Annotated in this window: 108 protein-coding genes (2 of these 108 cut by a window edge); 15 read left to right on the plus strand and 93 right to left on the minus strand. The window is 43.7% G+C overall.

Annotation, left to right across the window (positions count from 1 at the left end):
• From lgt to GLV98_RS06610, 9 genes are all read right to left on the minus strand, one after another.
• Positions 1–100, minus strand: the 5' portion of a protein-coding gene (gene lgt / locus GLV98_RS06570) for a prolipoprotein diacylglyceryl transferase (protein ID WP_160913313.1). It extends 734 nt beyond the left edge of the window; only the first 100 of its 834 coding nucleotides appear in the window; it begins with the start codon at positions 98–100; its stop codon lies beyond the left edge, outside the window.
• Positions 101–115: 15 nt separating this feature from the next.
• A complete protein-coding gene (gene hprK, locus GLV98_RS06575; protein ID WP_160914456.1) occupies positions 116–1,048 on the minus strand; it encodes an HPr(Ser) kinase/phosphatase in 933 nt (310 codons plus the stop codon).
• A 736-nt stretch (positions 1,049–1,784) separates the two neighbouring features.
• Positions 1,785–2,138 (minus strand): phage holin family protein, encoded by a 354-nt coding sequence (locus tag GLV98_RS06580; RefSeq protein WP_160913315.1) that lies wholly within the window; start codon positions 2,136–2,138, stop codon positions 1,785–1,787.
• A gap of 34 nt (positions 2,139–2,172) precedes the next feature.
• The gene (locus GLV98_RS06585) at positions 2,173–3,207 is read right to left on the minus strand and encodes a DUF4097 family beta strand repeat-containing protein (protein ID WP_160913318.1); all 1,035 of its coding nucleotides are present in this window, start codon (positions 3,205–3,207) and stop codon (positions 2,173–2,175) included.
• Between the two features lie 101 nt (positions 3,208–3,308).
• Entirely contained in the window at positions 3,309–3,965 is a 657-nt protein-coding gene (gene bshB2, locus GLV98_RS06590; protein WP_160913320.1) for a bacillithiol biosynthesis deacetylase BshB2, read from the minus strand.
• A complete protein-coding gene (locus GLV98_RS06595) occupies positions 3,958–4,329 on the minus strand; it encodes a YojF family protein (protein ID WP_146816930.1) in 372 nt (123 codons plus the stop codon). The genes bshB2 and GLV98_RS06595 overlap by 8 nt, the downstream gene beginning before the upstream one ends.
• Before the next feature lie 66 nt (positions 4,330–4,395).
• Positions 4,396–7,272: an excinuclease ABC subunit UvrA gene (gene uvrA / locus GLV98_RS06600; RefSeq protein WP_160913322.1), complete on the minus strand. Its 2,877-nt coding sequence runs from the start codon at positions 7,270–7,272 to the stop codon at positions 4,396–4,398.
• 7 nt (positions 7,273–7,279) lie between these two features.
• Positions 7,280–9,259 carry an excinuclease ABC subunit UvrB gene (uvrB, locus tag GLV98_RS06605; protein ID WP_160913324.1) on the minus strand — a complete coding sequence of 660 codons (1,980 nt, stop codon included), beginning with the start codon at positions 9,257–9,259 and terminating at the stop codon, positions 7,280–7,282.
• Positions 9,260–9,474: 215 nt separating this feature from the next.
• The gene (locus GLV98_RS06610; RefSeq protein WP_160913326.1) at positions 9,475–11,064 is read right to left on the minus strand and encodes a peptide chain release factor 3; all 1,590 of its coding nucleotides are present in this window, start codon (positions 11,062–11,064) and stop codon (positions 9,475–9,477) included.
• A 316-nt stretch (positions 11,065–11,380) separates the two neighbouring features.
• Between GLV98_RS06610 and GLV98_RS06615 the strand changes: the two genes are divergently transcribed.
• Positions 11,381–14,584, plus strand: a complete 3,204-nt coding sequence (locus GLV98_RS06615; RefSeq protein WP_160913329.1) for a DEAD/DEAH box helicase — start codon at positions 11,381–11,383, stop codon at positions 14,582–14,584.
• Between the two features lie 143 nt (positions 14,585–14,727).
• On the opposite strand, the gene GLV98_RS06620 is transcribed toward GLV98_RS06615, so the two are convergent.
• Together GLV98_RS06620 and GLV98_RS06625 are read right to left on the minus strand one after the other, a co-directional pair.
• Positions 14,728–15,615: a COX15/CtaA family protein gene (locus GLV98_RS06620; RefSeq protein ID WP_160913331.1), complete on the minus strand. Its 888-nt coding sequence runs from the start codon at positions 15,613–15,615 to the stop codon at positions 14,728–14,730.
• A 103-nt stretch (positions 15,616–15,718) separates the two neighbouring features.
• Entirely contained in the window at positions 15,719–16,279 is a 561-nt protein-coding gene (locus tag GLV98_RS06625; protein WP_160913333.1) for a metal-dependent hydrolase, read from the minus strand.
• 76 nt (positions 16,280–16,355) lie between these two features.
• On the opposite strand from GLV98_RS06625, the gene GLV98_RS06630 reads away from it, so the two are divergent.
• Positions 16,356–17,006, plus strand: coding sequence for a haloacid dehalogenase type II (locus GLV98_RS06630; RefSeq protein ID WP_160913335.1), 651 nt, complete (start codon positions 16,356–16,358; stop codon positions 17,004–17,006).
• Between the two features lie 29 nt (positions 17,007–17,035).
• Here GLV98_RS06630 and GLV98_RS06635 read toward each other — a convergent pair whose 3' ends face one another.
• From GLV98_RS06635 to GLV98_RS06800, 34 genes are all read right to left on the minus strand, one after another.
• A complete protein-coding gene (locus GLV98_RS06635) occupies positions 17,036–19,105 on the minus strand; it encodes a sensor domain-containing diguanylate cyclase (protein ID WP_160913338.1) in 2,070 nt (689 codons plus the stop codon).
• A gap of 154 nt (positions 19,106–19,259) precedes the next feature.
• Positions 19,260–20,099, minus strand: a complete 840-nt coding sequence (locus GLV98_RS06640) for an ABC transporter ATP-binding protein (protein WP_146816949.1) — start codon at positions 20,097–20,099, stop codon at positions 19,260–19,262.
• A 236-nt stretch (positions 20,100–20,335) separates the two neighbouring features.
• Entirely contained in the window at positions 20,336–20,989 is a 654-nt protein-coding gene (locus GLV98_RS06645; RefSeq protein WP_160913340.1) for an AraC family transcriptional regulator, read from the minus strand.
• A gap of 235 nt (positions 20,990–21,224) precedes the next feature.
• Complete coding sequence (locus GLV98_RS06650) at positions 21,225–21,407, minus strand: hypothetical protein (RefSeq protein ID WP_160913342.1); 183 nt, start codon at positions 21,405–21,407, stop codon at positions 21,225–21,227.
• Positions 21,408–21,584: 177 nt separating this feature from the next.
• The gene (locus GLV98_RS06655) at positions 21,585–22,772 is read right to left on the minus strand and encodes a PDZ domain-containing protein (RefSeq protein ID WP_160913344.1); all 1,188 of its coding nucleotides are present in this window, start codon (positions 22,770–22,772) and stop codon (positions 21,585–21,587) included.
• A gap of 110 nt (positions 22,773–22,882) precedes the next feature.
• Complete coding sequence (locus tag GLV98_RS06660) at positions 22,883–24,382, minus strand: S41 family peptidase (RefSeq protein WP_160913346.1); 1,500 nt, start codon at positions 24,380–24,382, stop codon at positions 22,883–22,885.
• A 664-nt stretch (positions 24,383–25,046) separates the two neighbouring features.
• On the minus strand, positions 25,047–25,733 hold the full coding sequence (ftsE, locus tag GLV98_RS06665; RefSeq protein WP_160913348.1) for a cell division ATP-binding protein FtsE: 687 nt from the start codon (positions 25,731–25,733) through the stop codon (positions 25,047–25,049).
• Positions 25,734–25,978: 245 nt separating this feature from the next.
• Entirely contained in the window at positions 25,979–26,389 is a 411-nt protein-coding gene (locus GLV98_RS06670; RefSeq protein WP_160913350.1) for a c-type cytochrome, read from the minus strand.
• Positions 26,390–26,440: 51 nt separating this feature from the next.
• Positions 26,441–27,280 (minus strand): YitT family protein, encoded by an 840-nt coding sequence (locus GLV98_RS06675; RefSeq protein WP_423785006.1) that lies wholly within the window; start codon positions 27,278–27,280, stop codon positions 26,441–26,443.
• A 226-nt stretch (positions 27,281–27,506) separates the two neighbouring features.
• Positions 27,507–28,388, minus strand: coding sequence for a UTP--glucose-1-phosphate uridylyltransferase GalU (galU, locus tag GLV98_RS06680; RefSeq protein WP_160913354.1), 882 nt, complete (start codon positions 28,386–28,388; stop codon positions 27,507–27,509).
• Positions 28,389–28,488: 100 nt separating this feature from the next.
• Positions 28,489–29,593 (minus strand): peptide chain release factor 2 gene (gene prfB, locus GLV98_RS06685; protein WP_160913356.1). Its coding sequence is split into 2 segments (ribosomal slippage): positions 28,489–29,520 and positions 29,522–29,593, totalling 1,104 coding nucleotides; the frame shifts between segments, so codons are not numbered across the junction.
• Positions 29,594–29,661: 68 nt separating this feature from the next.
• Entirely contained in the window at positions 29,662–32,175 is a 2,514-nt protein-coding gene (secA, locus tag GLV98_RS06690) for a preprotein translocase subunit SecA (protein ID WP_160913358.1), read from the minus strand.
• Between the two features lie 121 nt (positions 32,176–32,296).
• Positions 32,297–32,479, minus strand: a complete 183-nt coding sequence (locus GLV98_RS06695; RefSeq protein WP_160913360.1) for a hypothetical protein — start codon at positions 32,477–32,479, stop codon at positions 32,297–32,299.
• A gap of 192 nt (positions 32,480–32,671) precedes the next feature.
• Entirely contained in the window at positions 32,672–33,229 is a 558-nt protein-coding gene (gene hpf / locus GLV98_RS06700; RefSeq protein WP_089651314.1) for a ribosome hibernation-promoting factor, HPF/YfiA family, read from the minus strand.
• 207 nt (positions 33,230–33,436) lie between these two features.
• Positions 33,437–33,820 (minus strand): hypothetical protein, encoded by a 384-nt coding sequence (locus tag GLV98_RS06705; protein ID WP_160913362.1) that lies wholly within the window; start codon positions 33,818–33,820, stop codon positions 33,437–33,439.
• A 13-nt stretch (positions 33,821–33,833) separates the two neighbouring features.
• Positions 33,834–34,184: a flagellar protein FliT gene (locus tag GLV98_RS06710; protein WP_160913364.1), complete on the minus strand. Its 351-nt coding sequence runs from the start codon at positions 34,182–34,184 to the stop codon at positions 33,834–33,836.
• Positions 34,184–34,573, minus strand: coding sequence for a flagellar export chaperone FliS (gene fliS / locus GLV98_RS06715; protein WP_160913366.1), 390 nt, complete (start codon positions 34,571–34,573; stop codon positions 34,184–34,186). Before fliS ends, GLV98_RS06710 begins: the two co-directional genes overlap by 1 nt.
• Before the next feature lie 23 nt (positions 34,574–34,596).
• Positions 34,597–36,138: a flagellar hook-associated protein 2 gene (locus GLV98_RS06720; RefSeq protein ID WP_160913368.1), complete on the minus strand. Its 1,542-nt coding sequence runs from the start codon at positions 36,136–36,138 to the stop codon at positions 34,597–34,599.
• A gap of 12 nt (positions 36,139–36,150) precedes the next feature.
• A complete protein-coding gene (locus GLV98_RS06725; protein ID WP_272917284.1) occupies positions 36,151–36,363 on the minus strand; it encodes a flagellar protein FlaG in 213 nt (70 codons plus the stop codon).
• A 411-nt stretch (positions 36,364–36,774) separates the two neighbouring features.
• Positions 36,775–40,746 carry a glycosyltransferase gene (locus GLV98_RS06730; RefSeq protein ID WP_160913372.1) on the minus strand — a complete coding sequence of 1,324 codons (3,972 nt, stop codon included), beginning with the start codon at positions 40,744–40,746 and terminating at the stop codon, positions 36,775–36,777.
• A 134-nt stretch (positions 40,747–40,880) separates the two neighbouring features.
• Positions 40,881–41,771, minus strand: a complete 891-nt coding sequence (hag, locus tag GLV98_RS06735; protein WP_160913375.1) for a flagellin Hag — start codon at positions 41,769–41,771, stop codon at positions 40,881–40,883.
• Between the two features lie 124 nt (positions 41,772–41,895).
• Positions 41,896–42,123 carry a carbon storage regulator CsrA gene (gene csrA, locus GLV98_RS06740; RefSeq protein ID WP_160913377.1) on the minus strand — a complete coding sequence of 76 codons (228 nt, stop codon included), beginning with the start codon at positions 42,121–42,123 and terminating at the stop codon, positions 41,896–41,898.
• The gene (fliW, locus tag GLV98_RS06745; RefSeq protein ID WP_160913379.1) at positions 42,110–42,556 is read right to left on the minus strand and encodes a flagellar assembly protein FliW; all 447 of its coding nucleotides are present in this window, start codon (positions 42,554–42,556) and stop codon (positions 42,110–42,112) included. The genes csrA and fliW overlap by 14 nt, the downstream gene beginning before the upstream one ends.
• A 2-nt stretch (positions 42,557–42,558) precedes the next feature.
• The gene (locus GLV98_RS06750; protein ID WP_160913381.1) at positions 42,559–43,110 is read right to left on the minus strand and encodes a DUF6470 family protein; all 552 of its coding nucleotides are present in this window, start codon (positions 43,108–43,110) and stop codon (positions 42,559–42,561) included.
• A gap of 65 nt (positions 43,111–43,175) precedes the next feature.
• Positions 43,176–44,069, minus strand: coding sequence for a flagellar hook-associated protein FlgL (gene flgL, locus GLV98_RS06755; RefSeq protein WP_160913384.1), 894 nt, complete (start codon positions 44,067–44,069; stop codon positions 43,176–43,178).
• A gap of 11 nt (positions 44,070–44,080) precedes the next feature.
• Positions 44,081–45,637 carry a flagellar hook-associated protein FlgK gene (gene flgK / locus GLV98_RS06760; RefSeq protein ID WP_160913386.1) on the minus strand — a complete coding sequence of 519 codons (1,557 nt, stop codon included), beginning with the start codon at positions 45,635–45,637 and terminating at the stop codon, positions 44,081–44,083.
• A gap of 18 nt (positions 45,638–45,655) precedes the next feature.
• A complete protein-coding gene (locus GLV98_RS06765; protein WP_160913388.1) occupies positions 45,656–46,147 on the minus strand; it encodes a flagellar protein FlgN in 492 nt (163 codons plus the stop codon).
• 18 nt (positions 46,148–46,165) lie between these two features.
• The gene (gene flgM / locus GLV98_RS06770; RefSeq protein ID WP_337193724.1) at positions 46,166–46,435 is read right to left on the minus strand and encodes a flagellar biosynthesis anti-sigma factor FlgM; all 270 of its coding nucleotides are present in this window, start codon (positions 46,433–46,435) and stop codon (positions 46,166–46,168) included.
• A gap of 77 nt (positions 46,436–46,512) precedes the next feature.
• Complete coding sequence (locus GLV98_RS06775; RefSeq protein ID WP_160913390.1) at positions 46,513–46,926, minus strand: TIGR03826 family flagellar region protein; 414 nt, start codon at positions 46,924–46,926, stop codon at positions 46,513–46,515.
• A 76-nt stretch (positions 46,927–47,002) separates the two neighbouring features.
• Complete coding sequence (locus GLV98_RS06780; protein WP_160913392.1) at positions 47,003–47,668, minus strand: ComF family protein; 666 nt, start codon at positions 47,666–47,668, stop codon at positions 47,003–47,005.
• Entirely contained in the window at positions 47,665–49,080 is a 1,416-nt protein-coding gene (locus GLV98_RS06785) for a DEAD/DEAH box helicase (RefSeq protein ID WP_160913394.1), read from the minus strand. Before GLV98_RS06785 ends, GLV98_RS06780 begins: the two co-directional genes overlap by 4 nt.
• 60 nt (positions 49,081–49,140) lie before the next feature.
• A complete protein-coding gene (locus GLV98_RS06790) occupies positions 49,141–49,986 on the minus strand; it encodes a DegV family protein (RefSeq protein WP_160913396.1) in 846 nt (281 codons plus the stop codon).
• A gap of 268 nt (positions 49,987–50,254) precedes the next feature.
• Entirely contained in the window at positions 50,255–50,932 is a 678-nt protein-coding gene (locus GLV98_RS06795) for a response regulator (protein ID WP_160913398.1), read from the minus strand.
• 169 nt (positions 50,933–51,101) lie between these two features.
• Positions 51,102–52,241 carry a sensor histidine kinase gene (locus GLV98_RS06800; protein WP_160913400.1) on the minus strand — a complete coding sequence of 380 codons (1,140 nt, stop codon included), beginning with the start codon at positions 52,239–52,241 and terminating at the stop codon, positions 51,102–51,104.
• 160 nt (positions 52,242–52,401) lie between these two features.
• On the opposite strand from GLV98_RS06800, the gene GLV98_RS06805 reads away from it, so the two are divergent.
• Both GLV98_RS06805 and GLV98_RS06810 read left to right on the plus strand, forming a co-directional pair.
• The gene (locus GLV98_RS06805; protein ID WP_160913403.1) at positions 52,402–53,043 is read left to right on the plus strand and encodes a YigZ family protein; all 642 of its coding nucleotides are present in this window, start codon (positions 52,402–52,404) and stop codon (positions 53,041–53,043) included.
• A 16-nt stretch (positions 53,044–53,059) separates the two neighbouring features.
• On the plus strand, positions 53,060–54,076 hold the full coding sequence (locus GLV98_RS06810) for an LCP family protein (protein ID WP_160913405.1): 1,017 nt from the start codon (positions 53,060–53,062) through the stop codon (positions 54,074–54,076).
• Between the two features lie 31 nt (positions 54,077–54,107).
• On the opposite strand, the gene GLV98_RS06815 is transcribed toward GLV98_RS06810, so the two are convergent.
• Positions 54,108–55,151 (minus strand): glycosyltransferase family 4 protein, encoded by a 1,044-nt coding sequence (locus GLV98_RS06815; RefSeq protein WP_160913407.1) that lies wholly within the window; start codon positions 55,149–55,151, stop codon positions 54,108–54,110.
• Positions 55,152–55,532: 381 nt separating this feature from the next.
• Here GLV98_RS06815 and GLV98_RS06820 point away from each other — a divergent pair, with 381 nt between their 5' ends.
• Positions 55,533–56,981, plus strand: coding sequence for an APC family permease (locus GLV98_RS06820; RefSeq protein ID WP_237417060.1), 1,449 nt, complete (start codon positions 55,533–55,535; stop codon positions 56,979–56,981).
• A 35-nt stretch (positions 56,982–57,016) separates the two neighbouring features.
• Here the strand turns inward: GLV98_RS06820 and GLV98_RS06825 are convergent, their stop codons facing one another.
• Complete coding sequence (locus GLV98_RS06825; protein WP_337193725.1) at positions 57,017–60,139, minus strand: chitobiase/beta-hexosaminidase C-terminal domain-containing protein; 3,123 nt, start codon at positions 60,137–60,139, stop codon at positions 57,017–57,019.
• Positions 60,140–60,368: 229 nt separating this feature from the next.
• On the opposite strand from GLV98_RS06825, the gene GLV98_RS06830 reads away from it, so the two are divergent.
• Positions 60,369–61,400 carry an LCP family protein gene (locus GLV98_RS06830; protein ID WP_237417061.1) on the plus strand — a complete coding sequence of 344 codons (1,032 nt, stop codon included), beginning with the start codon at positions 60,369–60,371 and terminating at the stop codon, positions 61,398–61,400.
• A 40-nt stretch (positions 61,401–61,440) separates the two neighbouring features.
• Here GLV98_RS06830 and GLV98_RS06835 read toward each other — a convergent pair whose 3' ends face one another.
• Both GLV98_RS06835 and GLV98_RS06840 read right to left on the minus strand, forming a co-directional pair.
• Positions 61,441–61,701: a hypothetical protein gene (locus tag GLV98_RS06835; protein WP_160913412.1), complete on the minus strand. Its 261-nt coding sequence runs from the start codon at positions 61,699–61,701 to the stop codon at positions 61,441–61,443.
• A 164-nt stretch (positions 61,702–61,865) separates the two neighbouring features.
• Entirely contained in the window at positions 61,866–62,075 is a 210-nt protein-coding gene (locus tag GLV98_RS06840) for a YkvS family protein (RefSeq protein ID WP_089651290.1), read from the minus strand.
• Between the two features lie 193 nt (positions 62,076–62,268).
• On the opposite strand from GLV98_RS06840, the gene GLV98_RS06845 reads away from it, so the two are divergent.
• Both GLV98_RS06845 and GLV98_RS06850 read left to right on the plus strand, forming a co-directional pair.
• Positions 62,269–62,862 carry a YdcF family protein gene (locus GLV98_RS06845; protein ID WP_160913414.1) on the plus strand — a complete coding sequence of 198 codons (594 nt, stop codon included), beginning with the start codon at positions 62,269–62,271 and terminating at the stop codon, positions 62,860–62,862.
• Positions 62,863–62,976: 114 nt separating this feature from the next.
• Positions 62,977–65,736 (plus strand): alpha-amylase family glycosyl hydrolase, encoded by a 2,760-nt coding sequence (locus GLV98_RS06850; protein WP_202409948.1) that lies wholly within the window; start codon positions 62,977–62,979, stop codon positions 65,734–65,736.
• A 39-nt stretch (positions 65,737–65,775) separates the two neighbouring features.
• On the opposite strand, the gene GLV98_RS06855 is transcribed toward GLV98_RS06850, so the two are convergent.
• The 9 genes from GLV98_RS06855 to GLV98_RS06895 all read right to left on the minus strand — a co-directional run bounded on the left by GLV98_RS06855 (position 65,776) and on the right by GLV98_RS06895 (position 76,565).
• Positions 65,776–66,237, minus strand: a complete 462-nt coding sequence (locus tag GLV98_RS06855) for a hypothetical protein (RefSeq protein ID WP_160913416.1) — start codon at positions 66,235–66,237, stop codon at positions 65,776–65,778.
• A gap of 82 nt (positions 66,238–66,319) precedes the next feature.
• A complete protein-coding gene (locus GLV98_RS06860; protein WP_160913418.1) occupies positions 66,320–67,990 on the minus strand; it encodes a catalase in 1,671 nt (556 codons plus the stop codon).
• Positions 67,991–68,293: 303 nt separating this feature from the next.
• Positions 68,294–69,316, minus strand: coding sequence for an SEC-C metal-binding domain-containing protein (locus GLV98_RS06865; RefSeq protein WP_160913420.1), 1,023 nt, complete (start codon positions 69,314–69,316; stop codon positions 68,294–68,296).
• A 165-nt stretch (positions 69,317–69,481) separates the two neighbouring features.
• Entirely contained in the window at positions 69,482–70,852 is a 1,371-nt protein-coding gene (locus tag GLV98_RS06870; protein ID WP_160913422.1) for an ABC transporter permease, read from the minus strand.
• Complete coding sequence (locus GLV98_RS06875; RefSeq protein ID WP_160913424.1) at positions 70,849–71,547, minus strand: ABC transporter ATP-binding protein; 699 nt, start codon at positions 71,545–71,547, stop codon at positions 70,849–70,851. The genes GLV98_RS06870 and GLV98_RS06875 overlap by 4 nt, the downstream gene beginning before the upstream one ends.
• Before the next feature lie 273 nt (positions 71,548–71,820).
• Positions 71,821–72,858 carry a LacI family DNA-binding transcriptional regulator gene (locus tag GLV98_RS06880; RefSeq protein WP_160913426.1) on the minus strand — a complete coding sequence of 346 codons (1,038 nt, stop codon included), beginning with the start codon at positions 72,856–72,858 and terminating at the stop codon, positions 71,821–71,823.
• A gap of 123 nt (positions 72,859–72,981) precedes the next feature.
• Complete coding sequence (locus GLV98_RS06885) at positions 72,982–73,821, minus strand: sugar ABC transporter permease (protein WP_160913428.1); 840 nt, start codon at positions 73,819–73,821, stop codon at positions 72,982–72,984.
• Position 73,822: 1 nt separating this feature from the next.
• The gene (locus GLV98_RS06890; protein WP_160914466.1) at positions 73,823–75,088 is read right to left on the minus strand and encodes a carbohydrate ABC transporter permease; all 1,266 of its coding nucleotides are present in this window, start codon (positions 75,086–75,088) and stop codon (positions 73,823–73,825) included.
• Positions 75,089–75,263: 175 nt separating this feature from the next.
• Positions 75,264–76,565, minus strand: coding sequence for an extracellular solute-binding protein (locus tag GLV98_RS06895; protein ID WP_160913430.1), 1,302 nt, complete (start codon positions 76,563–76,565; stop codon positions 75,264–75,266).
• A 262-nt stretch (positions 76,566–76,827) separates the two neighbouring features.
• Between GLV98_RS06895 and GLV98_RS06900 the strand changes: the two genes are divergently transcribed.
• Both GLV98_RS06900 and GLV98_RS06905 read left to right on the plus strand, forming a co-directional pair.
• Complete coding sequence (locus GLV98_RS06900; RefSeq protein WP_160913432.1) at positions 76,828–78,564, plus strand: glycoside hydrolase family 13 protein; 1,737 nt, start codon at positions 76,828–76,830, stop codon at positions 78,562–78,564.
• Positions 78,565–78,581: 17 nt separating this feature from the next.
• Positions 78,582–79,952 carry an MATE family efflux transporter gene (locus tag GLV98_RS06905; protein ID WP_160913434.1) on the plus strand — a complete coding sequence of 457 codons (1,371 nt, stop codon included), beginning with the start codon at positions 78,582–78,584 and terminating at the stop codon, positions 79,950–79,952.
• A 72-nt stretch (positions 79,953–80,024) separates the two neighbouring features.
• Here GLV98_RS06905 and GLV98_RS06910 read toward each other — a convergent pair whose 3' ends face one another.
• The 17 genes from GLV98_RS06910 to gvpQ form a co-directional block, all read right to left on the minus strand.
• Positions 80,025–80,972 carry an ArsA family ATPase gene (locus tag GLV98_RS06910; RefSeq protein ID WP_160913437.1) on the minus strand — a complete coding sequence of 316 codons (948 nt, stop codon included), beginning with the start codon at positions 80,970–80,972 and terminating at the stop codon, positions 80,025–80,027.
• Between the two features lie 13 nt (positions 80,973–80,985).
• Positions 80,986–81,249 (minus strand): cory-CC-star protein, encoded by a 264-nt coding sequence (locus tag GLV98_RS06915; protein ID WP_089651275.1) that lies wholly within the window; start codon positions 81,247–81,249, stop codon positions 80,986–80,988.
• A complete protein-coding gene (locus tag GLV98_RS06920) occupies positions 81,228–81,593 on the minus strand; it encodes a hypothetical protein (RefSeq protein WP_160913439.1) in 366 nt (121 codons plus the stop codon). The genes GLV98_RS06915 and GLV98_RS06920 overlap by 22 nt, the downstream gene beginning before the upstream one ends.
• Positions 81,594–81,652: 59 nt before the next feature.
• Entirely contained in the window at positions 81,653–83,389 is a 1,737-nt protein-coding gene (locus GLV98_RS06925; RefSeq protein WP_160913441.1) for a carbon starvation CstA family protein, read from the minus strand.
• Between the two features lie 141 nt (positions 83,390–83,530).
• On the minus strand, positions 83,531–84,664 hold the full coding sequence (locus GLV98_RS06930) for an acyltransferase (protein ID WP_237417062.1): 1,134 nt from the start codon (positions 84,662–84,664) through the stop codon (positions 83,531–83,533).
• A gap of 143 nt (positions 84,665–84,807) precedes the next feature.
• The gene (gene gvpU, locus GLV98_RS06935) at positions 84,808–85,167 is read right to left on the minus strand and encodes a gas vesicle accessory protein GvpU (protein WP_160913445.1); all 360 of its coding nucleotides are present in this window, start codon (positions 85,165–85,167) and stop codon (positions 84,808–84,810) included.
• 27 nt (positions 85,168–85,194) lie between these two features.
• Positions 85,195–85,875 carry a YtxH domain-containing protein gene (locus tag GLV98_RS06940; RefSeq protein WP_160913447.1) on the minus strand — a complete coding sequence of 227 codons (681 nt, stop codon included), beginning with the start codon at positions 85,873–85,875 and terminating at the stop codon, positions 85,195–85,197.
• A gap of 15 nt (positions 85,876–85,890) precedes the next feature.
• On the minus strand, positions 85,891–86,205 hold the full coding sequence (locus GLV98_RS06945; RefSeq protein WP_160913449.1) for a gas vesicle protein: 315 nt from the start codon (positions 86,203–86,205) through the stop codon (positions 85,891–85,893).
• A gap of 16 nt (positions 86,206–86,221) precedes the next feature.
• Positions 86,222–86,521 (minus strand): gas vesicle protein K, encoded by a 300-nt coding sequence (locus tag GLV98_RS06950; RefSeq protein WP_337193726.1) that lies wholly within the window; start codon positions 86,519–86,521, stop codon positions 86,222–86,224.
• Positions 86,508–86,756: a gas vesicle protein gene (locus tag GLV98_RS06955; RefSeq protein ID WP_089651267.1), complete on the minus strand. Its 249-nt coding sequence runs from the start codon at positions 86,754–86,756 to the stop codon at positions 86,508–86,510. Before GLV98_RS06955 ends, GLV98_RS06950 begins: the two co-directional genes overlap by 14 nt.
• On the minus strand, positions 86,757–87,575 hold the full coding sequence (locus GLV98_RS06960; protein ID WP_160913451.1) for a GvpL/GvpF family gas vesicle protein: 819 nt from the start codon (positions 87,573–87,575) through the stop codon (positions 86,757–86,759).
• 12 nt (positions 87,576–87,587) lie between these two features.
• On the minus strand, positions 87,588–87,842 hold the full coding sequence (locus GLV98_RS06965) for a gas vesicle protein GvpG (RefSeq protein WP_160913453.1): 255 nt from the start codon (positions 87,840–87,842) through the stop codon (positions 87,588–87,590).
• A complete protein-coding gene (locus GLV98_RS06970) occupies positions 87,839–88,600 on the minus strand; it encodes a GvpL/GvpF family gas vesicle protein (protein WP_160913455.1) in 762 nt (253 codons plus the stop codon). Before GLV98_RS06970 ends, GLV98_RS06965 begins: the two co-directional genes overlap by 4 nt.
• Positions 88,601–88,614: 14 nt before the next feature.
• Positions 88,615–89,520: a gas vesicle protein GvpN gene (gene gvpN / locus GLV98_RS06975; protein WP_160913457.1), complete on the minus strand. Its 906-nt coding sequence runs from the start codon at positions 89,518–89,520 to the stop codon at positions 88,615–88,617.
• 11 nt (positions 89,521–89,531) lie between these two features.
• Complete coding sequence (gene gvpO, locus GLV98_RS06980; RefSeq protein WP_160913459.1) at positions 89,532–89,792, minus strand: gas vesicle protein GvpO; 261 nt, start codon at positions 89,790–89,792, stop codon at positions 89,532–89,534.
• A gap of 107 nt (positions 89,793–89,899) precedes the next feature.
• A complete protein-coding gene (gvpJ, locus tag GLV98_RS06985; RefSeq protein ID WP_160913461.1) occupies positions 89,900–90,190 on the minus strand; it encodes a gas vesicle protein GvpJ in 291 nt (96 codons plus the stop codon).
• A gap of 20 nt (positions 90,191–90,210) precedes the next feature.
• Entirely contained in the window at positions 90,211–90,744 is a 534-nt protein-coding gene (gene gvpQ / locus GLV98_RS06990) for a gas vesicle protein GvpQ (RefSeq protein ID WP_160913463.1), read from the minus strand.
• Positions 90,745–91,195: 451 nt separating this feature from the next.
• On the opposite strand from gvpQ, the gene GLV98_RS06995 reads away from it, so the two are divergent.
• Together GLV98_RS06995 and GLV98_RS07000 are read left to right on the plus strand one after the other, a co-directional pair.
• A complete protein-coding gene (locus tag GLV98_RS06995; RefSeq protein WP_202409950.1) occupies positions 91,196–92,389 on the plus strand; it encodes a S8 family peptidase in 1,194 nt (397 codons plus the stop codon).
• Between the two features lie 798 nt (positions 92,390–93,187).
• On the plus strand, positions 93,188–94,153 hold the full coding sequence (locus GLV98_RS07000) for a sodium:calcium antiporter (RefSeq protein ID WP_160913465.1): 966 nt from the start codon (positions 93,188–93,190) through the stop codon (positions 94,151–94,153).
• A 39-nt stretch (positions 94,154–94,192) separates the two neighbouring features.
• Here GLV98_RS07000 and GLV98_RS07005 read toward each other — a convergent pair whose 3' ends face one another.
• The 3 genes from GLV98_RS07005 to GLV98_RS07015 all read right to left on the minus strand — a co-directional run bounded on the left by GLV98_RS07005 (position 94,193) and on the right by GLV98_RS07015 (position 96,494).
• Positions 94,193–94,915 (minus strand): amino acid ABC transporter ATP-binding protein, encoded by a 723-nt coding sequence (locus tag GLV98_RS07005; protein WP_160913467.1) that lies wholly within the window; start codon positions 94,913–94,915, stop codon positions 94,193–94,195.
• The gene (locus GLV98_RS07010; protein WP_160913469.1) at positions 94,915–95,571 is read right to left on the minus strand and encodes an amino acid ABC transporter permease; all 657 of its coding nucleotides are present in this window, start codon (positions 95,569–95,571) and stop codon (positions 94,915–94,917) included. The genes GLV98_RS07005 and GLV98_RS07010 overlap by 1 nt, the downstream gene beginning before the upstream one ends.
• Before the next feature lie 116 nt (positions 95,572–95,687).
• Complete coding sequence (locus tag GLV98_RS07015) at positions 95,688–96,494, minus strand: glutamine ABC transporter substrate-binding protein (protein ID WP_160913471.1); 807 nt, start codon at positions 96,492–96,494, stop codon at positions 95,688–95,690.
• A gap of 270 nt (positions 96,495–96,764) precedes the next feature.
• Here GLV98_RS07015 and GLV98_RS07020 point away from each other — a divergent pair, with 270 nt between their 5' ends.
• Positions 96,765–97,622, plus strand: coding sequence for a GAF domain-containing protein (locus GLV98_RS07020; RefSeq protein WP_160913473.1), 858 nt, complete (start codon positions 96,765–96,767; stop codon positions 97,620–97,622).
• An 89-nt stretch (positions 97,623–97,711) separates the two neighbouring features.
• Here GLV98_RS07020 and GLV98_RS07025 read toward each other — a convergent pair whose 3' ends face one another.
• The 4 genes from GLV98_RS07025 to GLV98_RS07040 form a co-directional block, all read right to left on the minus strand.
• The gene (locus GLV98_RS07025) at positions 97,712–98,233 is read right to left on the minus strand and encodes a PepSY domain-containing protein (RefSeq protein ID WP_160913475.1); all 522 of its coding nucleotides are present in this window, start codon (positions 98,231–98,233) and stop codon (positions 97,712–97,714) included.
• 88 nt (positions 98,234–98,321) lie between these two features.
• Complete coding sequence (locus GLV98_RS07030; RefSeq protein ID WP_160913477.1) at positions 98,322–98,846, minus strand: PepSY domain-containing protein; 525 nt, start codon at positions 98,844–98,846, stop codon at positions 98,322–98,324.
• 30 nt (positions 98,847–98,876) lie between these two features.
• Positions 98,877–100,238, minus strand: a complete 1,362-nt coding sequence (locus GLV98_RS07035; protein WP_160913479.1) for an ATP-binding protein — start codon at positions 100,236–100,238, stop codon at positions 98,877–98,879.
• Positions 100,235–100,912 carry a response regulator transcription factor gene (locus GLV98_RS07040; RefSeq protein WP_160913481.1) on the minus strand — a complete coding sequence of 226 codons (678 nt, stop codon included), beginning with the start codon at positions 100,910–100,912 and terminating at the stop codon, positions 100,235–100,237. The genes GLV98_RS07035 and GLV98_RS07040 overlap by 4 nt, the downstream gene beginning before the upstream one ends.
• 119 nt (positions 100,913–101,031) lie before the next feature.
• On the opposite strand from GLV98_RS07040, the gene GLV98_RS07045 reads away from it, so the two are divergent.
• Positions 101,032–101,979 (plus strand): nuclease-related domain-containing protein, encoded by a 948-nt coding sequence (locus GLV98_RS07045; protein ID WP_160913483.1) that lies wholly within the window; start codon positions 101,032–101,034, stop codon positions 101,977–101,979.
• A gap of 152 nt (positions 101,980–102,131) precedes the next feature.
• Here GLV98_RS07045 and GLV98_RS07050 read toward each other — a convergent pair whose 3' ends face one another.
• The 11 genes from GLV98_RS07050 to GLV98_RS07100 all read right to left on the minus strand — a co-directional run bounded on the left by GLV98_RS07050 (position 102,132) and on the right by GLV98_RS07100 (position 114,846).
• On the minus strand, positions 102,132–103,412 hold the full coding sequence (locus GLV98_RS07050; protein ID WP_160913485.1) for a (Fe-S)-binding protein: 1,281 nt from the start codon (positions 103,410–103,412) through the stop codon (positions 102,132–102,134).
• Positions 103,405–104,808, minus strand: a complete 1,404-nt coding sequence (locus tag GLV98_RS07055; protein WP_160913488.1) for an FAD-binding oxidoreductase — start codon at positions 104,806–104,808, stop codon at positions 103,405–103,407. Before GLV98_RS07055 ends, GLV98_RS07050 begins: the two co-directional genes overlap by 8 nt.
• A 14-nt stretch (positions 104,809–104,822) precedes the next feature.
• Complete coding sequence (locus GLV98_RS07060; RefSeq protein WP_160913490.1) at positions 104,823–105,701, minus strand: MurR/RpiR family transcriptional regulator; 879 nt, start codon at positions 105,699–105,701, stop codon at positions 104,823–104,825.
• Positions 105,702–105,715: 14 nt separating this feature from the next.
• Positions 105,716–106,552: a carbohydrate ABC transporter permease gene (locus GLV98_RS07065; RefSeq protein WP_089651246.1), complete on the minus strand. Its 837-nt coding sequence runs from the start codon at positions 106,550–106,552 to the stop codon at positions 105,716–105,718.
• A gap of 19 nt (positions 106,553–106,571) precedes the next feature.
• Positions 106,572–107,465 (minus strand): carbohydrate ABC transporter permease, encoded by an 894-nt coding sequence (locus GLV98_RS07070; protein WP_160913492.1) that lies wholly within the window; start codon positions 107,463–107,465, stop codon positions 106,572–106,574.
• Between the two features lie 145 nt (positions 107,466–107,610).
• Entirely contained in the window at positions 107,611–108,993 is a 1,383-nt protein-coding gene (locus GLV98_RS07075; protein ID WP_160913494.1) for an ABC transporter substrate-binding protein, read from the minus strand.
• A 60-nt stretch (positions 108,994–109,053) separates the two neighbouring features.
• On the minus strand, positions 109,054–109,956 hold the full coding sequence (gene murQ, locus GLV98_RS07080; RefSeq protein ID WP_160913496.1) for an N-acetylmuramic acid 6-phosphate etherase: 903 nt from the start codon (positions 109,954–109,956) through the stop codon (positions 109,054–109,056).
• An 18-nt stretch (positions 109,957–109,974) separates the two neighbouring features.
• The gene (locus tag GLV98_RS07085) at positions 109,975–110,919 is read right to left on the minus strand and encodes an N-acetylglucosamine kinase (RefSeq protein ID WP_160913498.1); all 945 of its coding nucleotides are present in this window, start codon (positions 110,917–110,919) and stop codon (positions 109,975–109,977) included.
• A gap of 194 nt (positions 110,920–111,113) precedes the next feature.
• Positions 111,114–111,866 carry an NERD domain-containing protein gene (locus tag GLV98_RS07090; RefSeq protein WP_160914472.1) on the minus strand — a complete coding sequence of 251 codons (753 nt, stop codon included), beginning with the start codon at positions 111,864–111,866 and terminating at the stop codon, positions 111,114–111,116.
• A 124-nt stretch (positions 111,867–111,990) separates the two neighbouring features.
• Positions 111,991–113,640: a glycoside hydrolase family 13 protein gene (locus GLV98_RS07095; RefSeq protein ID WP_160913500.1), complete on the minus strand. Its 1,650-nt coding sequence runs from the start codon at positions 113,638–113,640 to the stop codon at positions 111,991–111,993.
• A gap of 129 nt (positions 113,641–113,769) precedes the next feature.
• Positions 113,770–114,846 (minus strand): hypothetical protein, encoded by a 1,077-nt coding sequence (locus GLV98_RS07100; RefSeq protein WP_160913502.1) that lies wholly within the window; start codon positions 114,844–114,846, stop codon positions 113,770–113,772.
• A gap of 235 nt (positions 114,847–115,081) precedes the next feature.
• Between GLV98_RS07100 and GLV98_RS07105 the strand changes: the two genes are divergently transcribed.
• A protein-coding gene (locus GLV98_RS07105; protein WP_160913504.1) for a PucR family transcriptional regulator crosses the window boundary here: on the plus strand, positions 115,082–115,343 show its start. 989 nt of this gene lie beyond the right edge of the window; 262 of the gene's 1,251 nt are visible here — the first part of the coding sequence; it begins with the start codon at positions 115,082–115,084; the stop codon falls past the right edge of the window.

A 115,343-nucleotide genomic window follows, 5' to 3' on the forward strand; every position in this document is an offset into this window, starting at 1 on the left:
CAAGAAAAGCCCCTGTGGCAATAATCAAGCCATACCAGTAGATCGAAAGCGGACCTAATTGGAGGAAGACCGGGTTCAACGGTTCAGGTGTACACATCATAAGTGGTTTCCTCCTTTACTCCTGCGTTTGATCTTGGTCGATGACTTTCGTCAAACGCTCTGAAAACTCTTCAGCAGCATTGACACCCATACGCTTCAAACGGAAGTTCATCGCCGCAACTTCTATAATGACAGCAAGGTTACGACCAGGACGAACAGGAATCGTTGCTTTCGGAACTTGAACATCCATGATCTTCATCGTTTCTTCTTCTAAACCAAGACGGTCGTATTGTTTGTTCTTATCCCACAATTCAAGGTTGATGACAAGCGTGATCCGTTTATAGCTCCGAACAGCACCAGCACCGAACAATGTCATCACATTGATAATGCCCAGTCCACGGATTTCCAAAAGGTGCTCAATCAGCGGAGGACTGTTTCCGATTAACGTGTCATAATCTTCCTGGCGAATTTCAACACTATCATCAGCCACAAGACGATGCCCGCGCTTCACAAGTTCCAAAGCGGTCTCACTCTTACCCACACCACTTTGCCCTGTAATCAACACACCAATTCCGTAAATATCGACAAGCACTCCATGGATAGCCGTAAACGGAGCAAACTTGGATTCCAGATAATTCGTCAGGCGGCTAATCACTCTTGTCGTTTTATATGGCGACAACATCAGTGGAACGCCCGCCTCATTAGCGGCTTCATAAAGCTCATCAGGAATATCCATTCCCCGGGTAATAACGATTCCAGGTGTCACATCTGTACAAAGCTTTTCCGCTCTTTCTCTCCTCTGGTCTTTCGTCAGTTCATTAAAGTAAGAGAGTTCTGTCTTGCCGAGCAGCTGTAGACGATCTTTCGGATAAAACTTGAAATACCCTGTCATTTCTACTCCAGGACGAGAAATATCACTCATATGTATTTCACGGTGGACGCCGTCAGCACCGGCAACGAGTTCAAGTGCAAATTGTTCTAACAAATCTTGTGTACGGACCTTGCTCATTTGTCCATCAACCTCCTCTTTCATCAATCACTGTCCCCTATTGTAGCATGTTTTCAATAAATCTTGGATAGGGAGGTTTTTTACTAGTATTCCCATTGAACAAATCATCCCTATCGTAGAGAGTTATTCAACGATCTGGCAGGATTGTGTAAGACTCGATTTCGAGACTTTTATTGGAGTTTAGGGGCTCCGGGAAAAGGTTCGCTTTCCGTGGGCGAGTGATGAGCCTCCTCGAGCTAACGCTCTGCGGGGTCTCATCTACCACGCACTTCCCACAGGAGTCTCACCGTTTCCCTCCGCCCTTAGCCGTATGAGTGTCTCGAAAACACTTCTCGAATAAGCAGCAATTCAGTGATGGGAGTATAAGGATTAAACTCTCGTGCCGAGGTGTTTGAACTCTGAAAGCTTGATATAGAGCTCTTTATGCTGCTAACAGAAGAGTATCTAAAGACAACCCAACTTGGTAAAGGGGTTCGTTTCTCACATAAATTGAATGGGTTGGTTTGGAAGTTGCGAGACTCCCGTGGGAGAAGGAGATAGTCGAGATCCCGCAGAACGCAGTCCGAGGAAGCTCGGCGCTCCCCCACAGGAAAGCGAGTTGCTTCCCAGCCCCTAACGCTCAACCAGGCAACGAACACCGGAAACATCTCGAAACTGAGTCTTCAAGAATAGGGAGCTTTAGTGATGAAAGGAGTTCAAAAAAATACCGTATGAGCGGGCTCATACGGTACGGGGGTTATTTTTTCATATCCTTGATCAAACTGTTCAACACAAGGTTGATTAAGGATATGATAATGGCGGCGATGATGGTCATGCCAAAGCCATCAATCTCAAAAGTACTTCCTAGGAAAGCATCCGTCAGCCACAAGGTAATGGCGTTGATGATGAATAGGAATAGACCGAGCGATAAGATCGTAATCGGTAAAGTGAGGACCACTAAGATCGGTCTTACGATGGCATTGAGGATCGATAAAATCAGTGCCGCGAGCAATGCGCCTCCAACGCCGTCTATCATTACAGAATCAAAGAGTGCTCCCACCGCAATAATAGCGACGGCGTTGACGACGATATGGATCAACCAATTTTTCATAGTTTCATCCTGCCTTTCATGTAACGTTGATCTTTCAGAGTTTTACAGGAGATTGGACAGTAACAGCTCCTGTCTTCGTCTCTGCTTCTATATGATATGCTTCTTCGAATTGTTCGTACGCTTCGAATTCCAACATTTTGTTGGCGACATCATTTCGGTCTTTCAAAATCTTATAATTCTCCAATTCACATTTAATTTGACCGAATTTCGTTCTCAGGACGCCATCAACTTTCTTTTCTGTTGGAAGAGATACTTGGATTCTGCCCGTCGTTGTTTTGTAAAAACCTGTGTGCGCTTTAGATCCTTTGTGGTCAACCGTTATAGCACTGCTGACCGAAGAAGCATCCGCTTTTCCAATATCTCCTGAAAGTGTAATGGATCCATTGATCGTGTCTGTTTCACACTCATCAAAAGTGCCCTCCAGCAGCTGGACCGCTCCGTTGCCGGTCTGTATTTTACATGTCATTCCAGAGAGCTGCTTCGCTTTAACGGCTCCGTTTGACGTTTTCATCTGGAAATGGTCACTCTTGATATTCTCAAAATCCAAATTTCCATTCGTTAATTGTGATTTGATAAATTCGTATTTTTTATTCGGAATATATAAATCTACATTCATTTTTATCTTTTTCGATGGGCTGGCGATGCGAAGAAGACCATTTTTAATCTCCACTTGGGTTTCATCATGAAATCTTTTCCGCGCCTCTTCCTCTGTTTCCACTTGATAGACTTTGACTTCGTAAGAGGCTTTCACATCTTCCTGGTCCCAGGTATGGACTTTTAAAGAGCCGTTCGATATGGAAAGATCGGCATCATGAAAGTCCTCGGTAGGAAGAACAGTATCATCACTGAATTCAACATATTCTCCAAAAGTTAAATCGAAATCTGCATTTTTAATTTTCTCCATGGCGTCATCCAGGAAATTTCTTATTCCGTACTTAGAAGACTTCTCGCGCTGCTCTGATTCCTTTGAGGAAGGTTCTTCGACAGCTTCTAATAGTTTCGCACCTTCTTCTGCGGAGATGGTGCCTTTTTCGATCATTTGTAGAATTTTCATGCGTTCTTCATTCATAAGATCAGCTCCTTTTCATCTCTTACGTTTTTCCCTATCGAAAGGGTTCAAAAACTAAAAAACACCTGAGAAAACTTTGCTGGTTTCTCAGGTGTAAGGGTTTATTGATATTTGTACGTGTAAAAGCGTTCTGTTTTCAGCCGTTCTAATTGTTCAGATGCCTGATCATGATCTTCAATCAAACTCATCATCCCGTCAGCCTGTGATAGATGGGCTTTAATGGCCGCCAATTTTCTTTCCCAGTACGGTCGAACATCCATGATGATTTCAGGCTTTCCTAAATCTTGTTCCGAGTGATTGGAAATGGCATGCATCCACACTTGAGGACGGTTTTCCTCAGGCACGTTTTCCACAGCCTCAATCACTGCTGCACCAAGCGCATCATGATCTGGATGAACAGCATACCCAGGATAGTGCGTAATGATGATGGTCGCTCCTAATGCTTCGATACGTTCCTTCAGGTGCTCAGCCACTTGCTGCCGGGGCTCAAACTCTAATGTTTTATCCCTGTAGCCAAGCATTTCAACGTCTATATCCAACTGTTTGGCTGCTTCAGCCAGTTCCTTTTTTCGAAAAGAAGAGAGCGTTTCGCGATTGGCAAAGACAGGGTTTCCCATGTTTCGGCCCATCTCCCCGAGCGTACCGCATAGATAAGTTACAGGCACGCCTTCCTCGCGGAATTTAGAAATCGTCCCAGACGCTCCAAACGATTCATCATCCGGATGAGGGAAAATGACAACCACTTTTTCTTTACTCATCAGGATCCGCCTCATGTGAAAAAGGAGTTTCGCTGATTTCAAGAGCAACCATCAAACGACCCTCACGGTCATGACCGGCCATAAGCAGTCGATTCTTCTCATCGATTTCAAAATCCGTCAATCCTTCGGCATAAACCCATCCTAAGTCCAGTTTCAAACCCACGCGGTAAGATCCACCGGTGCTGACGATTTTTCCGTGCTGGTAAGAGACTTGCGCATTTCGGATGAACGCCCCGACGTTGTAGGCATTTTCATCGAAGTGGCTCGCATAAGCCCCGTTCGTCGTTTCTAAATGTACATATACTTCTTTATTCGCTAGTTGATCAATCTTTTCTTGAACAACTTTTTGTTGAATGGCATCCACTCGTATTCCTCCCGTCAAACGATTCTTGTTTAACGATACTCAATTTAGAGACAAGCGTCAAAACATCTACTTGTTCCCTACTTTTTCACGTGCATTCATTTTCTTATCCATCCGTGCCCTGTCTCGTTCTAGAACCGGTTTTAAATAACGGCCTGTATAAGAAACCTCCTGCTCTGATACATGCTCAGGAGTACCGCTTGCAATGATTCGTCCCCCGTTTTCTCCACCTTCTGGTCCGAGGTCGATGATATGATCGGCTTCTTTGATGACATCAAGGTTATGCTCGATGATCAATACAGAGTCCCCGTTATCTACAAGTCTTTGCAACACTTTCAGTAACCTTGAAATGTCATCGACATGCAGACCGGTTGTCGGCTCATCCAAAATATAAAAAGACTTTCCATTCGATCGGCGATGAAGCTCACTTGCGAGCTTCACCCGCTGCGCTTCGCCGCCAGACAAAGTGGTGGCTGGTTGACCGAGTTTAATATATTCTAGACCTACATCGGCGACTGTTTGAAGCTTGCGCTTAATCTTAGGAATGTTCGCAAAGAATTCAAGTGCTTCTTCAATTGTCATGCCTAATACATCAGCGATACTCTTTCCTTTGTACTTCACTTCCAATGTTTCACGGTTATATCTTTTCCCATCGCAAACTTCGCAAGGGACATAAACGTCTGGCAGGAAGTGCATTTCAATTTTGATAATTCCATCCCCGCGGCAGGCCTCACAACGACCACCTTTGACGTTGAAACTGAAGCGGCCTTTTTTATATCCTCTGATTTTCGCTTCATTCGTTTGTGCGAAAACATCACGGATATCATCAAACACACCCGTATAAGTAGCCGGGTTGGAACGTGGAGTACGGCCGATCGGGGATTGATCAATATCAATCACTTTATCCAGATGTTCCATCCCTTCAATTGTTTGATGCTTCCCAGGCTTTTGTTTTCCATTGTGAAGCTTCATTGAAAGGGACTTATACAAAATCTCGTTAATGAGAGTACTCTTACCAGATCCTGAAACTCCTGTTACGGCTGTGAACACTCCGAGCGGAATTTCTGCATTTACTTTTTTAAGGTTGTTCTCTTCCGCTCCATTAATTTTCAAGAAGCGGTCATCCGCCTTCCGACGTTCTGCTGGAAGTGGAATGAATTTTTTCCCTGAAAGGTATTGACCCGTTAAGGATTTACGGCTTTTCATCACCTGTCTCGGTGTTCCTTGAGTGACAATATCGCCCCCATGGGCGCCTGCTCCTGGACCGATGTCGATTAAATAATCCGCGGCAAGCATCGTATCTTCATCATGCTCAACGACAATCAATGTATTATCAAGGTCACGCATCCGTTTAAGCGTATTGATCAAACGGTCATTGTCGCGCTGGTGAAGACCAATCGATGGCTCATCGAGCACATATAAAACGCCGGTAAGGGCAGAACCGATTTGAGTCGCCAGTCGAATACGCTGGGCCTCCCCGCCCGAGAGTGTCCCTGCCGAACGTGAGAGGGTTAAATAATCGAGACCTACGTTCGCTAAGAAGCTGAGCCGTTCACAAATTTCTTTAAGAATCATACGGGCGATCGTTTCTTCTTTTTCCGTCAACTCAAGGGACTCGAAAAACTCTTTCGCTTCTGTTACGGAATAATCGGTTGTAATCCCGATATGCTTTCCGTCGATCAAAACCGCCAGAGCTTCTTCATTTAAACGATTCCCTTTACATTTTGGGCATGGTTTTTGAGCCATGTATTTTTCCATCTGCTCACGGATGTAATCCGAGCTCGTTTCACGGTAACGACGAGCGATGTTCGGAATGACACCTTCAAAGAAAATATCGTTTTCCCGCACTTTTCCGAAGTCATTTTCATAGCGGAAATAAATTTTGTCCTCGCCGCTTCCATAAAGCACTTTTTCTTTATGTTCTTCCGGCAGGTCACGGAATGGTTTATCCATATCGATCCCGTAATGGTCGGAAACACTTTTCAAAAGCTGCGGATAGTATTGAGAACTTTGCGGTTCCCAAGCAGCAATCGCATGCTCATTCAAAGAACGTCCCCAATCCGGGATGACCAGATCGATGTCCACTTCAAGCTGTGTGCCTAACCCGTCACAACGGTTACACGCTCCATAAGGGCTGTTGAAGGAGAACATTCTCGGCTCTAATTCACTGACGGAAAAACCACAGATTGGACATGCATGGTGTTCACTGAACATCAGCTCTTCTTCTCCGATCACATCCACAATCGTGTGCCCGCCACCAAGTTTAAGTGCGGTTTCAATAGAGTCAGAAAGTCTGCCTTCCACGCCTTCTTTTACGACGATTCGGTCAATTACGACTTCAATCGAGTGCTTTTTATTTTTTTCGAGATTTATTTCCTCGGAAATTTCGCGCATTTCCCCGTTAACTCGAAGACGGATATAGCCTTCCTTCTGAAGCTGTTCAAAGACTTTGGCGTGTTCTCCTTTTCTACCGGACACAACAGGCGCAAGAATTTGGAGCTTGGTTCTCTCCGGATATTCCATCACGCGGTCGACCATCTGCTGAACCGTTTGTGAACTGATTTCCACTCCGTGCTTCGGACAAGTCGGACGACCGATGCGAGCGAACAACAGACGCAAATAGTCATAAATTTCGGTTACTGTACCCACGGTGGAACGTGGGTTACGGCTCGTCGTTTTCTGATCTATGGAGATTGCTGGAGACAAGCCTTCTATGGAATCCACATCGGGTTTGTCCATCTGACCTAAAAATTGTCGTGCATAGGCACTTAGTGATTCAACGTAGCGTCTTTGCCCTTCCGCATAAATCGTATCGAAGGCCAAAGAAGACTTCCCTGAACCAGACAAACCGGTCATCACGACCAGTTTGTTTTTCGGGATGTCGATATCGATATTTTTTAAATTATGAGCACGTGCTCCTCTAATACTGATATGTTTGCTGGCCATACTCTTTTCATCCCTCCGCTTTTAATTCCAACAGCACATCACGCAGTTCGGCTGCCCGCTCGAAATCGAGATCGCGTGCGGCTTGTTTCATTTCGGTTTCCAAATTGTCGATCATTTCCTGACGTTCTTTCTTCGTCATTTCTGAAGGCTTCTTACCTGTGTCGTATCCGGCTTCGTCTTCTGCTACGTTCGTCGCTTTAATAACGTCACGTACTTCCTTCTTGATTGTTTTCGGTGTGACACCATGCTCTTCGTTATAAGCGATTTGCTTTTCGCGACGCCTATATGTTTCATCAATCGCGAACTGCATGGACTTCGTCATCTTATCAGCATACATAATCACTCGACCGTTTTCATTACGAGCCGCTCGACCGATCGTTTGAATGAGCGAGCGGTCGGAACGTAAGAAACCTTCCTTGTCCGCATCCAAAATGGTGACGAGGGACACTTCTGGAATATCCAGTCCTTCACGAAGCAAGTTGATTCCAACAATGACATCGTATTTCCCGACCCTTAGATCACGGATGATTTCAATACGTTCCAGTGTCTTAATTTCCGAGTGTAAATAGGCAACCTTGATTCCTAAGTCTTTAAGATAATCAGTCAGATCCTCAGACATCTTTTTCGTTAATGTCGTCACAAGGACGCGTTCATTCTTATCTTTTCGTTTATTGATTTCTCCGACAAGGTCATCAATTTGACCATGAATCGGACGCACATCAATTTCTGGATCAAGAAGTCCAGTTGGTCGGATGATCTGTTCTATCATTTTCGGTGTATGTTCAATTTCATATGGTCCAGGCGTCGCAGAAACATAGGCAATCTGGTTGATATGTTCCTCGAATTCCGGAAACATGAGCGGCCGGTTATCCATGGCTGAAGGCAGGCGGAAACCATGGTCCACGAGCACTTGTTTTCGCGCTCGGTCCCCGTTGTACATCCCTCTCACTTGGGGAAGCGTGACGTGAGACTCATCCACCATCATGAGAAAATCGTCTGGAAAATAATCAAGCAAAGTATAAGGTGTTGCCCCTTCTTCTCTGAAAGTCAGGTGTCTCGAATAGTTTTCGATTCCAGAACAGAAGCCCATTTCATTCATCATTTCCAGATCATAATTCGTCCGTTGTTCAAGACGCTGAGCTTCCAGCAATTTATCTTGATCACGCAATTCCTTTAGACGGACTTCCAACTCTTTTTCTATATTTTTAATTGCTTTTTTCAACTTTTCTTCACGGGTAACGAAGTGTGATGCAGGGAAAATCGCTACGTGGTCACGATCTCCGACAATTTCCCCGGTTAAAACATCTACTTCACGGATGCGGTCGATTTCATCTCCGAAAAATTCCACACGCATCGCATGTTCTTCTCTGGAAGCGGGGATGATTTCAACGGAATCTCCCCGGACTCGGAACGTCCCGCGCTGGAAGTCGATATCATTTCTTGAATACTGGATATCTACAAGATTTCTTAATAATTCATCACGGTCTTTTTCCATTCCCGTTCTTATAGAAAGCACCTGGCTGCGGTATTCGTCGGGAGAACCGAGGCCATAGATACAAGAAACACTAGCAACGATGATGACATCGTTCCGCTCAAAGAGAGCAGAAGTCGCTGAGTGGCGTAATTTATCAATCTCATCATTGATGCTCGCATCTTTTTCGATAAACGTATCTGAAGAAGGCACATAAGCTTCTGGCTGATAATAGTCATAGTAACTGACAAAATACTCGACAGCATTGTTCGGGAAAAACTCTTTAAATTCACTATATAACTGTCCAGCAAGCGTTTTGTTATGGGCGATGATCAGTGTCGGTTTATTCACTCGCTCAATGACATTGGACATCGTAAATGTCTTTCCTGTACCTGTGGCCCCGAGCAATGTTTGATGCTTATCTCCTCGTTCAATCCCTTGAACGAGCTCCTCAATGGCTCGCGGTTGATCCCCTTGAGGTGAATACTGTGAAACTAATTCAAACTTCTCCTCCACGACGAAAACCTCCGTTCATTGTCTATACTCGTACTTTTTAGTTTACCACAACAGTTTACCATTCTAACATCGAACGAACAAACATTCGCATTCGAGTGTGCACTGTCAATTACTGGATGACCTGGTGTGGAATAAATTTCCACACCAGGTCATCCAGTTTATCCCATTTCACACAATAAAAAAAGCACTTTGCAGGATGCAAAGTGCTTCGGTTATTAGGAATTCAGTGTTTGATTGTATTCGTTGACTTCGAACAGGTCGGTCAGTTCGATGTCTGGATTTTTATCTTTGAACCAACGTAGAGAGAAGTCGTTTTTAAAGAGGACAAGTGGATTGCCTTCTCGATCTTCTGCGAGCATGTTTCGCTCATCAAACAACGACTCATCCACCTGGTCTTCATTCAACCAACGCGGAATGCGCTCGCCGAGAGGAGTCAATTCAATGTCCACATTGTACTCGTTCTTCATACGGTATTCAAAAACTTCATATTGAAGCTCACCAACCGCTCCGATGATATAGTCTTCAAATCGATAGCGCTTGAACAACTGTATCGCGCCTTCTTGCACAAGCTGTTCCAACCCTTTTCGGAACTGTTTGGATTTCATGACGTTTTTTGCGGTTACTTTTTTAAATAGTTCAGGCGGGAATTGTGGAAGCTCATCGTACTCGAAATTGGATTTTCCAGTTACGATCGTATCTCCGATTCGGTAGACGTTCGGATCATAGATTCCGATAATATCCCCGGCATACCCTTCCTCAACGGTTCCACGGGAAGAAGCCACAAATTGCTGAGATTGAGCCAGCTTGAACGTTTTTCCTGTACGGGAGAGCGTAACGTTCATCCCACGCTCAAACTTCCCGGAACAGATTCTAACAAAAGCGATCCGGTCGCGGTGCTGTGGATTCATGTTCGCCTGAATTTTAAAGATGAAACCAGAGAATTCTTCATGATCTGGTGAAACGATACCTTCAGTCGATTTTCTCGACGCTGGTTCAGGAGCCATATCAATGAATGAATTGAAGAAGGTTTCCACTCCGAACGGTGCGAGAGCACTACCGAAGAAGACAGGCGTCTGATCGCCTCGCATGACTTTTTCCATATCAAAAGTGTCCCCAGCTTCAGCGACCATTTCCATTTCTTCTTCCGATTCCTGGAACGTAGCATTTTCCGTTAATTCAGGATGCTGATCCAGTTCGCTGTATGGAATGTATTCTTCCTCCTCATTTCCTGTATATTGAACAAACTGCTCATTTTCACGGTCGAAAACGCCTAAGAAACGCTTACCCATACCTGCCGGCCATGTCATTGGATAGGTTTCGATATTCAATGTTTCTTCGATTTCTTCCATCAATTCCAACGGCTCTCGGCCTTCACGGTCCATTTTGTTGATGAAAGTAAAAATTGGGATGCCCCGCATTTTACAAACTTTAAACAGCTTGAGCGTCTGCGCCTCAATCCCTTTTGTTCCATCGATGACCATGACAACACTGTCGACAGCTGTCAATGTGCGGTACGTATCTTCACTGAAGTCTTCGTGTCCGGGTGTATCCAAAATATTCACTTGATAGTCTTTGTAAGGGAAGTTCATAACACTCGACGTAACAGAAATTCCACGCTGCTTCTCAATTTCCATCCAGTCAGATGTTGCAAACTTACCAGATTTTTTCCCTTTAACCGTACCTGCCGATCGGATCAAGTTTCCGAACAATAGCATTTTCTCCGTCATCGTTGTTTTACCGGCGTCCGGGTGGGAGATAATAGCAAACGTACGGCGTTTTTTCATTTCATTTTGTATTTGACTCATCGTGATATCCTCCGTTTATTAAGAATTTCAATACATTAGGCTGGGTAGGATATACGTTTTACATTGGCAGATTCACTCCATAAAAAAAGCGCTCACACACTCAAGCGCCTTCGTCGAATTTTTTGATTATACTTTGAAAGTTAGCATAACCCACATGTAAAATCAATCACAAATACGAACACCTTCCAGATATTGGTGTACCAGGTCATCCAGATTATGTATGACCTGGTCATACATTTCTTCCTAAACCCTCTCATTCTCTTTGGGTGTTGAAACCTGTTATAATAGGAAAAAAACGATAGTAAGGATGCCAGTTATGCAGAGTTACTTATTACAACCGAACGATATAAAGAAAATTACCGGCCAGACCTTTTACACACGTGGAAAGCAATATTTCGACCGCGGGAAAGTTTACGGCCTTTCTCATAACAGTGCGATTCGTTCATGGCGGGCAGTCGTTGCAGGTACACACGACTATGAAGTCCGTGTTTTCTTTTTTGAAGACGAAGATGTCGAAGCGACGTGTGAATGTGCCGCTTATTCCACCTATTACACGTGTAAACATATTGCGGCCGTCCTCATCGCCATTCGGGAAAAGACATTAGAGGATCTTGCGCCGAAGCTAGCGGAAAAAGGCCGGAAATCACAGTCCGGTTTGACCAACCAGGACCGGATGTTTGCGGTCAGCTTGTTTGAAGCATTCAGACAGCGTCAGGAAAACCGAGGAGGACAGGATTTGAAGAAACCTCTTCAAATCCAATATTACCTTCACCTCCAATCGATTCTTGGCTCAAAAAACCTCGGCTTGGAGTTGAAGCTCGGGGAAAACTATCCCTATGTCATTAAAAATATCCGTGAGCTGCTTGATCATATCCGTAAAGATCAGGCGTATCGAATTACAAAAAAGTTCACATACGATCCGGCAGAACACTCCTTTTCTGCGGAAGACAAGGAAATTCTAAGACTTTTACAGCTTGCTTACGAACAAGAGCAATTTTATGAGCAACAGTGGAATTCAGCCGAACCGAAAATCTTAAAAGTTTCTCCAGCTCTTGCTACTCAACTGCTCCCGCTTTTAGAGAAGCAGCAGGCAGAGGTGATCAAGCGAGGGGAAAACGTAGGAATCGTACGGTTCGAAGAAGAGTTTCCGAACCTTTCTTTCTACGTCTCGGAAGAAAGAGGCCATTTTCACATGCACATGAATCATTTGAAAGATTACGATTATCTATCGGATTACCACCTTCTTTATAAACAGGGCAGCTTTTATCCTGTCGATACTCAGAAGGAAGAGGTCCTTCAAACGCTCTACACCATCCTTCCCTACAATTCAAATGGCAATCACACCGTAAGCCATCATGATATGGAAGGAATTGTATCGTATGTTCTTCCTGAGCTTGAGACCATCGCAGACGTTCAACTCGACCGCTCCGCTCAAGAAAAGATCGTCCAAGAATCACTCGTAGCTAAAACCTACTTGGATTTTCAACAGTGGACACTCACGGTTGATGTGAAGTTTCACTATGGGGACTTGACCATCGATCCGTTCGACGAACAGCCGTTGAGCAATCAAACGATTGTAAGACGCGATCGACAGACAGAGCAGGAAATCATGCAAATCATTGAGCTTGCTGAGTTCAAGTTTGATGGAGAGATGGTCTACATCGAGGACGAAGACAAACTGGATCAATTCCTCTATCACTTTTTGCCAAAGCTGAAAGAGCATAGTGACGTCTATCTTTCATCATCCGTGCGTTCCCTTGTTGAAGACCGACCACTCGAACTGCAGACTTCGGTGGAACTGGAGAGCGACGGCAATTGGCTCGACATCAACTTTACTATCGAAGGCATTAGTGATGACGATGTAACCGAAGCTCTAAAAGCCGTCATTGAACGGAAAAAGTATTACCGCTTATCTGATGGTGCACTCATGGCTTTGACGAGCGAATCCTTTGATCGTTTCCAAAAGCTCGTCGATGATCTAGACTTGAGCACGAAAGACTTAGAGGACAACCACTTTCAAGTTTCCACGGCAAGAAGTTTGCAAGTGGAAGATGCGTTGAATCCAAATGAGACAGAAAGAAATCAACTTTTCCAAGAGCTTGTCGATCGACTGAAATCACCTCAATCCTTTGAAATCGAGCCTCCGGAAGGTCTACAGGCGGACTTGCGCCCCTACCAATTGACAGGCTTTCGCTGGATGAAGATGCTCAGCCACTACGGTTTAGGCGGCGTGCTTGCTGACGATATGGGGTTAGGGAAAACCATCCAAACCATCACTTTCTTATTAGATGAGAAGTTGAAAGGGAACATGACAGACCCAGCCATCATCGTCGCTCCTGCCTCACTCGTCTACAATTGGAAAAAGGAACTCGAAAAATTCGCACCACAATTGTCAGTACAGATTTTGACAGGGGACCCAATGGCAAGACAGGAAGCGCTGAGCCAAGCAGCAGAAAAAGATATTTGGATTACATCCTATCCATTACTCAGGCAGGACATCACTTCCTATGAGGAGCAAAAGTTTCACGCGATGGTCCTTGATGAGTCACAAGCGATTAAAAATGAAACGACGAAAACAGCAGTTGCCGTTCGATCCATCAAATCGAGGCATCGTTTTGCCTTAAGTGGTACACCGATTGAAAACTCCCTGCAGGAACTCTGGTCCCTGTTCCGCACCATCATGCCAGGATTTTTCACAAGCAAGAAAAAGTTTTTGCAATTGAAGCCGGAGAAAATCTCTTTGATGACGCGTCCGTTCATTTTACGCCGGATGAAAACAGAAGTGCTGGATGAGTTGCCAGATAAGATTGATACCGTCCAGTATTCAGAGCTGACGCGGGAACAGAAAGAAGTCTACCTCGCTTACTTGGAGCGGATTCAAAATGATATCCAAGAAACGATCGCAACGAAAGGCATCCAGCGAGGCAAGCTCGAAATACTTGCCGGACTGACCAGACTGAGGCAAATTTGCTGCCACCCCGCGTTGTTCCTTGAAAATTACGAAGGGCAGTCCGGAAAGCTTGAACAGCTGAAAGAATTGACGCGGGAGCTGAAGGAAGGCGGACATCGACTGCTGATCTTTTCTCAGTTTTCAAGCATGCTGACCAAGATGCACGATGAACTCGCCAAAGAAGGATTACAGGCCTTCTATTTAGATGGCAGTACGAAATCTGAAAAACGAATGGAAATGGTTGAAGCTTTCAATGAAGGAGAAAAAGATGCGTTCTTTATCTCGTTGAAAGCGGGAGGAACCGGTCTGAACCTCACAGGTGCAGACACCGTCATTCTTTACGACCTCTGGTGGAACCCAGCCATCGAAGAACAAGCGGCCGGGCGTGCGCACCGCATTGGTCAGGAAAAAGTCGTACAAGTTATTCGGATGATATCCGAAGGTACAATTGAAGAGCGCATTTACCAGCTCCAACAAAAGAAACGCGATCTCGTCGACCAAATCATTCAACCAGGAGAATCGATGCTTACTTCCTTAAGCGAAGAAGAAATCAAACAACTCTTCCAATAAAGAGCCGTTCCCAAACGGCTCTTTTCTTTTATTTAATTGGTATTTTCTGTATGACCTGGTCTGGAACAAAGTTCCAGACCAGGTCATACAGAAATTTCCATCCACACCACAAAAAGAAGCTGCCTTGGTTGGCAGCTTCTTTTTTAAGCTTTCATTGTTTTCTTTTGCAGTTTGAACCAGTATCCTCCGAGGATGCAGGCGCCGATGACCATTGTAACCGTGGAGAGCAGCATGTGCATCGAAGAAGCAAGGACGACGTTTCCTGTCACGACGATAATAAATCCTACTACTGCATTCAGCAGAAGGGAAATTAAATATGCCCAGGACAACGCGATATGGTATTTGAACCTTGAAGCATAGATGACGAACCAGATCGCTGCGACAATGACCACAAAGGTTGCGACCCAGTGTAAAGAATACACGGCATTCGCAACGGATTCACTTGTGATCAAGTACTCCATCGCTGGAATGTCCATCATGACATTGCTCGCGCGGCTGTGTTTAAAGAATGCACCGAGAATCACCTGTGCAATATAGGCGATATACCCCAACAGAAAAGCACGGTAACTCATCGACACCGATTCCCAGCTCGTCCGGTTCAGCTCGATTTTCTTCTCATGAAGACTGTAACTCAACAACACGAGAACGATTAACAACAGCTGACTGAATGTAACGTCGAACGTCGTGAATCCTGGTGGTGTCCCTAGGAGGACGTTCAACCCTCCAACCATAGACTGAAATACAAGCAGCGCCAAACTTAGAATAGCTAAAATAAATACGGATTTGTTTTTGCGGTATTTATAGATCGCACCTACAGCATTGATGGCAGTGAGCATGATAAGTAATGGGACCATCAAACGGTGCGAATATTCTATAATGACGTGATAGTCCGTAATATCAGGAAAAATCTTTCCGTTACAGACCGGCCACGTCGTCCCACACGCGTCCCCTGAATCTGTCGCAACGACAAGGTTTCCGAGGATCAATGCGAGAAACGTAACGAATGTAGTTAGAATTGAAAATTTCTTCATCGTCTTACCCTTTCTCTATCTATGATCATGATGTCATGAATATTGTTTGTTTCCTAAGTAAATCATATCACGAATTTTGGATGATAGAGAAAGGAAAGCGCCGTCATGAGTCATGAACTTTTTGTGAACGACGTTTATCCCTTATTTTTCTAATGAGCAAATAGAGGAGAGAAACCGCAATTAGCAAGGTATTGACCATTGAAAAAACGTCCGCGTAATGATCATCATCCCAGTAGGAAACCGGGCTTTTAAACGTATAGCCGCTGATCGGATAAAACATAGGAACCGCATCATCATGGTGGGTAAGAATATCAAGGACCACATGCCCAAGCCACCCATAGGAAAAAGCGGTCCACACGGAGAGCCTTCTTCCTTTCCATATCAAAACAATAACAAAAAATATCCCCCACACAAATAAGGAATGACCCGCATGTCGCAAAATAAAAACGACAGGATGCTCGAACAGATCATGGACTAAACCAAACAACGACCGCATCGGATCGGCATCGTCCATCACCTGCCAGGCCTGTCTTCTTACACTTAAATAAATGAACATGACATAATACACGAGATCCGGTGAAAGGCTCCCGAAAATAAACCAGCCGGTGTACCTTTGTTTTCTGCTTGCAAAAAATGTCCAGTAGCCATGGTGCAGTGTATTCATTTTTCTCCCTCCCCTAACTTCCTGTTTACCCCTAATCACCAAGGGGAACCTAATCAATGGAAAGGAGTCTGAAACTATGACATATAAAGCCTATGTTTTCGATGCGTATGGAACGTTGTTCGATGTCCATAGCGTTATGAAGAAGATTCATCAATTCTTCCCTGATAAGGGTCCCAAGGTAAGTGAAGAGTGGCGCAGCCGTCAGGTTCACTATTTCCTCGTCCGACAGTTGATTCAAGGATACAAACCATTCACAGACATTACTCGATGGGCGCTTTTAGATGCCCTCGCTTACAGTGATGTGGATGTGAAACCAGACGTTGTGGAAGACCTGATGAACGAATATGAACAACTTCAGCCTTACGACGAGGTGCCTTCACTAAAACAAAATCATCAGGATAAAACGTTTACCATTTTTTCAAACGGCACGCGTTCCATGCTGGAGCCTCTTTTAGAAAATAATCAATTAAAAGAAGACTTTGATTTACTCAGCGCTGACGACGTTGAGGTCTACAAACCTCACCCCAATGCCTACAGCTATGCCCATGAACAGTTAGGATTTGAAAAAGGAGAAATTCTTTTCTTTTCAAGTAATCCCTGGGACATTACGGGAGCAGCTTCCTACGGGTTCCATACAGCATGGGTAAATCGAAAACAGCAAAAGTGGCCGGAACTGGGAATCAACCCGACGCACGTCATCAGCAACCTCAATGAAATCCCGGACTAAAAAAGACGGAGTCCCTGTGGCTCCGTCTTTTAACGATGATCGTATAGTCGCACTTGATTTTTCCCGTCTCGCTTCCCTTTGTAAAGAGCCTGGTCAGCTGACCGGAAAAGCTCATCCAATGTCCGTCCACCTTCTGGATAACAGGCAACACCGATAGAGAAAGAAGAGCGTATTTCCTCTCCTTTGACGATGTAAGGCTCTCTCAACTTCTCGAGCGCTCGCATGGATACGTCATAAATTTGCTTACGGTCCGCGATGTTTTCCAAAAGAATCGCAAACTCATCCCCACCGATCCGTCCGACAGAATCCCCCGAACGGATGCATTCTTTCATCCGCTTCCCGACACTGCACAAAAATTCATCTCCGATCTCATGACCAAATTCATCATTGATGCATTTGAACCCGTCCCCATCTAAATAAAGGAGGGCGAATGATTCACCGGATCGTTCAGACTTTGCGATGGCCTGTTCAACCCTGTCTTCAAAAAGCCTCCGGTTCGGCAAGTCCGTCAAATAGTCATAAAAAGCGAAACGCTCAAGCTTTTCTTCATAATTTTTCTGCTCGGAAATATCTCGGGCCACGATGACAAAGTGGCTGACCTGATTCTGTTCACTGACTACCGGCGTTCCTCTGCACTCAAACCAGACAGGCTCCCCATTCTGACTTTTCAATGTTAAGGAAACCGTGAACGCTTCTTTACTCTTTTCGCTCCATTTAAAAGCATTGGAAAGTTCGTTTAAATCATCAGGATCGAGCTGCTGCATGAGTTTTCTTGAAGTCATCTCATGAGGCGCACGACCTAAGAATTTCGTTTGTGATGGCGAGGCATAAATCAGTTCTCCCATGGGGGAGAAAACAGAAATCAAATCATTGGAATGATCCGCAATCAGACGGAACTTTTCCTCACTCTGTCTCAACGCTTCATGAGCTCTCACTTGCTCCGTCCGGTCCTCAAGAATCGCATAAATGCCTTCTTTTTGCCCCTCATTAATAATAGGAACGAGAGAAACTCGTAGAATACGCTCTTCTCCTTCCATCCAAAAACTCGTTTCAAACCGGGTGCCTTTCTGGAAAAAGGATTCCAACAGCTGCTGCCTCAGCCAGCTTCTCTGTTCTTCTGGCACCCAATCTACGATAGACGTTTGCACCAATTCATCTTCCTCTGTTTTTAAGAGACGCAAGGTCGCTCGGTTCGCTTTCAAGACCAGCCCTTGGAAAGTAAGTGTCAAAATCGGCTGCGGATTATGTTTATACAGCGACCGATAGCGGGACCTGCTCGCTTCCAACTTCCGTTGTGCGGCCTTATCTTTCGAAATATCCCTTACAATCGAACTGAGGCCAATCGTTTCACCGTCTTCGTTCTGAATAGGAGAAACACTAATCGAAACATCCACAAGTGTTCCATCTTTTTTTTGGCGGACGGTTTCATAACGGGCGATGGCTCTTTCCATCCCTTTACGAACAAGCTTTTGAGCTTCTTCTTTTCTGTTCGAAGGAACAAATGGAAACGATGAGGTTTGCATCTCTTCTTTCGTATAGCCGTACAGTTCTTCTAATGCACGATTCGCTTCTAAAACGTTGCCCGCTGTATCGACAATCAAAATCGCGTCGGTCGTATCCTTCATCAAGGAACGATACATGGCATTAATCCGACTGAGGTCGCGTTCTTTTTCAATCACTTCTGTAATGTTTCTTGTGATCGCGACAATGTGGGTGACTTCTCCCGATTCGTCCATCGTAGGTGTCAGCACAGAATGTCCTCTGAAAAGTGTTCCATTGATGATGATTTCATCTTCGTAAGTAAGGGCTTCTTTTTTCCTAACCACCGTTTGATAGGCTTCAATTAAAGCCTCTGCTTGTTCTTCACCTAAAAGATCCTCTATGTACTTGCCTTCCCATCCCGCTCCTTTGATCGGGGAATGGTTTTTGGCCGATTCATTCATATATACATATTTAAACCGTCTCTCACCGACGACTTCCATAAAAAAGATATAGTCGGATATTCCATCCATAAGCATATGTAACAAGTGTTCATGGGGAATGCGGTCAGCAATCCCTGCTATGATTCCCTGATCCATCCATTCTTTCACTCGTTCCATGGATTATCCCCTCAATCATTTCATCGTATTTACACATGTATACCATGTTACCATGTTTCATTCCTGCTTCTCTATGTATCTTTCTACCAAAAAACCAGAAATCCTTTCCAGATATACAAAAAAAGCAATGTGCAGGGCACATTGCTTTTGAAAGTTATACTGTTTGTTTTTGTTGAGCCTGAGCTTCCGCCTGCGCTTGTTTGATTAAACAGCGTCCTTTTCCATGCGGAATACACATCGGTGTACCGAATAGAGGATCCTCTCTGACATCACAAAGCATCTCGAAAACATGCTGCATCATATCACAAGTAACGACATCCTCCGGCTTCCCTTGGGCGAAGACCGTTTTATCTTTCACTGCGATAATATGATCCGCATAACGACAAGCAAGGTTGATATCATGAAGCACCATCACAACCGTACGTCCATTATCCTGGTTCAAATCGAAGAGCAAATCCAGAATGTCAATCTGGTGCGTCATATCTAAATAAGTCGTCGGTTCATCCAATAGGAGAATATCTGTATCCTGCGCAAGCGTCATGGCAATCCACGCACGTTGACGCTGCCCACCGGATAGAGAATCGACGGTTCTGTCTTTCAACTCCATCAAGTTCGTATCTTCAAGCGCACGCGTGACCGCCTTCTCATCTTCGTCCGACCAGCGTTTTGCGAACCCTTGATAAGGATAGCGGCCTTGCTTCACAAGCTGATAAACGCTGAGACCTTCAGGAGTTGTCGGGCTTTGCGGAAGAATCGCCATCTTCTTCGCCACATCTTTTGTACGCATTTTAGAAATATCGGCGCTATCCAGTACAACTTCCCCTGACTTCGGACGCAATAGTCGAGCCATCGAACGAAGCAAAGTGGACTTGCCGCAACCGTTTCCACCGATGAGTACAGTAACTTTGCCTTTCGGGATCGTAATATCCAATGAATCTATGATGATGGAATCTCCATAGCCTAAAGTTAAATTATTCGCCAACAGGGTATCCATAATCTGACCTCTCCTTTATGTCTCACGAAATCTATCGCTGTTGGAGCTACACGAAAAATCACGAATTCTATATATTTTCTCTATCTTCTAGTTTATGGGCTCGGTTCCACTCTGTCAATGAATTTGAGAATCATTTTCATCACTGGACTGTGAAAAGTGTATGCATAACAGGAAGAAATGAGAACCCACTGCCTTATCAAAGGAATCTGGATCAAGGCCTATTTACATATGGGTGATCATGACTGATTGGAAGCTCTTACATTCCTGATTAATTGTTGATATTGAACATCCCCTAACCCGTATGGTCGAAATGTACCAATCATCAACTCTACAAGCCTCTCTTCCGACACATCTGGATGATCCTTGATGAAGCTCACAAGTTCACTATCTCCATCCTTGTATCGAAAGTATAAATCGATCCCTTTTCTAAGAGGCTTCAAGAGTACGTGGGACGGATATGCTCTATTAATAAGAACCTGCTTATACATGGAATGGTACCCCGTCACCTGAATCGAATACAAAGCAAGAGGTTCGAACTGCTGAGTGACTAAACAGAGTTCAACTTTCCCTTCGTATCCGATTTGATCCAGCCATGCCAGTAAGGTGAGGAGATTGACCTGGCAGAACATATCTTCATCAAACCATAACTTGAGATGATCTCTCCCATGATGGAAGACCGCCTCAAGATGTTCTACAGTTATGTGTCTGTATTCATTATCAGAAACTCCATGCGTCAGAGCCCTTGTTTTTATAAATTCTTCCGAGAAGATCGTTTCACAGGTTTCACCGGAACACATCGCTTCATTGAAAGGAATTATTTTTTCGCCTTCAAGGAAGCCCCGGCGTTCAAAGACCTTTTTCATTTCTTGCCCATTTAAAATATGTAACATCGGTGGACCCACTCCTTTATTTTTTCAAAAAGAAGAACGGCTACCTTCGGAGTCAATAGAGGAAGAAGATAACCGTTCAAACTATTTAAAGTGAAAAGACATTCTATTTTTGTTTAGAATAAGTAAGATTTATTAGACAATCCCCGTCTACAAAACTCGATTCTTCATATTAAGCGAGGTAAAGACACTCGCTCCGAGTTCGAAAAACCTATGATTTCTTTCGGAAGAGGTTATTTTACAATTCACTTTCTCGATTACTAGAAAAGTAGGTATATCCCATATACCCGAAAATAATGACCACACCGATCACTTTGATCGTTCGATAACCAACATGCCCCGCGGTGAAGTCATAAATCAGAGAACCGATCATTATTAAAGCACCTATGACTAAAATGGCTAGTTTAACTTTCGGATTCATTGGTCTCCTCCTTGAAGGCTTTTGGTTTCACGTACCCGTAGGAAGAGGGAATAAACATTTATTGGTAATCCATCATTCGCACCTAATGCTTCAGTTAACATTTCCTATCCATCTCACCAAATTCTCGATCCCATCATGACATCTTCTTAGAATATAATGAATGAATGCTATTTACAGTTAAAAAAAGCCTACGGATTCTTCATGGATCGCCGGTTCAACGAAGACGAGTCCAAGTTCATAGTGTTCGCCTTCATACATCGCCCGCTGCACATAGCGGTTTTCTCCCCATTCATCACGTACTTCCATTTTCGTAAACGCCCCTGAATTTTGCAGAGCTTCATAAAATTGATTTTCCCTTCGTACAGGGATGGTATTCACCCGTTCAATGACTTCACCAGGGGTGAGTCCCATTTGATCGGCGGGACTCCCTGGGATGACACCGAGAATTCGGATGCCTTTTTTCGTAGAAGAAAAGAACGGGGCTTTCTCTTCACGCATCCGGTGCATCACAAATATGAATTCACGGCCAACGAAGCCAATCATCACAGCTGCGAGTGATAAGACGCCTATGAAAAAGCTCCCCACGGCAAGCCCAAGGATGACAATAGACAAAAGAAAAATGTGTCGTCCCATCGTTTTTGCTGCGACGATAGGAGACTGCCCGCGAGCTTTCCATTCCCATCCCATGACAAAAGGAATAAGAATCAATCCATATGGATCTCCACCAAGCGAAATCATCGGCCACCACGGGGCAAATGGTTCAATCATGCCCGCTGGAAACAGGGCCAGGAACGGAACAATCGTCATCCTTCTTGACCGGTGCTGACCAATCCACATTCCCCGAGTCCCTTTTAAGCGTTCAGGATACGTGTGAGCAGTTGTTGTGCGCAGCATCAGGATCGATTCGGTTAATAAAAGAACGGCCATCAAAACCGCAAGTGTGTGGAGAGGTGTCTCCTGGAGTGTTCCCACCCAATCGTAACGTTGCACAGATTCAGGTAGATAGGGAATGACAAGCAAGACCAGGTAACTCAACCCTAGCGTATAAGCAGAAGAGTACCAGCTCAATTTCCCGGTTAAACTGACAATAAGCAATATCCCAGCTATCAGAAGAAGCAATGGATAACTAAACACCATTCCTCCAGCAACCGCCATCATAGATAAAATGAGGCCACTTATGAGGGCCGTCCCCCACGTTCCTTTCCATTCGGTGAAGCGGTCAAAGATTCGTGTACCAAACGCCGATCGTTCCTCTTTCACTCGTTTTCCAGAAACGATGAAAATCATCGCTAATGCTATGTATAAAAATGGGAGGGTGAACAGCATCCCGATCCCTTTTGCAAATTCCATCAACCAAACGTCCAACATGATTCTCCTTTCAAGTCGTGTCGCTCTCTGTTGTCTATACCCAATAACGAAAAAATCCGCAGTCACAGACTACGGATATAATTCGTCATCCAGCGGCAAATTCCTGCCTATTGAAACAAGACCTCGACCGCTTTTTGCATTTGTTTGTCGTTTTTCTCGTCTCTCACTTCTTTTATGATCGCTTCTTCAAGCTTCCCGCCGGTCTTCTCATCAACCACGCCTGTCGCTTCCAGCCCCGCTTCTTCTTGGAACTTTTTAACGGCAGCTTCTGTTTCTTTGCTGTAGTATCCGTCTGAGCGGCCAGGGTCATGTCCGAGACCTTCCAGCATGATTTGAATGTTTTTCACTTTTTCATCATTGTCATTGTATTGAAGCGGTTCTTCCACTTCCACCGGATTCGTGTAAAAGTATTCCGGCTGTTTCACTTTCACCGTCGGTTCGATCCCTTTCTCGTGGATCCAATTGCCGTTCGGAGTCAACCACTTGAACAAGGTCAGCTTGATTGTACTGCCATCGCCCATCGGTAACGCTTGCTGAACGGTCCCTTTACCGAAACTTTTCGTTCCGACGAGATCATAACCGCCTGCTTCCTGCATCGTTGCAGCTAAAATTTCCGAAGCCGATGCACTTCCTTCGTCCATCAACACAGTAATTGGATACGGCTTTTTCTCCTCATTTTCAGAGAAATAACGCGTTTTCTCACCTTTGCGGTCTTCTACCTGAACAATCGGCTTATCTTTCGGAATGAACTCTTTCAAAATCTCCTGAACGTCTGTAAACAACCCGCCAGGATTTCCACGCACATCGATGACAAGGCCGTCCATCCCATCCTTTTCAAGCTTCTCTAAAGCTTGATGGAATTCGTCGGATGTTTTCTCAGAAAAGGAGGTGATTTCAATAATGCCAGCTTTTTTGCCGTTCACTTCTTTCGTATCGCTGTACACCGTTTCTAATGGAATATCATCACGGGTGATATCGATGTTGAGTGGTTCACTGACTCCTGGGCGGTCGATTTGCAATGTCACTTCCGTCCCTTTTTCCCCACGAATCTTCAGAACGGCTTCATAAAGGTCAAGACCTTCGACACTGTCACCATCCACTTTCAAAATTTGATCGTTCGGCTTCAAGCCTGCTTCTTCTGCAGGGGAGCCTTTGATAGGCGCTACAATGGTCACCTTATCATTGACCATACTCACTTCAGCACCGATTCCCTGGAAAGAGGATTCGATCGTTTGGTTGAACTGCTCCATCGTTTCAGGGTCCATATACACACTGTATGGATCCTCAAGCGTATCGAGCATTCCCTGAATCGCCCCTTCAACAAGGGTGTTTTTATCTACTTCTTCTACGTAATTTTCCTGGATCGTACTGAATGCCTGTTCCACCTTTTTTAAATCGGTGTTGCCGGACATATTTTGTATGAATGCCTTTTGTTCCTCTTCGGACAGACTCCCAAAGTTCTCCGCATTTTTATCTGCATACTGTTCAGATTGTGCCTGTTCGTTCGTGCCGTCAGCGAAGTATTCTATTCCTATGTACGAGCCTGCCGCTCCAAATAGGACCGCTAGCGCCATCAGCAGCGCAACGTAGCGCGGTTTTATATTCATCGCATTCACCCTTCTATTTTGGATTTCATGTTGCCTCTATACTAGCAAAAAAGCGCCTTCACCGTAAATCAACGATTGTTCCCTGAGTTAATCTATGCCAAAACTGACGATAGCATGTCCATTTCATTATAGGACATCCCCACCTATCTATCTACCTGTAAATGGATCAGATGTGAGAATCGTAGACATTCAAGTTCGGTTCCCATGTTAGTTCCAAGTACAGAGAACTGTCGGATTGGTACCAGGTACAGAATAAAAATATGGGGTACCTGGTACCGGTGAAGCAGTGTGCAGTGCCAGGCACTGCTCCGCTTCCTTTTAGTGTCAGGCACCACACATAGTCTTTCTAGTGCCTGGCACCGCTTCACTTCCTTTTGGTGTCAGGCACCACACCCAGCCTTTCTAGTGCCTGGCACCGCTTCACTTCCTTTTGGTGTCAGGCACCACACATAGTCTTTCTAGTGTCTGGCACCGCTTCACTTCCTTTTAGTGTCAGGCACCACACCCAGCCTTTCTAGTGCCTGGCACCGCTTCACTTCCTTTTGGTGTCAGGCACCACACCCAGCCTTTCTAGTGCCTGGCACCAAAAGCAAAAAAGCCGGTGCCAAACTTGTATGAAAGCAAAGAAAAAGACCATCTCATAATCGAGACAGTCTGCATGCATTTACATTTCGTATCCATATTCTCCATTGCTTTGGTCACGTACGACCATGCCGTCTTCGATCGCGATGACACGCTTTCGGATCGTATTAACAATTTCCTGGCTGTGGGTCGCCATTAATACAGTTGTCCCTGCTTCATTGATTTCCTCAAGGATGTGCATGATTTCCCAGGATGTCTCTGGATCCAGGTTACCTGTCGGCTCATCAGCGATCAACACTTTCGGATGGTTCACAATCGCACGTGCGATGGATACACGCTGCTGCTCTCCTCCGGAAAGTTCATCAGGGAGGAAGCGTGCTTTGTTTTTCAGACGGACTTGATCCAGCACGTCCATGACACGGCGGCGGATGTTTTGAGGGTTCTCTTCAATGACTTCAAGCGCAAAAGCTACGTTTTCATAAACGGTAAGTGTCGGTAATAAACGGAAGTCCTGATAGACGACACCAATCTGGCGGCGCAGCATAGGGATGCGACGCTGCTTCATTGTTGATGTATCCATATCATTCACGAGAACCGTTCCTGTTGTCGGCTTTTCTTCTCTGTAGATCAACTTCGTGAATGTGGATTTCCCTGCGCCACTCGGTCCTACGACATAGACGAATTCTCCCTGGTCGATACGGATATCCAGGCCGTTCAAAGCTGTGACTCCATTCGGATATGTTTTATATACTCCTTGCATATTAATCATGTAAAATCACCTGTATCTCTCATAATGTTAAGTCAGTTGTCTTCTCTCTTGTCTACAAACACATTTATTATAACATTAATTTTCGATCTATTTAGACATGAAATTATTACATTTGTTTTTCATGTGATCGTTATTACACTAATATAGCATAATCTTCTAAAACCCCCTTCGTGGTAACAGAGGTCTAGTCCATAAATCTGAGTACAAAAAAAGCCTGGTGCTTCACCAGACTTTTCATTAGAAACTTATTTCATTGTCGCAAGCCAGCTTGCTACAAGCTGAGCATCTTCATCAGACACTTGATCTTGAGCGGGCATGCCGCCTTTACCATTTTTAATGACTCCAACGATATCTTCTGCTGAGTACTTGGAACCTACTTCAGTAAGAGCTGGTCCCATTCCACCGCCAAGTTCACCGCCGTGGCAGCTGGCACAGTTGTTTTGATAAACTTTTTCTGCTGCCGCTGTGTCGACAGTCTCACCGTCACCGCTGTCAGAAGTACCTTCATCTGTACCTTCACCAGAATCTTCACCGGTTTGTTCTTCTGTCGTTTCATCGTTCGCGCTGTCATCAGTCGCTCCTTCGTCTCCGCCGCCCCCACAGGCACTTAAGACGAGGATCAGCCCTAAAAATAGAGCAGATAATAGTTTTTTCATTCCTGTATCCCCTCTCGTATTTTGATGAGATATAGAGATATTATAACCGAGTCACGAGGTTTTGAAACCCTCACCGAGTACTTCGGTGGCATTCATCGCGACAACGAACGCACCCGGGTCAACCGTTTTTACGGTTTGTGTCAATTTGATGAATTCATTCTGCTGGACGACGCACATGACGACCCGGCGTTCGCGGTCTGTGTAGCCCCCAGCTCCACTCAATACGGTTACGCCACGGTCGATTTGTTCAAAAATGGCGGAGCGCACTTCATCGACATCCTCGGTAATGATCATCACATTTTTCGATGTGTTCAGTCCCACTTGCACAAAGTCGATCGTCCGACTGGTTGCAAATAACCCTATAAGCGCATACAAACCTTCTTCGAGTGAAAATACAATCGCCGATGTTAGGACAATCATTCCATCCAGCAGAGCGACACTGATCCCTAGCGGTAGATGGGTGAATTTGTGCAGGACTTGCGCGGCTAAGTCAATGCCCCCTGTTGATGCTCGTCCTCTAAAAACGATGCCAAGTCCTAGACCGACGCCCATTCCACCGAAAATCGCACCAAGTAAAGGATTCGGTGTTGCTGGTGCCATTTCACTCGTCAATAAAACGAACAGTGGCAAAGTAACGGTCCCGACGAATGACTTCAGACCAAAGTTTTTTCCTAATATGACAACGCCCATAATGAACAGAGGAATGTTCAACACCCACTGGACGACTCCAGGCTCCCAGCCGAACACGCCTTTCGTGATCGTACTGACACCTGCTACTCCTCCAGAGGCGATATTATTCGGTAATAAAAATAAATTGAATGCTAACGCCACAAAAAATGATCCAAGAATGACCAAGCCATAATCCAGTGATTGTCTGAGTGCCGGTGGCATCGGCTCTCGTCGATATTTTTTTGCCATCATCATCATGCTGTTCGACTCTCCCTATGTATCGTTCTCCATAAACCGTAAGGAGTATAACACTAGGGAAATCTCCTGTAAATGAGAGTAAAATAACGTATTAACACGGTAAAGGAGCAAGATGTCGTATTCCTTTTAGTTTTTGTTTCCTCTGCACTTCTATACAAAAGCGACGAGTCCTAAGACCCGCCGCTTCCTTTCATGAATTCATCGATTCTTGTTTTTCCATAACCTCAGCTAATAGCGCAAGGACATCGTCCCGCATGTTTTCTCGTTCCATCGCAATGGCGAGAGTCGTTTTAATAAAGCCGAGCTGGTCTCCTACATCAAATCGCTCGCCTTCAAACTCATACCCGTACACAGGCTGATCAAGGTTTAGACGCTCTATCGCATCCGTCAACTGGATCTCTCCGCCTCTTCCTTCTTCTTGGGTGCCAAGCAGATCCATGATCTCCGGTGCAAACACATAACGGCCGATGATCGCTAAATTCGACGGTGCTTCTCCGACGGCCGGCTTTTCAACAAAATGCTTCACTTGATAGCGTCTGCCCTCTTGTTTCTCAGGTGCAATAATTCCGTAACGATCGGTCTCATCTTCCGGCACTTGTTTGACACCGATGACGGACGATTGTGTTTCTTCATATTGGTCGATCAACTGCTTCAAACAAGGTTCATTCGAGCGAACGATGTCATCTCCAAGCAGGACGGCAAATGGTTCGTCCCCGATAAACTTGCGTGCACACCAGACGGCATGTCCAAGTCCTTTTGGTTCTTTTTGGCGAATATAATGAATGTCAACTTCAGCGGATTGCTGAACTTCTTCAAGGAGATCAAGCTTTCCTTTTTTGTAAAGATTATCCTCAAGTTCAAACGCATGATCAAAGTGATCCTCAATCGCACGTTTCCCTTTTCCTGTCACGATGATAATATCCTCGATCCCTGATTGGATCGCTTCCTCCACAATATATTGAATCGTCGGCTTATCGACAACTGGAAGCATTTCTTTCGGCATCGCTTTTGTAGCGGGTAAAAAACGTGTGCCAAGTCCAGCTGCAGGAATAATCGCTTTTTTCACCTTCATTCTCTATTCGCCCCTTTGTATGTAATATAACTTCATAGTAGCAAAAATAGTATAAGCTGAACAGAAAAAAAGACCCTCACCTCAGTGAGAGTCTTCCTTATTAACCATCCATTTTAGAGCGGAGGTAAGAGTTGATGAATTTATCAAGGTCACCATCCATCACGCCTTGTGTGTTACCAACCTCTTCATTCGTACGATGGTCTTTCACCATGGAATAAGGGTGGAACACATAAGAGCGGATTTGGCTTCCCCATCCGATTTCTTTTTGTTCACCGCGGATATCATCAAGCTGTTGCTGTTGGCGTTCGATCTCCAGCTGATAGAGCTTCGCCTTCAACATTTTCATCGCTTGGTCACGGTTTTTAATCTGAGAACGCTCGGACTGACACGTCACGACCGTATTCGTTGGCAAGTGGGTGATACGGACGGCAGAGTCTGTTGTGTTGACGTGCTGTCCACCGGCACCACTGGAACGATACGTGTCGATTTTCAAGTCTTCTGTCCGAACATCGATTTCAATTTCATCGTTGAACTCCGGCATCACTTCACACGAAACAAAAGAAGTGTGACGGCGGCCGGAAGAATCGAAAGGAGAAATTCTTACGAGACGGTGAACGCCTTTTTCTGCTTTCAAATAACCGTACGCATTGTGACCTTTAATCAAAAGAGTCACGCTCTTCACGCCTGCTTCATCCCCAGGAAGATAGTCCATCGTCGAAACAGAAAAACCTCTCTTCTCTGCCCAGCGTGTGTACATACGTAGAAGCATGCTCGCCCAGTCCTGGGATTCGGTACCACCTGCACCCGGGTGAAGCTCAAGAATCGCGTTGTTCTTGTCGTAAGGCTCGCTCAACAGGATGTTCAGTTCGAATTGGTCAAGGTCCTTCTTCAGCTGCTGGACTTCCTGTTCGAGATCCTCACGCAATTCTTCATCATCTTCTTCTTTGACAAGCTCATAAGAAACTTCCAGATTCTCATGCGTTTCTTCATGCTCTTCCAGCGTATGGACCAATCCTTTCAGTCCATTCACTTCGTCAATGACCTTTTGCGCTGTGTTCTGGTCATCCCAGAAGCCCGGCTCGGTCATTTGTTCTTCTAGTTCTGCAATACGGGTTTTTCTTTGATCGACGTCAAAGAGACCCCCTGAAGTCCGCTAATCGCTTAGCTGTATTATCCAATGCATGGCGGATTTCTGCCATATCCATATCAATCACTCCTATATGATTCTTAAAACAAGGGAAGACACCCTCTAGAAAGAGAGTGCCTCAACCTCTTATTTTCCGTGACAATTTTTATATTTCTTCCCGCTTCCGCAAGGACATGGGTCGTTACGACGCACATGATCCTTTTTCACGACCGGGGATTTTTTCTTCGGCTCTTTACTTTCACTGCCGCCTGAGACGGCCTGTGCTCCCTGTGCCACTTCCTGACGCTGCAGGTTGTTGCGGATCTGTGCCTTCATGATGTAGCGGGAAACCTCTTCATCAATATTGGCAACCATCTGTTCAAACATACGGAAGCCTTCGAAATTATATTCACGAAGCGGATCGTTTTGACCGTAGGCACGCAGGTGGATTCCCTGACGCAATTGGTCCATCTGATCAATGTGATCCATCCACTTCTGGTCGACCGTACGAAGCAGAATGACTTTTTCAAACTCACGCATCTGTTCAGGCGTCAATTCTTCTTCTTTCTCGTCATAACGCTGTTTCACTTTTTCAAGGATAAGCTCCTCCATCTCCTGAGGGTCTTTTCCTTTCAGGTCATCCACCGTTACATCGCCTTCATGCAGCAAGTTCGCACGCAGGTATTCGACCAGGCTTTCAAGCTCCCAGTTCTCCTCTTCTTCTTCACTTGTGTGAGTGCCGACCGTTTTAGAAACGGTACGCTCGATCATTTGTTCAATGATTTCACGCAAGTTTTCGGAAGTGAGCACATCATAACGCTGCTTGTAAATGACCTCACGCTGCTGACGCAGGACATCGTCATAAGAAAGAATTGTCTTACGTGCATCGAAGTTGTTTCCTTCCACACGTTTTTGGGCGGATTCAACAGCACGAGAGATCATTTTACTTTCGATTGGCTGAGAGTCGTCCATCCCGAGTCTGTCCATCATGCTGCGAATGTTGTCAGATGCGAAACGACGCATCAATTCGTCATCTGTCGCAAGGTAGAACTGGGACATTCCCGGATCTCCCTGACGACCGGATCGACCACGAAGCTGGTTATCAATACGGCGCGATTCGTGACGCTCCGTACCAATGACCGCGAGACCTCCGGCTTCTCTGACACCTTCACCGAGTTTGATGTCGGTACCACGACCGGCCATGTTCGTCGCGATCGTTACGGCACCCTTCTGACCGGCGTTTTCAATGATTTCCGCTTCACGGAAGTGGTTTTTCGCGTTCAGGACGTTATGCGGAACACCCGCTTTATTCAAGTAGCGGGAGATGATTTCGGATGTTTCGACCGCTACCGTACCGACAAGCACCGGCTGTCCATTTTCATGGCGTTCCTTAATATCCTCGACAACCGCTTTGAACTTCCCGTCCATCGTCTTGTACACAAGATCCGCTTTGTCATCACGGATGATATCACGGTTCGTCGGAATGACGATAACACGCATGTTGTAGATGTTCAGGAATTCCTCTTCCTCGGTCTTCGCTGTACCGGTCATACCGGAAAGCTTTTCATACATACGGAAAAGGTTCTGGAACGTGATCGAAGCAAGCGTCTGGCTCTCGTTTTGAATTTCGAGCCCTTCTTTCGCTTCAATCGCCTGGTGCAATCCGTCACTATAGCGGCGGCCTTTCATTAGACGACCGGTGAACTGGTCGACGATGACCACTTCGCCGTCCTCGACAACATAGTCGGTATCCTTCTGCATCGACGTATGCGCCTTGAGCCCCTGGTTGATGTGGTGAATCAAGGATACGTTAGAAAGATCGAACAAGTTCTCGATTTTGAAAAAGCGCTCGGCTTTGTTGATTCCTTCTTCTGTAAGCTGAACGTTCTTCGTTTTTTCGTCATACGTATAATCTTCTTCATTCGCGAGTAAACGAACAAAAGAGTTCGCTCCCTGATAGAGATCAGCGGATTTTGATGCTGAGCCACTGATAATCAATGGTGTACGCGCTTCGTCAATCAAGATTGAGTCGACCTCATCAATGATCGCGAAGTGAAGCGGACGCTGAACCATCTGCTCCTTGTAAAGCACCATGTTATCACGCAAGTAGTCGAATCCGAACTCATTGTTCGTACCATACGTAATATCCGCTAGGTACGCTTCACGTTTTTCATCCTTTGACATGCCGTTCGAGTTCAACCCGACCGTCAATCCAAGGAATTGGAAAAGCTGGCCCATCTCTGTAGCGTCACGGCTCGCCAAATAATCGTTGACCGTGATGATGTGCACGCCTTTTCCAGTAATCGCGTTCAAGTACGCCGGCATCGTAGACGCCAGTGTTTTACCTTCACCGGTTTTCATCTCCGCGATGTTTCCCTCATGAAGCGCGATTGCACCTAAGAGCTGTACGCGGAACGGACGCATTTCAAGCACACGTTTAGAAGCTTCACGTACAACCGCGAAAGCTTCGACCAACATATCATCTAAATCTTCGCCTTTTTGATAGCGTTCTTTGAATTCTTCTGTCTTATTTTTCAACTCATCATCAGACATTTTTTCGATTTGCGATTCCATCGCTTCGATGTCATCGGCGATTTTCTCCAATCGCTTCAATTGACGGGTATTCCCATCGCCAAAGATCTTCTTTAAAGTACCAAGCATTGCAACCGCTCCTCTGTTGATTTCCGAACTTCGGTTGAATAGTTTAATCCTCTATTATCATAACACTAAGAGAAGCGGCCTGACAATCAATGACATAGGACCAGGGACACCGGTGAAAGAATTATGTAGAGGGGGTAAAAGAGAGGGGACGTTCACGGATGATATGGTGTTCAACCCCGAGCTGCCGGCGGTCCAAATCCGTAATGCGGCGATTCGTCGCTCCGATGATTTCCACAAGCTGAGCGATCGTTTCTTCCTGCTGGTTCAAGCGCTTATAAATGTATTCAAACTCCTTGCCATTCATGCTATCACCTCCTGTTGTATCCTTTATACTACTAATTCCAAAAATGAGCCAAAGCGCAAAATCCCATTTTATGTACCTAATAATGATGGAAAATTAATTTTCCTCTAGCAAAGATTCGTTTTTCATCCCATTCCTTATTGAAAAACAAAAAAACGCCTCTGCCGTAGCAGAGGCGCTTACTCTATGAACCTATCAAGTTTCGATCAAACCATAACGGCCGTCACGACGTTTATAAACAATGTTCGTTTCATCAGTATCCGCGTTTGTAAAGACGAAGAAGTTGTGCCCAAGCATATCCATCTGCAGTGCCGCTTCTTCACTATCCATCGGTTTCAAATCAAAACGCTTCGTTTTCACGATATCAACATCAAACTCATCATCAAGTGTTTGCGTTTGCTGCTGAGCTTCACGTTCAAGCTCGGCAAAGACGTATTTCGGAGCACCCTCTTGTCGGAACTTACGATTCACTTTCGTTTTATGCTTGCGAATTTGTCGTTCCAATTTATCTACCACAAGGTCGATGGCAGCGTATAAATCTGTGTTGTGTTCCTCAGCACGAAGAAGTAGATTCTTCATCGGAATTGTGACCTCGATTGTCTGCTCATCATTATAGACACTTAAATTAACGTGTACCTCGGAAGACGGCGGAGTATCAAAGTAGCGTTCAAGCTTGCTCACCTTTTTCTCCACATATTCTTTAATAGAATCCGTCACTTCCAAGTTTTCACCACGAATGTTGTATTGTAGCATTAGAAGTGTCCTCCTTTCATCCTTATGTGATATATATTCTATCATACCCACGCCCATTCCTGCATAAACTTTCGAAATATTTTGTCTAATTTGTGTCGGTAATTGTTGGAAAAAGTAGAAATTAAGGATTCCTCTGGGAAATGAAGGACAGAAATTGATAGATTTCGGCATAACAAAAGCGTCTACAAAGGGGTAGACGCTTTGGAATCAATGAGAGATATAAGGTTTTACAAAGCCCTGCATTCGTGTACGCCAAGCCTCATAGGCAGGCACAACTTTTTCTACAAGTAAGCCTCGTTTTTCTTCGTTTCTTTCAAGTGAGAACCACCCCTGAAGCATCTGGACGACTTCATGGAAGTCGATGATGAGCGGTTGAATTTCTTCACGCTCCTCAAAGAGGACAGCCATCTGGTCATGGCTTCTGCTCACCTGTTCCAATCCTAGTAAGACGTCCTGGAATACCTGTTGGGTTTGTGGCGGAGCCTCTGCAGTAATGTTATTCTCCAAGTACTCCAAACCTTCACTGATGGTGTCTAACAGCTGATCATACTGTTCTAGCATATGGTGCTGTTCTGCTGTAAGTTCTGACAAAAAATCACCTATTCTACTTTTTATGGTCTACATACGTCCCGTCGTAACCCGAGACGCTCTTGTATGGGTTGGTGTAGCGTTGCTTACTAGCCTTCTGCTTCTTCATGTTTCGCATATCACGCTTCAATCCATCAAAAAGAAACTCAAGCTTCTGATTCACCTTCAAATCACTTTGAATGATTTGTTGAACCAACTCTTTTTCTTCAGGGGAAGGCTGTGGCAAGCCCCTTAACATTGCTTCCCTCTTATCCAAAAGAACATCGACCTGCTCAACGATGGCGGCGCGGTTTTTTTCGTGAATGGGACGATGAACGAGCTCATCCAGTTCTTTCGTGATTGACAAAAAATCAGTCCAATCACTCATCAAGCATTGCCACCTTGTCCATAATGTGATTTACGTGCTTCGAGAATAACCTGCTTCCAAGTATCCCTGAATTCTTCAACAAGTCCCTGAACCTCATCCAAGATCTCCACATCATTCGCCGTATTCGCTTCCATCAACCGGCGGTTCATGTAATCGTACAACGGCATGATCTCTTTTGTGATGGCATACTGCTGATCCATGGTCACCATCAATTCTTGAATGATCTTCTGTGCCTTTTGTATATTGGTGTTCTTTTTCTCGATTTCTTTATTTTCGATAGACTTCCGCGCCACTTTAATGAACTTGATGCACCCATTATAAAGCATCAGCGTCAATTCGCCAGGGGAAGCCGTTTCTACTGAATTATTTTGATAGGCTTGGATAGACATCTAGCCGCACACTCCCTTTTCCATTAACCGAAGTTCTGCATAATATAAGCAGATTGCTGGTTCATTCTTTGAATCGCTTTTTCCATCGCACCGAACTCACGCCAATAACGATCTTCAATTTGAATCAACCGGTCTTCAAAATCGTCCATTTCTTTATTCAAATCCTCTATTCGACGCCCAAGCAAAAAGCTATTATCTACCGTAGTAGACTTTCCAGCTTTCTTTTCAATCGACTGGACGGTGTTATCAATGGTCTGTTCTAACCTGCGAGCTATACCAGGGTTCTCATCCGTTCCTGAAAATAACTTGTGAACAGACTCTGGATCCTGACTTAAGGCTGTCCTCAAATCATCTTCGTCAATGAAAAGTTTGCCCCCATCTCTATAGTTGGAGGAAGTTGTAATTCCAATCTCAGACATCATCTTGAAGGCTCCGTCATTCTCAATCGGCGTGTACCAGTTCGTACGCATCTGATTCAGTCCGCCTTCAATGACCGAGTCATTCTTGAGCATGCCGCTTTTAGCTTTTTCTTCCCACAGTTCAATCTCCTGCTCTTCCATGTCCTCTTTCTGCTTTTCTGTCAGGGGAGGAAAATCACGGTATCTCTTTTCATCTGTCTTTTCATTGAGATCTTCGATGACCTTGTTGTATTTATCAACGAATTCTACAATTTTGTCGACAGCATCATCGACGTTGTTGGAGACATTGACTTTGATATTTCCGTCTGTCACATCGTTGAACTGAAAGTTGACCCCATTCAAGGTATATTGATTGGAATGTGATGTAATATTCAAACCATTGTTATACGTGAATTTGGCATCTTCTCCACCTTTTTCATTCAACTTCCATGTTCCAGAGGAGTTATCACCGTTTTTAATATCTAAAGTGGTCGCTAAAAATTCCGCACTTCCATCAAAGCCAATTTCGGCTCCTAAGAACTCATCCTCACTCTGGTTAAAGTTACCCGTCACTGTTCTTTCAATCATCACTTGATCTGCGCTTTTGTCGTAAAAAGCTCGTACACCTAAATCAGAATCGCTGATTTCTGAAAGTATGTCGTTCAACGATTTATCTCCAGTGACATCAAAAGACTGGGTATTCTTTGAACCGTCTTCGTTGTATGTAGTAATAGAGAACGTTTCCCCGAGTGTTAGCCCGTGTTTAAAGTTCCCTGTCTGAGTACTTAGGTTGGCGTTAGGGTCCAGCGCTTTCCCATCTGTAGTAATCGGGTTTCTGCTGTAATTATACGCCGATGTCGCCACCTGTTCCACGCTTAGCGTATAGTCACCATTGCCCGAGGCAGCAGTAGCTATCGCTGAAACAGCAGAATCAGAGGAAGTCACACTTTTCGAATTGAACGTTCGCTCCAACTTCATATCAAAAGCAAGCGTATCCAGTTCGCTCAACTGCTTATTCACATCACGATACGCATCTCTCTGCCACTTCAGCCATTCACGGTCCTGCTCCATCTTATTCAGCGGCTGCCGCTCCGCACGCATCAAATCGTTGACAAGCTTATCTATATCCATGCCGGAAGCTAAGCCTCCGATTCGCATATCACTCATCTTTTCACCTACTTATATTTTATCATCCACCATAATTCCAATGGACTCTATAATCGAAGCATATAAATCCAACATTTTTCTAGGTGGAATCTCTTTTATAACATGATCCGTCTGTTTGTCTACAATAGGTACATAATATTCTTCAAGCTTTTCATGAAGTTGAAAGCGAAGAGATGTCTCCAACTTTTTCATTATCTTATTCCTGTTTTCTGTAGCTTGCATCAACTTTTCTTTCTGATCTATAATTGGAACCTCATGTTTAAAGCTTCATATTTATTTGTTTTTTCCTGAACCGATGGACTAACACCAAGTTGTCCTTGATTTCTCTGCAGGAGTTGTGAGTGGGAAGGAATACTTCTCACATTCAACGTCAACAACTCCCTTTATATTTGCTTGTTTGCTTTTATATCGGAAAAACACACAAATGTTCAAGAACTCTATACAATTATTACCCTAGGAAGGGGAGTGAGAGTGATAACCAATCATTGAAAAAAATTCTCCATAACCTGTTTTATTTGTAGTTTGAAACAACAATGAGAAATATAATCAATGAATAAATTCACACCAATTGTCAGAAGGATACATCTATCTAGCCTCCTAGATAATCTTGATAGTATGAAAAAATTTGTATTTACTCTAAAATTTCTTTTTTATGCCGTGCAATAAAAAGATCTTATTCGATTCATTTAGACTGAAAGATTGTATTTCTTTAATCTCAATTAAGTTTTCATATCGTTCACGCACTTCCATTTCACTACTGAACCACCTCACATGACTTTCCGAATAAAAATTGGGTACTGAAAGTAAAACATTAGAGTTACTTTTCACTTTTGATATAATCTTTAAGTCATCATTAATGTGCTCCAGTACTTCAAACAACACAACGGTATTATAATTACCAGAGAGTACTCTAGATGTGTAGGCATTATCAACAGTAAACAACTCTTTATAATTACTATTTACTTCTTTTGCAATAGCAATGGCTTCTTCACTAAAGTCAAAACCTAAATATCTATGTACATCATTATCTAATAGAAGATTAGCAAATTGGCCTGGTCCACATCCTATATCTATAATAGTAGGCTTTTTAATATCATTTATTATAGCTAGCGCTTTTTTCCACACTTCATAATAGTGAATCTCACTATAATGTTTAAAGTATGTCTTATTCCATCCACCAGTCTTATACATAGCATCATAGTAAATGTGATCTTTTTCATTGAAATTGGATAATTGGACCCCTTTTTCTAAAACATCATTAAAGACCTCGCTCAACTTTGTAGTTAGTTTCTTTCTCTCAAAGTTTTCTATATCATCTGACAAGTTCAAAAAAGTAGTTTTATTAGTCTTCCAATTATTAAACTGGTTAACTATATAATTTTCTATTTCTTGAATATCGTCAAAATGTATGTTTCTCCCCCTATCTAACTTACCAACCAAATTCTCTACTACGCTACCTTTTGGTGACAAAGCTAACATCGGCTTCCTTAACCTTAAATATTCAAAAATCTTACCTGGATAAATTCCTTTATTCTCCTCACCCGCCCCTACAATAAGTAAAAGTAAGTCGGATTTAATTGCTAACTCTAGGCTGTCAGAGTGATTCATGTATCCTGTAAACTCAACCACTTCGTCTAACCCTAGCTGCTTTACATACTCGACCCAGTTATCTTTACGCGTGAAATAAACCTTAATTTTGTTTACAGGGATTAGTCTATTGTCAATAATACTTTTGATAGCCTTTAAAAAAGTAACTGGAGAGCGCTTTTGATAAAACAATCCATTATGGGTTATTGTGAAGAAATCGTGTTCTTCTTTATCAGTAGCTATATTTTTGAAATCATATTCATCATATCCATTAGTTATTGTTTCAACATTATTTTTATCAAGTCCTAAATTGTTTATAAAATCAGCACTAATAACTTCACTTACTGTAACTAACCTATCAGCAAACCTTACTAAATTCCTTTCCATACAACATTCAATTTTATATTTTATACCTTCCTTAACATAATCGGTATATGGATTTTGAGTCCAAGCATCTCTAAAATCTGCAACCCAGGGCTTATTGTAGATCTTTTTCAAATAGTAACCTATGAAATTATCAGCGTTAGGGTCAGCGCTAGTATAGACTAGGTCTATTTCTTCTATATTTAAATAAGACTGGATGTTATTTATTACTTTATTTGCCCAAACGGATTGATACTCAGGAATGAATAAAAGCTCATTTAAGTTACCTTGATTATTTATTGTTTGAATGTACTCTTTAAATAGATCATCATCATTTATTAACTCTTTATACATAGTCATTACTTGTTTAATAACATGATTATCAATATCGTGTGGTTTTATATCATCAACCCTTATAACATCGATAGATTCATCTATTTCATGGAGCAAGGATGTATCTTTTAAATCCCACGCAGTATTACCTACTGTCAACACAATCGGAGACCATCCGTTATCTCTTAAATATTTCGCGAATTTCAGTGTCCTTTGAACACCTGGTCCTCCAATTGGAGGAAAAGCATATGCTACCAAAAGAACTTTTTTCTGATCTAAATCAGGTCTTTTTAGTATAACGTTATTTATTGCTTCTCGGATTTCTTCTTGTAACTTTCCTTTTTCACATCTGATTAAAGCTCTATTATAGTAAATAAAAGCTTTATCTATATCACCTGTTCTTTCAAATAAATACCCTAAGTTGTACATTAAATCTAGATTATCCTCATATTCAAGACCTTTTACTAGTATTTGTTCTGCATATTCATAGTCTCTCTCTGTAATTGCTATGATAGATTCCATTGAAACTGTTTCTGCATCACCATGAAATTGTTCTTTATATTTCCGTATTAGCATTTTTGCTTTATCAAAATGTCCCTTATTTATTAATTTTTCTACTTTTCCTTTCATATCATCACTAGAAACTAACGCATCCTTCCCACTCTTTTTGATACCTTTTAAAAAGAAAACAGTCTCTTCATCGATTTTTATTTTGAAATTTAATGGGAGGGTATTTTTTTTATTATCAAGTATATTAACTATTTTCTTCCTATGTAAAACATTTGCTAGTTTATAAATCGATATAAATAATCTTTCTTCAAATGCTGATAAGCGTTTATTTTCAATATCAAATAGGAAATTCAATAAATTCGTTATAGATTCAGATGCTTCTAAATGGGCAATAATCTCTTTTAACTTTTTTTCATTTGTTTCTAATATCAATAAAATAAGGTCCTCTATATTAAATAGTCCAGAACCTAGTACACTTGCGAATTGGTTGAAACTCATATCATAAATCTTTGTTATAACCTCGGAGTCTTTTCCGTTAATAAGTAAATTTTTTAGGGTTAATGCTTCATTTTGAATTTTAGTTAAGTTTGGATCATTCAAGTAAAATGTTGATAGGTTTTGCACTTTGAAATTTGGTACCTTTAACAAAATTTTAAGTAGTCTTATTGTATTCATAGAATTTCTATCAACACAATTATCATTTATGAAGTCGTTAAGGTCTTTCATTGTTGAATGCTCGCTAATTAAATAGATTAATCTCATCCAAACGTAGTCATCAAAATCATTTAATGATAACGCCTTAGAGTAATGATGGACAGCTAATTGACTATTATCTATTTTCTCATACAAACTACCTAAGTGCTTATGTGGTAAGTACTCCGCAAAATCACTACTTGAGTAAGATATCAATACGTCCTTTTTTTGTATAATATTTTCTAGGATATTTATAGCTTCTAATTCTTTTCCGTTAGCCATATTGATTTTAGCAATTAGGTAATTAAAATCCACCAAACCAGGATACAAATCAGCAGAAGTTTGCGCTACAATGATTGATTCACTTATACGATCTAGATAGAGTAAACTATTTATTAATCTGACTAATAACCTTGGTACCCATTCAACGTTTATGTTTTCCTTCAATTGATACCCTTTTTTGTAATTAACGATAGCTCTTTCAAAATCACGTTTAGCATAGTACTCATTACCTAAGAAATAATAGTCTATTCCCTCTTTTTCTTTAATGGCATTCAGCAACCTTAAATTACGTTCAGATTTCCCTTTCCCTCTTACAGTGTTTGAAAGGTAGCCTGAGTGAAAAATTTGTAGTTCAGATTCTCCTCTAACCTCCATTTTATTATCATGTCTCAACAACTCATGGATATTGCGGTAATAATTAATCCTACCATTATTTTTGTATATTCTTTCATGAAAGTTAAAAGAGGTCCCCCCACCATTCTCACCAACAAAATTTACAATTTGTACTAATAATATGTTTTCTTTAGTTGTCCTACTCTTTAAGTTTTCCTTAAAAGCTTTAAAACTTTCTCTATCCACGAACTCGTCTGCGTCAATTGCTAAAATCCATTTACCATTTGCTTTAGTTGCTGCAAAATTTCTAGCCTTAGAGAAATCATTTTCCCAATTATAGTCATAAACTTTGTCAGAGTATCTTAAAGCAATCTTCTTAGTATTATCAACAGAACCAGTGTCCACTATAATTATCTCGTCCGCAATTCCCTCAATCGAATTAAGACACCTTTTCAACACCTTATCCTCATTCTTAACAATCATACAAACCGACAAAAATGGTAACATGATGACACATCCTTTATGGAATTTCTTCTAGTTATGAAGTTTCATATTCAATAATCATTTATCAAAAAACCGCTAAAGCTACGGGCCTTTAATAAATGAGCCTACCTCTAATATAAGAGATAGGCTTAGTTTAATTATCTTAACAATTGTAATACACCTTGAGGTTGTTGATTAGCTTGTGCAAGCATTGCTTGAGAAGCTTGGGAGAGGATAGAATTCTTAGTTTGCTTCATCATTTCTTCTGCCATATCTACATCCCGAATTCTTGACTCAGCTGCTGTTAGATTCTCTGAGGATGCACTCAAATTATTTATGGTATGTTCTAGGCGGTTTTGTGTTGCTCCAAGGTTCGAACGTTCCGCTGATACTTGTTTAATCGCGTCATCAACTGCTCCCAATTGAGCATCAAAGTCGTTTGCGCTTGAGCCGGCAAAATTGGTAACATCAATGTCTGCGATGGAAACACTGAGCGTAGCACTAGATCCAGTTCCCGACATTGTACCTAGAGCATCTGCAGACATGTCATTAATATCTAAAGTGATTTGTTGCCCTTGATTTGCACCAATTTGGAATGTACTTCCAGAGAATGAACCATCCAACAAATTTTTGCCGTTGAATTGTGTACGATCGGCAATACCTTTAGAACCTGATTCGCCTCCTAATTCTTCTTGAAGTGCATCAATTTCATCTTGAATTGCTTGTAAATCATCTGACCCCTGAGTTCCTGTATTGCCTGATTGAACTACTAGTTCACGCATTCTTTGAAGAATACCGTGGGTCTCATTTAGTGCACCTTCTGCAGTTTGTATCAAAGAGATGCCATCCTGTGAATTTTTTTGTGCTTGTTCTAATCCACGAATTTGTCCTCTCATTTTTTCAGATATGGCAAGACCTGCTGCATCATCTCCTGCCTTGTTTATACGTAGTCCTGAAGAAAGTTTTTCCATAGAACTCTGTTGAGCTTGGTTAGCAGTCCCTAACTGACGATAAGTATTCAGCGCTGCAATATTATGATTTATTCTCATTTTAAAAATTCCTCCTTGAAATAAGTGAGACCCCACATCCTTGTGTGATCCTATAGTTACAAAACAAAGCCGGCCGACATTGTAATGTTTTACATTACTTATATCGACCGACTTCATGAAGGTTTTAATCTTTTTTTGTATTTTTCAACAGATTCAATAGATTCTCCGAAACATTCGCCGCTTCCGCATTCTCTTTCTCTATAGCCACATACACTTCCTGACGGTGAATACCGACACTGTTGGGAGCCTCAATCCCTAGTTTAACCTGACCACCTTCCACTCCAACGACGGTAATCGTAATATCATCTCCTACTCGAACCGTTTCTCCCTCTTTGCGATTAAGAACGAGCATGAGACTCACCGCCTTTAACAGTAGAAATTAACGGGTGCTTCGTGTGATAATCAGCTGTATTCAATATCAACTGTTTCGCTTCACGTTTCTTTATATTCATTACAATAGGTGCCTGCAAATTCAACGTGGATTTTTCAAAAGGATCCTTAATTGTAACCACATTATAAACCACAATGTCTTCGTGACTTAAAATACCTAAATCCTCAGGAATGATGTCAAATTCATAATCCTTATAAAAAAGATAAGGGTTTGTAACTACTAAGGAAACCCCAGCTTCAATCACCGATTGTAAAGCAAAGTATGTACCAGATTCGTCCACAGGCAGGAGTACAAAAGAATGATAGCTTTCAAAGCCAGGGAGACCATTTGGAAAATCGATACATTCTTTTTCTTCTACTTCCACTTCACCAAAGTACTTCGTTTCAATTTTCATTTTTACACCTTCCAATCAATTTGCAAGTCCGGGATTTGTTCCATAGCTACATCTACGCTTCCCGGCTTGTAATGGTGTTCGGGGTCTCGTTTCTTCGTTTCAATGATAGGATCACGACGTTGAACATCGATTTGAGCTTCTTCAGGTTGGTAATGAATATCGACAAGATCGTAGGCTGGCTTCCCACCCGGTTGGAATGTAAAATCATACCCTGCATTCCGTTTGGCTTGATCAGCAATTGGATTTCCGCCGTTCTCAATCCGCATCATCTCATCACCTTCCTGAGAAACACGAGCCAGTCCCTCCATCCAATGATTCTTTGCAATGCTTACGAGCTCTTCAGTCCGCACCAATACATTTTTTAAATCAAGATTATGCCAGGCGTTTGTCTGGTCGATGGTCAGCTTTCCTGGTTTCTGTCTAACATCCATCTTTGCTTTTGGTTGATGAATGGACTGTTCCGCTTTATGCTGCCGGATGGTTTGTTCTGGCTTCTGGATGGACAGCCCAATCCGGCCCGGGGTCGACTGAATGTGCAGCTTGGGTATGTTCATCATGAATCCTCACTTTCTTAGGAGGTAGATTCAAAGAAAAGAAGACTGTCTCTGAGGAGACAGCCTTACCTTAAGAAATCCATCAATGTCGGCTGGATGATTCTGGCTCCGACGCCCATGGCCGCTCTGTGGACACTTTCCTGTGTTTTTAGATCTGTAATCACTTTTTCAATGTCGGCATCTTCGTTGTCCGACATCATCTTTGTCGCACTGATTTTCTGTGTCTCCAGACGATCTTCTACCAATTCAACCCGGTTCATACGTGCTCCCAGGTCAGCTCGCTCATTGACGATATTCCCGATATGATCGTCAAATTCGCCAAGAAAATCACCCAACTCTCCCTTAGAGGCATCACCTTCTAAAGCTTGGGCGAAATCATCCAGGTCTTTGAACAAATCCTGATTAAAGACACGACCGGGTAAAACGTTCGCCTGAAGTTTCACCCCGGACGAGACCTCGATTCTCACTTCGTCCTCACCTGTCGCCGGAGGAATCACAGTATCTTCTAACGCATCCATATCTGCAAACGGAGGATTCGTCGTATTGCCACCGTTGAACATGTACTTATCGTTCACTTTCGTGTTGGCAATTGTCCCTACATGTTCTTTTAGCTGTCGGATCTCTTTAGCGATGTTCTCCCGTTGACCTTCTTCATATGTATCGTTGCTTGCCTGCACCGTCAGTTCACGTACACGCTGCATCGCCTGTGTTGCTTTGTCCAGGGCAGAGTCGCTGTTATCCATCCAGTTGTGCACTTCTGCGATATTGCGTTGAAATTGCTCAACTTCCGTCACTTGCTGACGATAGTTAATTCCTTTCATGGCAACGACTGGATCTTGGGATGGACGGGAAATCTTTTTCCCTGTGGACAATTGATCCTGATAATTCCCCATATTCGCGTAGCTGTTACTCAAGTTCCGGAGCATATTGTTGGATAGCATCGATTGCGTTACGCGCATGATTCATTCACCTACCTTCCGACTCTTCCCATTTGATTAATGATTTTATCCAGCATTTCATCTACTACTGTAATGTTACGTGCTGCTGCGTTGTAGGCGTGCTGAAATTTAATCATGTTCGACATTTCTTCATCAAGCGATACAGAACTGACGGATTGTCGCTGTTCATTTACGGATGCTTTCAATGTGCCGGCATTCCTTGACATCCGCTCTGCCTCTTGGGTTTCAACAGCCATTGTACCAATCATCGATTCGTAGAAACTGTTCATAGAGGTTTCTTCTCCGAAGTAGTCTGCATTGGGATTGTTTTGTACTTCTGAAAGAGCTAGAGCATTTTCACCGTTACCCGCTTGCTTTAAAGTTGCCGCAGCGATATTGTCTCCATCCGCTCTAATCTCTTCAGAAATTTTTAACGTACCAGCTAAACCTTCGACAACTTTTCCCGCAGCAGGAGCCGCTGTTCCAAGATTAAAAAAGTTCGGCACTTCCGTACGATCTCCACTGATGGTATTCAATGATTCCCCTTGCTTATGGACTTCATTGAAAGAACGAGCAAAACCAGTGGCCATCCGGTCCAGGTCAGAGAGCATCTGTTGATAGGTGCCTTTCTCTTCTCCTCCCTGCACATAACCTCCAGATTCAATGAGACCTTTCAACTTGCCTTGAGAAGAAAAGTCTTCCACAGAATAAGGATCTGCCTCACCAAGTTGAAGTCCACTAGCCAGTGAACCATCATCTTGATATTGAACACTCATAACATTCACGGTGTTCGCTGCGCCATCTACAAGCACAGCTGCCGGTTGCAATGGTTTCCCATCAGCATCCACAATCGTTACAGAAGCTTTTCCCATCGCCAAAGGGTCAGCAGAAGATGGCGCATCTTCATATTTCACATCGATGTTGACGTGCTGAGATAGTTGATCGAGCAAGCGGTCCCTTTCATCATACAAATCATTCGGTACCATGCCGTGAGGCTCCACTTCAGCAATTTGCTGATTGATACGATTGATCTGATTGGCTACGGAATTGATTTCTTTGACGGTTACACCCGTCTCTCTTTTGATATCCTTTTGCTGGGCTTGTAGTGTATTGGATAAATAATTAAAGGTTTCTGCAACCGCTTCTCCCCGCTGGCGCACAACGGAACGGGCACCAGAATCCTCCGGGTTCACCGACAAGTCCTGGAGAGATTCCCAAAAGCGATCCATCGTTCGCGCAAGACCATCATCAGAAGGCTCATTCATGACAGCCTCGAGTCGTCCCAAGGCTGCTGAACGTGTATCATAATAGCCGGACTTGCTGCTTTCTCCACGGTACTGGAAATCAAGATACTCAACGCGCACTCTCTCGATCGAACCCGCTTCCACACCACTTCCGACCTGTCCGGGTATTTCCGGGCGGTTCCTTGAAGCAGGTGGATAGGGCCCTGTTTGTTCAAAATTGACGCGCTGCCTCGTGTATCCTTCTGTATTGGCATTGGCAATGTTATGTCCTGTCGTATATAAAGCGGATTGTTGAGTGAAAAGCCCACGCTTTGCTACTTCCAACCCGTGAAACGTTGATCCCATGATGGTTACTCCTCTGCTTTATGCTTTTGAATCGAAGATGGAACGTTTAGCTGTGCTCCCGTGGTTTGTTTCTTTCACTCCATAATTCACAGACTGAAGGGAGGGTTGGAGCAGGTCCAGAGACATGTTGATGAACTGCAGCGATTGCTGGGTCAGTTCTGTGTTCAACTTTTCCTGCTGCTTCAAGTCAGCTAACACGAGGATGAGAGCTTCATACGCGTTCTGAAGTCTCTCTTTTTCTTCTCCATCAAGAATTTCAATAAGTTCGGATACGGTCCGCTCACGTGGAGGGATTCCGTTTTCCGATGCCCACTGAGTCACAGAACGTTCCCTTTGTTTTTCGATTTTCTCAATCGCCTGCACATGCTCCTTTTCCTGAATCAACAGCTGTTGAATACCGGTTACATCGTTCGTTTTCAATGCCTCTGTCTTCCTTTTAGACAAAGACAAAAGACTCTCATGCAACTGCTGAAGCTGTTTCATATGATTGATGACCGGATCGATCGTCATGATGATTCTCCTCTATAATTACTTGGACCAAAAATCAAGCATCTTTTTAGCGGTCGCCTTGGTGTCCACCTGGTAATTTCCTTGCTGTACATCTGTTTTCACTTGATCAACCAGTTTTTTTCGTACAGAATCGCTCTTCCCGGATTCCTGCATTTGTTTGGCGGTCTCAGAAATCTCAATTTTATCGGTCATTTGCTTTTTCGGTCCGGTTTCTGCCTGTTTGTTCATCTGCTTTTGATATGGATTTAAATTCGTTTGATTCGGTCCGTTGATTTTCAATTCTGTCACCTCATTTCCTTCCGACTATCTATTACTCCTTATATCGACCATGCTCATGAAGATATAAATCATGCTTAAGATTCATTTCACCATGAATAATAAGTCCTGTTTGCTTTTTCCCGTTCCTTCTCTTCTTTTCTAGCTTCCAAAGATTCATTACGTTCTTGTACGTCGAGTCCTTTTTGGATCGATTCTTTACAGGCAACGCACAAACGGTCTTCTCTAATGGACGCTCCGCACTTTTCACAGGAATAGCTTACATTCGGAAAGTGAGCAGGGTGAAGCCTTTTTTCTTTGACAAACTTACGAATCTGTCGTTCAGAAACCCCTGTACCTGCCTCAATTTCTTCCACGGTCGCTGTCCGGTTTTGTTTTTTTCTTAAAAAAGCGTACACCGTCTGAAATTCTTTTTCTTCCTGCTTCCTACATTCTGGACAAACGGTACTTGGCCCTTTCAAAAATAGTCCGTTACAATGTGAGCAATTCGCTAATTCCCCCATCTTCATCGTCCTCCATGTTCTCTATTTATCTATTATATCGGCAGAAAAGGAGAGATTCAAAAGTCCTATCGCCCATTCAGCGAAAAATAGTAAAAGATGATACAGATGGACACCCTTGTTCCTTCAATAACGAAGCCATGTGTCGGACCGTTCTCCCTGTCGTGTAAATATCATCAACAATGACTACAGGGTCTGAAATGGGATGCAGGAGACGGAAGGGGTTTTCAGATTGCATGCGGTCTTTCCTCCCCCTTTTCGACTGTTTTTCACTGTGCGACCGTTCAAATACAGAGAAAGGCTCTTCCTCCAACGCATAACTAATTGCTTCTGATTGATTGAATCCACGCTCATCGAGACGCTTGCTACTCAGAGGAACACTTAGAACCTGTCTCCCTTTAAAAAATGAAGATAACCACACGTTTTGTAGGTGTTCCTTGTAAGCATCCAACACCACAAAGTCTCCTCTATATTTCCACCGTGCCACAAGCTCTTTATTAAACTCATTGTATGGAAAAGCAGCAACATTCCGTTCTAATAGGCCAGGATTTGTTTTCTCCCATTTTTCACAGTCGTGACACACTCCTTCATGCCCTGGACGATGACATCCAGGGCAAAAAGATGCCGTTATTTTATCCATTTGTTCCTCACACTCTTGGCATATCTTTTTCTGGACAGAAGGCTTCCAGAACGTCACCCACGTGACATCAGGAATGGTTTCGACATGACAGATCAGACACCTCATAGCTTCCGTCCAAGTTTGTTCATATAACGAATCGACTCCACAGCATCTAGCATTTCATCCGTTTTCCCAATATGATAGAAAATCACATCTCCCGTAGGATCGTCTGGACTTCTCCCGGCTCTTCCCGCGATTTGAACGAGTGCGGCCTCATCGAAAACAACGTGCCCTGCGTCGATGACGTAAACATCAACAGACGGAAACGTCACTCCTCGCTCTAAAATCGTCGTTGTGATGAGTACACGGTATTCTTTTTTTCTGAATGCTTGAATCTTCTCTGCACGCTGACTGTCTTCGGCATGAACGGATTGCACCTCAAAGTTCCGCTCTTTTAAGTAAGAAGCCATTTGTTCCGCTATTTTTATTGAAGGAAGAAAAAGAAGCAGTTGTCTCTTAGTCTGCTGTTGATGAACGATTATTTGAAGTATTTTTGGTGGGAGTTCTCCTTTTTGTAAATAACGGTGAAGGGTAGGAGTAAGTTTGAGTTGTGGGACTGGGAGAGGATGACCGTGGAATCGCTGAGGGATGAAAACGACAGGAAGGTGTTTGGAACGAATCCTTCGCTTCTGCTTCTTTCTAGGTGTGGCCGTCAAATAGATGGTAGAAGCTTGCGGTTTGGCCGCTCGTTCACTGGCATAATGGAGGGATACGTCATTGTGAAACGGAAAAGCATCCACTTCATCGATAATCATGACATCAAAAGCATGCGCAAAACGTAGAAGCTGGTGCGTTGTAGCTATAATAAACGGAGCATCACCAGCTTTATCTGGGCTATCTCCATAGAGAGCCTGAATATTCACATCAGGAAATGACTTCTGTAATCGAGGGAGCAATTCTCTTACAACATCCGTTCTAGGCGTGGCCAAACAAATACGCTTCCCCTTTTCCAGTGCCTCCGTTAGGGCAGGGAAAAGAATCTCTGTCTTTCCGGCTCCACATACCGCCCACACTAGTTTTTCACCACTTCCCTTTTGGACTAGCGACACAAGTTCATCGGCAGCTTTTTGTTGATGGATTGTCAAGTCCCCGTCCCAATGGCAGGGGTGTTCATGGGCTGTCCACTCAAAACCAGAACTTCCATAGAATAACGGCTCACATTCAATCACCCTGCCCATTTGAATGCAGGAGCGGCAATATAAACAGTCCTGACCACACGTCGCATGAGGCATTTTCGCAAAAAGGTAGGATTTTGTGTTTCCGCAACGCCTGCAGCGATGGCCCCAGGGATAGGACTCAATGCTTGTTACTTTTACTAAAATTGATTGCGCTAAAAGCTGATCTACTATTTCATCTTCATAAGGGATTTCGTGACGCAGAAGAAGTTTTCCGGTAAGAGATGGGTAGCTATGAGTGGGATTTTCATGAGGGATCCAGGAGAAGTCTTTTTGAAGGTATTTCTTAACCGTTTTGAACATTCAACCACCATCCTATAGAAAAGTAGAGCCCGTTTGAGTCTCACAAACAGGCTCCTTTTATTAGGATTGACGATACCACCCAAGGCCCATGGCTCCTTCACCAAGGTGTGTACCGATAACGGGGCCGAAGTAACTGAGGACGACCTCGACATTGTCATGTTTTTCTTCCAATTCTTTTTTCAACTCTGCCGCTTCTTCCGGTCGGTTGGCATGAATCAGGCAGGCTTTATACGTTCCGCCTTCTTCTACCTTTTCCTCAAAAAGCGACACAATCTTCTTTATCGCTTTTTTCCGTGTACGGATTTTTTCAAATGGAACAATTTTCGTATCCACAAAATGAAGGACAGGCTTCACTTGTAAAAGGCTGCCGACAAAGGCTTGAGCTCCATTCAAGCGACCGCCTCTTTGAAGGTGACTGAGATCATCGACCATGAAGTAGGCACTCATCGATTTCTTCATTTCATTCAAACGGCTGATAATTTGATCCGGCGTTGCCCCATTGTTCGCTAATTCAGCAGCTTCAAGGGCATAAAACCCCTGCATGTGACAGCTGATTTCTGAATCAAAGACATGAACATCGATCTCTTCGACCATTTCGCCTGCGGTAACCATCGCCTGATACGTACCACTGATTCCGCTCGATAAGTGAATAGAGATGACCGAATCATAGTTTTGAGAGAGCTCCTCCAGCTTCTGAGTCATGATGCCGATCGAAGGCTGCGAAGTTTTCGGAAGTTCTCCTCCTTCTTTCACCATATCGTAGAAGTCATCCGCGTTGATATCTACTTCTTCCTGATAGGATTCATGACCAAAAATAACGTTCAAAGGAACCATATGTATGTGGTTGGCTTTACGTACATCTCTCGGAAGGTAAGCTGTGCTGTCTGTGATTACCGCTGTTTTCATCCGATCCAACTCCTTGTTTTCTTTATCGTTTTTCTATGAATATATGTAAAATAATTTCCGATATTCTCTCTATCTATTTTACATGAACCCCACCCACAATGCACCAACTAATACGAAAACAGTTGTCCGGATGTCTATAATTGGTACACCAAATAATCCCATCTCAACCCCAAATCAACTCCAAATACACACACCAAAAAGGGCTGTTTTTTCAGGTATACATTTCTGCACCTTAAAAAAACAGCCCTAATCTTTGAAATTATTTTATTTAGATGACTTCAACCCAGCCGTTTTTGATTGCTGTCACAACAGCTTGGGTACGGTCGTTAACGTTCATTTTCTGCAGGATGTTACTGACGTGGTTTTTCACGGTCTTCTCACTGATATAGAGAGCTTCTGCTACGCCACGGTTGCTGTTTCCGTCCGCCAACAGTTGCAGCACTTCACATTCACGACGTGTGAGCAGGTGCAATGGCTTGCGATATTCGATCGTACGATACGCACTGCCACCTTTGCTATCTGCCAGACGACGATATTCAGCTACTAAGTTGTGTGTGACTTTCGGGTGCAAGTATGAACCACCGGCACCGACAACTTTAATCGCATCAATCAAGGCATCTGAATCCATCTCTTTAAGAAGGTAACCCTGCGCTCCTGTCTTCAGCGCGTGTGTCACATAATTCTCATCATCGTGAATCGATAGAATAATCACTTTCATGTCTGGATAGCGTTTGGTGATTTCAGCTGTTGCCTCTACCCCATTCATGCTCGGCATGTTGATATCCATTAGGACAACATCAGGCATATGCTCTTCAATAAGGTTTACTGCTGTATCCCCATCATCACCTTCAGCTACAACTTCGAAGCTTGATTCAAAATCTAAAATTCTCTTTACGCCTTCACGAAACAATTTATGATCATCAATTAGGACTATTCTGGTCGTCATGGTCATTTCCTCCTGTTTCTCCTACATAGAATGGGTTTTTGTTCCCCTAACCTATTCTCTATATCTCTATCTTTGTTTTTTATCTATTTTTTAGAAATGTGAATCTACCCTAATCCTATTCCCTATTATAAACGATTCACGTCCATTTACATAGTTTTTCGTTGGAATATCAATTTATTGGCAAATGAATCGTGACAATTGTCCCTTCTCCTAAGCTTGAATCGATGTTGAGTTCGCCATCTAACATATCGACGCGCTCCCTCATTCCAACCAGACCGAAGGATTTTTCTTTTTTCTGCGTCGTGTCGAAGCCTTTTCCATCATCTTTAACGACGATCATGACCGCGTTCGACTTCAGTTCTACTTTCACTTTAATTTCCTTCGGCTCCGCATGTTTGACCGCATTTTGTACAGATTCCTGTACCAGACGGAATAGTGCCACTTCATATTTGGTGTCTAGTCGTCGCTCTTTTCCAAACGAAGCAAAAGACATGTGAATGCTTTCATTGTAGTCTTCGATGGTGGCTAAGTACTTCTTAAGCGTAGGAATAAGCCCGAGATCGTCAAGAGCCATCGGGCGCAGGTCGTAAATGATCCTTCTGACTTCATATAATGCAGAACGAACAAGCGCTCGCACGCTTTTCACTTCCTGCATGGCTTCTTCCACCCCACGCTCACGATAGGTGCGGTCAACGAGATCAGATCGAAGCATGACGTTTGCAAGCATTTGCGCTGGACCATCATGGATCTCCCTTGAAAGTCGACGTCGCTCTTCTTCTTGAGCCTCGATGATCTGTAAGCCGAACTCCTGCTTTTCCTTTGCGTCTTCCAAAGCATCACTGACATGTTTGAAATCCTCTGTGAGGTAGTTCAATACGATAGAAATCTTTCCACCAAGGGCTTCTGCACGACCAATGGTCTCTTCTAAATTCCTGAGTCGTCTTTCCAAGTCATCTCTGCGCTCACGCAGCTGTTTTTCCTTTTCCCGTTTCATGGATAACTCCATTTGAAGTTCATGCGTTTGTTCATAAACTTTACGGATCTCTTCTTCTGAATACGTCTGGAACTGTTTGCTGACTTCTGATAAGCGCACCCTTGAAAAACGGACTTTCTGTTCAAGCTTGTCCCCTTCATCAATAAGGGAGATGACCTGCTTTTTTGTGTCAGCTAGTTCACTGTTCAACTTTTCAAACTCATTGCGGGATTCTTCACCAATCTGGAAAATTTCATCCTTACTATTGGTGACCGTATCGACCATTTCACCGATGATATGGTCAAGGGCGATATCCCCAGTTTTTTGTACACTCATCATTAGTCCCTCCATCAATATTCACATACTCATTCGTAAGTCCCATGTCCATTTATGGGGGTGATTTTCAGTAAAACTGTAAAATAATGAACAGCAATCCAACCGTTTGCCGTTTTTTTTACCCATCGATATAATAAAACCTTAGGAGGTTTTGAGGATCATGTTAGAAAGCTATTATACCGTAAAACCAGAAGGTTCAGAAGAAGTGACGATCCAGAAGTCCCGCTTCATCGGCTATGTCAAACGTTGTGAAACCGAAGAGGAAGCCCAGGACTTTATCGCACAAATCAAAAAGAAGCACCATGATGCTACCCACAACTGCTCCGCCTACATGATTGGGGAGAATGACCTTATACAAAAAGCGAACGATGATGGAGAACCGAGCGGCACAGCTGGCGTTCCGATGCTCGAAGTTTTGAAAAAAAGAGGACTGAAGGATACGGCGGTCGTTGTGACCCGGTACTTCGGCGGGATCAAGCTGGGTGCTGGCGGACTGATTCGTGCTTATGGATCTACAACATCAGCAGCTATTGATACAACCGGTGTGGTCAAGCGCCAATTGATGCAGGAGATGAAAGTGAAGATTGAATACCACCTGTTAGGAAAAGTAGAAAACGCCGTAAGGAATTCAACCTACACATTGGAGACGATTAATTACTTGGAGAATGTGGAATTAATAGTATATGTAGAAAGCGGTCTTGAAGAAGAATTCGAACATTGGATGATTGACTTGACTAGCGGTCAAGCTACGATTGAAAAAGGAGACGCTTCCTACGTGGAATTTGATGTCACACCTGAGTAAAGGAGCTCACATCAACATGAAACCCAGCAAGCTTGCCATTTTCATGTGGTCCATCGCTTTCATTGTTTTAATCGGTGTTGGAGCAGCCACAGGCTATGCCGTCTACCTTACCGATCAGGTGAAAGAAACCGCTTCGGAATCCCACCAGGAACTTGACCGGGGAGACAAATCGGAAAAGCGGGTGGAGGTTGTGAATCCAGCCAAAGATCACACGTCCGTTCTTTTTGTAGGAATTGATGACAGTGAAGCAAGGTCTGAAAATGCCTCCCGTTCGGATGCGCTCGTTCTAGCGACTTTTAACGATGACGATAAATCCATCAAAATGCTGAACATCCCCCGCGATTCATTGACGTACATCCCGGAAGTAGGGTACGAGGATAAAATCGCTCATGCTCACGCTTTCGGAGGAATTGATGCTACGGTTCAAACAGTGGAGCGTATGCTTGATGTGCCTGTCGATTACTATGTACGTATGAACTTCCAGTCTTTTGTAGAAATTGTTGACTCTATTGGCGGAATTACCTATGATGTCCCTTTTCCAATTACGGAACAAAACAGCTCTGACCTTGCAGGTGCCATAGAGCTAGAAGAAGGACAACAAACGTTGAACGGAGAAGAGGCTCTAGCATTAGCCAGAACTCGTAAATACGATAGTGACTTGGCGCGCGGAGAGAGGCAGATGGAAATCATTCAGCAAATCTTCCGTGAAACAGCTTCGACCCGTGGCTTAAATAACTTCGATGACATACTGACCTCCGTGAGTGAAAACATGAGTACAAATTTAACATTCGAAGAAATCATTACCTTTAAGGATTACTTCCTCCAAAAAGAAGGGTTCACTTTTGAAAAAATGCAGTTGGATGGAGAAGGTGGCTTTACAGATAAAGGTTGGTATTATCAATTGGCAAAAGAGGATGTTGAAACCACGAGTGAGGAGTTAAAGAATCACCTTGGATTAAGAAACCCTCTTGCATCTGAAGATCCATCCTCAACCACCAGCGACGAACCGGATGATATGGAAGAATCCATGTAAAAAACGGCCTCCTACAAGGAAGCCGTTTTTCTTATTTTTCTTTTGGACCTTTGATCATATTCAAAATCGGTTTATAGTCTTTGCCAATTAAGCCTGTCATTTCTACAATCATCTCAATCATTACCACCAACATGGCAAGGACAATGACCGCACCATACATCGTGGCTTGTGAGAAAATAACAGCGGCTAGGCTGAATAGGGCACTAACTGCATAAATCATCAGAACAGATTCCGGATGACTGTAACCTAAATTCAATAAGCAGTGATGCAAGTGTGATTTATCAGGCGCAGATAAAGGCTTTCGGTGAATGACTCGTCTCACAATCGCAAACAAGGTATCAGAAATAGGTACACCTAATATAATGACCGGGATGATAAAGGAGAACAATGTGACGTTCTTGAAGCCCAGAAGTGCAAGCACACTAATCATGAACCCTAGAAATAACGCACCTGTATCCCCCATAAAAATCTTCGCCGGGTAAAAGTTGTAAACAAGGAATCCAACTGTACTTCCAAGCATCATTAAACCAGCAAAGACGACAAATACATTTCCCATGGTAATGGCCATTCCTGAGATCGTCAGCAGCGCAATGGCTGACACTCCAGCAGCTAACCCATCAAGTCCATCAATTAAATTAATGGCATTGGTTATCCCAACGATCCACAAAATCGTAATCGGAATGCTCAAATACCCAAATTCGATTTGACCGCCAAAAGGCAGGTTGATGAAATCAATTTGAACGCCACCCAAAACAACAACCAAGGTAGCCAATAACTGTCCGCCTAGTTTCACTTTGGCAGATAGCTCTTTAAGGTCATCAAGAACACCAGTAATAATAATGATCGTTGCTCCTATAAATACCGGCCACGTATAATCGCTCTCTGGAAAGAAAAATAAAATTCCTAAAGCAAAGCTGAGATAAATCGCCAGGCCACCTAACCGTGGCATCACATTTTTATGAACTTTACGGTGGTTCGGTTGATCGGTGGCACCAATTTTCACTGCTATTTTCTTGACCAGGGGTGTGATTAGAATTGAAGCGATCAAGCAAAATAGCAAGGCCTTGTACTCCATAAAGATCCTCCTCAGGTTTATTATGTCCTCTCCCAGAGGTCATAAGCTGATATATAATTTCCATATTTGTCTGTATAGTTACAACTGATTTGCTACATATTAACCGTGAAAAATTATATCACAAGAAACCGGTTTTAATTGTAACGATTTAATTACTTTTCTTTAGCCAAACCCCCACGTTTTGAAACATTTCTATGTAAAAAAAACGCTAAATTCCTCCAAAATCTAACCACCGATAAGACGAAAAAATTGACAAGAATCGTTCAAATCATGCAAAATTCATCAAGCACTTTCAGCTTTTCTCATCATAACAGATTGGATTGGAATATTTTACACATATATGAAAATTTACAATCTTTTTTCAAAAGGGAGGTCATGGATATGAGAGAGAGACGAAAATTAGAGCGGTCATTGAAGCCCCATTGGGTGTGGGCCATCGCATTTGGGTCAGCGATTGGCTGGGGAGCTTTTGTACTGCCGACAGACTGGATCAGTCAGGCAGGACCATTGGGTGTTGTGACCGGACTTCTACTTGGGGCCGTACTCATGATGGTTATTGGAGTCAGTTATGGTTTTCTCATTGAAAAATTCCCGGTCACCGGCGGGGAATTCGCTTATGCTTACATTGGATTCGGAAGACAGTTCGCCTTTGTGGCTGGATGGTTTTTGACACTTGGCTACATCTGCATCGTCGCTTTGAATGCATCGGCATTGGCATTACTTACGAAATTTTTATTCCCTGACTTAGTCCGGACAGGAAATCTCTATACGATAGCTGGCTATGAAGTGTCCATCATTCAAATCGCGATTGCAAGCCTTGCTCTGATTGCTTTCGCCATTTTGAACATTCGCGGAGCTAGTTTTTCAGGACAGACCCAATTCGTCTTCAGTTTAATATTAATCGCAGGCATTGTGCTATTAGCGATCGGAGCCATCATCGCAGAGGGGCCGCAAATAGCAAACATTAGACCTGCTTTCCATCCGGAACAATCGACACTCGCTTCCATACTGACGATCTTAGCGATTGCTCCTTTTGCTTATGTCGGTTTCGATAACATTCCTCAGGCAGCTGAGGAGTTTAAATTCGAAGCGAAAAAAGCATTCGGACTGATTATATGGTCTCTGCTAGCGGCAGGACTCGCTTATAGTGCGATGATCCTTATTACAGCAAGCACAATGCCGTGGCAGGAGCTGCTTTTAAACATATCGGAAAACCAGTCTGTATGGGGAACAGGAGACGCCATTGAGAGTTACCTCGGAAGAGCAGGCGTGTGGATCATTGCTGTAGCCGTTTGTATGGGGATTTTTACAGGGCTGAATGGATTTTACATATCCGCTAGCCGACTGACGTTTGCGATGGGAAGAGCAAGGATTTTACCAGACGTGTTCAGAAGATTACACCCGAAATACAATACCCCCTACGTTGGAATCCTTTTCACAATGTTGATTTGCCTGATTGCTCCGTGGTTCGGAAGAGAAGCATTGTTATGGGTGGTAGACATGTCTTCCACAGGTGTAGCCATCGCCTATTTCTTTTGTACGGCAACAGCTTACAAGTTTTTCTCTTGGAAAGAAACAGGACCGGATTCATCACGTACGGCTTCCCCTTGGAAGAAGTTGTTTTCTCTGGTCGGGATGATTAGTGCTTTAGGGTTCTTGGCATTACTTTTACTTCCATTATCCCCGGCATCTCTCGGAAAAGAGTCTTATATCGCTCTATTGATCTGGGTCGCGTTGGGAATTGTTTTCTACGCTTTCAACGCCAGACGTTACAACAGTATTGAACGAAAAGAAATGAACTACCTGATTCTAGAAAAAGAAGAGATATAAAAATTCCCCGCTATCTCTATAGCGGGGAATTTGCTTTAATGACTTTTATTTTTCAAATGATCTTTTACCCACGCAGGTGGACCTTGCTTCGACTTCTTCAAATGAATCTGTGCAAGGACCGGATCATGGTCACTCGCACGACCATCCGCTTCAGAAAAGTCGGCGTTGATATTTACGGTCTCCACTTTTGTGCGTTTAGCCAGGTGATTACTGACAAGGATATGATCGAGCACTTGAGAGTTTCCTTGATAAATGTACGTGTATCGTTCTTCTTCAGGAAGCTCCTCCATCATATTTGTGAGATCGTCCCCTTTGAGGGTCTCAACAGGTGCGGAAAATTCAAAGTCGTTCAAGTCACCTAGGACTACGACGTTTGAATGATCCATACGCTTTTCTACTTTTTCAACAAAATCATTAATCACTTCCGATTGTTTCAAGCGCTGCACTTCACTTCCAAGCACAACCGGTTGATTGGCACCAAACAATCCATCATCACCGCCTTTTGAATTGAAGTGATTGGCAACGACGACCACTTTTTCGCCATTGAACTCGAATTCAGCAGCCAGTGATTTTCTGGAATCGTCAAAGGCTTCATTCGTAGGGTCAATACGTCCAGGGTTCAACGTCAATCCATCTTCATTAACATCTACAGCCGTTGTAGCATCTCCACTCGGCTTGTCTGTCAACGTGACACGATCAGGATTATAAATGAAACCGACGCGGATGTTTCCTCCTGGCTGACCGCCATCCGTTTTATCAAGTGGTGCAATGTCTGTGAATTCATATTCCGGACCACCGGCTTCAACAATCGCCTCGATCAATGTTTGATAACTTTCGTTCGCTTCCACCGTTCCATCATCTGTTGGACCCGTATTATCTTGAACTTCTACAAGCCCGACTACGTCTGGTGTGTTCAAGTTTTCAACCATGGACTCGGCAATGCGTTGGACTTTTTCAGGGTCTGTGCCTGCATGGAAGTTTTCCATGTTATACGTAGCCACAGTCATTTTAGGCTTTAATCCTTTAAGCTCTGCCGACTGCCTCTCTGTTCCGCCATCTTGAAGTTCAGGAAGCTCACCCGCGACACGAATTTTGTAATTGCTGTAGTCGTAACTTACAACACCCGTAATCGACTGTTCGAAGTAATCCCCTGTTTTGGCCTGAACATCGAAGCCATCTACGTCAATAAGCACTCGCTCAGGGTTGTAGTCTTCCGGTGAGATCAACAACCCACCAGCTCTTGTGAAATCCTGATCTTCATTCGTTTCTACATATACAGGGAGCTCATCATATTTAACTGGCCCAGTGACCTTTGGTTCTGGAAGCTCAATAAGCATCCCTTCAAGACTTTCATAAAAATCAAGACCGTCCTGAGCGGGATCGAAGGATTCCATTCCATCATCTTCAATCACTTTTGTCGGTTGTTCCCGGTCAACACCAATGACAATCGGATCAGGTAATGCCTGCCCAGAGGAAGTAACCGTAACCTCATTTGCGGTAATTTGTGTCGTTAATAGATCGGCTGCGTCAGAGTACCCATCTTCACGCCATTCGGTTACTTTTCCGTTCACAGATACGACATCACCAATCTCTACTCCAGAGGAACGTTTATACACATAGATTCCTTCTGATGTGGCGATATCATCATCCGGATTCAAAGACTGCATATAGAAGCCGTTGTTTCCATCGAGCTTTGTTACAACTCCTTCAACACCTTCAACCGATTGTCCTTCATAAGGAGATTTGTGAGCGGCTCCCTGAAGATCATGGATCTCAACATCGTCCAATGCTTTCAAAGCCTCGTATTCAAAAACAGCCACTTCACTCGTTTCGCCGTTCGCACGCACAACAACTGCTTGAACGACCGTATCTTCCGTAATCACAATTGGAGATTCATATTCTGTACTTTCTGCCGTCGGCTCTGAACCATCTAACGTATAGTGAATAGTAGCTTCCGGTTCTGCCGTATTCAACGTAACTTCTGTTCCCTGCACGACCGATCCACCAGCAGGACTTGCGGTTACAGCGAATACTTTTTCAATCAAATCAGATGGTGAACGAGGAACCAGTTTATACTCACTGTAGTTGTAATCGACCACACCTTTTACTTGTTCAAACGTATCCCCTACGCTTAATAGGTCTTCGTTTTGAGGTTGAACTACAAAAGTTCCTTGTTCATCTTGAACAGTAAAATCACCATATTCATTTTTATCGATGACTTCTACATTGTTTACCTGGACAAACTCTCCTTCGATCTCTTCTCCATTCGAATCTGAGAAGGCAGAAGCATAGACTTCTTGTGCATCAGGAACACCTGCTGAACTTTCTACCACTTCTACATTCGCGGAAGAAGCTAGTAGTTGAGCCATTCCAAAGTACTCGCTATTTTCGCCTTGAGCTTCTACACGGTCACCCACCTGGATATTGAGACCAGGGGCACGGACGATGATGCCAGCGGTTTCATCTTGTATGTAAAGGTTCGTCTGTCCGCCTGCTTCAAAAGCTGCTGTTGCGATTCCTTCCACGCGTACAGTTGCTCCATCCTCCATAGCACGGGCTTCTGCAATCGTTTGTAATTCGACTTCCTCTTCCTCAGTTACTTCGTAGCTTCCAAGATAATCGAATGTATCTTTAGCGTACGTATCCCACTCTTCACTGACCTGAAACGCATCGGTAGGATCTTGATCGCCAGTCAAAACTTCAGGCTGTCTCACGAGTGTAACATCATTACCAAATTCATCACGTTTACCAACCTGTCCAATGCTATCCGTGACGCCGCTCTCATTTTTTAAAACTAAAACATCGTCCCCATTAAAATTTGCCACATTACTAGTCAGATCCGTGACAGACTGAATGCTCTCTCCAGCTTGACTATTAGACACAACAAATACTTCTCCAGATGCCAGTGTTCCAGTTAGAGTTTCCGCTTGAGATGGTTCTACACTACCATTGGAATATAGCTCTAAAGTGTACCCAGATAAGTCAACATCTTCACCTGTACCATTGTAAATCTCCAATGCTTTGTTAAAACTCGATCCTTCTACATATTCAGAAATAATCAGGTCGTCCATTCCTTCAGCCTTTGCTGAAGAAGTAGGTATAACAGCATAGCTGAAAACTAATGATACGATTAACAACAGATGAAATATTTTTTTCACAATGCATCCCCTTTGTCTTTAATATAAGTCAGCTCTAGTATATAAAATTCAGAATAGATTTTATATTTATTTTCCGTAAAAAAATGTAAATGTTCCCAATGGCACGTGAAAAAACGACTATTTATAACAGCTCTTTTACAAATTATCCGACAAAAGATGCGTATCTATCGGATGTTTCCAACTGTGGTAAAATAGATAAGCGAGAGGTTAGAAATTGAGGTGTTCTATTTTGACAAAAAGAATCATACGAGTGCGCAGACGTAAAAAGAAGAAAAAAATACGTTTGATTGCCGCTCTATTGTTTTTAATAACCTTAATGGCTGGTGGAGGCTTTTACTATGTAACACAAGTGTACACTGCTGCCTATGAAGGTCTGGACCGAGGAGATAAATCAGATCTGCGGGAAGAAGCGGTCGATGCCCAGGAAGATCCAATTTCCATCCTTCTGATGGGCGTAGAGGATTATTCCACAGCCGGACAAGCCGGACGCGCAGATACCCAAATTGTATTAACACTTGATCCCGACACTAATAAAATGACGATGACAAGTATCCCTAGAGACACACTCGTTGATATACCCGCTTCAAAAGTACGCCAAAAATATGCAGGTTCTCACAAAATCAATGCGGCTTACACGTTAGGTGAAGTGACAGGATACGGCGCAGAAAAATTGACTGTAGAAACCGTTGAAGATTTGTTAGAGATCCCTATTGATAAATATGCTACCGTCAACTTTGAGGGTTTTATTGAAATCGTCGACCTCCTCGGTGGAGTGACGGTTGATGTCAAAGAAGGTTTCTGGGAACGAAGCAGCATAAATTACTATAAAAAGATTGAATTTGAAGAAGGTCCAATGAAAATGGATGGGGAAGAAGCACTCGCTTTTGTAAGGATGAGAAAGCGTGATGTAGCAGTATCCTATACGAGAGATGAAAGGCAAAGACAGTTTATCAAGGCCGGTATTAATGAAGCATTGTCTCCAGGAACGCTATTCAAAGTAGGCGAAATGAAAGATGTCATAGGCAAGAACGTGAGCACAAACCTAACGCCTGGAGAGATGCTCAGTTTAAGAAAAGCCTTCTCTTCCGATCGCACATCTGTGGATACTTCGGAAATAGACGGAGAAAACAAACGTCTCAATGACGGGTTATTTTATTTCGTGCCCGATGAAGAGAGTCTTGAAGAAACGAAACGCGAGTTAAAGAAATCATTAGATCTACCCGTACCTGAAGACAAAACCTACGATGACTCTATAAATTAAGTCAAAAAAAGGACTTCCATTAGTAGTGGAAGTCCTTTTTTTATGCCATTGGTTTAAAAATGAGGATGCCATTCATTCTGCAGAATCGAAACGGCCCTTCATACTTTTCTATAGATGCACTATCTGCGTTCATAATGGCAATATTATGTACCCTTTCCTTCTGGTTCAGTACATTTCTAAACGTATCTTCTGTCAACCGTCTCAAAGGTTCAATCACAATCGTTCGATCAATTCGGACACTATAACGGGCACTTAATGTCAATTCTTGTTGCTCTAATAACAGTTTGGTTAATTGCGGCAAAAGACTACACCCTCTCATCAATCGTACGCAATTTCTTTACCTTCTACTAATATATCTATAAATGCGTTTGTCCGAAACAGCATATGTGACTAGTAATTATTAATTACAAAGGAATATTTAACCAAAAATAATACCCTTTCCATTTATAGGAAAGGGTATTTGTGCTATTCTTCTATAATACGATAATTGGTATGAGCCACAACCGTTCGGTCATATTCGAAATCGATTTCATCTAAGTTGTCCATAATCGTCAAATCTACGATAACGGATTGTTGACATTGACTCGGAATGACTTTGCCTTTGAAAATGATGTCGTTTCTCTCGAAAGTTACAATTTGCCCTGGAGTGGCAATGCGATCATCAGGTTGTATCATATCTCTCTACCCTTTCTCTTCCTCGTATTTTGAATAAACTTTACAATAAATTAACAAACAATTCAAACAAAACTTTTACAATATATGTTACTAAATTCGACAAGATTATACAAGTAAAACAATAGTAAGTTTAATAATTTTGTCTGGAGATATATACAAGATGATGAATTCATCCAAAAATTGGGGGTTTTTTATGGCATCTCATATTAAGAAAACAAAAAAGATTATTCTTCTATCCTTCCTATTATTTATTTTATTCCTATCCGCAGCGGTGATGACACCTCTTCTCCTAGGTCCAGAGTTTTTGATGGCTGAAGATTCTATGGAATCCTCTAAAGAATATGATGCAATCATTGTGTTGAGTGGAAGTGAGCAACGTCTCGATCATGGTGCTGAGCTTTTCGATGAAGGATCGGCAAGTCATATGATTTTGACGAATTCTACGGAAAGTGGGACAACTCCTGAGGAAGCCTTAGAAAAAGGCATTCCTCAAAATGCTATATTCGAAGAACCTTCTGCCACCAGTACATATGAAAATGCGACACTCTCGAAAGATATTATGGAGGAAGAGGGTTTTGAATCCGCTCTTGTGGTCACTAGTGATTACCACTCCCGGCGTACAAAGATGACATTTGATGATATTTACGACAACCAGATAGAGCTGGACTACTCCTTTGCCTCTTCTTTCTTCAATCCTTCTGATGGAATGACGGAACACGAAAAAAGGATGACGTTCGGCGAGTATGTGAAAATAGGGGTCTATTGGTTCCGTTTACTCTTAGAGTAAACGGAACTTTTCTTTCTTTTCAGACATTTAATTATATTGCCCTATGGACAATGAATGTCGACTCCTTTATCATGAAAGCGATTTCACTTATAATTTTGAAAGGATGGGATTCGTTTGATAGAAAAACGTTGGATTTGGCTGATCGGTATTGCTCTTTTATTTTTGTCATTTGCGCAACCGTTTGCATCAGCCTATGCAGATGCCAAAACGTACAATGATGTTGTTTTGCGTGGGAACGCTCAAACCTTAGATTGGAGTTCGAATGACAACCCACTAAATTACAATGAAGAAGAAAGAGTATGGCTCAGTGGTCCCATTCCATTGGAAGGTGGAAAAGTGACAGAGTTCAAGTTTGTTTATGATGGAAATTGGATGCCTGGATCAAACTTGACATACACAGCTCCACAAGATGCGGAGTACATTTTCGCTTTTCACCCGGAAAACGAACGCAAAGTCGACATCCGCCTCGCTGATACTTACGAAGCAAGTGTAGAGCTTGAGCTCACCGTCCCTGAGGGAACGCCGGAGTGGGTGACTCCTACAGTCGCTTCAAGCAAAAATGACTTCCATTACACAGCCGCACCTATGACGAAAACCTCTGAACATACGTACACAACTAAAATCGTAGGACAAGCGGGCGAAGAAGTTTCTTATTTTTATAGTCTTGCCGGGGAATCTTATAAGGAAGAACGCTCCGAACCTCGTACAGTGACTTTATCCACATCTGGTGACACCAAAGAAGATACGGTCACCCAGTGGAAAAAAGTCCCTGTCGCCCAATCGGTGACTCATGATTATTACCATACCCCATACGTACCTGATCACCGTGATGATGTAACCGTGAAAGTCGAAGTCCAGCATTTTGGCCCGATCGACAAAGGGGCCATCTATTACACAACGGACGGCTCAACTCCAGATGGAAAACGCGGAGAAGCGATCAATGGACAAACCGTTCCTTTGAAAGTGACCGAAACATCTGAGAATGCCGATGGATTGAAAACATCGATCATGGAAGGGATTATCCCCTCCCAGAAAAAAGAAACACGCGTAAAATATAAACTCGATGTCTGGAATTCTAACAGTGACGGCTCTCAATTTGCTGATAACAATGTGTTGAGTTCTGAAGAAGCCACCGAATTCGCCTATTATGTAGACAACTATGAATCTCCGGAATGGGCGAAAGAAGCGGTCATTTATCAGGTGTTCGTCGACCGTTTCCGTGACGGAAGTACAAAGAACAATACATCTGTTGATCCTGACCAGCCTTACGATGAGCAGTTAAAAGGCTGGATGGGTGGAGACCTTCAAGGTGTCCTTGAGAAAATGGATTATATCGAGAAACTTGGGGTGAATACACTTTGGATTTCACCAATTTACGAGGGGCCGTATTCCCACGGGTATCACCCAACAGACTTCATGAACATCGATCCTCGTTTTGGGAGCAATCAACTCATGAAAGAGCTTGTTGATGAAGCACACAAACGGGATATGAAAGTCGTTTATGATCTCGTGCCTAACCACACATCCGATCAACACGACTTTTTCCAGAATGCTTTAGAAAAAGGTCCTGACAGTCCTTACTATGATTGGTACACATTTACGAATCACCCGGATGAATACGATACTTTTTATGGCATTCAAGAGCTTCCTGAGTTGAACAACGACAACCCAGAAACGCGCGAATATATGCTTGATGAAGTCGTCCCGTTCTGGATGAATGAAATCGGTGTCGACGGGTTCCGTTTGGATTATGCCAAAGGCCCAAGCCAAAGCTTCTGGGTCGATTTCCGTCATAAAGTAAAATCACTCGATGACGATGCTTTCATCTTCGGAGAAGTTTGGGACAACCTCGATACCATCTCTTCCTACAAAGGGAAATTAGATGGGGCGATCGATTTTGAAACGCATTCAGCAATTACGAATGCCTTCATTCAGGATGGTTCAGTAAACGCACTAGCGTCGTCTCTCGAGGAAACCTTCGGAACTTATGGCGATGAATTCGTTGCGGCAACCTTTTTAGATAGTCACGACATGCCGCGCTTTTTGTTCGAAGCTGATGGAAACGAAGAGACGTTGAAGAACGCTGCTGCGCTTCAGTTTACGTTACCTGGCGCACCAATCATCTACTATGGAGATGAGGTTGGCTTGTCCCAGAGTGGTGACCATAATGAGGTGGACGAGTGGAAAGACCGCTATTACCGTGAGATGATGATTTGGGAGGAAGAAAAGCAGAACAAGGAGATTCTCTCCCATTACAAAACGTTGATTGATGCAAGAAATGACCAGCCTGCCTTGACACATGGAGATTTCAATATCATCTACTCTGATGATGACGTCCTTGTCTTTGAACGTACGGTGCCACAGGACAAAGTACTTGTCGTCATGAATCTGGGTGAAGAGGACCGTAATCTGGATATCATCGACCTCTACAACCAGCAGACACCGAACAAAGTACAGCTCACTTCACTTCTTGACAAGGAAAAGCTGAAGAGTCATAAAGGCACGCTTGAAATGACGAGCGTAGCTGGTTCTGTTGCGATTTATGATGTCAAAGGGAAATTGCGCTATGAGGCTCCTTCAGAAGAAAAGAAATACAACAAAGTCGTGTTGCGTGGATCTGCACCGTTCGACTGGTCCAGTGATGCCAACATGCTGACCTTCGATGAAAAAGATAACCTTTGGAAAAGCGAGCCGGTCGAATTGACCGTAGGAGAAACGGTGGAATATAAATTTGTCCGTGACGGCGAGTGGCTGGAAGGCGATAACCTCCGCTTCACACCCGAAACAGATGGCGAGTACATCTTTATCTTCGATCCGCAAAACGAATACCAAGTGACGGTGGAACGAATGCAAGCTTTGGATGAAGCCTCCTGACAGAAAAAGCTTCCTACTTTTATGAGTAGGAAGCTTTTGTTATTTATGATAATCCCATAAGATCTTCCATTCCCCTTTTTCCTCTGCCACATAAACATCCTGGTGCAACCGGAAAAGACCGTATTTCCCTTTGTACGTTTGAATCACAGTCGTTTGATAAACGGGCGATAGAGGTTTAGACCCTTTTTCCATCGTCCATTGATCAAGTTTCTTTAAATCTCCCATCACAAACTCAAAACTTTCTACACCGAAGTGATTCATGAACACATGCGCACGATCTTGTATGTAAGCCCCTTTTCCAAATTTACCTTTCATTTGGGAGTGGAAAAGCTCCCACGAATCGGAAAACTTCCCTTGTTGTTCATGCAAATAAAATTGCTCGATGGCACTTTCTGCACGCTGGCCGGGCCGAGTCATGAAAAAAATCGTGAGGACGATCGCAAGGATAACAATCAAGCCTAAAACAAAGATGAAAATCATTGGTGAACGGCTCCGCTTCATGTGATTCCCTCCCCTACTTACCTTATGCAGGGGAGAAGAAAAAAAGAAAAGCCTGACTCTCATTTGAGTCAGGCTTTAAACATCAATAAGGATCTGCATCGTGTCCTTTTTCTTGTGCTTCTTCTACGGCATCCGCAGCTCCTGCACTTCCGATCGGAGAGCCTCCCTGTTTCGGCAGCTTTCCTTTTGTCGGAGTGATTTCACTGGCTATTTCTTCGTTCATGTTTCCTGTGTTCATGCCGAGCCCTTCCACTACCCGTTTTCCATAATCCTCATCACATTGGGAGAAAAGAGAAATCATTTTCTTCTGAATGTGAGGCTGGCATGGTTTCAGGGAAGTCACGAGATTCATGATCAAATCATCCCGCTCCCAGTCTTTTAAAAGTCGGTAGCGTTCGCCGGCTTGCTTGAAGTTATTTTCGCGATCGATCGGCTCTTTCTTCAATTTCCCTTCCGCATATGGCTGATGCGGTTTTGATTTCGGTGTTGCTTCTTCCAAACCATTTAGAGTGGAAGGTTCATAGTTCACATGGGGATTGGCATCCTTGGGCCGATCTGTGAAGTAGGACATGTTTCCACCTTCATAGTTGGTCGCAACATGCTTCTTCGGTGCGTTTACCGGCAGCTGTTGATAGTTTGCCCCCACACGGTAGCGCTGTGTATCAGAATAAGAGAACGTACGCCCTTGAAGCATTTTATCATCGGAAAAGTCGAGACCGTCCACAAGTACCCCTGTACCGAAGGCTGCCTGCTCGATTTCATTGAAGTGGTTGTCCGGATTTTTATTGAGCACCATTTTTCCTACCTTTAAAAATGGAAACTGATCCTCCGGCCAGAGTTTTGTATCGTCGAGAGGATCAAAATCGAGTTCTGGATGTTCATGATCCTCCATGATTTGAACACAAAGCTCCCACTCTGGATAGTCGCCACTCTCAATCGCTTCGTACAAATCTTGTGTGGCATGATTGAAGTTTTCGCCCTGGATTTCGTTCGCCTCTTCTTGGGTCAGATTTTTGATCCCATGCTTCAAAGGCTCCCAGTGGTATTTGACGAGGACCGCTTTTCCTTCCTCATTCACCCAGCGATACGTGTTCACACCTGACCCTTGCATTTGACGGTAGTTCGCCGGAATTCCCCACGGCGAGAAAAGGAATGTCACCATATGCATCGCTTCAGGCGTCTGGCTGATGAAATCAAATATCCGCTCACTGTCCTGGATGTTCGTGACAGGGTCCGGCTTGAAAGCGTGGATCAGGTCCGGGAACTTCATCGCATCACGAATGAAGAAAACCTTCAAGTTGTTACCAACCAAGTCCCAGTTCCCGTCTTCGGTATAAAACTTCACCGCAAAGCCCCGCGGGTCACGCAACGTTTCCGGAGAACCAGCCGAATGCGTCACTGTCGAAAAACGAACGAGGACAGGGGTTTGCTTTCCAACACCAGAAAAGACTTTCGCCCGTGTATATTTCTCCACAGGTTCATCCCCTACTTTTCCATACGTCTCAAAGTACCCATGCGCTCCGGTACCACGTGCGTGCACGACTCGTTCAGGTACACGCTCACGATCGAAGTGGGAGATCTTTTCTATAAAATCATAGTTCTCAAGCGTCGCCGGACCACGATTGCCGACCGTTCGCAGATTTTGATTGGTTCGGACAGGATGTCCCTGTCTCGTCGTTAACGTCTTTTCATTCTCCTCTTCAGAAAAGCGCTGATCTTCCGCCCCTCCTGGTCCTTGTTCATGTTTATCCATACTCTTCCCTCCTCAGTTGTATAGGAAGAGTTTTTGCTGAGTTTAGGTTTTTTATTCCAATAGAGGAAGTGAATTTGAGGGTGGAAGGATATTAGCAGCTTTCGTGGATATATTAGCGACTTTTGGGGTTTTATTAGCAACTTTCGAGATTTATTAGCGACTTTTAGGAATATATTAGCAGGTTTTGGTGTTTTATTAGCGACTCTTAGAATTGATCAGTGACTTCAGAACTTTTAACAGTGATTTTTAGTACAACTTCCCACAAAAGAAAAGCTTAGAGCAAAGTGCTCTAAGCTTTTATGATTAACCTTCGATATAATCCTTCAGCTGAGTGATTCGCTTACTCATGCTGCTCGGACTAACATCATATTTCGTCGCTACGGCTTTTTTCGTCACCTTCTCAGGTTCTGTGCGGAACTCTTGTGATGTACGATAAATGTGTTCAAGTGCAGCAGAAACCACTTCCGGTTTACGGAACGTCGGATCTTCTTCCTGTTTATAAGAGAGCCAAGCTTCACGCAACCTCTCGAAAGTTGGTTCTGTTTTCAGCTCATCATCAACAAGATCGAGCACGTCATCTTCCCCTGTAGCTGGAGACTCTTTTTCTTGCACCTCTTGGTCTTCCAAGGATTCTTCAGAAGCATTCATATACATCCAGCTTCTCAACTGCTCAATAAGTGTTGTCTGCATGTAGGCATGAATAGATTCATAACCAGATTGCTGGGATTTCTCCTCTACCATTTGCTTGAAAGTTTGGTAGGATTCCTCATAGTTTGGAATTGCAAGCGGTACGAAGTTGAAAATCGGTCCCCACTTCAGTACAACCCCAATCACATATGGCATGTGCTGATAATTTTCTTCCTTCAATGGAATGCCATCACGCTTCACTTCATACGTTAGACCACTCCACACATCTTCAACTATGACGGTCTGTTCGGACTGAACCTCCTGGATATGGAAAACACTTGCAAGTGGTGATTTCCACGCTTCCATAGACGCTAAAGTGGCTGGACGGACGATTTTATCCTGTTTCTTTTCAAAGAATTCGTCGTAAAGCGTCGTACCATCTTCTTGCTGCTCCATAAATACACCCTGAACCATACGGAAAGCGGCTTCCACTTCTTCCTCTTGCGTTACACGCTCTTCGTTAGGCGTAATATTCGGATAGTTACGGTTCACATAGGCCATGAAGTGGCTGTAATGGCCTTTCAACTCTTCATGAAGGCTTGTGGATCCCACGCCTTCGTCTGTCTTATTCATACAGCATTTCTTATATTTCTTCCCACTGCCACATGGACATGGGTCATTTCTTTTTACCTTACTCATTCATATCCCTCTCTTAACTCATAAACGTTCAACTCTACTAGAGTACCGAAGATTGAGCCAACATGCAAAAAATCAAGGAAAAAAGAAGGAGGAAATAATATACAGACCAGGTCATCCAATATTTGGATGACCTGGCCTTACAATAAATGGGTATTATAGTCGCACTTATACATCTCTTCTTAATGCGCTCAGCACATCTATTCTTGTCGCTTTTTTGGCTGGCTTGAGTCCAGAGAGCATCGCTACACCGATACTGAGTGCCACACAAATCAGCGCTAAGTAAGGAGGGATATAAGATAACTGAATGGCTTCTTCTAATGTCTGGTCGAACACTTGCTGAATGATTAAAGGCAGCAGCATGTTTATTCCTACACTCACAAGATAGGCGATGACTACACCAACAAAAGCCCCCATCAACCCAATATAGCCACTTTCCATTAAGAAGATGCTGCGAATCATTTTAGGGTGGCCACCAATGGCTTTCATGATGCCAATATCCTGCGTCCGTTCTGTTACTGCCATGGACATCGTATTGTAGATGCCAATCGACGCAATCAGTAAAGCGATCGTACCCACGATAACCAATCCTATTTTGATAACAGCAAATACAATGTTGACCTGGTCTAATTCCTCTGTCACAGAATAGATCTGATACCCTTCATCTTTCAAGTTCTGTGAGAGCTTTTCCACCTGTTCCATGTTTCCTGCAATCACTTGGACATCGCTGTACACCCTCTCTTGACCCTCGGACTGTAAGGTTTCAATCTCATTTTCTTTCATGTCGGGGTGAAGGGTAGCACCATAGGCTGTTCCTGTGAATGCTTCAATATCCGTCAACACAGATTCCGAAATGTAAACATCGTTACTAATTTGCCAATCTCGCGCAGGTTCCTCCATAACCCCAACTACTTCTACTGGGAAGGTTTTGGTCTCCCATTCGTCACCCTTGTACTGCTCAACTTCAATCTCGATCGTTTGATTTAATAATCCCTCATCCATCCGGTACTTTTCTTTTACAAGACCATTTTGATTAAAAATCTGATCCTCTGATTCTTCCTCACTCTTTTTATATAAAAGTTGATCCAGGTGGTACCCGATAAGAACTTCATTCTCTTCTTGCGGCATACGCCCCGTTGATAGATTCAACCCTGATTCTTTTTCTGATAGAAAATCTACAACACTAATCGTTGAACCGCCTGAATAGTCATCATAAAGAACATCCGTTTCTGTCCGCAACTGAATTTTGTGAGAGACAGCCTTTACGTTTTCCATCGATTCAAAGGTTTCGATGTCCTCCTTAGTAATTTCAGGACTTTCCCCTTCTTCCATCGACTGTTTTCCATAAACCGTGACTTCCGTGATCGCCCGGTCCTGCATAATGTCGTTAACGATAAACTTTTGGGCACCGAACCCAACAGATGCAAGGACGATGAGAAATGCACAACCGATGGCTGTAGCAAGAATTGTCATAAATACGCGTGATTTATTTTTCTTCATGCTCTGTCTGATAAATTGGAATCGGTCTTTCCATTTCATCGAAACGCCACCTCTCTATCCGCCGCCAAACGCCCATCCTCAAGACGGATGGTCCGCTCAGCTATACGTGCCACTTCTTCATCATGAGTAATGATGACAAAAGTAATATTCTCTTCTTTGTTCAACTTTTGAATAAAATCCAGCAACTCCTTCTCTGTTTCCTGATCCAAACTCCCCGTAGGTTCATCCGCTAAAATGATCGGCGGTTGGACAATGAGGGCCCGAGCTACGGATACACGCTGCTGCTGTCCACCGGATAGTTCGGATGGATAGTGATCGCGAAATGCTTTAAGTCCGACTTTGTCGAGCATTTCATTAACTCTTTTCTCCCGCTCCTTTTCAGAAACACCTTTCATTACTAGTGGAAGTTCGATATTCTGGTAGGCGGTCATACTGGGAATCAGCTGAAAGCTTTGGAAAATGAACCCCAAATGATTCGCTCGAAACTCAGCCCAGGCAGATTCCTTATAGTCTGTCACTCTCTCATCAGCTATGAAAATATCACCTTCCGTCGGCTTAATATAACCGCTCATCAAGTTCAATAATGTTGATTTTCCGGAACCACTCCGTCCTACAATTGATACAATCTCACCCTCTTTCACCTCAAGATTGATATCTTTCAAAACAGAAACTTCCTGTCTATTATTCTTTTTTCCTACAAAAAACGAATGAGACAACTTCTCCACTTTAATCAATGGTCATTTCCCCCTTCATGTTAACCTTCTACATACAAGACGAAAGAAGCCCCAAAAACATTTCATCTTTTTTGATAGTCGGTAGAAAATTTAGGCTCTATTTCCCAATTTAGGTCCATCATTAATTGGATGAATAATGTGACTCTTAGTCACATGTAAAAAAATGTAAGACCTGGTCACCCAAAACTTAGATGACCAAGTCTTACATTTTTTTACATTAACTCACACCTTTTACGTTCCAACAAAACACCAAAAAAAACCACAGCTGGAAGGTTAGCCTTCGAGCTGTGGTTTGATTGCTTTTGTAGAGGAGCGATATTTGATATCGAAGGGAACTATGATCCGCTTCGATGGTTCCTCTTTATTTTTCACTTTTTCAATCAGACACTTGGCTGCCTGGCTGCCGAGTCCATGAATATGGATATCGACGGTCGTCAACGGAGGCCTTGTAATTTCTGATAAGTACACATTGTTGAAACTGACGATTGAGATATCGTCAGGTACGCGTTTCCCGAATTCCTCAAGCATATTCACAACACCGATACTCATGAGATCATCGGCGATCACAATGCCTGTTGGTGGTTTAGGAAGGGCGAATAATTCATGCACCGCCTGACGCCCACCGGACTTCAGGAATTCTGTATGAATCCTGTACTCATCCAAGTACGGCAATCCCGCCTCTTCAAGAGCCAATTCATACCCCCGCATACGATCGATGGTCACAATTCGGTCCTCGGAACCACCGATGAATGCAATACACTCATGGCCCATTCCGATCAGATGATTGGTAATTTCCTTGCCTGCGCGAATATTATCATTATCCACGTGTGTAATTTCATCCACACGTGCTGCTGGTTTCCCGACGATGACAAAAGGAAAATCCTGTTCCAGCAGAAATTCCATGATTGGATCATCCACCTGTGAATAAAGAAGGATGATGCCATCTGTCCGATTGCTGAATACCATGCGCTTGACGGCCTCAAGCATTTCTTCATCTGTTTCTCCTGTACATAAGAGCATCGAGTAATCAAGCTCATGAGCGACTGCACTGATTCCACGCAATACCTCTGGAAAGAACGGGTTTTGGAGCGCTTTGTCTGCACTGGAAGGCATGACGACACCGAGCGATTGCGTCGAACGGTTCGCCAGGTTCCTTGCATTGGCATTCGGATGATACCCCATCTCTTTCATGGCTTTTTTTACTCGCTTTTTCGTGGCTGGGCTGATTCTTGGATGGTCTGCAATGACACGGGACACGGTTGAAGGAGCTACTCCCGCCGCTTTGGCCACTTCTTTAATGGTTACCGCCATAACTTTCACCTTCTATTTACATACTATGTCCATTGTATCATGAGGACGCTTTCATCTTCTTTTTATTAAAAAAGGAGAACCGGAGGGCTGCTCCGCTTCTCCTTCCAACATATGTCTTCAAGGTTATCCCTTCGTGCCCCCTGCTGTCAATCCAGTTACAAAATATTTTTGCAAGGACAAGAACAGCAAAGAAATCGGTACGGCGATCAATACAGAACCGGCAGCAAACAATGTGAATTCATTTCCGAACTGATCGGCAATCATTTCATAAAGCCCAACCGCAAGCGTGAATTTATCTTCCGAACGCAGCAGGATACGAGCCAGGATAAAGTCTGTGAACGGAGTAATAAAAGTAAACAGACAAATGACCGCGATCATCGGCTTTGCAAGCGGCATAACGATCTGCCAGAAAATACGCATGTTCCCTGCACCGTCCATACGAGCGGATTCATCCAACTCTTTTGGAATGGTGTCCAAATACCCCTTCATCAAGTACGTATTCATCGGAATCGCTCCACCTGTGTAAACGAGAATCAACGCAAGGTGGGTGTCAAGCAATCCTGTCAAGTTTGCTAATGCATAGATGGCAATCAATGCAGCGAAGTTCGGAATCATTTGCAGGATCAAAAAGGTCATCAAACCATTTTTACGACCGACAAAACGGAACCTTGAGAAAGAGTAGGCGGTCATGCACACGAGCGCGACAGAAAGCAGCATCGTCAGAACACAAATTTTAATTGTATTCCAATACCAGATCAGATAGTCGCTTTGTGCTGGGTCGAACAATTCTTTATAGTGTTTCAATGTTGCATTCTCCGGAATGATCGAGGAACCTGACAAACTGTTCCCCGGGTTAAAGGAAGATCCGACAATCCATAGAATCGGGTATAGGATAATCGCGATCATAGCCAAAATTACAATGTACGAAAACGTCAGCTGTAACGCGCGTTGTTTATTTTTCATATCACATCATATCCTCTTCTTGGAATGATTTCGTTCTTCTGAACTGCCACAAAGCTACGGTAATGACGATCAAGGAAAGGATCATTGTAATCGCTGCCGCCTTTCCGTATTGGGCAGAGGTCATCGTCAAATTGTAGATCCAGGAAATCAAGATATCTGTTCCACCCGCATTCTGGTTAGGAACAGCCGGACCTCCTCCATTGAAGAGGAAGATGACATTGAAGTTGTTGAAATTGAACGTGTACTGGGTAATCATGATCGGTGCTGTCGCATACAGGACGAGCGGCAGAGTAATGCCTCTGAACTTCTGGAATATGGAAGCGCCGTCAACATCGGCCGCCTCATACAGTTCATTCGGAATCGACTGCAGCACCCCTGTAACCATGGCGAAAATGAACGGGAAGCCTAGCCACGTCTGGATCATGATCAAAGCAATTTTCGTATACGTTGGATTTGTAAGCCAAGGAATATCACCTAGTCCAAAGACAGCCAGAATATCGCGGTTGATTGTACCGAACGTTTCGTTGAACATCCCTGCAAACACAAGAATCGATACAAAGGCAGGCACCGCCCATGGCAGAATGAAAATCGTACGGATCGTCTTTTGGAAAATGATTCCCTTCTGGTTCATCAAAACGGCAAGGAAAATGCCGAGAGCAATTTGTAATGTCGTCGCTCCAAATGTCCAAATCACCGTCCAGGCCAATACACTGAAGAACGTATCACGCCAAATTGGAATATTGAAAATCTCGACAAAGTTTTGGAAACCGACCCAGTCAACGAGATTCGCAGGTGGTGAGTGATATAAGTCATAGTTTGTAAATGATAACAAAACAACGAATAAGATCGGAAAAATAACGACGAAAACAAGCAACAGGAATCCCGGCGTCATCATCAAGTAAGGGAAGCCCCCACCTACCAGGTTTTGATACTGTTGTCTAATAGAGTTTGGTGCTTCGTTAAGGTCTCTTTGTTTTCCCACTTTAAAAGCATCTCTTAAGTTAAACGCATAAACACCTAATCCCAAAATGGTGACGATCAAAGTCAATATTCCTTCTACGAGCAACACGATGGAATGATCGTAATTGGGATCGGTTCCAAGCGTAATCAGACCCCAAAATCCGAATTGCAGCAAGTCGGAAAAGGCTATAAAAAAAGAGGCCATTAAAATGAAAAAAGCAGAACCTTTGAGCCACTGTTTATTATAAAACTGTCCAAAACCAGGAATGATCGAGAGCGCTAAAGCAATCTTACGGTGATTGGTCATCCCATGAGGATCTTGTTTTTTATTTTTCTTCGATGGACGATGGCTTCCCTCATAGTTGGACTTCGGTTGACGTTCCCCCATGTTCAATCTCCTTTCTAACTATCCAGCACTTTTTAAGACTTCTCATTGATAAGGAAAAGCCATACCCGACAGACGGGTATGGCTCTGCCCGATCTTAGTTACCTGAGTGATTTAACTCAATTTGTGTTTTGATCGTTTCTTGTGCTTCAGTCAACGCATCTTCCGGCTGTGCTTTACCTGTCGCTACAACTTGTAAAGCTTGTGCCATCGGCTCCCAAACTTCTCCCATTTCTGGAATGTTCGGCATTGGAACCGCGCGCTCAGATTGAACAGCAACCGCACGTGCTTTTTCGTTATCCGCAATGATTGGATCCTCGATCAATGATTTCACTGGAGGAATTTCATTCGTTTCTTCATAACGGATTTTCGCGTTTTCTTCGTTCGTGATCCACTTGATCAACTCTGTCGCCCACTCTTTATTTTCAGAAGCTGCAGACAAGTGCCAGCCTTTCACACCAACGAATGTTTGTGGGTATTCACCATTCGGAAGTTTCGGAAGTGGCGCAACGCCGTAGTCAATTCCAGCTTCGTTTAGTGCCTGATACGCCCATGGGCCGTCCATCATAGCAGCAACGTTACCTTCTTGGAAAAGACCATCTTTCGCAGATCCGCCGCTTTCGCCAACGATTCCGGATGGGAAGACTTCCTCATACCATTTCTGGATATACTGGGCACCTTCAACAGCGCCTTCGTTGCTCAAACCAAGATCTTGAGGATTCAAAGCTCCACCTTCTTCACCGAAAACATAGCCACCATAACCAGCCATGATGGAGTTACCGAAGTAGAAGTTATCCCATAGAGCTAAGAAACCGTATTGGTCACCACTATTGAACTCTTTAGAGAATTCGAATAGTTCATCAAAGTTTTCAGGTACTTCTGTCATATGTTCTTTGTTATAAATGAAAACCGGTGTTTCTGTAGACTTTGGAAGTCCATAAAGGTTTCCATCGTATGTTTGTGCTTGGATGGAAGCTTCTGTATAAAGATCTGTCACAGAGCTGTCCACTTCAATTGGAGAAAGCAGACCTTCGATTGCGAACTGACCGATTTGGTCATGTGGCAATGTCAAAACATCAGGGCCTGTCCCAGCCGGTCCATCAAGACGAAGCTGTTCGCCCATTTTCGTAGCCATATCCAACTCTTTGAATTCTACTTCAATGCCATGTTCCTCTTCGAAACTAGCAATCGCAGGCTCAAGACCGACACCTTTTTCTTTATCTTCCCAAACGACAAGCTTTTCAGGTTTTTCAGGCATGCCGTCCTCTGAGGATTCAGAAGATGTATCATCACTACCAGAATCTCCTCCACTCGCTTCCTCTTCACGATCCGGCGCACACGCAGCCAGCATCGCAACTGTAAGAAAAGCGATAAACAATAAGCTCAACCACTTTTTCATACTTAACTCCCCCTAATAGATTCCTAATGGATATGCCACACAATCTAGTGAAACCGATTGCACACATCTTGATTCTAATTATACAAACTAAAAATAGATTTGCAAGCGTTTTCTTGTAAAATATTAAAATTGTGTTTCACTATTGATAATAGTACGTTAACGCTTTCACATTTTCATTGACTTCCCTCCCTATCTTCTATAGTTTTATTTAGTAGAAATGCATATTTATGTGCAAACGATTGTTCAGAAAGGATGAAGATTCATGTTCAAAGAAGCCGTCTACCACAGGCCGAAGAATAACTATGCTTACGCGTATGATGAGAAGACCATACACATTCGTTTACGAACAAAAAAAGAGGATATGGATGCTGTCCAACTGATTCACGGTGATCCATACAACTGGGCAGATGGACATTGGCAGACAGAACAGAAGCCGATGGAAAAGTCCGGTTCCGACGAACTTTTCGACTATTGGTTTGCAACGTTAGAGCCCCCGCACCGCAGACTGCGCTACTCCTTTTTACTGGATGATGGAGAAGAGGAAGTCGTCTTTACCGAAAAAGGGTTTTATGATGAGATTCCATTAGACGATACAGCCTACCACTTTTGCTTCCCGTTCCTGAACAGCATCGACGTTTTCCAGCCGCCTGAATGGGTGAAAGATACGGTGTGGTATCAGATTTTCCCTGAACGGTTCGCTAACGGAGATGCCTCCCTCGATCCTGAAGGTACCTTACCATGGGGAAGCACAGAACCAACTCCATCGAACTTTTTTGGAGGGGATTTTCAAGGTGTCATCAACCACCTCGATCATCTAGAAAATCTCGGGATCAACGGCATTTACTTCACGCCCATTTTCAAGGCTCATTCCAACCATAAATATGACACGATCGACTACATGGAGATCGACCCGCAATTCGGTGATAAGGAATCTTTCCGCAAGCTCGTGAAAGAGTGCCATAAACGCGGGATTCGCGTCATGTTGGACGCTGTCTTTAATCATAGCGGTTATTATTTCGAACCGTTTCAGGACGTATTGAAAAATGGAATCAATTCCAAATATGCCGACTGGTTCCATTTAAGAGAAGAAAAAGTCGTGACAGAGCCTCTTCCAAATTACGATGCTTTCGCTTATGTGTCCAGCATGCCGAAACTAAACACCGAGAACCCTGAGGTCAAAGATTACCTACTGAAAGTCGCACGATACTGGATTGAAGAGTTTGATATCGACGGATGGCGACTGGACGTTGCGAATGAAGTAGACCATGCCTTCTGGAGGGACTTCCGCCAAACCGTCAAAGAAGTAAAGGCAGACGCCTATATCCTTGGTGAAATTTGGCATGACTCGATGCCATGGCTCCAGGGCGATCAATTCGATGCGGTCATGAACTACCCTTTCACAAATGCGGTCATCGACTTTTTTGCAAAGAAAAAAATAACTCTCGATCAATTCAAGAATCAGTTGTCCCATGTTCAGCATATGTATCCTGTATCGGTCAATGAAGTGGCGTTCAACCTCCTTGACAGTCACGATACACCTAGAGTCCTGACCTATGCCGATAAAGATAAGAGAGCGGCTAAATTGATGTATCTTTTCCAGCTTTCGTACGAAGGAACTCCTTGCATATATTACGGAGATGAAATCGGAATGACAGGCGGGGAAGACCCTGGCTGCCGAAAATGCATGATATGGGATGACGAGGACCAAGACCAGGAGTTGTTTTCCTTTATACAGAAGTTGATCGGCCATCGGAAATCAGAGCCCGCCTTTGGTAATCAGGGCCGGTTTTCATTCGTTGATTACGGTGAGGAGGTCCTTGCCTATGAGAAAAAGTCTGACGAGCAGACCCTGTTGTTCTTGATCAACCTTTCACCCGACTCCCTTTCTATAGAGGACCCGTACTCATCAAGAATTGTGGACGGTGACCAAAACTTAACAGTAAAAGGGAAGAAAGCATCCTTAAGTCCATCTGGATATTTAATTTTGGAGAAAAAGTAATGTAGAGGAGTCTTTCCATGACTCAAGCTAAAAAAATGACGCTGTTCGCGCTCACATGGCCGATCTTCATTGAAGTTCTGCTTCACATGTTGATGGGCAATGCCGATACACTCATGCTCAGTCAGTACTCCGACGAGGCCGTAGCGGCCGTCGGGGTCTCCAACCAAATCCTTTCTGTCGTGATCGTCATGTTCGGATTCGTCGCAACCGGGGCAGCGATCTTAGTTGCCCAAAACCTTGGGGCCCAACAAAAGAAAGAGGCAGGGAGCATCACCGTCACGTCACTCAGTGTCAACTTGTGGTTTTCCCTTCTTCTCAGCTTCGGCCTCTTTGTATTCAGCGAACAGATCCTGAATGTGATGGATCTGCCACCCTCTTTGATGGGAGACGCCACCGACTACATGAACATTGTCGGCGGACTTATTTTCGTCCAGGCGATGCTTATGACGATCGGAGCGCTTTTACGAAGCTATGGTCACACGAAAGATCCGATGTATGTCACGATCGGCATGAACATCCTGAACGTCATCGGCAACTACTTTGTCATTTTCGGGCCGTTCGGAATGCCCGTCTTTGGAGTCGAAGGGGTCGCTTATGTCACAGCGATTTCGAGAGGGATCGGTTTCCTCGTTCTCCTATTATTGCTCATTAAGCGTGTAGCGGGTGATCTACCTTGGCGATCTTTTTATCACTATGAGAAAGCACATATTAAAAACCTGCTTCATATCGGTGTACCATCAGCCGGCGAGCAGCTTTCCTACAATGCCAGTCAAATGGTCATCACCTACTTCGTCGCACAAATGGGAGCGACCGCAATTACGACGAAAGTCTATGCTCAAAACTTGATGATGTTCATATTTTTATGCTCGATCGCCATCGGGCAAGGGACGCAAATATTGATCGGACATCATATCGGGGCTAAAGAGACAGAAAAAGCTTACCGGCAATGCATTCGGAGCTTACAGTTAGCCATTGCCATTTCTCTATCCGTTGCGGTCGTCTTTTATTTTTCCAGTGACTTTTTGTTGGGACTCTTTACTGATGACCAGACCATCATAGCAACGGGCGGAACCTTGTTACTGCTGACAGTTCTACTGGAGCCTGGACGGGCCTTCAACCTCGTCGTCATCAACTCACTAAGAGCCGCTGGCGACGTCCGCTTTCCCGTCATCGTCGGAATTCTATCGATGTGGGGAATCCAGGTGACGATCGCGTGGATTTTCGGTCTCCATTTTGCTTATGGTCTGATCGGAATCTGGATCGGCTTCATTGTGGATGAATGGCTGCGCGGTGTCCTTATGCTGCGAAGATGGAAATCGAGAATATGGCTGAAGAAATCTTTTGTTACGCCAAATGAAAAAGCGCACAGTCAAGCGAATACAAGCTGACTGTGCGCTTTTTTCGATTCTAATGGATATATTTGGTGTGCCAGGTCATACATAAATTGGAAATTTAGATAATCATCGTGCCTTTACTCCTTCACTCAGGTTGCTGGAGAAGGTTTTTAATTTGTTCATATCGGAAACATCTTCTTCAAATAATGGGATTTGAATCAACTGCTGCTCTTTGAATTTCTCCCTAATTTCCTCAAGGTATGTTCTTTCCTGTTTTCGTCTCTTTGCAAGAAATTCACCATCTGCGTAATCTGGCAGTACTTTATTGATAATCAGAGTTTGAACCATCAAGTCATGCTGTTTTAATTTACGAATCGCCTGTTCTGTTTCAAGAATGGGAAGCCGCTCGGGGATCAAGACAAAAACAAAACCAGTCAGACGAGGATCAAGAATCACTTTCCTTACTGCAGCAAACTTCTCTTTCCTTTGCTGTAACACATCGTAAATCGGATCATCGACAGGGTCTCCATCATTCAGTAGTTGCGTATAATTGTCATTAATCTTTTTCCTGCGTTCAAGCATCCCGTCAATCCAAACACTCATTAACTCGGGTAATGTTAATAAACGAATCGTATGTCCTGTCGGTGCTGTATCAAATACGATCTTGTCAAAGTGCTCGGATTCTTCAAGAATAATAGAGATGAGCCGATCAAACAGAGCTGCTTCATCGGCTCCCGGAGATGCACTCGCCATATCAATCTGCCTGTGAACTTCTTCGACCATTTTTGATTTCACAAGGCCTTCCAAGTTATCTTTCACACCTTCGATATACCGTTTAGATTCATGAAAGGGATCGATTTCAATCCCCCAAAGGTTTTCCAATAATTCCGTCTTTTCATGATTGACTTTTTTGTGAAAAATATCCCCGAGGTTATGGGCAGGATCTGTAGATACGACAAGCGTACGATGCCCTTCTTTAGCAAACGCAACAGCAAGGGCGGCGGAGGATGTTGATTTTCCCACTCCTCCTTTTCCACCTACAAATATTACTTTATTCTTATGCAAACCTTCCATTCAACTTCCTCCTCTAGCAACAACGAATGCCATCGAGTGGAGACTTTTCCATCCCCATCCGCAAATGCCAATCGTGGAACTTTTCAATGATGTGCGGATATAACTCTAACGTATAATAAAAAGCCGGATTTGGTATCCCTAGCATGTCTGAATAGACAAGAAGTAAAAAGAGATCATCCTCATCCCTTAGTTCCCTGGCAATCTCTTGTTTGTGAGGGAGGCTTAACACTTCATCATAAAACTCAAATAACCGCTTTAACGAAAACTTTTTCTCCATGTCTCTCCCTCCTTACTTTCTATCCATCTACCATTAATGAACAAGCTATTGTAACGCATTCGAAAAAAGATCGACCGCAACGCACTCCCAGCGGATACATTTCCTCGCTTTACGTGCTTGATAAAATAAACGAGAATGGCCAGCAGATTCCTTGGATCTACATAATCCACATGCACCCCTTCGCTTTGATTCCCTCTGTACCACTCCCCTAGTTTTTCCCGGTCCTGGTCGTGGTGCTTGAACTCTTCTTTCATGTTAATGAGACCGTCGTCATCACTGCATATTCCTCCACAGCATCCCATACCAATTTCTTTCTCAGGGCGAATGATCATGATCTCCTTCATGGTGTCGATACTCCTTTCAAGGAAAAAGAAAGCCGACAAATGCCGGCTTCCTTTTATGATTACGCACTTTTCTCAATAGAATCGTCACGATTCCCTGCAATCGCAGAAAACGCTGTAATGAGAATCCAGAAGGTAAACACAAGGATGATGGCACCGAAAGTAAACAGCATCCAGTCGCTTCCTTCATTCCATGGCGCCCACTCAGTCACCACCTGGTCAATCATGGCCCACAACGTCATAAACATGAGGAAGACCATCGGTATGATTGTAGGCAGATAGTTTCGTCCTTGACGTTTCAACCAAATAGAAACAAGTAACAAACTGATCCCTGCCAAAAGCTGGTTCGAGGTTCCAAATAAAGGCCAAAGCAAGTACCCACCAGAGCCGAACCCTTTAGGACCTTGAGGGATTAAAGTCAAAGCCGCACTGGAAACAACGGCGACGGTTGTCGCGACATGCGTTTTCGTCAGTGGCGTCAGCTTATATTCCGTCCCCAGTTCTGCAATGATATAACGCATCAAACGAACAGAAGAGTCTAGTGTCGTTGCCGCAAAGCTTACGACGATGACAGAAACAATCGTTGCTGCAACAGATGCAGGAATTCCAAGTCCAGAAGCAAGCTGCCCAGCCCCTTGGATAAAGACGCCAAGTCCAGCACCACTCGCCGCTGTAAACCCGCTGTATGTCGCTGAAAATTCACCTGCTGTAGGGAAAAATGTAACAACAGCGATGATTGCAACAAGAGCCAAAGCCCCTTCACCGACTGAGCCCAAATAACCGACAAAACGAGCATCTGTCTCTTTATTCAACTGTTTCGAAGATGTACCGGACGACACAAGACCGTGGAAGCCGGAAATGGCTCCACATGCAATTGTGATGAACAACAATGGGAACCAGGACGTATCCGCAGAAGCGTTTGTCACAGGTGCCGTAATTTCAGGGTTTGTGAAAAGCAGTCCCAAGTAAAGAAGACCAAGTCCAACAATTAGCTGATGGGAGTTGATATAGTCTCTCGGCTGCAAAAGCTTCCAAACAGGCAAGGTGGAAGCGATATACACGTACACCATCAAGACGACAATCCATACGAAGAAGGCCATGGACGTCGCATTAAGTCCAAATAATGTTGAAGCACCTTCGCCGCCAAAATAGCGGACTAGGTCGATTTGCAAAGCAGGTACATAACTCGCAACGATTGCTGCTAAATACATGACCGCAAGCGCTACGATGGATGGAAGCAGCATATTCCCTTGCTTTTTATACACACTGTAACCAATCCAGATGGCCAGTGGTATTTGAATGAAAACAGATAGGACACTCGCAGGAAATGAAATGAATAGATTCGCAATGACCCAGGCAAAAACAGCGTTTACCATTAAAACAAGCAATAAAATGATAAATAAAAACAACACTTTCGCCTTTTGACCGATCAATTTACTGGCTAGCGTACCGATCGATTGTCCTTTGTTCCTTACCGATAACACAAGTGTACCGAAATCATGGACCCCGGCTGCAAAAACAGTTCCTAACAATACCCAGAGCACAGCCGGCAGCCAGCCCCAATACACGGCAATCGCTGGTCCGACAATCGGCGCTGCCCCTGCAACGGAAGTGAAATGGTGTCCCCATAACACGAACTTATTCGTCGGGACAAAATCGACACCGTCCTTATACTGATGGGCGGGTGTGACATAGTTCGGATCGAGACGATAGATTTTTTCAGCAATGAATTTCGAATAATACCGATAACCTAAAAAAAAGACGAGACCTCCTACGACAGCTAACCAAATCCCACTCACAAAAACCCTCCTCAATCTACAAAATTATGTATGCGTTTACATTTAAATGTATTATATATTACTTCCCTTTCTAAATTCAATGCATATACAGATTTTTCTGAAAATAATAGATAAAAAAAGAGAGAAGCTCTTGCTTCCCTCTTACTGAGCGGATGTTTTTACTTCATCATAGTTATTAACAGAACGTGTAATTCCTAGGAAAGTAGGTTTCCCTTTTGGCAACTTACCAAAAAGCAAACCGGCAAAAGGCAAGTAACGATGAGCAAGCCAAATGATGAGATAACAGAAAAACAATGTCAGACCAAACCTCAGCATTATACCAATATGAAACCAATAGTTACTCGGAGTTGGTACAACCTGCGCTACTACTTTCAAAACAATCGGATGGAGTAGATAAAAACCAAACGAATAAACAGCAATATTCTTCACGTATGGAAGAATCGGTCTCCATTTGCGTGAGATGATTTCCATCAACCTGAACATTACATAGCTACCCGCCATCATATAAATTAAATTCACAACCAAATACGTCCACCCCGGTAAATAAATAGAAGATACCGTGTAGAGATGGTAGTAAAGTTGGACAGTTGCAATCCCCGCTGCAACGGCGACAAAAACCCAAGCAATGGTTGATTTGTTATAAATTCTTTGTTTTTGTTCTTTAAAGTTCATACCAATCCAGGCCCCTAATAAATACGGCCCCATACTGCTCAAAAAGAAAGTAAAAGGAATAAATTGATACTCACGATTAAGAAAATGGTACATAACAGCGATGAGCATTCCAAAAAACCATAGATACTTCCTAAAAAACGTTACTTTCTTTACAACAAATAAAATAGCTGGAAAAAATAAATAAAATTGCACAATCAAGAATATAAAATGGAGCTGATAAAACGATTCCCCTTTTAAAATGCGCAAAGCTATTTCACTAACATTAAAAGGTACAGCTCCTATATAGATGGAGTAAACTTCATAGAATAATGCCCAAGCAAGATAAGGAACAACAATATATAAAGCCCTCTTCTTATAAAAAGACTTTAATTCATTCCAATCCATTTTCTGTTCAATATATTTATAGAAAAACACCATAGCAGTGATCATAATGAAGATCCCTGCTTCTATTCTTATAATTCTATTGAGAAAATGATACTTTTCGAACGCATCACCATCTGCCGGTAAAATGGAGGCATACGTTCCCGTGACGTGAACGAGAACCACCATGACCATGGCAAAGAGCCGTAATAGAAAGATAGACTCAATTTTTTCTCTAGCCATTTTTATCAACCTCATTTGTAATCATGATTTAAACACACGTCATCTTACCATGGTCAAGCTTCATTTTTGGGGTTGTTGCTGTTTTATAATCTCTTTTTTAATTATGGTAATATTTAAGGTAGATATTGGACATGTGACAACGCTTAAGTAGCGTCAATCTTCCCAAGGAAAAAACCATCCACTTCGTCAAGTTTCCCCCGCCAGTAAAAACTCCCTTCCGAAGGCGTGGGCTGGGAATCGCCATTGTACACTTGCGCCTCTTCCAGATGGATATAGTTGATTTCCTCATGTGCATAGTTGACCTCACTCGCACGGGACAATTTCTCACTCAATTCCTGGGAAATCTCATTACCGTTTTCAAAGGTACGGCTCAACGATTGCATATATTTCTTCGCAGATACCGTTGTTCCAGTAACTAACGCACCATTGACGTTCAACGTAATATCAAGAGAAAAATCCCCCTGATTTGCTGCTTTTACAAAATTTCGTAGAATATTATCCATTTATCCTTTTCCCTCCTATAAGCATTTTTACTTTGTCGTATCGTCATTAACGGTTAATGTCGTCCCTGTTTTCACCGTTTCTTTTGTACCTTTATTTTCATCGTTGTTTACTGGTTCTTTACTTTCTTGAGTAGCTTCATCTTCTTCGTTGTTTACTGGTTCTTCACTTTCTTGAGCATCCTCTTCCTCGTTGTTCACAGGTTCTTCACTTTCTTGAGTATCCTCTTCCTCACCGTTGTTTAACGTACCTTCATTCTCTGTTTTTTCTTCTTCCGTTTCCTCATTATCAGCGGTGCCCATTTGTTCATCATCAGCGTGATCGGTTTCCTCCGTGGCAGCCGCTTCATCAGGGGACTCCAGTTGTTTTTGAGAAAGATCCGCTCCATTTAGGGAAGGTGTTTCTTCCTTTTCTTCCTCTTCATCAGAACCGCTTTTCACTTTGTCTTTCACACGACCGACCATTTCACTCGTTTTATCCTTCGTTTGGTTTTTCAAATCCTTCAGGTGTCCACCGGCTTTTTCTGCTTTTTCCTTCATACTTCCCTTTTGTTCTTCTGCGCGATTCGGTTTCAGAAAATATCCAGCCGCTGCTCCAAGCACCCCGCCTACGATAGCTTTGGTCACCCGGTGATTACTCTTGCTTTCTGTTTCTTGCTGTTTGTTCTCTTCATTTGTAGGGTGGGTCAACTGTGTTTTGGATTCACTCATGGTTCATCTCTCCTCTTATTTTTGATAGACTTCCTGCATGTTTTTCTCCAATTGTGCAATGCGTTTTTGCAGTTCTTCATTTTCTTTTTCTAATGCTTCGTTATTTGATTGAGCGGCTTTGGAATTCAAATACGGGTCGGTTTCCCACCAGTCCATGCCGATTTCTTTCGCTTTATCGACAGAGGCGACGATGAGGCGGATCTTAATCGTTAGAAGCTCCACGTCTGCCAACCCCACCCTGATATCACCGGCGATGACCACTCCTTTATCCAGAACGGTTTCTAACACATCCACAATACTGTTTGACTGAGTCGGGTGTTCAATGGACATCTAAGATGCCTCCTTTTTATAACAAATTGCCTAAAGGTCCGAGATCGATATTGAGATCTTCATCATTCAGGTCGAAAATTTCTTTCAGTTCATCCATTTTCACGTCGAGGTTCATAAGAGCCACACCCAGCTGCTCGATTTGCTCTTCGGACAACGTTCCACCATCCACACGGCGAATCGCTTGTTTTTCCACGAGTTGACGAAGCAGTTCAATGACGGTCAAGACGAGTTGCGCAAGCCCTTGCTCCGCTCCGTCCGGGTCTAAATTGAGCCGGCCGCTTTTAAATGGCTGCTCTTGCAAATTATTTTGTGACACGTTCCAACGCCTCCTTTTCACTATCCAGCGTTTTAGAGTTCAGGGAGTCATCCAAACTGGATTGGACAAGAGTTTCTACAGAGGAAATCAATACTTTCAAATCCACATAGACAAGATCAATCCCGGCAATGGATATGATGATATCCCCTTTGATGGCCACCCCTTTATCCAAAACGGTATCCAAGATATCGATGAGAGCAATATCCTGATTCTCATAATTTTCTCTGTAGGACACTCAGTCCACCTCACTTTTAGAGAGTGACGAAAAGTGATAAGGAGGCCATGGACCTGTCACTTCAATCACCCAGCCTGCCTTTTCCCCTTGCTCATTTGCGTTTGTTATATTTTTTAAGAAAGTTTCTACTTTTCCGAGCTCGATCAAGTAGGCACCATTCCAACACATATCCGCATCTTTTCCGGTAACGTTCTTATTCCAGACTTTTTTCTCAGCTGTGTCTTCACATAGTGCCTGCCACTCACTATGTAACTGCCTCACGTATTTCTGCTGTTCTTGCAATACTTGCCGCTCAATGGACTGATCGAGTTTTTTCCTTTGCAAGTACTGCATTCCTTTAGACATCTGTGAAATTTCTTCTTTTTTCTTTTGAATCTCAGGATGATGGTCTGCTACCTGCTCTTTTAATAGGTCCGAGTGGTTGAAGACTTTGATGTTCCACTCTTCTTTTCCTTTTAACTTCTCTAAAAGCGTCATCCATTCTTTTTCATGGGCATCCATCTTCTTTTTCAGACTTTCTTCATGCTGGAAAATCGTACAAAATTTCATCGGAATCAAGGTGAGGACATTCTTCAAGCTCATTAATATTTCATGATGAAGATAAGCCTTTTCCTGCACCCATTCCATTTGTTGCGTGTTCGTTTCCAATGCCTCTTCTCCAAACTCTCCGTCGTCGACACGGCTGACGATTGCTGAACACCAGTCATAATCCAGCACTTCAAGACCAGCCTTCCCATCGATTCCCTTAAGGTCAGGGATGGTTTGAGATTCTGCTTCCTCTTTAAGAGTGATGCCATACAAATACAGTAGCCTTTCCATCTTGAAAACTCCTTACTTCCTTTTCGTCATGTTCTCCCATTGCTCCATCTCCAGCTTTTTGGCGACCTCATAGCGTATAAGCAGCTCTTCTTCCTGCTCCTCATAATGCTCTTCTGAAATCTCTTCCAATTCATACATCATTTGCAACTGGATTAATTTCTTTTGAATATGCTCGATGTCGTACATTTCCTTATCCACTTCTTCTTTTACATGCTCTCCGACTTTTTTTATCAAATGGATGGGCGAAGTGAATAGTTTATGAATCATGAGGCTTCTACTTTCAGCTTGATGTTGATGAAATTATACGCAGGCCACGGTCCTGTATATTTGAAATCAACATACTCCTTCCACCGCTCATGCAGTTCATTGACTTTTTGATCGAACGCCTCTTCCTTTTCCCGATCTATTAGATAAGCTCCATTCAGAAGCATTTTTTCACCAATCGTATCGTTCACCTGGGAAGCTTCCGCTAATTGATCCAACGGACCATGGATGGTGGTTTCGATTTCTTTCTGAATCTGTGTAAAAAAGTCACGAGCCATCTCTCCGAGTTGAATCCGGTCGAAATAACCGGCCGCTTCCGATTTGTTCGCTACCGTTTCCTTTTTCTTTTTCACCCGGTCGCTCTGGTTGATCTGCTCTTCCAGCCACTCTCTTTTTCCAATGATTTTTAAACCGATTTCGATCTTATCCCTTACTTCAACAAACAACTTTTCCAGTTGAGGATAAAGGTTTTCAATGAGCACTTGTGTATCTTCTTTCGTATTAAAAACATTCCCAAAACTGATGGGAACGACAGAACTCTCGGTTTCCATGACTCTCGAAATCACTTGCTGGTGAGTCATGAGTGCTTTTTTCTTCGGATGATAAATTTTTATCGGAGCTTCTACAGCTACCATGGCTGCATCTTTATGATGGACCGTGAAAACTTCTTTTTCTTCCCCTTCGAATTCAACCGTACCGAAACTTTTCTCCTCTGTTGTTTGAATACAACAAAAAACATAGATTCCCATTTGTTCACTCATAAACAGTCTACCTCCTAAACCTTTTTGCAATGATCAAGAATAATTTTCCTTGCTTTTTCTTCATCCTTCGTCACCGATAATACGGAAAAATAGGTCATATCCAGACATAGGTTCTGGAATGCCTCATTTCTTCCATCCACACGTACACTTGTTTTTTCAGCAATATCAGCAATCATGATCGAGGCACGCAAACTCAGAAAATCTTCTTTCCCATCCATCGATTGTTTCACTTCTCTTACAAAACGAACGATGGCTTCGGCTTTCTTCTGCCTAATTTTCGTCCTCTCCATCACAACTGCCACCTCAGCTTCCAAACTCATGGCATGCAATGGGATGGAAATCATCCGGTCCATCAGTGCATCCTGCGTATCATAAACCCCGATATACTCAGCGGGATTACTTGTAAAAACGATCCTGAAGTCCGGGTGGACCCTGATATGTGAATCCTTGGATTTCGATCCATACAAAGGCAGGATCTTTTCTTCGAGAACAGACAAAAACAAATTATTCGTTTCCGGACTCGATCTTGTGAACTCGTCATACACCAGGGTATGGCCATGTTTCACCGCTTCATACAGGTGTCCGCTCACCCAGTCTTCCGTAACATTTTCTTCAATCTTTTGAACGGTTCTTACAAAATTATCGTTCAGCTTTTTCCGGCTGTATCCTTTATAAGCACCAATCAAGTCGTCATTGGTCAAATCCTTATTCCCTGAAATCAGGGTGACGGGCTTGTTCCTTTGCTTCGCCACATGAATGGCAAGCGTCGTTTTCCCGATGCCCGACGGGCCGGTATAATGCACAGGATAACCGGCGGATAAATAATTCAAGGAACGGCGGATCAGGTTTTTAAAGAAAGGTTGGTCGTAAACGTGTTGGTTTGCAGAAGGACGGTTGCTGGTTTGTTTCAGTACACTCATCACCCTGCCTCCTACTGCTCGACCTGTTCTTCAATGTCCGTACGATACCTGAGGCTTAGTCGGGAAAAGCCTGTCACTTCACTGTTCTCATCAAGGAAAACTTCATATAACCCAATCATTTGGTCTCTGGCATACTTTTTCATATATTCCTTTTCTTCGATCACTTCAACCAACACCCGCCATTCCTGATCTTTCTTTCTGGCGGAAATGATTTTATGTGGAGGTGCAATATTTTCTTTGAAAAAATCGGTAACTTCATTCAAGACCTTCATAGCAGTGTATCCCTCTCTTTTCCTATCAATCTGTTTTCACATCATATAGGAACAAGATGGAACCAATAGAGATTCCATCCTATCCCTCTTAGAAAAACGGCAGTCGTTTATATACTGAATTCCCCACGTTCGTTCGACGTACGAGAAGATGTTTCCTCACCTTCACCCAGACGGCCGCCGAGTCCTTCCTCTTCGACCTCATCGCGTAAAAGACCGACAGCTTCTGCATACCTGAGCCATGTATCCACACTGGCAATAACTACTCTCGCTTCTATTGTAATCAATTCAATCCCTACAACTGATACGCGGGCAAACGCGTCGATTACAATCCCTTTATCCAAAATACGGTCAACCACTTCTGCAAGACTAGAACTATCTGTTGATTTTTGAATCGCCATGTTAAATCTCCTCTCCTTATTTACGAATGATACGTTTTGATACTCGATAAACCTTTGATATCTTTTGGACCCTTAATAGAAGCGGAACTCTTTATATGAGAGATGCCTTTAATATCGTTCGCTCCTTTGATCCTTCCACTTGAAGAACTGTTCTCACTTATCGAACGCTGCATCTGCTCTCCGGATTCTTTGACAGATCCGAGTTTTTCCTTGAATTCAAGCAGATGTTCCTGAACCTTCTGCTTTACTTCCTCAGCCTTTGAATGGACGTGATCTGCATTCGCTGAAGTTTTCTCCTGAAGCTCTCCTTTCATGTCCTCGATTTGGGACTGCATCTGCCTTTTGAATTGCTCCCGGAAAAAATCTCCCGCTTGATCACTCATTTCATCCGTGGCATGTTCAGTCGCCTCTTGAGGGTCATCTGCTTTCCGGATAATTTTATTAACCGGATTTGGCAACTTATCTTTGATAACAGCCGCAGACTTTTTTATACCTCCTTCCACTTGATCAAGAATCGATGGATCTTCCTCCTGACCGTTTCGTAGATGAGACATCAATACCACCCCGTTACTATTCATATATAATTTTTGGCTGGTTTCTACCCTTACTTCCCACGAATGGCTTTATGAAACCCTTTGCTTGATAAAAAAGTTGAAAAATGGTAAGAATTACATCCAATATTACGGAAACCCTGAATCTATAAGACTAGGGAATCACAGGAAAATAGATTCCTTTACAAAAATGACAGTTCCATTAAAAAATCACACTTGCCCTTCACAAAAAATAAGTGGCTAGCTTTCTCGTCCAAACCATTCCACTTTTCCCTATTTACTTCCATTTAAGTGAACCCCAAGACCCTTTTCGCTTTCATGAACTTGGGAATATCGCTCTCTAAAACCCCTTTTAAGAGCCATACATCATATCAACTATCCCAACCCGTATTTTGAAGGAAAACAGCGAAAATCAAAGAATTACTAGAGTATAAACTTTTAAGGAGGAATAGATTTGAAGTTCAAAAAACTAGCAACATTATCACTGGCCGCTACATTAGCCATCCTGCCAACAACAGGGCAGGCGTTCGCTGATTCTGAACCTGAATCACTGAACAAAGTCAACGTACAAGAAGACAAAGGGGAGTTCGTAAAAGGAGAAGTTGTGGTTAAATTCAAAAACGGCAAATCTTTGAATGATCAACAACTGAAAAAATTCGGAGCTAAGGAAGTTTCAGAAGAACGTTCTTTCGTCGATTCCAAAGTTAAAGTACTTAAAGTCGGAAACGTAGAAGCTGTAGCAAAAGCACTCAGTAAAAACCCAAACGTGGAATATGCTGAACCCAACTACGTTTTCGAAGCAACATGGACGCCAAATGATACTTACTATAGTGGATACCAGTATGGTCCACAAAACACAGACACAGAAGCTGCATGGGATATCACCCGCGGAAGCAGTAGCCAGGAAATCGCCATCATCGACTCTGGGGTCGACTACAACCACCCGGACCTTGATGGTAAAACGATCAAAGGCTATGACTTCGTAGACAACGATTATGATCCAATGGACTTGAACAACCACGGAACACACGTTGCAGGAACAGCAGCCGCAGAAACGAATAACGGGTCCGGCGTTGCAGGAATGGCTCCAAACACGAAAATCCTTGCCGTGCGTGCACTTGATGCAAACGGCAGCGGTTCTTTGTACGACATCGCGGATGCGATCCGTTATTCTGCTGACGTAGGAGCAGAAGTCATCAACCTTTCCCTTGGTTGTAACTGTGACACTCAAACGCTTGAAGATGCCGTCAACTACGCTTGGAATAATGGTTCAGTCGTCATTGCCGCTGCAGGTAACGATGGAGTATCCACAACGTTTGAGCCGGCTTCCTATGAAAATGCCATCGCTGTTGGTGCCGTCGATAGCAACAACAACAAGGCGTCCTTCTCCAACTACGGCACATGGGTAGATGTGACAGCTCCTGGTGTCGACATCGCTTCTACTGTTCCTAACAGAGGATATGCCTACATGTCCGGTACATCTATGGCTTCCCCGCATGTTGCTGGACTAGCTGGGTTGCTTGCGTCTCAAGGACGCTCCAACAGCAACATCCGTGCAGCCATCGAACAAACAGCTGATCCAATCACTGGTACCGGCTACTACTTCGAACATGGTGTCATCAACTCTTACGATGCGGTAAACTATTAATCTAAAAAAGCGGCCACCCGGCCGCTTTTTTTGTTTTACAATAGCTCCCTATTCTTAAAGACTCAGTTTCGAGATGATTCGGGGCTCGTTGCTGAGTTGAGCGTCAGGGGTAGCTGGGAAGCAACTCGCTTTCCTGTGGGGGAACGCCGAGCTTCCTCGGACTACGTCCTGCGGGATCTCGCCTATCTCCTTCTCCACGGGAGTCTCGCAGCTTCCCAACCACCCCATTCAATGTAAGGGAGATACGAACCCCTATACCGAGAGGGAGTGTCTGCCACTCTCCCCCTCCTAAGCAAGCATAAAGCGCTCTATATCAAGCTTTTACGTTCTGTAGAGCGGTTTATATATCCACTATCGTTAATGATAAAAGCTGATCTTTTAGAAGTGGTTTTGAGAATCTTCCATGGCAGAGGGGCGGAGGGGAATGGCGAGACTCCTGCGGGAAAAAAGTGCAGGGTGAGACCCCACAGGACGCAGTCCGAGGAGGCTCACCGCGCTCCCGCGGAAAGCGAGCTATTCCCCGTAGCCCCCTCCACTCAACAAAAGTCTCGAAACTGAGTCTTCCACGTTGAAGATCATCGTCGTAGGTGAAAGACTATTTCTTTGACCTTTTGATAAGAATTAGCTATATTAATAGTAACAAGGGGAGTAGCGACCGTATAATGCGGTTGGTGAATCGTCATTTCAGTGTGCAAACACTCGGTTCACCAAACTATGACCATAGTACGCAAGACCTTGGCCTGCACGAAAATAGGGCCAAGGTCTTTTTTTATTGGCTCAATCTGGAGGAGGAAAATGATGAACTTTTTAATATTCGCCATCTCAGCTGTTGTGGTCGTACTAGCTGCCGTCCAGCTGAATCGCTATGGGGATGTCATCAGTCAAAAATCTAAATTGAGCGGGGCTGTGGTCGGAACATTCCTTATAGCCGGAGCTACATCTTTACCGGAACTGACGACTAGTTTAACAGCTGTCTATATTGACAACCCCGACATTGCAGTAGGAAATATGCTTGGTAGTAACGTGTTTAATGTATTGATTCTAGCTGCGGTTGACCTCATCTATCGCAAGCAGAAAATGTTCAACAGTATCGAGCAAAAGCAGCATCTCCCTTCCGCGATCGCAGGAATTATTTTTACTTTAGTTGTTGTAGTCTCTCTATTCTTGGATTCTACCCTTTCTCTTTTTAATATTGGGATCGAAATGTTCATTCTTGTCGGATTGTATGTCCTGACCGTCCGTTTTTTTGAAAATGATGAAGGAGAAGAAATGGATGAAGCGGCCGCTACAGGAAAGGATGTTTCCTTAAAAGCGGCAAGCATTGGTTTTGCCATCAGCGCGATTGTTGTTTTCGCTGCCGGAAGTGCGCTTTCCATCACAGGGGACCAGCTGGCCCAACAAACAGGAATGAGTTCAAGCTTCGTCGGGAGCTTTTTGATTGCCGCTTCCACCTCTCTGCCTGAACTCGTCACCGTCCTTGTAGCGTTCAAAATGGGTAACTACGATATGGCAGTTGGCTCCATTTTAGGTAGTAACTTGTTCAACCTGCAGCTTCTTGCCATCACCGACCTCTTTTATCAAAACGGTCCGATTTTAAGTGCGACTTCCGGTGGAAACCTGCCGATCGCTCTCTTATTTATTGGCATGATGGTGCTGACGATTTTCATGATGGTGAGGAAAAAGGTCGAGAGCTTCGCTCGCTATGCCGCTCCTTCTCTCCTTATCGTAGTCATGTATTTTGTCTCCTCTTATTTCCTTTTCTAATCATTAAAAATCCGCAGACATCATGTCTGCGGATTTTTTCTATAACACTTTACTTAAAAATTCCTGTGTTCTTGGGTTTTGTGGGTTTCCGAAAAGGTTATCCGGTACATCTTCTTCCATAATGATGCCTTCATCCATAAACAAAACCCGATCGCCGACTTCGCGGGCAAATCCCATTTCGTGGGTGACAACGACCATTGTCATTCCTTCCTGTGCTAATTCCTTCATAACCGCTAACACGTCCCCGACAAGTTCCGGGTCAAGCGCGGAGGTGGGCTCATCAAACAACATGATGCTTGGTTCCATCGCTAGTGAACGGGCGATCGCCACACGTTGTTTCTGCCCTCCAGAAAGGCTCTCCGGGTAAGCGTCCGCTTTGTCACTCAGACCGACTTTCTCAAGGAGCGGACGGGCCACTTTTTCGGCTTCTGCTTTCTTCATCTTTTTCACTTTAATTGGACCAATCGTAATGTTATCAAGCACGGTCTTATGTGGAAAAAGGTTAAAGTGCTGAAACACCATTCCTACACGGGAGCGAACATCATTGATATTGATTTTAGGGTCAGTCAAATTGTCCCCCTGAATGATGACCTCTCCTGAAGTGACTTCCTCAAGCAGGTTCAAGCACCGTAAAAACGTACTTTTCCCAGATCCGGACGGTCCGATGACACAGACCACTTCTTGTTCTTTGATTTCTGCATTGATTCCTTTCAACACTTCATTGGAACCGAATGATTTATGCAAATCTTTGACGGTTATCATTACACATCCAGTCTCCTTTCAACTCGTCTCAAGTACACGGCTGTCGGCACCGTGATGATCAAGTACATCACACAAACCATCGTCAACGCCTGGAAAGCCTGGAACGTCATTCCGTAATACTGTTGTCCCATGTAAAGCAATTCTCCTACAGCAATGACGGAGAAAAGAGAAGTATCTTTCAAGCTGATGACGAATTGGTTTCCAAGCGGCGGAATCATCCGTCTGAAGGCCTGTGGCCAGATGATGTAACGCATCGTTTGGTTCCGTGTGAGACCGATGGAACGTCCGGCCTCTTCCTGTCCTTTATCAATCGAGTAAACCGCTCCCCTTACGATTTCCGCTATGTAAGCACCGGCATTAATGGCAATCGCTATGATGGAAGCCGATATTTTATCAATATTGATTCCGGTTAAATCCGATAGACCGAAATAAATGAACAAAATTTGTGCCAAAATCGGTGTTCCTCGGACCGCTTCTACATAGACCGTCGCAAGTCCGTAAATGATCTTATTTTTTGACAAGCGTGCGAATCCAAAGACCGCCCCGAGCACAAACCCGAAGATCAATCCAACAAACGTGATGAGTAGTGTCCATACCAATCCTTCAAGCAAAAATGGCATGACACGAAAATAGTGCGATTCCGTAATGAACTCCATATATGTATTCGCTCCTTGTGTTTTGAATGGTGTAATGGTTCATGCCAGTATTCAATTCATGGAAAAAGCGCAACAAGCCAATCACTTGCTACGCTTTTCTGATCAGCTTCTCTCTATTACTCCGAAGATTCTGTGCCGTATTTACGCTCACCGAACCATTCTTCGTAGATGTCATCGTACGTGCCATTATCAATCAATGTTTGCAATGCTTCATTCACATCACTCACAAGTTCTGAATCCTTAGGAAAGGCGATTCCGTATTGCTCCCCCTGTAAAATGTCGCCAGCCGTTTTCAAGCCTTCAGAGTCATTGGCTACGTAATACTGGACATTAGGAACGTCATACATTACCGCATCTAAACGACCAGACTCAAGGTCCATATAAGCTTCCACGATTCCCGGGAATGTAATTAATTCTGCATCCGGGTGGTTTTCTCTGATGTACGTTTCACTTGTCGTACCAGAACGCGTTCCCACCTTTTTACCTGCAAGGTCATCTTCAGATTGAATTTCATCATTATCTGCGCTGACCGCAAGCATAAGACCAGCATCATAATAAGGATCAGAAAAATCGATCGTCTCTTTACGCTCTTCTGTAATAGTCATACCAGCAATCCCGATGTCATAACGACCGGATTGCATACCAGCGACAACACCGTCAAACTTCATGGATTCAATTTCAATATTGAACCCTGCTTCATCGGCAATCGCTTTGATTAGATCAATATCGAACCCTTCCATTTCACCCGTTTCCTCGTTCATGAATTCAAATGGAACGAAGTTGTTATCCGTCGCTACGGTATACGTTTCTCCGCCAGAATCACCAGAATCTCCTGATGAGCCTGCTTCACTATCACTGCCACACGCAGCAAGAAGCATACTTAAAGCCATAACCATAATGAATAAGTACCATTTTGCTTTCATCCATTTTTCCCCCTTTTATTATGTGTCTTCTATTATCTCAAATTTTACTACTCTTGCAAATTTTCTGAATACTACTTTTGAACGTCTTTTAAGCTGAAATTTGTTATTCTATTAAACTTTTCTATTGATTGCTAAGTATTTCATTATTTTTTGCCATTTAACTGGCGATTACGACACATTCTTTGAAAATTATAGGATTAATCTCAGTTTCAAAGGGTAATAGGGTATAATAGGGTATAGCTCCTAATTTTGTGAAAAGGAAGGTTTTTCATGTCGGAAGAACATCTGCTGGAATCAGAAGGATATTATTCTTTGAAATCAGCCGCTAAGAAAATGTTTGAAGTGGTGACACAAAGATTGAATGTCCAGACCGCTTATGTAACGATGAGAGGTAAACACGCGATGACCGTACTGAGTTCCTTGAATAAGGAAGAGGAAATCGTCCCCGAAGGGTTTACCATTGATTATGAAGAAAGCCATTGCCGCCTAATTATAAATGACCAGGACCATGTACTTAGAACAACCAACTTAATGGACGACCCACTCACTCGTGAAATGGAAGCCTCAGCCCAACTGGAGGTCAAAGGGTACCTCGGTGTCACGTTAAAAGATTTACGAGGGAATGTGTTCGGAACCCTTTGTGTGATGGACAAAGAAGAAAAACAATTTACCGATGAAGACATAGAATTTTTACAAACAATCGCGGCTGTCCTGTCTCATATGATTGACCTTGATCAAACCCACTACAACATGGGATTGATGAATGTACCGATCATACCGATCACAGAAGGTGTATCTGTTGTCCCTATCCAGGGGATCGTGGATGAAGAACGTGCGGACAAACTGATGCAAGACGTCCTATTATACGGAAAAGAGCAGGATATTGATCATTTTGTACTGGATTTATCTGGATTAGTTGTCCGTGATCAATTCTTCTCTGAAATGCTTCCAAAACTGATTCACGCCTTGCAAGTGATGGGAATTAATACGATTTTGACTGGAATTACTCCGGAAGTCGCTCATAAAGAAATAGAAACGAATGTGCTGTCCCCTCACAAGCCTAAAACGGTTTCTAATTTAAAGACAGCTCTTTCAACAATCGGTTTTCAATTAGTGGAACGTCATTAAAGAACACTCCAATGTGATTTTGGATGCTTCCTTCTATAAAAGATTTCATAGGAAAAGCTCCACCATCTTTCGGTGGAGCTTCTTATTATTTATTTCAACTTTTCTTTTTTAAAATCGATGACTTCCCCTGTTTGACCATCCACAGTGATTTCATATTCAAAGGAATCATCATGAAATTCAAACTCGTAATGTCCATCGTCGATTTCCATGTCTTTCATTTCACTGCCAGAGGCTTTTTCTTTAGCGGTTTTCTCAGCTTCTTCTTTTGTTATTTTCAAATCTTCCGCTGAAGTTTCATTGGAATCGTCATCATCATGCTCTACTTGTAAGACTTCTCCCGTGTTTGCGTCCACTTCCACTTCCGCTTCTTTGCCATCATTTGTCTGACCCTCAAACTCATAGACTAAAATACCGTCCTCTTTATCTTTTTCTACCTTTTCAATCGTCAAGCCATCTACTTCCTCTTTAGCGGCAGTTTCTGCTTCTTTTTGAGAAAGATCCACTTCACTTTCAGAGAATTGATCATCACCTGATACAGCACTTACACCAAAAGCACCGCCGCCCAATACAACAACACTCACAATACCGCCAATCAGCCACTTTTTCTTCATTTTATCTCCTCCTCTTTGTTGTTCTACTATTACTATATCCACCCACGATGAGAACAAAGAAAGAAGAAAATGAGAATTTGATGAGAAATCAATCATCCCAGGTGACGGACATGATTTCACCTGTAAGGGCATGGACTTGGACGGTTGCTTCCTCACCACCCGCCCGCTCGATTTCGACAAGGTAAAAGGCAGGATCGCCTCCAGATTCATAATCGATATCATCCACTGCCCCTTCGATTTCATTCAGTGCCACAGCCTTTGCCTTTTCTTCAGTAATCGGCTCCGTTTGTGCGTTTTCAGACTGGTCTTCCGATGGTGCAGTTGAATCGTTGTCTTTAAGACTTTCAAGCGGCCGAATATCAGAAATACGGCCATCCTTTTTTAAAACAACCACTTCATAAACACCTTCGTCTAATTCTATGGTTGCCAGATAATGATCCTCCATCGAAGTTACATCTGTAATTTCACCATTGTATTGTGTCTGTACTTTTTCACGAATATCGGACTCCGATAACGGCTCAGCACTCAGACTTTGGTTAATCCACTGCCACCCCAGGACGATCAAGAGAGTGAGCAGACCTATGGAAATCAACACCTTAAAACGGTTAGCCATAAAACTCCCTCCTTCATAGCATCCTACTCTCTAAAAATGAGAATCCTCTGAGAGCGGCAAAAGAATCGTGGCCGTGGTCCCTTTCCCTTTCCCTTTCTCACTGGAAAGTTGAATGTCAGCCTTGAGCGCATGAGCCAACTCTTCAGCCAGCGAAAGGCCTAATCCATATCCTTCGGTTCTCGATTCCTCCACTTGGTAAAAGCGATCAAAGACTTTTTCAAGATCTTTTTGTGACATCCCAATTCCTCGATCCATGACACGGATGGCCACATGCTTTCCTGCCTTTTCTACATGCACTTCAATTGCCTCTTCACTATACTTCCTGGCATTATCCATGAAAATATAAAGCAACTGCTTCAATTTTTGCTCATCCGTTATTAAATGAAGCTCTTGAGGGCAGGAGAGTTCAACTCTTCTTTGGTAAGCTTTTTCAAAAGAGGCGACGGTTGTCTGCAGTAACTGGGAGAGCTCGACAGACTCAAATTGAACATCCCAATGTTCTTCTTTTCTTGCAAGGAGTAGAAGCTGTTCTGTAAGTTCACGCATTCGTTTCGCCTCCGAATGAATGGCTTCCACAGATTCTTGAAAAAGTTCTTCCTCCTGCTTTCCTCTTCTCTTCAAAAGACTTGCATAGGACTCGATCACCGTTAACGGAGTTTTCAACTCATGAGAAGCATTTGAAACAAACTGCTCCTGCTTTTGATAGTTTTCTTCAAGCTGAACCATCATTTTGTTGAACGTATCGGCCATTTGGGCTAACTCATCATTGGACTTCCCTTCATAAGGGATATGTTTAAACTGGCCACTGCCCCTGATTTGCTGCATCGTTTGGATCAATGAGCGGATCGGATTGACAATCAACCGGCTTAAAAGTGTTGAAGAAAGGAAAAACGGAATCATCGCAAGAAGAGCGACGGTCATCAGAACAATTCTAAGAATAGTTAAATTCTGTGCCGTCGCCTCCAGACTTCTTGTCAGCTGAAAAGAAACGACCTCGCCGTTTGTCCACACGATTGGGATGGATACAAAAGCATAAGGAAGACCTTCGTATGTTCGGACCTCCGCTTTTTCCCCTGCTTCATAGGGATAAGCTTGCTCAATGAGGTTCTCCTGGCTCCCTCCCGTTAAACTGATTTCTGAAGTTCCATCCGGAAGGACCAGCCGGATCATGCCATTGGCAGGAACATAAGCTCTCAAGACGTCTGCGGACAGGGAATCACCAGAACGTTCATGGATACCCGTTACAATACGCTCCGCTTCAAGCCTCGTTTGATCCACATCACTGTCATAAACAATTTTACTGAAAGAAAAATAAACCGCCGCGCTGATCAGCACAAGAAGGATGACGAACAGGCCCGTCGTATAAAATTGAATCCGATTCCCGAGTTTCATCGTGCATCCTTCAACACGTAGCCGACTCCTCTGACGGTATGAATCAACTTCGTCTCGTATCCCTTATCCATTTTGTTACGCAAATAACGGATATACACATCAACGATATTCGTATCCCCGTAATAGTCAAAGCCCCATACACCTTCCAGCAGCTGCTCACGGTTCAGCACTTGACGCTTATTTTTCATTAGATAGACAAGAAGAGAAAACTCCTTGGCCGTCAACTCTATGGACTTTTCACCCCGGTGCACTTCATGCGTGTTTACGTTGACGGTCAGGTCTTCCATTCTCATGACCTGTTGCTCAGACTTTGTCCGTAAAGCTGCTCGTATCCTTGCAAGCAGCTCCTCGATCTCAAAGGGCTTCGTTACATAATCATTCGCTCCAAGATCGAGACCTGTCACCTTATCCCTCACTGCATCCTTCGCCGTCAGCATAATAACCGGCGTCTCCTCGTCACCAGAACGAATTCTTTTGAGGAGATCCGTGCCGCTCAAGCCCGGAAGCATGATATCAAGAAGAAGCAAGTCCCACTCTTTTTCACGATAAAGCCGTAAACCTTCCATCCCGTCATGAGCTTTCGTGACTTGATACCCTTCAAATTCGAGTTCCAACTCCAATACACGAGCTATTTTTGTTTCATCTTCAACGACTAAAATATTAGGTTTGCTCAATGCTCATCCCTCATTTGTTTTGTTGCCTGTATTTTAGCATATTGGCAGGTTGCGGGTTGAATATTTAATAGGAATCCAACACGTTTTATCGTACGATAATAAAAGAAAGGACGGATGCCATGATCATTAAGCAGCGAACATTTCCAAGAGACATCGAACAACTGCAAGCCATAGAACGACGGCTTCCTGAGAGCCATCCCCAAATGCCAAAAGTCAAAGAACACCTCAAAACTCGCCTCTCCGGACACAAAGGAGAACTCGCCCTCAATTTTCCACTCTCCTACCTTCCCGAACACTATCACATTTTCCATCACCTGCGTCTCTATGATGGCACCCACTATTTCCAAATCGATTGCCTGATTTTAACGAACCAATGGATTTTGATTGTTGAAGCGAAGAACATTGGTGGAGAGTTGTTTTACAATCAAAGGTTCAACTTCCTATCCAGGACATGGGATGATGGACCGCAAACGTTTTCCGATCCCGTTCTTCAAGTAAGAAGGCATCGAAGACAGTTGCAGCAATGGCTTCATTTAAAAGATTTCCCCGACATTCCTATCTACTGCCTCGTTGCGAACAGTCATCCTGGTACTTCGATAAACACAGATGACCCTTCACTGGATATCGTTATCCGTACGGAAGCTCTGCCGGAAAAGGTGGAAGAGATTATCTCTCAGCACAACGATTTACAGAAATTAAGCATCTCTTCTCTTCATTTACTTTCTAGCGAATTACTATCTGACCATACAGATAATGAATTTGATTATATAAAATATTTCTCTCTTTCTATTAAAGACTTTAAACGAGGGGTATTTTGCACGAATTGTAACGCTCTCCCTATGAAAAGAAAACGCGGAACTTGGCAGTGCGGGATTTGTCTCCATAGAGACCGAAGAGCGCACATCCCTGCACTAGGTGATTACTCATTACTTATGGGACAAAGAATTAATAACCTTCAAGCAAGAAGTTTTTTGCTCATCAACTCCCCCTCCGCTATGCAAAATATACTTAGAGATATGAATTTAAAATCAGAAGGGGAGAATAAAGGAAGGGTGTACTTTTTGTAATAGTTTAATTGATATATTTCTATTTCAGCCGATATATCTTGATTTTAATTGATATATTCCATTTTTAATTGATATAACCAAAATTCAGCCGATATCCGCCGAACACCGCACTCCTCCCACCCAAAAAAAGACGACCTCATCAAGAGATCGTCTCACCACTTCGGCCTAGGATCAGCCTCCATCAACAAATCTACCAAGTGCACAGCTTCCATCTGCAAACCTTCGCGCTCCACACCAAGCTTCATCTGCAGCTGGCACCCAGGATTCGAAGTCACAACACCGCCTGCTCCCGTACCACAAACATCCTGCATCTTCACATCCAAAATATCCATAGCATCTTCATAGTTTACGATATTATAAACCCCAGCAGACCCACAGCAGAACTCCGGTCGCTCCAACTCACGTAATTCCACACCAGGTATGCGCTTAATCAAATCAAGTGGCTCGCTCGTTACCTTCTGTACGTTGCGTAAGTGACAGGAAGGCTGATAAGTTACGGTCCTCGACAACTCTTTTTCAAAAGCAAGTCCGTCTAATCCGACAAGCACTTCAGAAATATCCCGCACTCGATCAACAAACCGCTCTGCACGCTCGTACCACTCTGTTCCCTCATCAAACAGATGAGCATACTCGACCAGCCGAGCCCCACAGCCACCGGCATTGTTCACGATATAATCAAAGCCTTCTTCTTCAAAAGCTTCAATATTACGCTTCGCAAGTTCCACCGACTGATCGACTTTTCCCGTATGAGCGTGAAGAGCACCGCAACACGTCTGGGCTTCTGGAAAAACGACCTCCGCTCCACTCCTAAGCAAAAGCTCCACCGTATTCTGATTCGTTTCAAAAAAGACGCTGTCCATCACGCATCCTTTAAAAAATCCAATCTTCGCAACAGCCGGCCGCTTGCGCACGTATCGATCCACTCGCTCCCGACGGCGTTTTTTCGGCGTAGGCATGCTTGGTAAAGCCGCTTCAAACTCATGAATCTGAAGGGGTGCACGTTTCGTCAACCCAAACCGCTGAGAAACCTTCTGCAATCCACTTTTCTGGTAAAGCCAAGTCGCATTTCCTAAAGTACTCATCCACTTCGAAGAAGGAAAAAACGATTGAAACAAGAAGTCCTCCACAAGGCGGCGCGGTCTTTCCTCATCAATCACACGCTTGGCCCCTTCGAAGATCTCTCCATACTGAACGTTCGTCGGACAGACAGTCGTACACGCCATGCAGCCGAGACACTTCTCAATCGGTTCCTTCAAATCCTCAACAGAAGCTTTCCCTTCCGCAACCATCTTCACAAGATTGATCCTACCTCTTGGCGAGTGGGTTTCTTTTTCCATCGTTTCATACGTTGGACAGGCCGGAAGACAATAGCCGCACTGGACACAGTCGAACGTCTTGTCATAGTTCAGGCGTTCCTTCAGCGAACTAGTCATGATGCAGCACCAACTTCTGGCCTTTTTCCGGAAAAACTTTGCCTGGGTTCAAGATGCCGTTCGGGTCCCAGCTGTCCTTAATGCGCTTCATCATATCCAGTCCGATTTCTCCAAGTTCAAGCTCCATGAACGGTGCCTTCATCGTACCAATTCCGTGCTCGCCGGAAAGCGTGCCCCCAAGATCGAGGGCAGCCTGGAACATATCCTCCACTGCTTTTTCAACAAGCTTCATTTCTTCCACATTTCGTTTGTCACATAAAATATTCGGGTGCAGGTTGCCGTCACCCGCATGCCCGAAGGCCACGACTTCCAGGCCGTACTTTTCTTTGATGAGCTCTAATCGGTCCATAAAGTCCGGGATTTTGCTCCTCGGAACCGTTGCGTCTTCGGATACCTTCGTCGGCTTGATCTTCGCAATTGCAGGTGACACTTGCTTGCGTGCATGCCAGAGCTTGGCCGCTTCCTCATCACTTTTCGGAATGATGATTTCTTTCGCGCCCATCTCCTCCATAATCTCCTCGATCAGACCCCGCTCCACACGCAATGTTTCGGGATGTCCATCGAGTTCAATGATAATGACGGCAGCCGCATCGACAGGCAGACCGACGGGTTGGAAGTTTTCGACGGCTACGATACAGGCTTGATCCATAAATTCCATCTTCGCTGGCAATATCCCTGACGTTAGCGTCTGGGATATCGCTTCGCCTGCTTTTCGCACTTCGTCAAAAGCAACCATGATCGTCTGCACAGCGGGCGGCTTCGGCATCAGCTTTAGCGTAGCTCCTACAATGACGCCAAGCGTTCCTTCCGAACCGACAATCAGCTTCGTCAAGTCAATGCCTGTGACATTCTTGATCGTCTGACCCCCTGTCTTTATCATTTCACCTTCAGGGGTCACAACCTCCAAACCAAGCACGTGATCCTTCGTCACTCCATATTTCAGCCCTCGGGGACCGCCGGAGTTTTCCGCAAGGTTGCCTCCAATTGTTGCTACATGGGCACTACTTGGGTCTGGCGCGTACATCAGTCCGTGTTTTTCTGCCGCTTTATTGATATTCCCGGTCAACACGCTCGGCGTCACTTTTACCGTCAAATCACGCGGACTGAGGTCAATGACTGCTGGGAATTGAGACATATCCAGAACGATTCCACCATGCACAGGAAGGGGACCGCCGCTCAGGCAAGTGCCGGAACCGCGCGGATGGACCGGAACTTTGTAACGATTGGCAAGCTTCAGAACATCAGCGACTTCCAGTTTTTCCTTCACCTGCACAACTGCATCCGGCAGGTGTTCCCCAAAAGAAGCATCAAAACTGTAACTGTGACGGTCGGCCAATGAGGTTAAAACACGCCCTTCCGGAAGCAAGGACTGGAGCTCTTCCAACCACTTTTCCATACGATGTTTCCTCCTTATCCCTTTGTTTTCTTCGCTTTCAACAAATCCATGACGTCGGTAATTTCGTGAAAGTACTCCGAGGCTTTGTCCCACTGTTCCGTGACGACGTTGACAAAAAGAATGTCGATCATATGTAACTGGGCGAGACGGGAAGATGTGGCTCCACTCCGAAACGGTGCGGGGATCTCCCTTGAGGCAGAAATGTACAGCGAAACATCAGCATGCTCCGTCACAGGAGACTGTCCGTACCGCGTCAGGCTAATCGTCCGAGCTCCCTTTTTCTTTGCAATTTCCATAATCTTTGCTGTTTCATGAGTTTCACCAGAAAAAGAAATACCAAAGACAACATCATTCTCCGTCACGTTGGCGATATTCATCGCCGCATTATGCATATCTGTAAACGCAGAGGTGGGTTTGTTCATCCGTAAAAATTTCTGCTGGGCATCCTGAGCGATGATTCCTGAAGCACCTACACCGAAAAAGTGAATCGATCCTGCTTCATTCAACAGCTTCACCGCTTCTGATAACGTCCGGTAATCCACCATCTCCGTCGTTTCGCGGATCGCCTGCAAGCTGTTGCTCGTTATTTTCTCTACTATTGAGTCTGAAGGCTCCCCCGGTTGAATGTCCCGGTACCTGGCCTCCGGTTTCTTTTGCAAATCGCCGGAAATCCTCAATTTCAACTCCTGCAAACCTTTCAATCCCAGTGATTTGCATAACCGAATGACGGCCGCGCTGCTCGTCGAACTCAGTTCACCAAGCTGTGTCGCCGTACAATGGATCGCTTCGTGAGGCTGATCCAAAATGAATTCGGCGATCTTTTTTTCAGAAGGCGGAAGCTTATCTTTCATTTCATTTAGAATGACAAGCCCGCCAGTTAGTGAATTCTTCATTTCTATCACCACACTTATCCTTTAATGGCGCCTTCGGTCATTCCTTTAACGATTCGGCGTTGGAAAATCGCATACAATACAATCACTGGGACGATGGCAATGACGAGGCTCGCAAACAGCGTCCCCCATGCATTCGTGTACTGCGTTTCATTACTAATATAATCAATCGCGAGAGCAAGCGTATAGTTTTCCTCTGTTTGAAGGAAGATGAGCGCCATAAAATACTCATTCCAAAACTGGATCATATTCATAATCGTAACGGTAATGATCCCGGTTGTCGAAAGTGGCGTAATGATTTTCCACAGGATGCCATACGGCGACATCCCATCAATCGCTGCCGCTTCTTCCAGTGATTTTGGAATCGTTGCCATGAAACTCGTCAGAACGAAAATACTGAACGGCAATTGGCTGACCGCATAGACAATACTGAGCCCGAAGATGTTATCAAGCAAATTCAGCTGCATCAGTAGGAAGAACAACGGAATCCAGCCGAGGACCATCGGGATCATCATCGCTGAAATATAAAGCGTGAACAACAACCGGTTTCCGCGGAAACGCATGCGCTCTAACGCATAAGAAGTCGGAATCGCCATCGCAAGGGTCAGTGTCGCACCAAGACCGGTAACAATGAAACTATTAAACACACTCGCATCGATATTGTAATTGCTCCATGCATCGACGAAATTACTGAAACTGAACGATTCCGGCAGCCCCCATGGATTGGCGTAGATTTCGGCATTGGATTTGAATGCCCCCAACACCATCCAAAAAATCGGATATAAGACCGCCAGTGACCAGATGATCAATGGAATACGTACAATCGTCCTTGAAAAAATACTCCCTTTTTGCACCCTATTCCCCTCCTGTCTGTTAATACTCCACTTTCTCTCTTCTCATCAGGAATTGCATAATCAAGACGGTCACGAGAGACAAAATCAAAATCATAACCCCGATCGTCGCCCCGTATCCGAAGTTGTATTTGACGAAAGCCTGTTCATATAAGTAGGAACCCATCACGTGTGTCGAGTTGTTCGGTCCACCTTTGGTCATAACCTGAACAATAATGAAGGACCCGTTCAACGTCGTGATAATGATGTACAAAATGGAAATCTTGATTTGCGGCCAGATCAGCGGCAAGGTCACCTTCCAAAACTGCTGCCACTCGGTGGCCCCGTCAATTTCAGCCGCTTCATAATAACTCTTCGATATGTTAGAAATTCCGCCCATCAGCATGAGCATGAACAACCCGATCCCTGCCCAGACAGAAGGTAATACAAGACTTGGCAACGCCCAGTCTTCACTTCCGAGCCACGGTCGCGTCCAACTCTCAAGACCGATTAACTCAAGACCTGAGTTCACAAGCCCGAGACTTGGGTTATAGATGAACATCCAGAGGATCCCGATGACGACCACGGACATGATGTTCGGGAAAAAGAAGACAATCCGATAAAATGGCGCTTCTTTGATTTTCATTTGCGTTAAAGCAACGGCAAAAAAGGTGGATAGAATCATGATGCCGATGACTTTTGTTATGACGAGAAAATAATCGTGCCAAATCGTACTTGGGATGATTTCATCACTGAACAACCGGCGATAATTTTCAAAACCTACGAACTCTGCGAGTGAAGATGCTCCCGACCATTTGAAAAAGGAATAATAAAGACCATTGAATAACGGGTACAACGTGAACACCGCAAACAATATGAATGTCGGAACAAGACAGAAGGCAAGGAACAAGTTCCGCTGTCGTTTGGACTGGACCATTTACAACCACCTCTTTTTCTAGTTTGAATATGTTTTTACTAGCATAAGTCAAGCAACAGCAGGATGGCTTTCCCGCTGCTGATTGGCTTATGCCTTTAAGAAAAATGGAATGTGAAGACATCCGCCTCCACATTCCACTTGTCCTTTACTCCAAACTGCTGCGGTATTCCGCTGCCGCTTGTTCAGCTTCCTCAACGAACTCTTCTGCCGTAATGTTACCAAGCATCAAAGATACGAGTGAGTTGCTGATTGGCGTTTCAAGCTCTGAACTCATCGGGTGTGGCTTTTGATAAATCTGGACTTGCTCAGGATCGTTAATCATCTCGTTGGCATCAATCAAGAATGGAGGAACTTCCTCACTGGAAGCTAGGTCGACCCCTTGCAAGTTCATGATCGCTCCCGTATGTTCAGAGAAACTCTTCGCATATTCTTTTGTGAAAACAAACTCGACGAAAGCTTTCGCTGCTTCTGGGTTTTCTGCTTTTTCTGCAATCGCTAATGGACGTAGATCTGGAACAATTGCCGCTGGTTCACCTTCATCCTGCATCGGAGAAGGAATGAATCCATATTCGAAGTCTTCCGGCGTATCATTCGCCATTTCATTCGGCAGCCAGAAACCGACCGGAATAAATGCATTGTCATGAAGCAGGAAGTTCATCTGGGATTGCGTATGGTTCAACGCACCAAACCCGGAATCAATCATGCCTTCTTGCTGCATCTGCTCCACTTTTTTCATGACATTAAGGACAGGTTCACTCGTCCAGGCGCCTTCTGCACCTGTAATGACATCATTAAGTAACTCGTCTCCACCTGCTGCACCAAAGGCAGGGTAAAGCATGCCGCGTAGGAAGTAGTATGGATATTGGCCTGTCGTTACGAAAGGTTCAATACCTTCATCTTCTTTGATCTGACTCATCGTATCCATGAAGCTCGGGAAGTCTTTCGGTACATCCCAATTGTTTTCTTCAAACCAGGCATTGTCATACCATGTGCCCCACGTATCGAAGACAAGTGGTAAGCTGTAGATCTCTCCATCGTATTTAGCAGGGTCAACAATAAAACTTTCACCTAGAGCGGAGCCATCTTCAAGCTCAACGCCGCTCAACCATTCCGTCAAGTTCATAAGCTGACCATCTTCAACCATCTGTGTTTCACTGGAACCGGCACCATCAATGTAGACGACATCAGGTGGATCATCGGATACCCAGCGCGAACGCATTTCTTCATTAATATTAGGTCCTGCATGTTCCGTGATCGAGACATCCGGATACTCTTCCTGGAAATCGGCAATGACTTCTTTCCACCAAGAATCTCCATAACCACCGACAAAGTACTGAATCTCAAGCTCTCCCGAAACTTCACCGGATTCACTGGACTCTGAAGACCCTTCAGAACTAGACTCTTCTTCTGTGCCCTCGCTGTCTGTTTCTTCCGTCCCTGCTCCTGGTGCACAACCGACCAACAACAAGAAAGCGAACAAAACCGCCATCATCAACCAAGCAGATGTTTTCCGCCACATGCTCAACATAAGCTCCCCCTTTTTGATTGAAAAATTTATTTGAAACCATGAACAATGGTCTTCAAATCATTAAGATTCTTGCGTGGCTTTCCTCAAATTGCCCTCATTCGCCTGAAGCATTTGTTTGGCTTGCTCATAGGAAACGCTTCGCTTCAGCATGACAATTGCGGGCTTCACTTGCAGCTTCGCTTTTTTCAATGTGTCCTCCGCTTCCTCATAAGTCGCTGAGGTGCACTCCATCAGAATGCTTTTCGCGCGTTCTCTCAATTTATGATTGCTTGCATGGACATCCACCATCAGATTTTCATAGACCTTCCCGAGTTTGACCATCGCTGTCGTACTCATCATGTTCAACACCATTTTGTGAGCTGTTGCTGCTTTCAGTCGTGTTGAACCTGTCAAAACTTCCGGTCCGACGACAACCTCGATCGGGCACTCAGCATAATCACTGATTTCAGAGCGGTTGTTGCACGACAAGGAGATCGTGTAAGCCCCAACCGCATGCGCATGTTTGAGAGCGCCGATTGGATAAGGTGTTCGGCCGCTGGCGGTGATGCCGACGACGACATCGTTTGAGGTGAGTTTCTTTGCCTTCAAGTCGGTTTCGCCTTGTGCCGCATTATCTTCGGAATTCTCTTTGGCCTTCGTGAAGGCGTCACCGCCCCCGGCCATGACCGCTTGAACCATATCTGGATCCACGAGGAAGGTCGGTGGACATTCGGAAGCGTCCAAAATACCCAGCCTTCCGCTCGTTCCTGCTCCTACATAAAAGAGTCGGCCTCCCTTTTTCAAAGAAGCGGAAATATGATCGACAGCTTTCGTAATGGCCGGTAAAACCTGTTTGACGGCTTCTGCAACTTTGTGATCTTCTTCATTCATGACTTTCAGGATTTCAGCAGTCGTCATTTCATCCATGTTTTTCGTTCGTTCATTTCGTTGCTCTGTTGTTAGGAACGTCAAGGAATTCGTCACCTTTGGCACCACCTTTGATTAATTTTCCGGGATTGCTAACAGGGCTGCTCCAAACTCAGGTGGAGCATAGGGCTCTTTATATACGCCTAACCCTTTTGTTTCGATCTGCTGGATGAAATGTTGTTTCAGAACTTTTGAGTGCTTAAAAATAGACCCAGCTGCTGTAATGGTCGTATCACTTTCAAAACCGCGGCAAGCGATACTTTCCACATGTAAAACGAGTTCATCGGCCGCTTCTTTCAATATCTTCACCGCAACTTCATCCTGTCGCTCCGAAGCTTCGATCACGCATGTCGCAAGCTTGGCTATTTCGTGTTTTTCGTGTGTCCCCCCATATATGTGTCGGACAAGATCTTCAGGCTTATGTAAATTTAATTTCTCTAATATAAGAGGAGTAATAAGCGTTTCCTTTCCACGTCCATCTGCTTCCTTCGCCACTTTTGATAACGCTTTCAAAGAAAGATAGTATCCACTTCCTTCATCACCAATAAGATGGCCCCAGCCTCCACATTTATGGATAAGCCCTTCACGATCTACCCCAACAGCATTCGATCCTGTCCCTGAAATGACGAGAATTCCAGACTCATCTTTTAGGGAAAGCGCTCCTTTCAGCGCCGCTACACTATCGGATCCAACAAATGAGTTTAAATTTTCAGAAAATGATAAATCCCAAAAAATATCCTGCACAATCTTACTCATTCTTTCTTCGTCCTCTGGTCTTCCAATACCAGCAAGTCCGAAGCCAATGCCTATGATCTGTGCAGAATCTACGTTGAATGTTTGTAATCCTTTTTTGATAAGAGCCGTTAAGCGATGACCCGCTTCCTCAAAACCAATCTGATGAGGATTGGTCCCCGGCCCATGGATGACTTTTGGTTGTTCCGGGTATGTACAGTGATTTGCTTCTAGGAACAGGCACGTCGTTTTCGTCCCGCCTCCGTCTATTCCAATCACATAGTTCATGGACTTCCTCCAAATCTTTGTTGGCTTTATTATAAAATTTATGAATTTTTATGTCAACATATGTTTTGAAATATTGTAATTATATTTCAAAAGAGCCCCGATAGATAGGTTGATCAGAAATACTAAAAAGTGGTGTACCAGGTCATCCAATATTTGGATGACCTGGTACACCACTTTTTTCCATGTAGTTTCAATTATGATGTTCGGTTATAGGTGAATCGACATTCTGGAAAGCTTTTACACCCTTTATACGTCCCATATTTACCAATGCGATCAATCAGTTCTCCTCCGCAATTAGGGCACTTCATCTCTTTTACTTTTTGACGAATCCGTTCTTGTTTCTCCTTCACATTAATGACATGGTTTTCTCTCCTTGTTCTATCTTCAATATTATGATGGTTTAGCTTATAAATGATTCCTTTCATATTTGCATTGGATATCAGTCTCTCATCATACATTTTGATTGTATTCAGTAAGTGAAAGTTATTCACTACATGTATCAAAGGAGAAGCAATGGTTATATCTTTCAGCGTAGATTTGGAACTGAAAGATATAATCGAACAAAAAGGATGAGAATAAGTTTTGCCTAATACCTCTTCTAAGCTTTTCATGTGACCATAATTCTGGTGGACCGGATTCATGAATGTATGCTTTCTCTTATAAATAACCTGTGTCCACTTTTTACTTCTTTCAGCACCAAAAATCCATCCTTTATAATTTTTTGTCTCAATGACAAAAACTCCGTAGATCGATACCACTACATGATCAATTTGAGTCGTTCCCTTCTCCGTTTCCAGCAATAAATCATTGATGACATAATACTCGTTGTTATTCAGTCTTTTAAGTAGAAGGGAAACCTTAGCTTCTCCAATTTTCCCTTTAACCACTGGATTAGCAAGGGATCCTCCAAAAAACACCAAAACCAAAAGCACAATCTTAAAGAACACAAGATCTCCTCCAAAAGCATGACGTTACCTCCACATCATTAATATCGGCAGAGATCCTATTTTGTAAAAAATACCACACCAGGTCCTCCAAATATTGGATGACCTGGTGTGGTTATTATTTCCATCAAAGCTTATAAACTGTTCCTTCATAAGGAGCCAATCCACCGCGACCTGATGATGCTGTTTCATTTGTAATCACAATAGGCATTCCTTCAATCTCTTTCACAATTTCCTCATCTAATGTCACTTCTTCGGAAGAGAAGTTACAGACGACAAGAAGACTTCCTTCATCGCTCACACGCTTATAAGCAAAAACATTCGGATCTTCTCTCATTAAAAGTTCAAACCTGCCATCAGTAATAATATCAATTTCTTTTCTTAAACGGATCAACTGTTGATAGAAATAGAACACAGAATTTTTATCTTCCAGAGCACGCTCGGCATTAATCTCACTGTAATTCGGATTCACCTGTATCCATGGGGCTCCGTCTGTAAAACCTCCATTTTCCGAATCATTCCACTGCATCGGTGTCCGGGCATTGTCCCGGCCTTTTACATAGATCGCTTTCATCAGATCTTCATGGGACCACCCTTGTTCCTTCTTCTCTTTATACATATTTAAAAGCTCAATATCTCTATAGTCTTCAAGCGTATCAAAGTGGACGTTCGTCATCCCTATCTCTTCGCCTTGATAAATATAAGGCGTCCCTTGCATCATGTGCAGGCAGATACCAAGCATTTTGGCTGACTTCACTCGGTACTCTCCATCATCACCGAAACGCGAAACGATACGGGGCTGGTCATGATTGTTCCAGTACAAACTGTTCCATCCGACACCATGAAGCGCGGTCTGCCATTTTTCAAAATTCTCCTTCAAGTCGACAAGGTTTAAATCCTTCCAATTCCACTTATCCCCGTTCGAATCCAAATCCATATGCTCGAATGTAAAAATCATATTCAATTCTTCATTCGCAGGATCCGTGTAACGCTTTGCATCTTCTGGAGAAGCTCCAGGCATTTCCCCTACTGTCATCACGTCATAGTTTGATAGAACTTCCTGATTCATTTCCTGCAAAAATTCATGGACACGCGGCCCATTCATAAAATACGGGCTCCCATCCCCATTCTCTCCATCGGGGTATTCCGGATCCTTAGAGATAAAGTTGATGACATCCATACGGAACCCGTCCATACCTTTATCCAGCCAGAATTTCATCATGTCATACACGTCTTCCCGCAGCTTCGGGTTTTCCCAATTTAAATCCGGCTGCTTTTTCGCAAAGATGTGTAAATAATATTGGCCTGTCGTTTCATCATATTCCCAGGCCGGGCCGCCGAAAACAGAGCTCCAATTTGTCGGCGGTTCCCCGTTCTCCTTGCCATCTTTCCATATGTAATAATCGCGATATGGATTTTCCTTGCTTTTCGAAGATTCAACAAACCATGGATGTTCGTCAGACGTATGATTGACAACAAGATCCATGACCAACTTCAAATCTCTTTTATGAGCTTCATCCAGCAACCGTTCTAGATCTTCCATACTTCCAAAAAGATCATCCACTTGACGGTAGTTGCGGATATCATAGCCATTATCCTCTTGTGGAGAATCATAGATGGGGGACAGCCACAGGACGTCCACGCCCAGCTCTTTTAGATAATCCAGCTTCTCTATAATTCCAGGAATATCACCAATTCCATCCCCGTTCGTATCATTGAAACTCTTCGGATAAATTTGATAGACGACACTCTTCTTCCACCATTCTTGATTATTCATCTCTACCACTCCCTTATGAAAACCTTCTCATATAACCATAACGCAAAACCGGTGGATACTTCCATTATTTGTTGTACCAGGTCATACAGATAATGGAAAAAGACCATCTCCGAGAGATGGTCTTTTGGTTTATGCGGATAAGCGTTCTGTATTTTTATGTTCTTTTTTGAGACGGAATGGTGCTGTGACCAACGCAACAATTAAAAACAGCCCCATATATCCGATCAACGGATAGAAGAACGCGACAAGTTCTGTAAATCCTACGAAGCTGAGCCCGAAAGCGACGACTCCAGTAATCAGAACGAACTTCTTATGCTGGCTTGTCCCGACCTCTGTATAACGAGCGGCAAAGGAGAAGAACATGCTGACCGCTGTATTAAAGACCATCCCGAACAAAACAATAGAATAGAATGTTCCTAATACAGGAGAAAGCCCATCGACAAGGGCCAGAAGCGGCATATCGTAAGACGCAACGGCATCCACTTTTGAGAAAATGGCCAGGTGACTGATCACGATCATGATTCCAAGACCTAATCCACCGAGAAGCCCGCCGAGTGCAGACGTACGTTCGTCTTTCTCATTTCCTCCCATCAGCAAGGACATCGATGCCCCGACCGCCACATTAAAGGAGACGTAATTGATGGCAGAAATAAACCAATTGGATAAAGCAGATGGCTGATCAACGGCAACCGCGTTCAAATCACTAAACGACTGGTCCATCGTAAACAAGCTATATCCGGATATAATTAAAACGGTAATGATTAAAAACGGCGTAATACTGCCAATGACATTGACGACTTTGTCCACATTCATCATGATGGTTGCCATCACGATGACACTCATGAAAATCACACCGACGAGTGGTGGTAACCCAAACTGCTGACTTGGAATGGAACCCGCTCCTGCAATCATGACGACACCAACACCAAACAGAGTCAGAATGATGACATAATCAACAATCCGTCCAAGCCATTTGTTTCCACTGACTTTATAGACCGCTTCCTTATGTGAAGTCGCCTGTGTCCTCGTCCCAAGTTTAACGAGCATCATCCCCATATACGCGAACAGGGCGGTTGAAATGATCGTACCGATGGTTCCCAGGTACCCGAAGCTCGTAAAATATTGAAGAATTTCCTGGCCTGATGCAAAGCCCGCACCAACGATAATTCCTATAAAAGCGCTTGCAATTTTCATTACTTTTTTCACGAAAAATCCTCCTAATGTACTGAGATGTCTGCTGGTTATCCGCATAAGTTAAACGCTTTCATATATAATATGTAAAATCAGCTTATCATGAATGCGCTTTCTATGATTTGGTAGAATGAACAAATCCCATTCCCTATATTCGTTTAAATAAACAAATACTTCAATAGGAAAATGGATGTTGTAATAAAAGAATCAATGATAATATAAAGGTATTCACACCATAAGGAGCACCGCTATGAAACATTCATCACACTTGAACTATTCATATAAAGATTACATCGATTCCCCAGAGGGGCTTGCCGACAGCATTGCGGAAACCTTAGGATGTCCAGTGACCATAGAAGATGCCAACCACCGCATCGTCTCTTACAGTAAACATGAGAAAAATGTAGATGAAGCAAGAATTGCAACCATCATGAGACGGAAAGTCCCGGAGCATGTGATTAATGGATTATGGAAACAAGGCATCATGGCCAAACTTTTTGAAAGTGACCAGC

Origin of the sequence: Halobacillus litoralis, assembly GCF_009856415.1 — a bacterium.
Classification (GTDB): Bacteria; Bacillota; Bacilli; order Bacillales; family Halobacillaceae; genus Halobacillus; species Halobacillus litoralis_C.

Bases quoted from the DNA above. Each gene is read 5' to 3' on its own strand.
- GLV98_RS06580 (WP_160913315.1), bottom strand. From the start codon at position 2,138: ATGAAAAATTGGTTGATCCATATCGTCGTCAACGCCGTCGCTATTATT.
- GLV98_RS06810 (WP_160913405.1), top strand. From the start codon at position 53,060: ATGAAACCCAGCAAGCTTGCCATTTTCATGTGGTCCATCGCTTTCATT.
- hag (WP_160913375.1), bottom strand. From the start codon at position 41,771: ATGAGAATAAATCATAATATTGCAGCGCTGAATACTTATCGTCAGTTA.
- GLV98_RS07045 (WP_160913483.1), top strand. From the start codon at position 101,032: ATGATCATTAAGCAGCGAACATTTCCAAGAGACATCGAACAACTGCAA.
- GLV98_RS06695 (WP_160913360.1), bottom strand. From the start codon at position 32,479: ATGAATGGCAAGGAGTTTGAATACATTTATAAGCGCTTGAACCAGCAG.
- GLV98_RS06920 (WP_160913439.1), bottom strand. From the start codon at position 81,593: ATGAAGGAGATCATGATCATTCGCCCTGAGAAAGAAATTGGTATGGGA.
- bshB2 (WP_160913320.1), bottom strand. From the start codon at position 3,965: ATGAGTAAAGAAAAAGTGGTTGTCATTTTCCCTCATCCGGATGATGAA.
- GLV98_RS06845 (WP_160913414.1), top strand. From the start codon at position 62,269: ATGGCATCTCATATTAAGAAAACAAAAAAGATTATTCTTCTATCCTTC.
- GLV98_RS06865 (WP_160913420.1), bottom strand. From the start codon at position 69,316: ATGAGTAAGGTAAAAAGAAATGACCCATGTCCATGTGGCAGTGGGAAG.
- GLV98_RS06945 (WP_160913449.1), bottom strand. From the start codon at position 86,205: ATGTCCATTGAACACCCGACTCAGTCAAACAGTATTGTGGATGTGTTA.
- gvpU (WP_160913445.1), bottom strand. From the start codon at position 85,167: ATGGATAATATTCTACGAAATTTTGTAAAAGCAGCAAATCAGGGGGAT.
- GLV98_RS06895 (WP_160913430.1), bottom strand. From the start codon at position 76,565: ATGAAAAAGTGGTTGAGCTTATTGTTTATCGCTTTTCTTACAGTTGCG.
- GLV98_RS06795 (WP_160913398.1), bottom strand. From the start codon at position 50,932: ATGACGACCAGAATAGTCCTAATTGATGATCATAAATTGTTTCGTGAA.
- GLV98_RS06710 (WP_160913364.1), bottom strand. From the start codon at position 34,184: ATGAGTGATTGGACTGATTTTTTGTCAATCACGAAAGAACTGGATGAG.
- GLV98_RS06670 (WP_160913350.1), bottom strand. From the start codon at position 26,389: ATGAAAAAACTATTATCTGCTCTATTTTTAGGGCTGATCCTCGTCTTA.
- GLV98_RS06965 (WP_160913453.1), bottom strand. From the start codon at position 87,842: ATGATTCATAAACTATTCACTTCGCCCATCCATTTGATAAAAAAAGTC.
- GLV98_RS06750 (WP_160913381.1), bottom strand. From the start codon at position 43,110: ATGAACATACCCAAGCTGCACATTCAGTCGACCCCGGGCCGGATTGGG.
- GLV98_RS06640 (WP_146816949.1), bottom strand. From the start codon at position 20,099: ATGGATACCCTGTTGGCGAATAATTTAACTTTAGGCTATGGAGATTCC.
- gvpQ (WP_160913463.1), bottom strand. From the start codon at position 90,744: ATGTCTCATCTACGAAACGGTCAGGAGGAAGATCCATCGATTCTTGAT.
- GLV98_RS07060 (WP_160913490.1), bottom strand. From the start codon at position 105,701: ATGAAGAATTCACTAACTGGCGGGCTTGTCATTCTAAATGAAATGAAA.
- GLV98_RS06910 (WP_160913437.1), bottom strand. From the start codon at position 80,972: ATGGAAGGTTTGCATAAGAATAAAGTAATATTTGTAGGTGGAAAAGGA.
- GLV98_RS06720 (WP_160913368.1), bottom strand. From the start codon at position 36,138: ATGAGTGATATGCGAATCGGAGGCTTAGCTTCCGGCATGGATATAGAT.
- galU (WP_160913354.1), bottom strand. From the start codon at position 28,388: ATGAAGGTGAAAAAAGCGATTATTCCTGCAGCTGGACTTGGCACACGT.
- secA (WP_160913358.1), bottom strand. From the start codon at position 32,175: ATGCTTGGTACTTTAAAGAAGATCTTTGGCGATGGGAATACCCGTCAA.
- GLV98_RS07025 (WP_160913475.1), bottom strand. From the start codon at position 98,233: ATGAAGAAAAAGTGGCTGATTGGCGGTATTGTGAGTGTTGTTGTATTG.
- GLV98_RS06620 (WP_160913331.1), bottom strand. From the start codon at position 15,615: ATGAAGAAATTTTCAATTCTAACTACATTCGTTACGTTTCTCGCATTG.
- csrA (WP_160913377.1), bottom strand. From the start codon at position 42,123: ATGCTCGTTCTTAATCGCAAAGAGGGAGAAACGGTTCGAGTAGGAGAT.
- GLV98_RS07035 (WP_160913479.1), bottom strand. From the start codon at position 100,238: ATGAAACTCGGGAATCGGATTCAATTTTATACGACGGGCCTGTTCGTC.
- GLV98_RS06615 (WP_160913329.1), top strand. From the start codon at position 11,381: ATGCAGAGTTACTTATTACAACCGAACGATATAAAGAAAATTACCGGC.
- GLV98_RS06900 (WP_160913432.1), top strand. From the start codon at position 76,828: ATGTTCAAAGAAGCCGTCTACCACAGGCCGAAGAATAACTATGCTTAC.
- GLV98_RS07015 (WP_160913471.1), bottom strand. From the start codon at position 96,494: ATGAAAGCAAAATGGTACTTATTCATTATGGTTATGGCTTTAAGTATG.
- ftsE (WP_160913348.1), bottom strand. From the start codon at position 25,733: ATGATTAATATGCAAGGAGTATATAAAACATATCCGAATGGAGTCACA.
- GLV98_RS06785 (WP_160913394.1), bottom strand. From the start codon at position 49,080: ATGTTCAAAACGGTTAAGAAATACCTTCAAAAAGACTTCTCCTGGATC.
- GLV98_RS06675 (WP_423785006.1), bottom strand. From the start codon at position 27,280: ATGCCACCGGCACTCAGACAATCACTGGATTATGGCTTGGTCATTCTT.
- GLV98_RS06630 (WP_160913335.1), top strand. From the start codon at position 16,356: ATGACATATAAAGCCTATGTTTTCGATGCGTATGGAACGTTGTTCGAT.
- GLV98_RS06870 (WP_160913422.1), bottom strand. From the start codon at position 70,852: ATGAAATGGAAAGACCGATTCCAATTTATCAGACAGAGCATGAAGAAA.
- flgK (WP_160913386.1), bottom strand. From the start codon at position 45,637: ATGGGATCAACGTTTCACGGGTTGGAAGTAGCAAAGCGTGGGCTTTTC.
- gvpN (WP_160913457.1), bottom strand. From the start codon at position 89,520: ATGAGTGTACTGAAACAAACCAGCAACCGTCCTTCTGCAAACCAACAC.
- GLV98_RS06820 (WP_237417060.1), top strand. From the start codon at position 55,533: ATGAGAGAGAGACGAAAATTAGAGCGGTCATTGAAGCCCCATTGGGTG.
- GLV98_RS06645 (WP_160913340.1), bottom strand. From the start codon at position 20,989: ATGTTACATATTTTAAATGGGCAAGAAATGAAAAAGGTCTTTGAACGC.
- GLV98_RS07095 (WP_160913500.1), bottom strand. From the start codon at position 113,640: ATGAATAATCAAGAATGGTGGAAGAAGAGTGTCGTCTATCAAATTTAT.
- GLV98_RS06765 (WP_160913388.1), bottom strand. From the start codon at position 46,147: ATGACGATCGATCCGGTCATCAATCATATGAAACAGCTTCAGCAGTTG.
- GLV98_RS07055 (WP_160913488.1), bottom strand. From the start codon at position 104,808: ATGGAAAAGTGGTTGGAAGAGCTCCAGTCCTTGCTTCCGGAAGGGCGT.
- flgL (WP_160913384.1), bottom strand. From the start codon at position 44,069: ATGCGCGTAACGCAATCGATGCTATCCAACAATATGCTCCGGAACTTG.
- hprK (WP_160914456.1), bottom strand. From the start codon at position 1,048: ATGAGCAAGGTCCGTACACAAGATTTGTTAGAACAATTTGCACTTGAA.
- GLV98_RS07075 (WP_160913494.1), bottom strand. From the start codon at position 108,993: ATGTTGAGCATGTGGCGGAAAACATCTGCTTGGTTGATGATGGCGGTT.
- GLV98_RS06635 (WP_160913338.1), bottom strand. From the start codon at position 19,105: ATGGAACGAGTGAAAGAATGGATGGATCAGGGAATCATAGCAGGGATT.
- GLV98_RS06905 (WP_160913434.1), top strand. From the start codon at position 78,582: ATGACTCAAGCTAAAAAAATGACGCTGTTCGCGCTCACATGGCCGATC.
- GLV98_RS07005 (WP_160913467.1), bottom strand. From the start codon at position 94,915: ATGATAACCGTCAAAGATTTGCATAAATCATTCGGTTCCAATGAAGTG.
- GLV98_RS06860 (WP_160913418.1), bottom strand. From the start codon at position 67,990: ATGGATAAACATGAACAAGGACCAGGAGGGGCGGAAGATCAGCGCTTT.
- GLV98_RS06625 (WP_160913333.1), bottom strand. From the start codon at position 16,279: ATGAATACACTGCACCATGGCTACTGGACATTTTTTGCAAGCAGAAAA.
- GLV98_RS06660 (WP_160913346.1), bottom strand. From the start codon at position 24,382: ATGAATATAAAACCGCGCTACGTTGCGCTGCTGATGGCGCTAGCGGTC.
- GLV98_RS06880 (WP_160913426.1), bottom strand. From the start codon at position 72,858: ATGGCGGTAACCATTAAAGAAGTGGCCAAAGCGGCGGGAGTAGCTCCT.
- GLV98_RS06930 (WP_237417062.1), bottom strand. From the start codon at position 84,664: ATGGCTAGAGAAAAAATTGAGTCTATCTTTCTATTACGGCTCTTTGCC.
- GLV98_RS06840 (WP_089651290.1), bottom strand. From the start codon at position 62,075: ATGATACAACCTGATGATCGCATTGCCACTCCAGGGCAAATTGTAACT.
- GLV98_RS06815 (WP_160913407.1), bottom strand. From the start codon at position 55,151: ATGGAGTACAAGGCCTTGCTATTTTGCTTGATCGCTTCAATTCTAATC.
- hpf (WP_089651314.1), bottom strand. From the start codon at position 33,229: ATGCTACAATACAACATTCGTGGTGAAAACTTGGAAGTGACGGATTCT.
- GLV98_RS06780 (WP_160913392.1), bottom strand. From the start codon at position 47,668: ATGAGGTGTCTGATCTGTCATGTCGAAACCATTCCTGATGTCACGTGG.
- GLV98_RS06585 (WP_160913318.1), bottom strand. From the start codon at position 3,207: ATGAATGAAGAACGCATGAAAATTCTACAAATGATCGAAAAAGGCACC.
- GLV98_RS07030 (WP_160913477.1), bottom strand. From the start codon at position 98,846: ATGGCTAACCGTTTTAAGGTGTTGATTTCCATAGGTCTGCTCACTCTC.
- GLV98_RS06790 (WP_160913396.1), bottom strand. From the start codon at position 49,986: ATGAAAACAGCGGTAATCACAGACAGCACAGCTTACCTTCCGAGAGAT.
- GLV98_RS06800 (WP_160913400.1), bottom strand. From the start codon at position 52,241: ATGAGTGTACAAAAAACTGGGGATATCGCCCTTGACCATATCATCGGT.
- GLV98_RS06915 (WP_089651275.1), bottom strand. From the start codon at position 81,249: ATGGAGAAAAAGTTTTCGTTAAAGCGGTTATTTGAGTTTTATGATGAA.
- GLV98_RS06855 (WP_160913416.1), bottom strand. From the start codon at position 66,237: ATGAAGCGGAGCCGTTCACCAATGATTTTCATCTTTGTTTTAGGCTTG.
- GLV98_RS06960 (WP_160913451.1), bottom strand. From the start codon at position 87,575: ATGGAAAGGCTACTGTATTTGTATGGCATCACTCTTAAAGAGGAAGCA.
- GLV98_RS06775 (WP_160913390.1), bottom strand. From the start codon at position 46,926: ATGGGGGAATTAGCGAATTGCTCACATTGTAACGGACTATTTTTGAAA.
- GLV98_RS07010 (WP_160913469.1), bottom strand. From the start codon at position 95,571: ATGGAGTTCATTACGGAATCGCACTATTTTCGTGTCATGCCATTTTTG.
- GLV98_RS06805 (WP_160913403.1), top strand. From the start codon at position 52,402: ATGTTAGAAAGCTATTATACCGTAAAACCAGAAGGTTCAGAAGAAGTG.
- GLV98_RS07050 (WP_160913485.1), bottom strand. From the start codon at position 103,412: ATGACTAGTTCGCTGAAGGAACGCCTGAACTATGACAAGACGTTCGAC.
- GLV98_RS07070 (WP_160913492.1), bottom strand. From the start codon at position 107,465: ATGGTCCAGTCCAAACGACAGCGGAACTTGTTCCTTGCCTTCTGTCTT.
- GLV98_RS06940 (WP_160913447.1), bottom strand. From the start codon at position 85,875: ATGAGTGAATCCAAAACACAGTTGACCCACCCTACAAATGAAGAGAAC.
- GLV98_RS06885 (WP_160913428.1), bottom strand. From the start codon at position 73,821: ATGAAAAATAAACAACGCGCGTTACAGCTGACGTTTTCGTACATTGTA.
- GLV98_RS06730 (WP_160913372.1), bottom strand. From the start codon at position 40,746: ATGTTACCATTTTTGTCGGTTTGTATGATTGTTAAGAATGAGGATAAG.
- gvpJ (WP_160913461.1), bottom strand. From the start codon at position 90,190: ATGGCGATTCAAAAATCAACAGATAGTTCTAGTCTTGCAGAAGTGGTT.
- GLV98_RS06610 (WP_160913326.1), bottom strand. From the start codon at position 11,064: ATGAGTCAAATACAAAATGAAATGAAAAAACGCCGTACGTTTGCTATT.
- fliW (WP_160913379.1), bottom strand. From the start codon at position 42,556: ATGAAAATTGAAACGAAGTACTTTGGTGAAGTGGAAGTAGAAGAAAAA.
- GLV98_RS06970 (WP_160913455.1), bottom strand. From the start codon at position 88,600: ATGAGTGAACAAATGGGAATCTATGTTTTTTGTTGTATTCAAACAACA.
- uvrA (WP_160913322.1), bottom strand. From the start codon at position 7,272: ATGGCCAGCAAACATATCAGTATTAGAGGAGCACGTGCTCATAATTTA.
- GLV98_RS06650 (WP_160913342.1), bottom strand. From the start codon at position 21,407: ATGAATCCGAAAGTTAAACTAGCCATTTTAGTCATAGGTGCTTTAATA.
- GLV98_RS07020 (WP_160913473.1), top strand. From the start codon at position 96,765: ATGTCGGAAGAACATCTGCTGGAATCAGAAGGATATTATTCTTTGAAA.
- GLV98_RS07085 (WP_160913498.1), bottom strand. From the start codon at position 110,919: ATGAACTATGTGATTGGAATAGACGGAGGCGGGACGAAAACGACGTGC.
- GLV98_RS07000 (WP_160913465.1), top strand. From the start codon at position 93,188: ATGAACTTTTTAATATTCGCCATCTCAGCTGTTGTGGTCGTACTAGCT.
- GLV98_RS06890 (WP_160914466.1), bottom strand. From the start codon at position 75,088: ATGACCAATCACCGTAAGATTGCTTTAGCGCTCTCGATCATTCCTGGT.
- gvpO (WP_160913459.1), bottom strand. From the start codon at position 89,792: ATGAAGGTCTTGAATGAAGTTACCGATTTTTTCAAAGAAAATATTGCA.
- fliS (WP_160913366.1), bottom strand. From the start codon at position 34,573: ATGTCTATCCAAGCCTATCAAAATAATTCAGTAGAAACGGCTTCCCCT.